Annotated in this window: 104 protein-coding genes, 1 other RNA gene and 2 pseudogenes (1 of these 107 running past the window's edge); 71 read left to right on the forward strand and 36 right to left on the reverse strand. The window is 63.3% G+C overall.

Translation table 11 applies throughout. From position 1 onward, the window contains the following. The 6 genes from CFE42_RS18455 to CFE42_RS18480 all read right to left on the reverse strand — a co-directional run. A protein-coding gene (locus CFE42_RS18455; RefSeq protein ID WP_004633386.1) for an RNA polymerase factor sigma-54 crosses the window boundary here: on the reverse strand, nt 1–346 show its beginning. The gene continues 1,166 nt to the left of window position 1, outside the view; the window shows 346 of its 1,512 coding nt (coding positions 1–346); it begins with the start codon at nt 344–346; its stop codon lies beyond the left edge, outside the window. Nucleotides 347–442: 96 nt separating this feature from the next. Further along, entirely contained in the window at nt 443–1,231 is a 789-nt protein-coding gene (gene lptB, locus CFE42_RS18460) for an LPS export ABC transporter ATP-binding protein (protein ID WP_004633384.1), read from the reverse strand. Between the two features lie 30 nt (nt 1,232–1,261). Beyond that, complete coding sequence (lptA, locus tag CFE42_RS18465) at nt 1,262–1,849, reverse strand: lipopolysaccharide transport periplasmic protein LptA (protein WP_004633383.1); 588 nt, start codon at nt 1,847–1,849, stop codon at nt 1,262–1,264. Nucleotides 1,850–1,908: 59 nt separating this feature from the next. Next, nucleotides 1,909–2,541 (reverse strand): LPS export ABC transporter periplasmic protein LptC, encoded by a 633-nt coding sequence (gene lptC / locus CFE42_RS18470; protein WP_004633381.1) that lies wholly within the window; start codon nt 2,539–2,541, stop codon nt 1,909–1,911. 4 nt (nt 2,542–2,545) lie between these two features. Then, nucleotides 2,546–3,142 carry an HAD family hydrolase gene (locus CFE42_RS18475; RefSeq protein ID WP_004633379.1) on the reverse strand — a complete coding sequence of 199 codons (597 nt, stop codon included), beginning with the start codon at nt 3,140–3,142 and terminating at the stop codon, nt 2,546–2,548. Nucleotides 3,143–3,158: 16 nt separating this feature from the next. Further along, nucleotides 3,159–4,142 (reverse strand): KpsF/GutQ family sugar-phosphate isomerase, encoded by a 984-nt coding sequence (locus tag CFE42_RS18480; protein WP_004633376.1) that lies wholly within the window; start codon nt 4,140–4,142, stop codon nt 3,159–3,161. A gap of 310 nt (nt 4,143–4,452) precedes the next feature. Here CFE42_RS18480 and CFE42_RS18485 point away from each other — a divergent pair, with 310 nt between their 5' ends. Further along, entirely contained in the window at nt 4,453–6,432 is a 1,980-nt protein-coding gene (locus CFE42_RS18485; protein ID WP_004633374.1) for a monovalent cation:proton antiporter family protein, read from the forward strand. A gap of 9 nt (nt 6,433–6,441) precedes the next feature. Here the strand turns inward: CFE42_RS18485 and CFE42_RS18490 are convergent, their stop codons facing one another. Together CFE42_RS18490 and CFE42_RS18495 are read right to left on the reverse strand one after the other, a co-directional pair. Further along, a complete protein-coding gene (locus CFE42_RS18490; protein ID WP_004633372.1) occupies nt 6,442–6,846 on the reverse strand; it encodes a ribbon-helix-helix domain-containing protein in 405 nt (134 codons plus the stop codon). Between the two features lie 40 nt (nt 6,847–6,886). Then, nucleotides 6,887–7,465 carry a DJ-1/PfpI family protein gene (locus CFE42_RS18495; protein WP_004633369.1) on the reverse strand — a complete coding sequence of 193 codons (579 nt, stop codon included), beginning with the start codon at nt 7,463–7,465 and terminating at the stop codon, nt 6,887–6,889. Between the two features lie 108 nt (nt 7,466–7,573). On the opposite strand from CFE42_RS18495, the gene CFE42_RS18500 reads away from it, so the two are divergent. Together CFE42_RS18500 and CFE42_RS18505 are read left to right on the forward strand one after the other, a co-directional pair. Further along, nucleotides 7,574–8,182 carry an adenine phosphoribosyltransferase gene (locus CFE42_RS18500; RefSeq protein WP_004633367.1) on the forward strand — a complete coding sequence of 203 codons (609 nt, stop codon included), beginning with the start codon at nt 7,574–7,576 and terminating at the stop codon, nt 8,180–8,182. Between the two features lie 125 nt (nt 8,183–8,307). Beyond that, nucleotides 8,308–8,925, forward strand: a complete 618-nt coding sequence (locus CFE42_RS18505) for a LysE family translocator (protein WP_004633366.1) — start codon at nt 8,308–8,310, stop codon at nt 8,923–8,925. A 30-nt stretch (nt 8,926–8,955) separates the two neighbouring features. Here the strand turns inward: CFE42_RS18505 and CFE42_RS18510 are convergent, their stop codons facing one another. Further along, a complete protein-coding gene (locus CFE42_RS18510; RefSeq protein WP_004633365.1) occupies nt 8,956–9,441 on the reverse strand; it encodes an adenosine-specific kinase in 486 nt (161 codons plus the stop codon). Nucleotides 9,442–9,524: 83 nt separating this feature from the next. Then, a complete protein-coding gene (gene uvrA, locus CFE42_RS18515) occupies nt 9,525–12,389 on the reverse strand; it encodes an excinuclease ABC subunit UvrA (RefSeq protein ID WP_004633364.1) in 2,865 nt (954 codons plus the stop codon). A 242-nt stretch (nt 12,390–12,631) separates the two neighbouring features. On the opposite strand from uvrA, the gene CFE42_RS18520 reads away from it, so the two are divergent. The 3 genes from CFE42_RS18520 (at nt 12,632) to CFE42_RS18530 (ending at nt 14,963) form a co-directional block, all read left to right on the forward strand. Next, nucleotides 12,632–13,795 (forward strand): MFS transporter, encoded by a 1,164-nt coding sequence (locus CFE42_RS18520; RefSeq protein WP_012434894.1) that lies wholly within the window; start codon nt 12,632–12,634, stop codon nt 13,793–13,795. Between the two features lie 51 nt (nt 13,796–13,846). Further along, nucleotides 13,847–14,404, forward strand: coding sequence for a single-stranded DNA-binding protein (locus CFE42_RS18525; RefSeq protein WP_004633362.1), 558 nt, complete (start codon nt 13,847–13,849; stop codon nt 14,402–14,404). Nucleotides 14,405–14,537: 133 nt separating this feature from the next. Continuing rightward, nucleotides 14,538–14,963 (forward strand): hypothetical protein, encoded by a 426-nt coding sequence (locus CFE42_RS18530; RefSeq protein WP_004633361.1) that lies wholly within the window; start codon nt 14,538–14,540, stop codon nt 14,961–14,963. A gap of 68 nt (nt 14,964–15,031) precedes the next feature. Here CFE42_RS18530 and CFE42_RS18535 read toward each other — a convergent pair whose 3' ends face one another. Then, nucleotides 15,032–16,792: an EAL domain-containing protein gene (locus tag CFE42_RS18535; RefSeq protein WP_004633360.1), complete on the reverse strand. Its 1,761-nt coding sequence runs from the start codon at nt 16,790–16,792 to the stop codon at nt 15,032–15,034. 1,394 nt (nt 16,793–18,186) lie between these two features. Between CFE42_RS18535 and CFE42_RS18540 the strand changes: the two genes are divergently transcribed. Further along, nucleotides 18,187–18,435 carry a DUF3562 domain-containing protein gene (locus tag CFE42_RS18540; RefSeq protein ID WP_037044588.1) on the forward strand — a complete coding sequence of 83 codons (249 nt, stop codon included), beginning with the start codon at nt 18,187–18,189 and terminating at the stop codon, nt 18,433–18,435. Nucleotides 18,436–19,178: 743 nt separating this feature from the next. Continuing rightward, complete coding sequence (locus CFE42_RS18545; RefSeq protein ID WP_238563822.1) at nt 19,179–22,844, forward strand: EAL domain-containing protein; 3,666 nt, start codon at nt 19,179–19,181, stop codon at nt 22,842–22,844. Between the two features lie 579 nt (nt 22,845–23,423). Here the strand turns inward: CFE42_RS18545 and CFE42_RS18550 are convergent. Continuing rightward, a complete protein-coding gene (locus CFE42_RS18550) occupies nt 23,424–25,487 on the reverse strand; it encodes a sigma-54-dependent Fis family transcriptional regulator (RefSeq protein ID WP_251471303.1) in 2,064 nt (687 codons plus the stop codon). Between the two features lie 448 nt (nt 25,488–25,935). Here CFE42_RS18550 and pqqA point away from each other — a divergent pair, with 448 nt between their 5' ends. The 7 genes from pqqA (at nt 25,936) to pqqE (ending at nt 30,939) form a co-directional block, all read left to right on the forward strand. Beyond that, the gene (pqqA, locus tag CFE42_RS18555) at nt 25,936–26,010 is read left to right on the forward strand and encodes a pyrroloquinoline quinone precursor peptide PqqA (RefSeq protein ID WP_009277167.1); all 75 of its coding nucleotides are present in this window, start codon (nt 25,936–25,938) and stop codon (nt 26,008–26,010) included. A 195-nt stretch (nt 26,011–26,205) separates the two neighbouring features. Beyond that, nucleotides 26,206–27,465 (forward strand): PQQ-dependent sugar dehydrogenase, encoded by a 1,260-nt coding sequence (locus CFE42_RS18560; RefSeq protein ID WP_004633354.1) that lies wholly within the window; start codon nt 26,206–26,208, stop codon nt 27,463–27,465. Continuing rightward, nucleotides 27,452–27,775 (forward strand): cytochrome c, encoded by a 324-nt coding sequence (locus CFE42_RS18565; RefSeq protein WP_004633353.1) that lies wholly within the window; start codon nt 27,452–27,454, stop codon nt 27,773–27,775. The genes CFE42_RS18560 and CFE42_RS18565 overlap by 14 nt, the downstream gene beginning before the upstream one ends. A 90-nt stretch (nt 27,776–27,865) precedes the next feature. Then, a complete protein-coding gene (gene pqqB, locus CFE42_RS18570; RefSeq protein ID WP_004633352.1) occupies nt 27,866–28,801 on the forward strand; it encodes a pyrroloquinoline quinone biosynthesis protein PqqB in 936 nt (311 codons plus the stop codon). After that, nucleotides 28,798–29,511, forward strand: a complete 714-nt coding sequence (gene pqqC / locus CFE42_RS18575) for a pyrroloquinoline-quinone synthase PqqC (RefSeq protein ID WP_037044586.1) — start codon at nt 28,798–28,800, stop codon at nt 29,509–29,511. The genes pqqB and pqqC overlap by 4 nt, the downstream gene beginning before the upstream one ends. A gap of 10 nt (nt 29,512–29,521) precedes the next feature. Further along, the gene (gene pqqD, locus CFE42_RS18580) at nt 29,522–29,782 is read left to right on the forward strand and encodes a pyrroloquinoline quinone biosynthesis peptide chaperone PqqD (protein ID WP_004633350.1); all 261 of its coding nucleotides are present in this window, start codon (nt 29,522–29,524) and stop codon (nt 29,780–29,782) included. Beyond that, nucleotides 29,779–30,939, forward strand: coding sequence for a pyrroloquinoline quinone biosynthesis protein PqqE (pqqE, locus tag CFE42_RS18585; RefSeq protein WP_004633348.1), 1,161 nt, complete (start codon nt 29,779–29,781; stop codon nt 30,937–30,939). Before pqqD ends, pqqE begins: the two co-directional genes overlap by 4 nt. Nucleotides 30,940–31,006: 67 nt before the next feature. Here pqqE and CFE42_RS18590 read toward each other — a convergent pair. From CFE42_RS18590 to CFE42_RS18600, 3 genes and pseudogenes are all read right to left on the reverse strand, one after another. Further along, a pseudogene (locus CFE42_RS18590) lies at nt 31,007–31,174 on the reverse strand (IS3 family transposase); the annotation flags it as partial. A gap of 28 nt (nt 31,175–31,202) precedes the next feature. Beyond that, nucleotides 31,203–32,699 (reverse strand): HAMP domain-containing sensor histidine kinase, encoded by a 1,497-nt coding sequence (locus CFE42_RS18595; RefSeq protein ID WP_004633346.1) that lies wholly within the window; start codon nt 32,697–32,699, stop codon nt 31,203–31,205. Continuing rightward, nucleotides 32,696–33,424, reverse strand: a complete 729-nt coding sequence (locus CFE42_RS18600; RefSeq protein WP_004633344.1) for a response regulator transcription factor — start codon at nt 33,422–33,424, stop codon at nt 32,696–32,698. The genes CFE42_RS18595 and CFE42_RS18600 overlap by 4 nt, the downstream gene beginning before the upstream one ends. Nucleotides 33,425–33,556: 132 nt before the next feature. On the opposite strand from CFE42_RS18600, the gene CFE42_RS18605 reads away from it, so the two are divergent. The 4 genes and pseudogenes from CFE42_RS18605 to CFE42_RS18620 all read left to right on the forward strand — a co-directional run bounded on the left by CFE42_RS18605 (nt 33,557) and on the right by CFE42_RS18620 (nt 36,897). After that, a complete protein-coding gene (locus tag CFE42_RS18605; RefSeq protein WP_004633342.1) occupies nt 33,557–34,231 on the forward strand; it encodes a cytochrome b/b6 domain-containing protein in 675 nt (224 codons plus the stop codon). Nucleotides 34,232–34,239: 8 nt separating this feature from the next. Continuing rightward, nucleotides 34,240–35,031, forward strand: a complete 792-nt coding sequence (locus CFE42_RS18610) for a molybdopterin-dependent oxidoreductase (protein WP_004633340.1) — start codon at nt 34,240–34,242, stop codon at nt 35,029–35,031. A gap of 120 nt (nt 35,032–35,151) precedes the next feature. After that, nucleotides 35,152–35,451, forward strand: a pseudogene (locus CFE42_RS18615) (pentapeptide MXKDX repeat protein). Nucleotides 35,452–35,496: 45 nt separating this feature from the next. Then, nucleotides 35,497–36,897, forward strand: a complete 1,401-nt coding sequence (locus CFE42_RS18620; RefSeq protein WP_004633337.1) for a cytochrome c biogenesis protein DipZ — start codon at nt 35,497–35,499, stop codon at nt 36,895–36,897. Between the two features lie 406 nt (nt 36,898–37,303). Here CFE42_RS18620 and CFE42_RS18625 read toward each other — a convergent pair whose 3' ends face one another. The 10 genes from CFE42_RS18625 to CFE42_RS18670 all read right to left on the reverse strand — a co-directional run bounded on the left by CFE42_RS18625 (nt 37,304) and on the right by CFE42_RS18670 (nt 47,383). Further along, entirely contained in the window at nt 37,304–37,564 is a 261-nt protein-coding gene (locus CFE42_RS18625; RefSeq protein WP_004633335.1) for a hypothetical protein, read from the reverse strand. Nucleotides 37,565–37,588: 24 nt separating this feature from the next. Next, complete coding sequence (locus CFE42_RS18630) at nt 37,589–38,050, reverse strand: hotdog family protein (protein ID WP_004633334.1); 462 nt, start codon at nt 38,048–38,050, stop codon at nt 37,589–37,591. Next, nucleotides 38,047–38,850, reverse strand: coding sequence for a beta-ketoacyl synthase chain length factor (locus CFE42_RS18635; RefSeq protein WP_004633333.1), 804 nt, complete (start codon nt 38,848–38,850; stop codon nt 38,047–38,049). Before CFE42_RS18635 ends, CFE42_RS18630 begins: the two co-directional genes overlap by 4 nt. Then, a complete protein-coding gene (locus tag CFE42_RS18640) occupies nt 38,847–40,064 on the reverse strand; it encodes a beta-ketoacyl-[acyl-carrier-protein] synthase family protein (RefSeq protein WP_004633331.1) in 1,218 nt (405 codons plus the stop codon). The genes CFE42_RS18635 and CFE42_RS18640 overlap by 4 nt, the downstream gene beginning before the upstream one ends. A 74-nt stretch (nt 40,065–40,138) precedes the next feature. Continuing rightward, complete coding sequence (locus CFE42_RS18645; RefSeq protein ID WP_004633329.1) at nt 40,139–41,002, reverse strand: polysaccharide deacetylase family protein; 864 nt, start codon at nt 41,000–41,002, stop codon at nt 40,139–40,141. Beyond that, nucleotides 40,999–43,419, reverse strand: coding sequence for an MMPL family transporter (locus CFE42_RS18650; protein ID WP_004633328.1), 2,421 nt, complete (start codon nt 43,417–43,419; stop codon nt 40,999–41,001). The genes CFE42_RS18645 and CFE42_RS18650 overlap by 4 nt, the downstream gene beginning before the upstream one ends. Nucleotides 43,420–43,432: 13 nt before the next feature. Continuing rightward, nucleotides 43,433–44,029 carry an outer membrane lipoprotein carrier protein LolA gene (locus tag CFE42_RS18655; protein ID WP_004633326.1) on the reverse strand — a complete coding sequence of 199 codons (597 nt, stop codon included), beginning with the start codon at nt 44,027–44,029 and terminating at the stop codon, nt 43,433–43,435. Then, nucleotides 44,026–44,988 (reverse strand): acyltransferase, encoded by a 963-nt coding sequence (locus CFE42_RS18660; RefSeq protein ID WP_004633323.1) that lies wholly within the window; start codon nt 44,986–44,988, stop codon nt 44,026–44,028. Before CFE42_RS18660 ends, CFE42_RS18655 begins: the two co-directional genes overlap by 4 nt. Continuing rightward, on the reverse strand, nt 44,985–46,682 hold the full coding sequence (locus tag CFE42_RS18665; protein WP_004633322.1) for an AMP-binding protein: 1,698 nt from the start codon (nt 46,680–46,682) through the stop codon (nt 44,985–44,987). The genes CFE42_RS18660 and CFE42_RS18665 overlap by 4 nt, the downstream gene beginning before the upstream one ends. A 26-nt stretch (nt 46,683–46,708) precedes the next feature. After that, on the reverse strand, nt 46,709–47,383 hold the full coding sequence (locus tag CFE42_RS18670; protein WP_004633320.1) for a hypothetical protein: 675 nt from the start codon (nt 47,381–47,383) through the stop codon (nt 46,709–46,711). A gap of 411 nt (nt 47,384–47,794) precedes the next feature. Here CFE42_RS18670 and CFE42_RS18675 point away from each other — a divergent pair, with 411 nt between their 5' ends. After that, nucleotides 47,795–48,055, forward strand: a complete 261-nt coding sequence (locus CFE42_RS18675; protein WP_004633317.1) for a phosphopantetheine-binding protein — start codon at nt 47,795–47,797, stop codon at nt 48,053–48,055. A 54-nt stretch (nt 48,056–48,109) separates the two neighbouring features. Next, nucleotides 48,110–48,880, forward strand: coding sequence for a glycosyltransferase family 2 protein (locus CFE42_RS18680; RefSeq protein WP_004633314.1), 771 nt, complete (start codon nt 48,110–48,112; stop codon nt 48,878–48,880). A gap of 16 nt (nt 48,881–48,896) precedes the next feature. On the opposite strand, the gene CFE42_RS18685 is transcribed toward CFE42_RS18680, so the two are convergent. From CFE42_RS18685 to CFE42_RS18700, 4 genes are read right to left on the reverse strand one after another with little or no spacing between them, the layout of a single operon-like run. Further along, nucleotides 48,897–49,256: a hypothetical protein gene (locus CFE42_RS18685; RefSeq protein ID WP_235202060.1), complete on the reverse strand. Its 360-nt coding sequence runs from the start codon at nt 49,254–49,256 to the stop codon at nt 48,897–48,899. A 39-nt stretch (nt 49,257–49,295) separates the two neighbouring features. After that, entirely contained in the window at nt 49,296–49,403 is a 108-nt protein-coding gene (locus CFE42_RS18690) for a helix-turn-helix domain-containing protein (RefSeq protein WP_004633310.1), read from the reverse strand. Between the two features lie 50 nt (nt 49,404–49,453). Beyond that, the gene (locus CFE42_RS18695) at nt 49,454–49,867 is read right to left on the reverse strand and encodes a DUF6691 family protein (RefSeq protein WP_004633308.1); all 414 of its coding nucleotides are present in this window, start codon (nt 49,865–49,867) and stop codon (nt 49,454–49,456) included. A 1-nt stretch (nt 49,868) separates the two neighbouring features. Next, the gene (locus tag CFE42_RS18700; RefSeq protein ID WP_004633307.1) at nt 49,869–50,303 is read right to left on the reverse strand and encodes a YeeE/YedE family protein; all 435 of its coding nucleotides are present in this window, start codon (nt 50,301–50,303) and stop codon (nt 49,869–49,871) included. A gap of 332 nt (nt 50,304–50,635) precedes the next feature. On the opposite strand from CFE42_RS18700, the gene CFE42_RS18705 reads away from it, so the two are divergent. Together CFE42_RS18705 and CFE42_RS18710 are read left to right on the forward strand one after the other, a co-directional pair. After that, nucleotides 50,636–51,607: an alpha/beta hydrolase gene (locus tag CFE42_RS18705; protein WP_004633304.1), complete on the forward strand. Its 972-nt coding sequence runs from the start codon at nt 50,636–50,638 to the stop codon at nt 51,605–51,607. Nucleotides 51,608–51,664: 57 nt separating this feature from the next. Beyond that, nucleotides 51,665–52,459: a hypothetical protein gene (locus tag CFE42_RS18710; protein ID WP_004633301.1), complete on the forward strand. Its 795-nt coding sequence runs from the start codon at nt 51,665–51,667 to the stop codon at nt 52,457–52,459. Between the two features lie 19 nt (nt 52,460–52,478). On the opposite strand, the gene CFE42_RS18715 is transcribed toward CFE42_RS18710, so the two are convergent. Beyond that, nucleotides 52,479–52,988, reverse strand: a complete 510-nt coding sequence (locus CFE42_RS18715; RefSeq protein WP_004633299.1) for a gluconokinase — start codon at nt 52,986–52,988, stop codon at nt 52,479–52,481. Nucleotides 52,989–53,220: 232 nt separating this feature from the next. On the opposite strand from CFE42_RS18715, the gene CFE42_RS18720 reads away from it, so the two are divergent. The 5 genes from CFE42_RS18720 to CFE42_RS18740 all read left to right on the forward strand — a co-directional run bounded on the left by CFE42_RS18720 (nt 53,221) and on the right by CFE42_RS18740 (nt 58,754). Continuing rightward, a complete protein-coding gene (locus CFE42_RS18720) occupies nt 53,221–54,936 on the forward strand; it encodes an AMP-binding protein (protein ID WP_004633297.1) in 1,716 nt (571 codons plus the stop codon). Nucleotides 54,937–55,638: 702 nt separating this feature from the next. After that, nucleotides 55,639–56,913 (forward strand): hypothetical protein, encoded by a 1,275-nt coding sequence (locus CFE42_RS18725; RefSeq protein WP_004633295.1) that lies wholly within the window; start codon nt 55,639–55,641, stop codon nt 56,911–56,913. A 124-nt stretch (nt 56,914–57,037) separates the two neighbouring features. Then, entirely contained in the window at nt 57,038–57,472 is a 435-nt protein-coding gene (locus CFE42_RS18730; RefSeq protein WP_004633293.1) for a hypothetical protein, read from the forward strand. 16 nt (nt 57,473–57,488) lie between these two features. Further along, nucleotides 57,489–58,172, forward strand: coding sequence for a C39 family peptidase (locus CFE42_RS18735; protein WP_004633291.1), 684 nt, complete (start codon nt 57,489–57,491; stop codon nt 58,170–58,172). Between the two features lie 45 nt (nt 58,173–58,217). Beyond that, nucleotides 58,218–58,754, forward strand: coding sequence for a hypothetical protein (locus CFE42_RS18740; protein WP_004633289.1), 537 nt, complete (start codon nt 58,218–58,220; stop codon nt 58,752–58,754). Nucleotide 58,755: 1 nt separating this feature from the next. Here the strand turns inward: CFE42_RS18740 and CFE42_RS18745 are convergent, their stop codons facing one another. The 3 genes from CFE42_RS18745 to ilvA form a co-directional block, all read right to left on the reverse strand. Beyond that, nucleotides 58,756–60,066, reverse strand: a complete 1,311-nt coding sequence (locus CFE42_RS18745; protein WP_004633287.1) for a hypothetical protein — start codon at nt 60,064–60,066, stop codon at nt 58,756–58,758. Nucleotides 60,067–60,289: 223 nt separating this feature from the next. Then, entirely contained in the window at nt 60,290–61,126 is an 837-nt protein-coding gene (queF, locus tag CFE42_RS18750; RefSeq protein WP_004633285.1) for an NADPH-dependent 7-cyano-7-deazaguanine reductase QueF, read from the reverse strand. After that, entirely contained in the window at nt 61,126–62,646 is a 1,521-nt protein-coding gene (gene ilvA / locus CFE42_RS18755) for a threonine ammonia-lyase, biosynthetic (protein ID WP_004633283.1), read from the reverse strand. The genes queF and ilvA overlap by 1 nt, the downstream gene beginning before the upstream one ends. A gap of 142 nt (nt 62,647–62,788) precedes the next feature. Here ilvA and CFE42_RS18760 point away from each other — a divergent pair, with 142 nt between their 5' ends. The 27 genes from CFE42_RS18760 to CFE42_RS18890 all read left to right on the forward strand — a co-directional run bounded on the left by CFE42_RS18760 (nt 62,789) and on the right by CFE42_RS18890 (nt 96,584). After that, a complete protein-coding gene (locus CFE42_RS18760; RefSeq protein ID WP_004633281.1) occupies nt 62,789–63,706 on the forward strand; it encodes an ion channel in 918 nt (305 codons plus the stop codon). A gap of 31 nt (nt 63,707–63,737) precedes the next feature. Further along, on the forward strand, nt 63,738–64,985 hold the full coding sequence (locus CFE42_RS18765) for a nucleoside recognition domain-containing protein (protein ID WP_004633278.1): 1,248 nt from the start codon (nt 63,738–63,740) through the stop codon (nt 64,983–64,985). A gap of 57 nt (nt 64,986–65,042) precedes the next feature. Continuing rightward, on the forward strand, nt 65,043–65,624 hold the full coding sequence (locus CFE42_RS18770) for a YqaA family protein (RefSeq protein WP_004633276.1): 582 nt from the start codon (nt 65,043–65,045) through the stop codon (nt 65,622–65,624). Between the two features lie 201 nt (nt 65,625–65,825). After that, entirely contained in the window at nt 65,826–69,863 is a 4,038-nt protein-coding gene (locus CFE42_RS18775; RefSeq protein ID WP_004633273.1) for an FAD/FMN-binding oxidoreductase, read from the forward strand. Nucleotides 69,864–69,865: 2 nt separating this feature from the next. Next, nucleotides 69,866–70,303, forward strand: coding sequence for an HIT family protein (locus tag CFE42_RS18780; protein ID WP_004633271.1), 438 nt, complete (start codon nt 69,866–69,868; stop codon nt 70,301–70,303). A gap of 114 nt (nt 70,304–70,417) precedes the next feature. After that, nucleotides 70,418–72,262, forward strand: coding sequence for an ABC transporter ATP-binding protein/permease (locus tag CFE42_RS18785; RefSeq protein WP_004633269.1), 1,845 nt, complete (start codon nt 70,418–70,420; stop codon nt 72,260–72,262). Between the two features lie 31 nt (nt 72,263–72,293). Beyond that, nucleotides 72,294–72,710 carry a DUF971 domain-containing protein gene (locus CFE42_RS18790; RefSeq protein WP_004633267.1) on the forward strand — a complete coding sequence of 139 codons (417 nt, stop codon included), beginning with the start codon at nt 72,294–72,296 and terminating at the stop codon, nt 72,708–72,710. A gap of 54 nt (nt 72,711–72,764) precedes the next feature. Further along, entirely contained in the window at nt 72,765–73,496 is a 732-nt protein-coding gene (ubiE, locus tag CFE42_RS18795) for a bifunctional demethylmenaquinone methyltransferase/2-methoxy-6-polyprenyl-1,4-benzoquinol methylase UbiE (RefSeq protein WP_004633265.1), read from the forward strand. A 127-nt stretch (nt 73,497–73,623) separates the two neighbouring features. Further along, complete coding sequence (locus tag CFE42_RS18800) at nt 73,624–74,670, forward strand: TIM44-like domain-containing protein (protein WP_238563821.1); 1,047 nt, start codon at nt 73,624–73,626, stop codon at nt 74,668–74,670. Between the two features lie 145 nt (nt 74,671–74,815). Continuing rightward, the gene (locus CFE42_RS18805; RefSeq protein ID WP_004633261.1) at nt 74,816–75,478 is read left to right on the forward strand and encodes an SCP2 sterol-binding domain-containing protein; all 663 of its coding nucleotides are present in this window, start codon (nt 74,816–74,818) and stop codon (nt 75,476–75,478) included. Further along, entirely contained in the window at nt 75,475–77,052 is a 1,578-nt protein-coding gene (gene ubiB / locus CFE42_RS18810) for a ubiquinone biosynthesis regulatory protein kinase UbiB (protein ID WP_004633260.1), read from the forward strand. The genes CFE42_RS18805 and ubiB overlap by 4 nt, the downstream gene beginning before the upstream one ends. A gap of 23 nt (nt 77,053–77,075) precedes the next feature. After that, nucleotides 77,076–77,705 (forward strand): hypothetical protein, encoded by a 630-nt coding sequence (locus tag CFE42_RS18815; protein WP_004633257.1) that lies wholly within the window; start codon nt 77,076–77,078, stop codon nt 77,703–77,705. A gap of 230 nt (nt 77,706–77,935) precedes the next feature. Beyond that, nucleotides 77,936–79,375 (forward strand): sodium:solute symporter family protein, encoded by a 1,440-nt coding sequence (locus CFE42_RS18820; RefSeq protein WP_004633256.1) that lies wholly within the window; start codon nt 77,936–77,938, stop codon nt 79,373–79,375. Nucleotides 79,376–79,620: 245 nt separating this feature from the next. Beyond that, the gene (locus tag CFE42_RS18825; RefSeq protein ID WP_004633254.1) at nt 79,621–79,953 is read left to right on the forward strand and encodes an FmdB family zinc ribbon protein; all 333 of its coding nucleotides are present in this window, start codon (nt 79,621–79,623) and stop codon (nt 79,951–79,953) included. A 30-nt stretch (nt 79,954–79,983) separates the two neighbouring features. Then, nucleotides 79,984–80,721: a DUF502 domain-containing protein gene (locus CFE42_RS18830; RefSeq protein WP_004633251.1), complete on the forward strand. Its 738-nt coding sequence runs from the start codon at nt 79,984–79,986 to the stop codon at nt 80,719–80,721. A 51-nt stretch (nt 80,722–80,772) separates the two neighbouring features. Continuing rightward, nucleotides 80,773–82,644 carry an aspartate--tRNA ligase gene (aspS, locus tag CFE42_RS18835; RefSeq protein WP_004633249.1) on the forward strand — a complete coding sequence of 624 codons (1,872 nt, stop codon included), beginning with the start codon at nt 80,773–80,775 and terminating at the stop codon, nt 82,642–82,644. A gap of 165 nt (nt 82,645–82,809) precedes the next feature. Continuing rightward, on the forward strand, nt 82,810–83,667 hold the full coding sequence (locus CFE42_RS18840) for a hypothetical protein (RefSeq protein WP_004633247.1): 858 nt from the start codon (nt 82,810–82,812) through the stop codon (nt 83,665–83,667). A gap of 116 nt (nt 83,668–83,783) precedes the next feature. Further along, nucleotides 83,784–84,269: a dihydroneopterin triphosphate diphosphatase gene (gene nudB, locus CFE42_RS18845; protein ID WP_004633244.1), complete on the forward strand. Its 486-nt coding sequence runs from the start codon at nt 83,784–83,786 to the stop codon at nt 84,267–84,269. A gap of 1 nt (nt 84,270) precedes the next feature. After that, a complete protein-coding gene (locus CFE42_RS18850) occupies nt 84,271–85,017 on the forward strand; it encodes an endonuclease/exonuclease/phosphatase family protein (protein WP_004633242.1) in 747 nt (248 codons plus the stop codon). Further along, nucleotides 85,014–86,282, forward strand: coding sequence for a cardiolipin synthase ClsB (gene clsB, locus CFE42_RS18855; protein WP_004633241.1), 1,269 nt, complete (start codon nt 85,014–85,016; stop codon nt 86,280–86,282). Before CFE42_RS18850 ends, clsB begins: the two co-directional genes overlap by 4 nt. Before the next feature lie 39 nt (nt 86,283–86,321). Further along, nucleotides 86,322–87,986 (forward strand): acyl CoA:acetate/3-ketoacid CoA transferase, encoded by a 1,665-nt coding sequence (locus tag CFE42_RS18860; protein ID WP_004633238.1) that lies wholly within the window; start codon nt 86,322–86,324, stop codon nt 87,984–87,986. Nucleotides 87,987–88,390: 404 nt separating this feature from the next. Continuing rightward, entirely contained in the window at nt 88,391–88,981 is a 591-nt protein-coding gene (locus CFE42_RS18865) for a TetR/AcrR family transcriptional regulator (protein ID WP_021196492.1), read from the forward strand. Between the two features lie 51 nt (nt 88,982–89,032). After that, a complete protein-coding gene (locus CFE42_RS18870; protein ID WP_004633232.1) occupies nt 89,033–90,820 on the forward strand; it encodes an acyl-CoA dehydrogenase C-terminal domain-containing protein in 1,788 nt (595 codons plus the stop codon). A 75-nt stretch (nt 90,821–90,895) separates the two neighbouring features. Then, complete coding sequence (locus CFE42_RS18875; protein WP_004633230.1) at nt 90,896–93,376, forward strand: 3-hydroxyacyl-CoA dehydrogenase/enoyl-CoA hydratase family protein; 2,481 nt, start codon at nt 90,896–90,898, stop codon at nt 93,374–93,376. Between the two features lie 33 nt (nt 93,377–93,409). Then, a complete protein-coding gene (locus CFE42_RS18880) occupies nt 93,410–94,609 on the forward strand; it encodes an acetyl-CoA C-acyltransferase (RefSeq protein WP_004633227.1) in 1,200 nt (399 codons plus the stop codon). Nucleotides 94,610–94,827: 218 nt separating this feature from the next. Beyond that, nucleotides 94,828–95,793 (forward strand): DegV family protein, encoded by a 966-nt coding sequence (locus tag CFE42_RS18885; protein ID WP_004633224.1) that lies wholly within the window; start codon nt 94,828–94,830, stop codon nt 95,791–95,793. A 26-nt stretch (nt 95,794–95,819) separates the two neighbouring features. Next, nucleotides 95,820–96,584: an enoyl-CoA hydratase gene (locus CFE42_RS18890; RefSeq protein ID WP_004633222.1), complete on the forward strand. Its 765-nt coding sequence runs from the start codon at nt 95,820–95,822 to the stop codon at nt 96,582–96,584. A 65-nt stretch (nt 96,585–96,649) separates the two neighbouring features. Here CFE42_RS18890 and CFE42_RS18895 read toward each other — a convergent pair whose 3' ends face one another. Continuing rightward, nucleotides 96,650–97,087 carry an acyl-CoA thioesterase gene (locus tag CFE42_RS18895; protein WP_004633219.1) on the reverse strand — a complete coding sequence of 146 codons (438 nt, stop codon included), beginning with the start codon at nt 97,085–97,087 and terminating at the stop codon, nt 96,650–96,652. A 91-nt stretch (nt 97,088–97,178) separates the two neighbouring features. Here CFE42_RS18895 and CFE42_RS18900 point away from each other — a divergent pair, with 91 nt between their 5' ends. The 7 genes from CFE42_RS18900 to CFE42_RS18930 all read left to right on the forward strand — a co-directional run bounded on the left by CFE42_RS18900 (nt 97,179) and on the right by CFE42_RS18930 (nt 105,120). Further along, complete coding sequence (locus CFE42_RS18900; RefSeq protein WP_004633216.1) at nt 97,179–99,017, forward strand: ABC transporter ATP-binding protein/permease; 1,839 nt, start codon at nt 97,179–97,181, stop codon at nt 99,015–99,017. A gap of 15 nt (nt 99,018–99,032) precedes the next feature. Then, nucleotides 99,033–99,977 (forward strand): LysR family transcriptional regulator, encoded by a 945-nt coding sequence (locus CFE42_RS18905; protein ID WP_004633215.1) that lies wholly within the window; start codon nt 99,033–99,035, stop codon nt 99,975–99,977. A 151-nt stretch (nt 99,978–100,128) separates the two neighbouring features. After that, nucleotides 100,129–101,430: a Glu/Leu/Phe/Val dehydrogenase gene (locus CFE42_RS18910; RefSeq protein ID WP_004633212.1), complete on the forward strand. Its 1,302-nt coding sequence runs from the start codon at nt 100,129–100,131 to the stop codon at nt 101,428–101,430. Between the two features lie 521 nt (nt 101,431–101,951). After that, the gene (locus CFE42_RS18915; protein WP_004633211.1) at nt 101,952–102,860 is read left to right on the forward strand and encodes a glutamate/aspartate ABC transporter substrate-binding protein; all 909 of its coding nucleotides are present in this window, start codon (nt 101,952–101,954) and stop codon (nt 102,858–102,860) included. 99 nt (nt 102,861–102,959) lie between these two features. Beyond that, complete coding sequence (locus tag CFE42_RS18920; RefSeq protein WP_004633209.1) at nt 102,960–103,688, forward strand: amino acid ABC transporter permease; 729 nt, start codon at nt 102,960–102,962, stop codon at nt 103,686–103,688. Nucleotides 103,689–103,705: 17 nt separating this feature from the next. Beyond that, the gene (gene gltK / locus CFE42_RS18925) at nt 103,706–104,389 is read left to right on the forward strand and encodes a glutamate/aspartate ABC transporter permease GltK (protein ID WP_004633208.1); all 684 of its coding nucleotides are present in this window, start codon (nt 103,706–103,708) and stop codon (nt 104,387–104,389) included. Continuing rightward, nucleotides 104,386–105,120 (forward strand): amino acid ABC transporter ATP-binding protein, encoded by a 735-nt coding sequence (locus CFE42_RS18930; RefSeq protein WP_004633206.1) that lies wholly within the window; start codon nt 104,386–104,388, stop codon nt 105,118–105,120. The genes gltK and CFE42_RS18930 overlap by 4 nt, the downstream gene beginning before the upstream one ends. A gap of 189 nt (nt 105,121–105,309) precedes the next feature. On the opposite strand, the gene CFE42_RS18935 is transcribed toward CFE42_RS18930, so the two are convergent. Continuing rightward, nucleotides 105,310–106,140, reverse strand: coding sequence for a class II glutamine amidotransferase (locus CFE42_RS18935; RefSeq protein WP_004633204.1), 831 nt, complete (start codon nt 106,138–106,140; stop codon nt 105,310–105,312). A 158-nt stretch (nt 106,141–106,298) separates the two neighbouring features. Between CFE42_RS18935 and CFE42_RS18940 the strand changes: the two genes are divergently transcribed. From CFE42_RS18940 to rnpB, 4 genes are all read left to right on the forward strand, one after another. Next, nucleotides 106,299–107,597, forward strand: a complete 1,299-nt coding sequence (locus tag CFE42_RS18940; RefSeq protein ID WP_004633203.1) for a glycerate kinase — start codon at nt 106,299–106,301, stop codon at nt 107,595–107,597. A 33-nt stretch (nt 107,598–107,630) separates the two neighbouring features. Further along, nucleotides 107,631–108,665, forward strand: a complete 1,035-nt coding sequence (gene pyrC / locus CFE42_RS18945) for a dihydroorotase (protein WP_004633200.1) — start codon at nt 107,631–107,633, stop codon at nt 108,663–108,665. A gap of 4 nt (nt 108,666–108,669) precedes the next feature. Next, the gene (locus CFE42_RS18950) at nt 108,670–109,470 is read left to right on the forward strand and encodes a DUF3025 domain-containing protein (RefSeq protein ID WP_004633199.1); all 801 of its coding nucleotides are present in this window, start codon (nt 108,670–108,672) and stop codon (nt 109,468–109,470) included. 13 nt (nt 109,471–109,483) lie between these two features. Next, an RNA gene (gene rnpB / locus CFE42_RS18955) (RNase P RNA component class A) lies at nt 109,484–109,825 on the forward strand. Between the two features lie 5 nt (nt 109,826–109,830). On the opposite strand, the gene CFE42_RS18960 is transcribed toward rnpB, so the two are convergent. Then, nucleotides 109,831–110,277, reverse strand: a complete 447-nt coding sequence (locus tag CFE42_RS18960; RefSeq protein WP_004633197.1) for an OsmC family protein — start codon at nt 110,275–110,277, stop codon at nt 109,831–109,833. 699 nt (nt 110,278–110,976) lie between these two features. Between CFE42_RS18960 and rplM the strand changes: the two genes are divergently transcribed. The 5 genes from rplM (at nt 110,977) to erpA (ending at nt 113,746) form a co-directional block, all read left to right on the forward strand. After that, nucleotides 110,977–111,405 (forward strand): 50S ribosomal protein L13, encoded by a 429-nt coding sequence (gene rplM / locus CFE42_RS18965; RefSeq protein WP_004633193.1) that lies wholly within the window; start codon nt 110,977–110,979, stop codon nt 111,403–111,405. 12 nt (nt 111,406–111,417) lie between these two features. Next, nucleotides 111,418–111,810, forward strand: coding sequence for a 30S ribosomal protein S9 (gene rpsI / locus CFE42_RS18970; RefSeq protein ID WP_004633190.1), 393 nt, complete (start codon nt 111,418–111,420; stop codon nt 111,808–111,810). Nucleotides 111,811–112,041: 231 nt separating this feature from the next. Further along, nucleotides 112,042–112,797: a DUF6776 family protein gene (locus tag CFE42_RS18975; RefSeq protein ID WP_004633188.1), complete on the forward strand. Its 756-nt coding sequence runs from the start codon at nt 112,042–112,044 to the stop codon at nt 112,795–112,797. Between the two features lie 43 nt (nt 112,798–112,840). Next, nucleotides 112,841–113,245 (forward strand): polymer-forming cytoskeletal protein, encoded by a 405-nt coding sequence (locus tag CFE42_RS18980; RefSeq protein WP_004633186.1) that lies wholly within the window; start codon nt 112,841–112,843, stop codon nt 113,243–113,245. Between the two features lie 126 nt (nt 113,246–113,371). Continuing rightward, nucleotides 113,372–113,746: an iron-sulfur cluster insertion protein ErpA gene (erpA, locus tag CFE42_RS18985; RefSeq protein ID WP_004633183.1), complete on the forward strand. Its 375-nt coding sequence runs from the start codon at nt 113,372–113,374 to the stop codon at nt 113,744–113,746. Nucleotides 113,747–113,926 lie beyond the last annotated feature (180 nt).

Below are 113,926 nucleotides of genomic sequence, written 5' to 3' on the forward strand. Positions count from 1 at the left end.
CGGAGCCGTAATCGCTGTCGAAATCGGCACCGTTGTCGTGGCCGTTTTCGTAGCTGCTGTCCGAGCTGTCGCTGCTGTCGCCGCCGTTGGGTGCGGGCGGAGGCGATTCGGTGGGCAGGGGCGTCGCGCTGTTGCTTTGCAGCGCGTTCAAGGAGCCGTCCGCTCCAATGCGGGCGGAGGTGTCGAGCCACTCGTTTTCCCGCTCCAGCAGCGGGTTTTCGGTCAGGGCCTGTTCAACTTCCTGCTGCAGTTCGATGGTCGACAACTGCAGCAGTCGGATCGATTGCTGCAACTGCGGCGTGAGCGCGAGATGCTGAGAGAGACGGAGCTGGAGCGACTGTTTCATGCGGGCTATTCTATGCCCAACACTTCGTCGATGGAACGGATTTTGCTTTAAGGTGCGCCTTTGCCACGTCCTTAAGGCGTAAGCGTGCAGCGCGGCTTACATCCGGAAGTTATCGCCCAGATAGACCTTGCGTACATCCTCGTTTTCGATGATCTGCTCCGGCATGCCTGCAGCCAGCACGGTGCCTTCGCTGATGATGTAGGCGTGATCGCAGATGCCCAGCGTTTCGCGCACGTTGTGATCGGTGATCAGCACGCCGATATTGCGGTCTTTCAGGAAGCTGACGATGCGTTGAATCTCGCCCACCGCGATCGGATCGACGCCGGCAAACGGTTCATCGAGCAGGATGAAGCGCGGCGATGAGGCCAGCGCGCGGGCAATCTCCACGCGGCGGCGTTCACCACCCGATAGGGACAGCGCAGGGTTGTCGCGCAGGTGAGCGATCTGCAAGTCGTCGAGCAGGCCGTCGAGGCGGCGATTGACTTCGTCTTGCGAGAGCTTCTTGCCGTTCTGCTCTTGCAATTCGAGCACCGCGCGGATGTTTTCCTGCACATTGAGCTTGCGGAACACCGAGGCCTCCTGCGGCAAATACGACAGGCCCATGCGCGCACGCTGGTGGATCGGCAGGCGGCTGATGTGCTCGCCGTCGAGCACGATGTCGCCGGCGTCCAGCGCCACCAGGCCGACGATCATGTAGAACGAGGTCGTCTTGCCCGCGCCGTTGGGGCCGAGCAGGCCGACCACCTCGCCGCTTTTCACGTCAAGCGACACGTCCTTGACCACCGTGCGCGTACCGTAGCGCTTCTTCAGATGGCGGACGACCAGCGTGCTGGAAGTCGTGGCCTGCGGCGCTGCAGTCTTGGGGGCGAGGGTGGTGGCGGACATAAGCGAAGCTGAAAAGGCAGGCGGTACGGATCAGGGCTTGGCAGCCGGGGCAGATGCCGGCGCGGCAGGCGCGCTCGTGCGCGGTGCCAGAACGGCGCGCACGCGGCCCGACGGGTTGGCTGCAGTGGCGTTCTCTGCGCCGCCCGAGGCCGTGTAGAACTCTTTCTGGCCGTCGTACGTGATTACTGCGCCGCGGATCTCGTCGAGCTGCGTCGCGCCTTGGAGGCGTTCCATGCGTGCGCGGGTGATCAGCTTGGAAATCTCTTGCTTGCCGTCGTATTCGATGCGCTCGCCCCAACCCTGGATGTATTCGTCGACGTTGTCGCGCTTCTGGCGAATGAAGGCGAGGTTGCCGGGCTTGGACGTGGCGACGGCGTAGTTGTAGCCCTCGGGGTCGGTACGCAGATCGGCCTGGTCGGAGCGCAGCACCATGGTGCCCTTGGTCAGCACCACGTTGCCGGTCAAGTGATAGACCTGCTTCAGATCGTCGTAGCTGGCGTTGTCGGCTTCGAGCACGAGCGGCTTGTCTCGGTCGGCGCGCTCGGCATGCGCGGGCAGGGCCGGGAGCAGCAGCGCAGCGACGATGGCGAGGCCGGCAGCACGGAGGGAAAGAGTCATGGGGATCACGTCGGAGAAGGGCGCGGTCGGTGGGCGTAGTCAGGTGTCGGGGGCAGAGTTTACTGCTTCGGCGCCCCCAGCCCTTCGATTCGGCCCCGCACATTGCCCAGCAATTGTACTTGGCGCGTCACGTTGTTGAAGGTGAGGCCGTTGGCGTTCATGATCGACGGCCCGCGATGCAGCTCGACCGGCTTGTCGGTGCGCACGATGTCGTCGTTGAGCAGCACCTGGAAGTAGGTCGAATCGGCCGTCATCAGCGGGTCCTGACGGGCGTCGGAGCCCTGCGCGCGGATGACCTTGGCGTTGTTGTACAGATCGACGACGGTGCCGTCGCCGTTCATCTTGCCGAGGTCTGCACGGGCGGTGACCTGCGGGCGATCGGGCGCATAAACGCGCAGTGCGGGATACGTGACGTCGTAGGTCAGGTCGTCCTCATAGTGATTCATGTGGACGCCGGTGAAGCGGTATTTGGTCGTGCCGGTCTCGTCCAGTGCGGTGGCCGAGATGCCGTCCATGGTGTAGTCGGCGGTGTGGCGCTTGGGCTGCGTGGCGGCTTCGTCGGTCTGCGGCGTGTTGACCTGCACGAGCAGGAACGTGACGCCGCAGACGATTGCCATCAGCAGGATCGGCAGCCCGCGCAGCATGATCTGCAGCACGGAGGAGACGAGGCGTTGGGAGCGTTCGCTGGCCATGGAGTCAGAAAGGTTGCGGGGCCTGCAGCAGTTGCGCGAGCAGGGCGTCGTAGGCGCCTTGGGCCTTGAGGATCAGGTCGGCCACTTCGCGCACCGCGCCGCGCCCGCCCGTGGCCTGGGCGACGTAGTGGGCACGGCTGCGCAGTTCGGCATGGGCCTGGGCAGGGCAGGCGGTAAAGCCCGCCATCGTCATCACCGGCAGGTCGGGCCAGTCGTCGCCCATGTAGCCGGCGTCGGCGGCTTGCAGTTGCGTTGCCGCCAGCAGGTGGCCAAACGCCTCGCGCTTGTCGGCTACGCCTTGGTACAGATGTTCGATGCCGAGTTCCCCGGCGCGCCAGGCCACGATTTCGGATTGCCGTCCGGTAATGATGGCCGGCGTGACGCCGGCCTGTGCCAGCAGTTTGATACCGTGGCCGTCGAGGGTGTCGAACGCCTTGCTGATCTCACCCTCCGGTCCAACGAGCAAGCGGCCGTCGGTCAGCACGCCATCCACATCGAACACCATCAGGCGCACGCGCGCGGCGCGTTCCATTGCTTGCGGAAAGCGCGCGTCGATGTTGCTGTGGACGCTGTCAGTGGGAAATGGGGCCAGGGTGATCATCAGCGGCGTGAGCTGGTCAGATGACCTTGGCCCGCGTCAGGTCGTGGATGTGCAGCGCGCCCACCAGCAGGCCGGCGGCATCGACCACCAGCAACTGGTTGATGCGGTGCGTTTCCATGACTCCGACGGCTTCAACGGCGAGCTGGTCGGGGCCGATCGAGCGCGGGTTGCGATGCATGACCTCGTTGATTGGCACGGTGCGCCAGTCGCGCGGGGTCTCGAGCAGGCGGCGCAGGTCGCCGTCGGTGAACACGCCCACGGCGCGGCCTTGGGCATCGACCACGGCGGTCATCGCCATGCCCTTGCGGGTGATTTCCATCAGCGCCTGCGACAGCGGCGTGTTTTGGTCCACGCGGGGGATGGCGTCGCCGGCGCGCATGACGTCGCGCACGTGCGTCAGCAGCTTGCGGCCGAGCGATCCGCCCGGATGCGAGCGTGCGAAGTCTTCTGCACCGAAGCCGCGTGCGTCGAGCACGGCCACGGCCAGCGCATCGCCCAGCGCGATCTGCGCGGTAGTGCTGGCGGTGGGGGCAAGGTTCAGCGGACAGGCTTCGACGTCGACGTGCGAGTTGAGCACCACGTCGGCATGCTTGCCGAGCGAGGACCCCGGGTTGCCCGTGACGGCGATCAGCTTGGCGCCCATCCGCTTGACCAGCGGCAGGATGACGTTCAGCTCCGACACTTCGCCGGAATTGGAAAAGCCGATGAAAACGTCGTCGCGGGTGACCATGCCGAGATCGCCATGGCTGGCCTCGGCCGGGTGCACGAAGAAGGCCGGCGTGCCGGTCGAGGCCAGCGTGGCGGCAATCTTGCGCGCCACGTGGCCCGATTTGCCCATGCCGGACACGACGACGCGGCCGGTGCAGCCGAGCACCATTTCGACCGCGCGCGCAAAGTCGGCGGACACCTGGGTCTTGAGACCGAGTACGGCTCGCGCTTCGATGTCGAAGGTTTGCTGCGCCAGCGCAAGCGCTCGGTCCGGATTGAAATTCGCTATCATGGCGGCGAAGTATAACAACGATTGACACAGTCCTCGGCCGCTGGCGGCGCGTTGGGACTTGACTTGCGGGGAGTGGGCGGAGCGTGCGGGCGCTCCGTTTTGCTGCGCCGCGGCATTCGGCTTCCAAATCTCTTTCTTCCCGTCGCCACGCCGTCATTTTTTGCTCTGCGGCGTCTCGCGTATCGCGCTCTTCGTTTATACCTTGGCATCGGTCTTGCAGCGCCTGCGTGCTCGTTTGCGCACGCACCGTCTTGATGCGTAGTTGCCGGCCCTCCTGTCCAACCCCTTTCGATTGGTTTTTTCGCGTCGCATGCATTCGCCGCTGGAACTCACCCTCGTGTTGCTGGCCGCCGCCGTGATCGGCGTGGTGCTGTTCCGCATGCTGCAATTGCCGCCGATGCTGGCCTACCTGGTGGTGGGCGTGCTGATCGGGCCGAAGGCGACGGGGCTGGAGTCCGATTCGGCCCAGACGCGCTATCTGGCCGAGTTCGGGGTGGTGTTCCTGATGTTTTCGATCGGGCTGGAGTTCAACCTCTCCAAGCTGCGTTCGATGCGGCGGCTGGTGCTGGGGCTCGGGGCGTCGCAGGTGGGGCTGACCATTCTGCTCACGATTCCAGTTTCGATGGTGCTGTCCCACTGGTACCCGCTGTCGTGGCAAGCAGGACTGGCGCTGGGTGGCGCGTTGGCCATGTCGTCCACGGCCATCGTCTCAAAAATGCTGGCCGAGCGTCTGCAGCTGGAGACCGAGCACGGCCGCAACATCATCAGCGTGTTGCTGTTCCAGGATCTGGCGGTCGTGCTGCTGCTGATCGTGGTGCCGTCATTGGGCAAGAACCCGACCGACCTCGTGCTCGCGCTGTCCATTGCCGCGCTCAAAATCACCGTTGCGCTGGTGCTGATCCTGTTTCTGGGGCAGAAGCTGCTGTCGCGCTGGTTCCACCTGGTGGCGGCGCGGCGCTCGCAGGAGCTGTTCATGCTGAACCTGCTGCTGGTTACGCTGGGCATGGCGGCGCTGACGGAGCGGCTGGGCTTGTCGATGGCGCTGGGCGCCTTCCTGGCCGGCATGCTGGTGTCGGAAACGCCTTACAAGCTGCAGGTGGAAGAAGACATCAAGCCGTTTCGCGACGTGCTGCTGGGCCTGTTCTTCGTGACGGTCGGCATGCTGCTGGACCCGCGCGTGGTCTTCGAGCACTGGGCGCTCGTGCTGGGGCTGGTGATGGCGCCGGTGCTGTTCAAGTTTGTGCTGATTGCGCTGCTGGCGCGGGTCTTCGGTTCCGGTGGCGGCGCGGCGATCCGTACGGCGCTGGGCCTGGCGCAGGCCGGTGAGTTCGGCTTTGTGCTGCTCAACCAGATTGACGGCATGCGGCTGATCGACCCGCTGCTCGGCCAGGCAATCCTGGCGGCCATGCTGCTGTCGATGCTGCTGGCGCCGTTCCTGATCCAGTACAGCGATGTGATCGCCATGCGCCTGTCGCGCACGGACTGGCTGATGCAATCGCTGGCAATGACCAAGATCGCCGCGCAGAGCATTGCCACCGAGCGCCACGTCATCATCTGCGGCTACGGGCGCAGTGGCCAGAACCTGGCGCACATGGTGGAGCAGGAAGGCATCGGCTATGTCGCGCTGGATCTGGACCCCGACCGCGTGCGCGACGCCGCGGCCGCCGGCGAGCATGTCGTCTATGGCGACGCGGCGCGGCGCGAGTCGCTGGTGGCGGCCGGCATCCATCGCGCAGCGGCGGTCGCCATTACCTATGCCGACACGGCGTCAGCGCTGAAGGTGCTACACCACGTGCAGGCGCTGGAGCCGACCCTGCCCGTGATCGTGCGCACCATCGACGATGCCGACCTCGATCGCCTGCAGCAAGCTGGCGCCACCGAGGTCGTTCCCGAGATCATCGAAGGGAGCCTGATGCTGGCCTCACACGCGCTGGTGCTGCTGGGCGTGCCCTTGCGCCGTGTGGTGCGCCGTGCGCAAGAGATGCGCGACGCACGCTACAGCCTGCTGCGCGGCTACTTCCACGGTCAGGACGACGAGGAAGACATGCTCGAGCGCGACGCCGTGCGCCTGCATTCGGTGCCGCTGGCCAAGGGTTCGCCCGCCATTGGCCGCAAGCTGGGCACGATGGGGCTGGAGACGTTCAAGACGTCGGTCACGGCGATCCGGCGCCAGGGCATTCGCGCGCTCGATCCCGATCCGGACACCGTGCTGGAGCTGGGCGATATCGTTGTGCTGCGCGGCACGCCCGAGGGGCTGCAGATGGCGGAGGAGCGGCTCTCGCCGCGTTGATGCCGCCGCTTACTTCACGAGCGATTCGAGCAGTGGCCCGCGTGAGCGGCGCGGCGGCGGGGCATCCGCCATGTTGGGCGGCAGGCCGTCGAGCACTGCTGCGGCATCGAGCGAGCTGATCGACACTCGCGTATCGGCGGGAATGCGCCCGTCCTGCTTCAACATGAGATAGCGCAGACAGCAGACGCGCAGGAACGATGCAAAGTTCGCCACCTCGCCGCGACGCTCAAACAACTCGTCATAGAGCTTGCTGATGAGCTGGTTGACCGTCAGGCCGTCGCGCTGGCCGATCTCCTCGAGCACCTCCCAGAACAGGCACTCCAGCCGCACGCTGGTCGCTACGCCGTGCAGGCGTAGCGAGCGCGCGAGGCTGTCATACGAATGGGGATTGGCGCGGATGAAGATTTCGCACATGGCCGGGGCTCCTGGAGTGCCCGGCGTGCGGGCAGCCGGATCAGTGTAGAACCCGCGTGCCCAGGACTTCAAGAAACTGCGCCAACCAGGCCGGATGTGCCGGCCAGGCGGGTGCCGTGACGAGCTTGCCGTCGGTGTGCGCCTGGTCAACGGGGATGTCCTTGAACGTGCCGCCCGCTGCCGTGACTTCCGGGCCACATGCCGGATAGGCCGAACACGCCTTGCCCTCCAGCACACCTGCGGCCGACAGCAACTGGGCACCGTGGCAAATCGCTGCGACGGGTTTGTCCGCCTGGAAGAAGTGACGTACGACCTCAAGCACGCGGGCGTTCAGGCGCAGGTATTCGGGCGCACGGCCGCCGGGCACGACCAGCGCGTCGTACGCTGCCGGGTCAACATCTGCAAAGGTGGCGTTGACGGTGAAGCGATGACCGGGTTTTTCGGAATACGTCTGTGCGCCTTCGAAATCGTGGACGGCGGTCGCCACGGAATCGCCAGCGCGCTTGTCCGGACAGACGGCGTGCACGGTGTGACCGACCATCTGCAGCGCCTGGAAGGGAACCATGACCTCGTAGTCCTCTACGTAGTCGCCGACCAGCATCAGAATTTTCTTTGCCATCGCCGTGTCTCCTGTATGGTTGCGGTTTGCCCATTGTGGTTCGGCGCCATTCGGCCCGGGTGGTAGCCCATTACCGCAGACCACGTTTCCTGCTTTCCTGTTTTTGCCATGAGCCAAGTCCCTCATCACCAGGCGGCGCTGCTGACGCCGTCGTCCGTTCCCGCGTCCACCGAACTGGGCGATGTGTCGCGCTACCTGCGTGACCGTATCCGCACGGTGCCGGACTGGCCGCAGGCCGGGGTGATGTTTCGCGATATCACGCCGCTGCTGCAGGACCCGAAGAGCCTGCGCGTGCTGGTGGACGTGTTCGTCCATCGCTACATGGGGCAGGGGCTGAACCTGGTGGCGGGCATCGACGCGCGCGGATTCATCCTGGGCTCGATCGTGGCGTATGAGTTGAACCTGGGCTTCGTGCCGATCCGCAAGAAAGGCAAGCTGCCGTTCAACACGGTGGCCGAGGAGTACATGCTCGAATACGGCAGCGCGACAGTGGAAATCCATGCCGATGCCTGCAAGCCCGGCGACCGCGTCCTGTTGATCGACGACCTGATCGCCACTGGCGGCACCATGCTGGCCGGCAAGCGTCTGCTCGAACGGCTGGGGGCGACGGTGGTGGAGGGCGCGGCGATTGTCGACCTGCCCGAACTGGGCGGCTCGCAACTGCTGATCGAGGGCGGCCTGCCGCTCTTCACGGTCTGCCGCTTTGACGGACACTGAGCAGCTGTCTGCTGCTTTCGCGTGATGCGCTAGCCGCATACGCTCATGTGACGAAAATATGACGACTTGCTGCTGCGCGCAGTAGCATGACCCCTTCCATTTCCGCTGCACCCTGGGAGACGTCGATGCCTCACGTATGGCTGTTCCTGCTGACCTCGATTGCGATCACAGTGATGCCCGGGCCGGACAATTTGCAGGTGATTGCACGCGGCGCGAGCCAAGGCCGCAAGGCTGGGCTGACGGCGGCGGCGGGATTTGCGTCGGGCTGCCTGTTTCATACGACGCTGGCCGCACTCGGGCTGGCTGCGGTGCTGCAATCGTCGCCCGTGGCGTTCCAGGCGATCCGGTGGCTGGGCGCGGCGTATCTCATCTGGCTGGGCATCCAGGCGCTGCGCAGCAAGGGCGGCGGCCTGGGTCATGCTGGACCGCAGGCGGCCCCGGGCCTCTGGCAGGTGTATCGCCAGAGTGTCTTTGCGAATCTGCTCAATCCGAAGGTGACGCTGTTCTTCGTGGTGTTCCTGCCGCAGTTCGTCGATGCGCAGGCCGGCCATGCGGCGCTGCAAATGCTGCTGCTGGGCGGCGTGTTCATGGCGCAGACCATCGTGGTGTTCAGCGCGTACGGCTGGTGCGCGGCGGCGCTGGGCGGCTGGATGCGCCGTACGCCGCGCGCATCGCTGTGGCTCGATCGCTTGAGCGGTTGCATCTTCATCGGGTTGGGCTTGCGCGTGGCCCTGACCAAATAAGCAAACGCCCGGATCCCCCGGGCGTTTGACTTAGAGCTTGTAGCCGATCTGCCGCAGCAGGTCCTTGCGCCAAGCGATGTCGGCATCGGTTTCGACACCCAGCGGCGAGGCGCCGTCCACCACGCCGAGCACGCCGCGCCCCAGCTCCGTCTGCGCGACGATCACCTGCGTCGGATTGGCTGTGGCGCAGTAGATGCGGCACACCTCCGGTACCGCGCGCACGGCAGCCAGCACATTGACGGGAAAGAACCCGTCACCCAGGAAGATCAAAAAGGTATGGCCCGCGCCAATGGCGAGCGCGTTGTCACGCGCGAGCTGAAGAGCGGTTTCGTCATTGCCTGACCAGCGCACGAGCCGCTTGCCCGATGCCTCGCAGAACGCAATGCCGAAGCGGATACCCGGCACCGCGCCCACGAGCGCCTCGTGGAGGTCTTCCACGGTCTTGATGAAATGCGACTGGCCGAAGATGAAGTTGGTCGCCTCCGGCTTGACGATGGGCACCACGGTGAGGTCCATGGCGACGCTCCTGTGCGACGATGGGAACGCTCTTCATCGTAGGGCGCAGCGGCTTGATTGCAAGCGGCTGCGCCGGTGCCGCCTTATTTGCGCTTGAGCAGCGGCGCCAGGTACTTGCCGGTAAAGCTCGCCTTGCTCTTGGCCACATCCTCGGGCGTGCCTTTGGCGATGATCTGCCCACCGCCCGCACCGCCCTCCGGGCCCAGATCCAGCAGCCAGTCGGCCGTTTTGATCACGTCGAGGTTGTGCTCGATGATCACGATCGTATTGCCGTGATCGCGCAGCTTGTAGATGACCTTCAGCAGCAGTTCGATATCGTGGAAGTGCAGGCCGGTGGTCGGCTCGTCCAGGATGTACAGCGTGCGGCCCGTGTCGCGCTTCGATAGCTCGAGCGACAGCTTCACGCGCTGCGCTTCGCCACCGGATAGCGTGGTCGCCGATTGCCCCAGGCGGATGTAGCCCAGGCCCACATCCAGCAGCGTCTGCAGCTTGCGGCGCACCACCGGCACCGGCGCGAAGAACTCGTGCGCCTGCTCCACCGTCATCTCCAGCACTTCGGTGATGTTCTTGCCCTTGTAGAGCACTTCGAGCGTTTCGCGGTTGTAGCGCTTGCCGTGGCACACGTCGCACGGCACGTACACGTCAGGCAGGAAGTGCATCTCGACCTTCAGCACACCGTCGCCCTGGCAGGCCTCGCAGCGGCCGCCCTTGACGTTGAACGAGAAGCGGCCGGGGTCGTACCCGCGCTCCTTGGCGGACGGCACGCCGGCAAACAGCTCGCGGATCGGCGTGAACAGGCCCGTGTAGGTGGCCGGGTTCGAACGCGGCGTGCGGCCAATCGGCGATTGGTCGACGTTGATGACCTTGTCGAAATGCTCCAGGCCGTCGATGCGATCGTGCGCTGCGGGCTCCGGCGTCGAGCCATATAGATGGCGCGCCACCGCGTGGTACAGCGTGTCGTTGATCAGCGTCGACTTGCCCGAACCCGACACGCCCGTGATGCACGTCAGCAACCCGATCGGAATATCTGCCGACACGTTCTTCAGGTTGTTGCCGCTGGCGTTGATGATGCGCAGCCAGCGCTCTTCATCGGGGGCCGAGCGCTGCTTGGGCACTTCGATGCGGCGCTTGCCCGACAGATAATCGCCCGTCAGCGACGCCGGCGATTGCTCGACCTGCTGGGGCGTGCCCTCAGCGATGATCTGGCCGCCATGCACGCCGGCACCGGGGCCGATGTCGACCACGTAGTCCGACGCGCGGATCATGTCTTCGTCGTGCTCCACCACCAGCACCGAATTGCCGAGATCGCGCAGGTGCTTGAGCGTACCGATCAGCCGATCGTTGTCGCGCTGGTGCAGGCCGATGGACGGCTCGTCCAGCACATACATCACGCCGGTCAGCCCCGAGCCGATCTGCGACGCCAGCCGGATGCGCTGCGCCTCGCCGCCCGACAGCGTATCGGCGCTGCGCTCCAGCGACAGGTAATCGAGCCCGACGTTGTTCAGGAAGTTCAGCCGCGCGCTGATCTCCTTGACGATCTTGTCGGCGATCTCGCGCTTGGCGCCGTGCATGTTCAGCGTCAGGAAATACGTGAGCGCATCGCGCAGCGGCCAGCCGTTGATCTCGTAGATGCCGCGTGCCTGGTCGGCTTCGCCGATCTTGACGAACCGGGCCTCGCGGCGCAGGCGGGTGCCGTGGCACTCGGGGCACGGCTGGTTGTTCTGGTACTTGGCCAGCTCCTCGCGCACGGCGATGGAGTCGGTCTCTTTGTAGCGCCGCTCCAGGTTGGGGATGATCCCCTCGAACGCGTGCTCGCGCACGGTGGTCTTGCCGCGCTCGTTGATGTACGTAAACGGTATCTGCTGCTTGCCCGAGCCGTGCAGCACGATCTCTTGGATTTCAGCCGGCAGGTCTTCAAACGCGACATCGATGTCGACGTCGTAGAACGCCGCCAGGCTTTGCAGCATCTGGAAATAGAACTGGTTGCGGCGGTCCCAGCCCTTGATCGCGCCAGACGCCAGCGACAGATTCGGAAAGGCCACCACGCGCTTCGGATCGAAGAACGTGATCTGGCCCAGGCCGTCGCAGTGCGGGCAGGCGCCCATCGGGTTGTTGAACGAGAACAGCCGCGGCTCCAGCTCCTGCAGTGAATACGAGCAGATCGGACAGGCAAACTTGGAGCTGAAGCCGTGTTCCTTGCCGGTGTCCATTTCCAGCGCGATCGCGCGGCCGTCTGCCAGGCGCAGCGCGGTTTCGAACGACTCGGCCAGACGCTGCTTGAGTTCCGGGTTCACCTTCACGCGGTCGACCACGACCTCGATCGAATGTTTGTCGTTCTTCTTGAGCTTGGGCAGGTTGTCGACTTCGTAGACCTTGGCCTCGGCCTCGTGCGCCGTGCCGCCGCCCGAGCGGATGCGAAAGCGCACAAAACCCTGAGCCTGCATCGCTTCGAACAGGTCGACGTGCTCGCCCTTGCGGTTGGCCACCACGGGTGCCAGGATCATCAGCTTGGTGTCGGCCGGCAGCGCCAGCACGGCATCCACCATTTGCGACACGCTTTGCGCTTCCAGCGGCTGGCCGTGATCGGGGCAGTAAGGCGTACCGGCGCGCGCATACAGCAGACGCAGGTAGTCGTGGATCTCGGTAACGGTGCCGACCGTCGAGCGTGGGTTGTGGCTCGTGGCCTTTTGCTCGATGGAAATGGCCGGGGACAGACCTTCGATCAGGTCCACGTCAGGCTTTTCCATCAGTTGCAGAAATTGCCGGGCATATGCCGACAGCGATTCCACATAGCGCCGCTGCCCCTCCGCATACAGCGTGTCGAACGCGAGCGACGACTTGCCCGACCCCGAAAGCCCGGTGATCACGATCAGCTGGTTGCGCGGCAGATCGAGGTTGATGTTCTTCAGGTTGTGGGTACGGGCCCCACGAATCTTGATTTCGTCCATGTGCGGCTGAGTGCAGCTGAATGCGGCGTCGGAGGGCGGACCGCCTGCGGCAATCGGCGGGAGGGTGGAAAAGGGTAAGCCTGCTAATATACCGAACTTCGGTTTTGCCGGTATCTGCTCCCAGATGGGGCAATCCGTAAAACCGTCCAAGTGTCTTTGTCGCCGCTTTTCTTCGGTTGTTTTGCGGCGGTTTCCGCACCATGTCCTCCGCTTCCGCATCCATGACTTCCGCTTCCGGCCGCATGAACGGCCTTGAGCTGCGCGCGGCCGCCTCGCTGGCCGGCATCTTCGCGCTGCGCATGTTGGGTTTGTTCATGATCATGCCGGTCTTCGCGGTGTTCGCGAAAACGCTGCCCGACGGCAACAACACCCAACTCGTCGCCTTTGCCATCGGCGTGTATGGCCTCACGCAGGCGGTGCTCTATATCCCGTACGGCTGGCTGTCGGATCGCTTCGGACGCAAGCCGGTCATCGTGACGGGGCTGGTGATCTTTGCGGTGGGCAGCCTGGTGGCGGCGTTTTCGCACAGCGTTGCGGGAATCGCCGTGGGGCGGGCCATCCAGGGCGCGGGGGCGATCTCGTCGGCGGTGATCGCCTTCGTGGCCGACCTCACGCGCGAGGAGCATCGCACCAAGGCCATGGCCATGATCGGGGGCAGCATCGGCCTGTCGTTTGCCGTGGCCATCGTGAGTGCGCCGGTCATCTTCCGCTGGGTCGGCATGCCCGGCATGTTCACGGCGATTGGCGTGCTTGCCATTGTCGCCATCGGCGTGGTGCTGTGGGTCGTCCCCAACCCGCCGCGTCCGCCCGAACACGTGAAAGCACCGTTCCGCGAAGTTCTGCGCCATCCCGAGCTGCTGCGACTGAACTTTGGCGTGTTCGCCCTGCACGCCACGCAGACGGCGTTGTTCGTCGTGCTGCCGCACATGCTGGAAGCCGCCGGCCTGCCCGTCGATTCGCACTGGAAGATCTACCTGCCGGTGATGGGCGTGTCGTTTGTGCTGATGGTGCCTGCCATCATTGCGGCAGAAAAACGCGGCAAGATGAAAGCGGTGCTGCTGTCTGCCGTGGCGCTGGTGATGGTGGCGCAGCTGGCACTCGGCGAAGTGAATCCGACACTTGCCGCGCTGGCGATTGCGCTACTGGTCTACTTCCTCGGTTTCAACGTGCTGGAGGCGTCGCAGCCGTCGCTGGTGTCGAAGTACGCGCCGGGCGTGCGCAAGGGCGCGGCCATGGGCGTGTACAACACGACGCAGGCGCTGGGCCTGTTTGCGGGCGGCGCGGGCGGCGGCTGGATTCTGCTGCACGCAGGGCAGCACGCGGTATTCCTAACCTGCGCCGCGCTGGCTTTTGCCTGGCTTATAATTGCGAGCCCCATGCAGATGCCGGCGCTGCGCCGACACTGAAAACCCCGGGCCCAACGGCGGCATCACTTCAATTACCTTCGGAAACTCATCATGGCGTCCGTCAACAAAGTCATCATCGTCGGCAATCTCGGCGCCGATCCTGAAACGCGTTACATGCCCAGTGGCGATGCTGTCACCAACATTCGCGTGGCAACCACCGACCGCTACAAAGACAAGGCCAGCGGCGAAATGAAGGAAGCCACCGAGTGGCACCGCATCGCCTTCTTCGGCCGCCTGGCTGAAATTGCCGGTGAATACCTGAAGAAGGGTTCGTCGGTCTACATCGAAGGCCGGCTCAAGACCCGTCAATGGGAAAAGGACGGCCAGAAGCAATACAGCACGGAAATCGTCGCAGACCAAATGCAGATGCTCGGCGGCCGTGGTGGTGAGGGCGGTGGCAGCAGCGGTGGCGGTGGTGGTGGCTACTCGCGTGGCGGTGAAGGCGGCGGCGGTGGTTACGGCGGTGGCCGTAGCCAAGGTCAAAGCCAAAGCCAAGGCGGCGGCTACACGCGCGGCGGCGAAGGTGGCGGTGGCCAAGGCGGTGGCGCGCGTCGCCAGCCTGCAACGTCGAACGGTTTTGAGGATATGGACGACGATATTCCGTTCTAGAACCTACCTCGTGTAGTTTTTGTTGATTGAAGCCCGTGAGCCTTGTAGCCACGGGCTTTTTCTTTATCCACACTTTATTTTTGTTGTTTGGGGTCGTTATGCATAACTACTACTTGGCAGAAACCGTTGATACATGACGAAGTTCGTAGCAAAGCGGGTTAGGTTCCAGAACGGAGAGCGCCACTCTGTTTTGAGCAGGCGTGGAGCCTTACCGGTCCACGAAGCGACCCTGTACTTGGCGAAGTGCCGCAAGCGTGGTCTGGCCGCCAACACAATTCACAGCGTTTGCATGGCGTTGGCGTTGCTACATAGGGAGCTGGCGAAGGCGAACATTGATTTGCTCGAGCGGATCCGTCCGGGGCAGTTTTTAACGGCACCCGAACTCAACCGGTTGGCCGAGGCCGCTCAGTACGGAGTCGATGATTCGGAGCATGCGGAAAAAGAGGGGCAACGTAGCCGAAAAGTCATCGACATCAAACGGATTCGCATGCGCCGCGGGCCGGCAGCCGTTGACGTGAAAGCAGTGAGTGAGGCCCGTCGCAGCGCTACCGACCTCTGAGGGAAATGCCACAGCTTGGTTGCTTCCCGCCAAGCGAGCGCATCATTCGACCCAAACCTCCGATTGCCTCAACAGCAAGCAACAACGGCAAAGGGCTCGCGGCACACGAAGAATTTTTCTCCCGCACGTTTTGCCTGCCTCTTGGCAGCTGCCGCCTGAGTTGCAATGACACTCGTGTCTATGGCGGCGCCCGCCTGAACCGGTACAACGCCTGCCGCGATGGTCACAAAGTTGTAGAAGCGAAGATTGCCGTGACGGTCCTCACTCTGAATGCCGCCGGCTTTGATGTCAGCCGGTGTGTAGAGCCCTACTGCTGATGCATCAAACTGTGCCATCGCCGTGCGAATGCGCGCTTCCCAGTCGGGGCTCTGGAAGAGGATAAAGAAGTCATCCCCACCTATGTGGCCCAGAAAATCACTTTGTCGGTCGCAGGCTTCGGCGAGGGTTTCGGCGGCGAGCTTTATCATCTTGTCACCTTGCCAATAGCCATACACATCGTTGAATGGCTTGAAGCTGTTAAGGTCACAGTAGCAGGCATGGAATGGCACGTCGCTTTCCAGGAGCCGATTCATGTGGATGTCGATTGGAATATTGCCTGGCAAGAAGGTCAGTGGATTTGCGTATCTCGCCGCTTCGATGCGTGCTTCAGTCACTGCGCGAACCAGGTCCTCTCCGGTTGCCAATCCGACGTACTGGCCTTGGTTGACGATGACCAGCCCTTCGGACAGATATCGCTGGTCGCCCAACTTCAACAGGCTCATCAACTGCTCCATCGTCGCTCCTTGCTCGACGACGACCGGCGTCTGATTCGCAAATTCCATACAGGTCTTTCTGCCGTGCAGTTCCCGGCGATATGGGAAGGCATAGGCGTCGACAAATGCGTGCCGGCTAATCAGACCGACGGGGCGTCCATTCTCCACAACGGCAAGCGCATGCAAGTTTGGATGCCGTGCAAAGAGACTCAGAACGTCATCATTTCGGGTGTTCGGTGAAACGCTGGGCGCGTTCAATAGCAGGCGGCTTGCTGAAAACGCACGTGGCGCATCTTGATTGGCATCCGGGGCAGGGGGCACGAAGTTGGTACGGAATGCATCCTGAACCGGCCAAGTCAACTCCGGCATCTCGCTCGGCTTTCCTAGAAGGAAGCCTTGTACATGGTTGATGCCCAGATTGCGGCAAACCGCCAGGTCTTCGCGATTTTCAAGCCCCTCCGCAATCAACTGCGCGTGCCCGGCCTTGGCAATGCTGTGCAGACTGCGCAGCACCTCTTGGCGGAAGGGCGACTTGGAAACGCAATCGGCGATCGAGCGGTCAACTTTGACATAGTCAGGCCGCAAGCCAATCCACAGGCTCAGATTTGCGTTGCCTGTGCCGTAATCGTCCAACGCCAACTGGGCACCTGCCTGACGTATCAAGCGTAGCGCATCTTGCAGGGACGACAGCGGATTCGGGCACGCCTGCTCCGTCAGCTCAATGACGATTCGCTCATGGGGGAACTGCATCGCTCCCAAGAAAGCCCAGACGTTATCTTTGTCGCAAGCAATTTCTCGGATGGCAGCAGCGCTCAAATTCAGGAAGAGCTTTCCTGGTAGCTGCGCCTTGGTGAAAGTACTGACGCTCAGCCTGGCCATGAAACGCTCCAGAGCAACCATACAGTGCTCGCGTTGGGCCTGCTCGAAGAGCGCTTGGGGTGATTCCAGACGCGAGCCTGCCGGGCCACGGGTGAGCGCCTCGTAGCCCAAGACCTCGCCGGACGATAGCGTTCCGATGGGCTGAAAGACCACGCGCAGGAGTTGCTTTTCCATGCACTCGGCAACAGACACGGTCATTTGGTAGCTCGACAAAGACATAGATGACGACAGGCAACCGCTGGCCGCCTCTGTACGACGTCGATGCGACCATCGACAACCAGGCGCCAGAAAGGCGCTGCACGCCTACTGAGCAGAGGGGAGAGACAATGGGTGGGCCGGGATGGGCAATGCGCCTGCCCCCTCCGCATCGCAACGCTGCTACCGGCACTTGGCTTGATTGCGGCACCACGACGGGATGCCCGACGCTTCACCTCGTTGTCGCCGCCAACATCCATCCTCTCCCGAAAAAAAAGGGAGACGCGGCGATGTCGCTGCGCCCGAAGGACGGGTGGCGGGAGAGAGGTGCGTCGCCGTCCGGTCGAGAATGTATGTGGGTGCGGAGGTGCGTGTCGAGAGTGTTTTTAAGTTTTTTTAGTTCAGTTGTTAAACGTACTAAATTCTAGAGCTGACATCAAACCGTCATATGCACGCATCCGCCCCGGACACGTGCCAAGAACCGGAACGGGTAGGCTGGGCCCTAAAATCAGGTTCAAGGTCCCTTCTGCGACCTATGAAACGTCAAGGCACGCATTCAAAGTGCTCGCTCCGGACTCCTTGGTCTGTGTAACCGACGCACATCGCATCCACACATTTTCCCGTGGTTGCGTGACCTCTCTATAGCGCTCGACCTCGAAGCCTCCATGGACTGGGGGAGCACCACTTTTGACGTGGGTAGGCAGGGCCGTGAGAGGCGCGTCCTCAATAGAGGGGTTTGCAGGAGAGTCTTGGGCGGGCACGGCCGACTTCGTGTTGGCGCTCGTCGGCGCAACCACCTGCGCCGATGCGCTGCCGCCTAATAATGCTAGCCCCATCAATAAAACCGTGAATGGGCGCACGTGCAAACGCTTTGGCATACCGGCCTCCCATCAATAACTGCCCGAGCATAAAACATGCTGCGAGAGCACAAAACATAATCATTCTCTCTCGCCTTGCGCACTATATTTAACAATTCTTATATATGCGATTTAATTTATGCGGGAAATAATCTGATTCATTTGTGAAGCAATATAGTTAACTTCCATGAATCAATATTTTGCTTCGGCAAATAGCGTGGCTAGCTAGTGAGGCCTTCAGCTATCTCCGCCAAGCGCGCGGCCTGCGCGGAGGCGCGCCGGTAAGATAAAACGTTTGGCCTCCCAGCCTTGCTCTTTGAGTCACGCCGTAAGTCCAAGGACTTAAGGGGGTAGCTGAGTGGCAGGTTGTCCCTGAGGAACTGATGAGAGGGGTGCGCGGCAAGGGGTCGAAAGAATGTCGCTGTAGGTGAGTCAGGTAGCGGTTGTCCGCTCTTCCGGTCAGGAGCAGCCAGTCCGCACAACTCGATGAGCCCATCGGCATGGCCAAGGAAATCGTTCACAATCAGGAACATCTGAACCTTGGCTGACGCCACTGCACAAGTGACCGACTCAGAGCTTCGAGAGGAGCACTACGCTTACGTACTCGACATCTCCGACAGACTTGGATTGCCGCCCGATGTCGTGGCTCCGGTTTTTCGTGAGACGCTGCGAACATTGTCGGCTGGAGCAACTGTGGAAACCTACGTAGTCCTTCTTGCCGCCAAAAAGACGCTCTCAAAACTCAGGTCTACGGCTGGTGCCAACGGCACCTTCCACGACGAATTCTGATTGCGGCGGGTAGAGCTCAAAGAGATACCAGACCAGCGCTAGGCCCGCGCCGACGTCGCCTTTTCGTCGGTGACGATGAACTCGCCAACTGCCACGGTCCCGCGTCTAGGGCAACATTGAAGAAACCCCATACACGCCAGCAAGCTATGCCGGAAATATCGTCTTACGACCAGCGAGAGATTCAGGAATTCATGGGGTTAATCGCGCCGTGGGGCGCGGCATACAGGGATGCTACGTTTAGCTTCTTAGGCGTGAAGAATGGTGACCATGTCTGCCTTGCCCAAGGACATGTAATTCTTCCAACTGGCAAGCAATTGCCACCCTTGCTCGAAGTCGTACGCCGTCCATCTGGGCTGGCAGTATTCGCTTATCTACGCTCGGCCTTGATTGCAGCGGCCTTATTGATGCACTCGTTGGAGATGGGGTACAAACTGTGTTCGGGGTTCGATCGGGCCAACCGGAGTCGGTGACGCTCCAGTAGCGACGTTGCTTGAGTGAATGACAAGTATGCTTACTCGCTAGGCAAATCGCTGCGGATTGCCGTGATGGTGAGGGGGCGGGTGAAGCATAGGATGTCCCTCGACATCCTGATGAAGTTAGATGAATATACGCGAATGCGGTTGCAACTTGGCGGGTTCGGTCGCTGATGATATGGCGTATGAAAAAATATTGATCGTCCTGAATGAATCATTAAAAATAGTTTTTGCAAATAAAGCTATTATTGACGGTGGGCGAGGATAAGTGTGGTCAAATACGCAAGATTACAAAGTCTTCATGCGCGGATATTCCTCGTCATATGCGCGGCGGCGTTCCCGCTGCTGATAGGTTCTGGGTACTATTTATATAAGCAATCTGAGCTGGTTCGCGTTGCTGCGCAGGTAGAGGCCAATCAATATCTCACGCTCGCTGCAGAGTACGCGCAGGCGGAAATTCTCGGCGCGGGAGAGGCTCTTGACGCAATTTCGGCAACGCCATCCATACAGAGCAGAAACTGGGCGCTTTGCAACGAGTATCTTCATAGGCTTGTCACCCAGCGTGCAGACCGCTATTCCAATATCGGCGTAGTCGATTTGAACGGAAATCTGCTTTGTAGCGGGGTCCCTGTATCGGCGAGGACGTTATTCAATTTTGCCGATCGAACCTATTTTCGGCTTGCTTTGAAGCGACCTGGTTTAGCTGTTGGTGATTATCAGACGGGGCGGCTCACTGGCCTACCTGCCATCTCTGTCGCCACGGCAATGCGCGATGGGGGCGGCAAACCTTTCGCCGTCGTGTTCGCCTCATTAAGGCTGACATCCCTTGAGCGTGAGAGCCCGAACTCGGTCGATAGCGAGGCCCGCATTACGATCCTCGATCGAAACGGAGTGGTTCTGCTGGCCTCAGACCCCCTGATCGGGCGGGTTGGACAGTCTCTCCAGCGCTCCGGGTTGCGCGAAGCGTTCATGGCACGGGCCCGCGATGTTCGCATCTCAACAGACGCGACAGAGCCGTTTCGGCTGATTGGGTCCATGTCAGCCGGACCCCGCGACGATCCATCGGCAATCACGGTGCTCTACACGTCGCGTGGGTCGGCTGTGTTCTCCGGCTTATATCGCGATCTAAGGTTGAGGGCGCTTGCCGCGCTCGCCTTGATAGCGATAGCCGTCAGTGCCGGGTGGACAGGCACAAATGCGCTGATCGGCAAGAACATTCGCCGTATCGCCAACGCCGCAGCGCGCATGCGAGGGCGCGATTTTCACACGCGAGTCGCCCATGAGGTTTCGGGTAGCGAGTTCCAGCTGATAGCCGTGCAACTCGATGAGATGGCGAAGGAGTTGGAGCAGCGGGAGCGCGAGTGGATGTCCTCGATCCAGAGGCAGACTCATCAAGTGGATCTCTTGCGGCGGATCGCGCAAACCGAACCGCTTGAAGGCATTCTGCGCTCCATATGCGAATTCGCCGAAGAGCAGGTGCCCGGCGCGCAGGCATCGCTGCTGCTCGTCGACGAAGATCGTTGCGTCACAAGCTGCATCGCCCCCAAGCTTCCCAAGTCCTATTGCGACAGCCTCATTGGTATTCGGGCAGTCAGCGGCGCGGGCTCTTGCGGCACGGCCATTGCGGAGCGCAGAGTCATTGTTTCGGAGGACATCGAAAGCGACCCTCTGTGGGTGGATTTTCGGACGCTTGCAACGTCACATGGCCTGCGCGCGTGTTGGTCGTATCCGGTCATTTCTACCGGAGATCGAGTCTTTGGTTCGTTTGCGCTCTATTTCAATGAGCAAAGAGCGCCACGGCCGGACGAACTTCCTGTCAGTCGAATGGCGGCGGAAGTCGCTGCAGTCGCGATCGACCGATACCAGACTGGTGAGGCGCTTGCCCAGTCCGAGGCTGAATACCGCTCACTTTTCGAGACGAATCCGTATCCGATGTGGGTGTCGGAAAGCGCGAGCGGAAAGTTTTTGGCAGTCAACGATAGTGCGATCAAACACTACGGATTCTCCCGTGAGACTTTCCTGGCGATGCGGGTGAACGATCTGGACGCACCGGAGCAGCACTCCCAGAAGAGCGAACCATCGACGGAAAGCGGCGGTGAGCGGCCGACCGTGACGAGCGGCGTCAAGCTGCATCGTGATGCTCGCGGGGATACACTTGAAGTGGAACTTGCATACTTTCCGCTTCGCTTTCAGGGACGGAACGCGACACTTGCGCTCATTTCCGATGTCACCTACCGGAGCGCGCTGACGCACACCATTCGTGAGCAGAAGGAGTTCTTTTCACTGCTCATGGGTTCGACTGTGGAAGCGATCTGCGGATTGGACCAGAACGGGTGTTGTACCTTCGCGAATGCTGCCTGCGAACGGCTGCTTGGCTACTCCGCTCAGGAGCTCGCGGGTAAGCCAATGCACGCGCTGATACACCACACGCACGAAGACGGCTCCCCGTATGAACTGGCCGCATGCCAGATTCAGAACAGCATTGCGTCAGGGGCGCACGTTCATGTGGACAATGAGGTGTTCTGGAGAAGCGACGGCACGTCACTGCCGGTCGAGTATTGGGCCTATCCCATTGTGCGGGACGGTCAGGTGGCCGGCTCGATCGTTACCTTCATCGAGACGAGCGAGCGCCGCAGGCAGCAGGACGAGTTGCGCCGCCGCGCGACGTTCGATGACTTGACCGGGCTTCTGAATCGCCCAAGTTTCGTCACGGCTCTCGAAACCCGACTGCAGCAGGCAGACGCCAGCGAGCGCCATCCCGTCGTCGCCATCCTGGATCTTGATGGATTCAAGGAGATCAACGACTCACTCGGGCATGCCACGGGCGATCAACTTCTTCGGGGCGTGGCTGAACGGCTTACTGATCAGTTGGGTCCCCACGCTGACGTTGGCCGTCTGGGTGGAGACGAGTTCGCTTTCGTCGTGGACGAGAGCTATGGTCCGCCAATCGCTACGCGCATCGAGGCGGTGATGGAGTCGATTCGTCGACCGTTCAGCATCGCTGGGCTCGACCTCGCAATCAACGGAAGCGTAGGGGCCGCGCGATATCCGGGAGCGGGTCTTGACGTGGATACCCTCCTTCGCAGTGCTGATGCCGCAATGTATGTAGCAAAGAGGGAGGGACACGGGTTCACCTTCACCGATAGGGTCGATGCCGGAACTCCACGCCCCTTCCTGCTGAGTGAATTGCGCAGGGCGCTGCAGGAGGACGAGTTCATCTTGCATTTCCAACCCACAATTCCCCTCCAGGGGCTACCTCACTTCGGTTTCGAGGCGCTCATTCGGTGGAACCATCCACGGCTCGGGATCGTGGGTCCGGGCGAGTTCATGCCGATGGTTGAAGTCAGCGATCTGATTCACCCGCTCACAGAGTGGGTCATCGCCTCTGCCGTATCGCGTTTCAAAACCATCATCGAATCATGGCCCAACGCGTTCGTTGCAGTGAACGTCTCGATGCGCAATTTGATCAACCAGAAATTCACTTCGAGCGTTCAGTATCTGGTCGAGCAGAATCGATTTCCGGTGAACTGTCTCAAGATCGAAGTCACGGAAAGTGCAGTCATGGCAGACCCCGACCGTACGCTGAGAGCCCTGAATGAACTTCATGGCCTTGGTGTTCGGATCGCGGTCGACGATTTTGGTACGGGGTATTCCTCTCTCGCCTACCTGCAGAAGCTGCCGGTGGATGACCTGAAGATTGATCGCTCCTTCGTGAGTGGTCTCTCTGGGAGCCAGCCATCAAAGGCGATCGTGCACTCGATCATTTCGCTGGCGCACAGTCTGGGCCTGTCGGTGACGGCGGAAGGTATTGAGTCGGAAGCAGACATGCGGATTCTTCGCGCCGCCGGCTGCGATTTTGGGCAGGGATACTACATCGGCCATCCGATGCCATTCGATGCAGTGCATGACTGGTTGAAGTCGCGCAGCTTTGTATAGCAGTAGCCAGGCAATCACTGGAGCAGGACCATCTCAGTTGCTGGTCGCCCGGCAGCACTGCTCACGCTCACGAAAGATATTTGGCCCACATACGCGCATGACGGTTATCGTCGGGTGGGTAGATCTTGCTGAGGAATGGCTGTAAATGCATTGGCAAACCCATTTGCTGTTGCTGGTGTCGGAGGAATCGGGTTGCCGACGCTGCCGCGCCGCATTGGGCTCGAGCGGCAGATCAGCCCGGTCCTACGCTCGCGCGAACCGAGCGTGCGGCAGTCGCTCATTCTGAAGACCCTGCCAGCAATGACAACGCGCAGGTCTTTGCCGCGCGTCGCGAATCGAAAAACAACTTTCAATGATCACGCGCTGTGTCGGTCGGCCTCGGAGCGCGTGACTAAAATATGGCGTTAGACGGTTTGATTGACAGCGGCAGGCGCGCGCTGAGCGTGGCGCATCGGGTCGTTACGCCTCTTAGGGTTCTGCCCGCGCCCTTGAGCAGGCGGTTCTGTGGCGATATGACGGTGTCGGGTAACGCGTTCAGCAGTCCGTCTGCGCTGACCGCAAGAGCGGAGCATCTCGTCGCTATAGGGGACGCGAGTCACGTTGCGGCGACTGCAGATCGCTTGTCGCTGCGGCGCCAAGCGACTGAAGCTTTCGGTAGATGCGATTGCGCGAAACACCCAGTGCGCGTGCGGCGGCTGACACGTTGCCGCCGTTCGATTTGAGCACCTGCCGGATGAGCGAGGACTCCAGTAGATCCAACGTCGCCTGGTCTGCCGATACCGGCAGCATGTCGTGTGCCGGTGGCTCCTGTGCCGGTTGCTCCCGATGACGTACATCTTCCAGGAAATCGTCTGGCAGATCATCCAACTGGATCTCATCGCCCTCGGCCATGACCATTGCCGAACGCACGAGATTGACCAGTTGGCGTATGTTCCCCGGCCAGTCGTATGTCTTCAACAGGCGCAGGACTTCGGGGGCAACCCGGAAGCGCTGACCACCGTGCTCACCAACCAGGAGGCGATTGAGCACCGCCTCGAAGTCACGCCGCTGGCGCAAGGGCGGGAGCTTGACCAATAGTCCGTTCAATCGGTAGTACAGATCGTCGCGGAACGTACCCCGGGCGATCATGTCACGCAGATTGCGATGGGTTGCGCAAACCAATGCGACATTGACTGGAATCGCCTTGGCGCTGCCCAGGGGGGTGACGATGCGCTCTTGCAGCACACGCAGCAATCGCGCCTGCAGCGTCAGCGGCATATCGCCGATCTCGTCGAGGAACAGCGTTCCGCCATTTGCCTGCAGGATCTTGCCAAGGCTGCCGCGCCGGCGGGCTCCGGTGAACGCGCCCTCCTCGTACCCGAAGAGCTCTGATTCGATCAAGGTCTCCGGAATCGACGCACAGTTGACGGCAACAAACGGGCCTGCGCAGCGGGGTGAATCCTCGTGGATAGCCTGGGCCAGGAGCTCTTTGCCGGTGCCGGTCTCGCCGATGATGAGGGTCGGGATATCGCGGCCGTTGAATTTTTTGAGCTTGCTGATCACTCTTGCGATTTCCGGGTCTCCGGTGTCCAACTGGCCCAGACCTGAGGTGGCCCGAGCCCGGACCGGGCTCGCAGTGCCGGCACGCGACTCGGCCTCCTGTCCCACCTTGTCTGCAGACAGCGGTCGTAGCAGCGATCCGCAATCGGTGCGTTGACGGATCGAGACCTTGGCATACAGGCTGACACCATTGGCAGCATGCACTCGCAGCGGATCTGGCGTTGCCGAACGATAGTGATCAAACAGCGCGGGCACGCTGAGCCCAAGGAGCGATTCCAGCGTGTGCCCGGCCAACGCCGACGGGGTCAGCCCGAGTTGGAACAGGGCGCTTCGATTGACCGCGCGATATCGCCCATCCAGCCCAAAAGACAGCATCCCCTCCATGAGCGTGCCGATCAATTCGGGTCGGCTGTGCAAGTGCAGCGTGATGCAGTCGGGATTGGCCGCAGCGAACAGCTGATTTTCAATCTGTAGCGCTGACATCCGGACCAGCGCCATGGTGTGTGCCGGAAAATTTCCCGGATCTCCGCTGACGTTGAGCACACCCGTGACCTTTCCGGATGCGTCAAAAAGAGGGACCGCAGAGCAGTTGAGGACATGGTTGACGCCAAGATAATGCTCATTGGCGCTGACCTGGACGGGCGCCCCTTCTACAAGTGCCGTACCGATGCCATTGGTACCGCGCAGGCGCTCGGACCACGTCACCCCCAGCGACAAGGCCACGCGGTCGGCCTTCTCCAGGAAGTCCTTGTCGCCCTGCGCGTGGAGGATCACGCCTTGGGCATCAGTGAGCAGCACGATGTTGTGGTGATGACTGATCTGCTCGTAAAGGGTTTCCATGACGGGCAAAGCGTACGCATACAGCGTACGGTTCTGCTCGATTGCGAGCGACAGCGCCGCCTTGCTCAGCGCGCTGAAGTCGGGGTTGTCCGTGACTTGAAGGCCGTAGGTGGTGGAGCGTCGATGAGACTGTTCGATGACGGCGGCATGCTGCCGTTGCCACGATGTACCGCTAAGGGGGGTATCGAGCAGGTTCCAGGCGCTTGAGACCTGGCTCACGCGCGCATCATTGGTCGGAGCAGGGTCGCTGGGGGCGCCAGGCATCTATGTCTCCTATTGTGCGTCTGATCGCGCGCACTGATGATCGGGTTGCTCCCGCTTGGATGGGCGGGTCGCACCCTTCTTGTAGGGCGTTTGCTTCGTATATTACAGGGCGGCAAACGGGCGTGCCAAACCCTGCGCACGAAATCTCGCACCCGTATATCGCTGTTTCGTTGCAGAACAACTGGATCGAAACGAATCAGCCTGTTCCGTTACGGATCAGCGCTGAACATCCCATTGCAGTGGCGCTGCTACGCAGTACGAGATGTCGTTGCTCGCGGCCAACAGGCATCAGCACAGGCGCTGCGGGACGTGAGCGTTCGCGCCATGGACGGTGATGCGGTCGGATCTAGGTGATGGCATGGTGTTTGCGATTAGTGGCGCGGCTGTCGTGAGGCATCACAAAAGCCGCATGAACGTCACAATTCAAAAATCGAAATAGGAGACAACCATGGCATGGCAAAAACCCGAAGCGACCGATCTGCGTTTTGGCTTTGAAATCACGATGTACATCGCCAACCGCTGATTGCGGGTCGACTACACGAGCGTTGGGCGTCATGTTCGCAACTGCGCGATACGACCTTTGTGTCAGATCGGACGCAGGCTGCGAACGGGCGCCGCTTTTCTTCTAGACCTTCCCAATTACCGCTGAAGTACAAGCGCAGCCGCTCGGCGGACTGTGTGGGGATGTCTTTTTCCAAAAATCCATGAGGAGACAAACATGACAAGCAAGCTTGCAGCCAGACTCGCGTTGCTTTGCGCGGCAGTATCCTGCAGCGTTGCCGCACAGGCCCAGGACAACATGCAGAAACTGGAGGGGTTCAAGAGCACAGGGGCATCGTTGAACATCGAGACGGTGCCGCAGGGCGGGGCACGCGCAGCGGCGCTCAAGGCCAATCTCAAGCAGGTCAAGCTGCCGCCTGGCTTCAAGATCGATCTGTATGCGATCGTGCCGGACGCGCGTCACATGGCAGTTGGCCCCAATACGGGCGTGGTTTTCGTCGGTACGCGCAAGACTCGCGTGTGGGCCGTCTCCGACCGCACCAAGAGCCGTGTCGCCGATGAGGTGAAGGTGTTCGCACCGTCTGTCAGTTTCAAGATTCCGAATGGCTTGTGCTTTTCGCCGGACGGTGTGCTTTATGTCGCCGAACAGAATCGCGTACTGGCATTCCCGGCAGCCGATTTTTTCTATGAGAGTCCTGATGTTGCCACGGCACCTGTCGTGCCCCAGGGGGAGCTGATCCCGGTTGAAGAAGAGAGCTTCAACCACACCGCCCGGACCTGTCGGATCGGCCCGGACGACAAGCTCTACATCACACTGGGTAACCCGTTCAATGTGCCCCCCAAGGAAAAGGTTGCCCTGTATGACAAGGTCGGGATGATGGGCATTATCCGGATGGACCGCGACGGCAAGCACCGCGAGGTATTCGCCCGTGGCGTGCGCAATTCGGTGGGGATGGACTTCAACCCCAAGGACAAGACCTTGTGGTTCACCGACAACCAGGTCGACGGAATGGGTGACGATATTCCGCCGGGCGAGCTCAACCGCGCCACGAAGGCTGGTGAGAACTTCGGTTTCCCCTGGTACGGCGGTGGGCATATCCGCACCGTCGAATACAAGAGCGAAACGCCGCCGTCCGGTGTGGTTTTCCCGCAGGTTGAAATGGCGGCACACGCTGCGGACCTGGGCATGACGTTCTATAAGGGCAAGATGTTCCCGGCCAAGTATCAAGGCGGCGTGTTCAGCGCTCAACACGGCTCGTGGAACCGCACAACGCCGGTCGGCGCGCGCATCATGTACACGCCGGTCAAGGCCGACGGAACCGCTGGCAAGACCGAAGTCTTCGCTGAAGGGTGGTTGACGTCGAATAACGAGTACCTTGGGCGACCGGTAGACGTGGCGACGCTGCCCGACGGCTCACTGCTGATCTCCGACGACTACGCCGGTGCAATCTACAGGGTGTCGTATGCGGCGGAGTAAGGGGCTGCTCGGTCTTTGCGCAGCGCTGATGCTGGCAGCAGCCCCGGCGATTGCGGCGGGCAGCGGTGCGCCTGCCAAGGCCACACAATGCTTCGCCTGTCACGGCGCGGATGGTTTGTCGAAGGCACCCGACGCACCTAATCTCGCTGGCCAGAACGAGCAGTATCTTGTCAAAGCACTGCAGGACTTTCGCTCCGGCGCGCGGGCGCACGAAGTGATGTCAATGATGGCCAAGGGATTGTCCGACCAGGACATTCAGGCGGTCTCTGCATACTTCAGTGCAATCGCGATCAGCGTGAAAGCACCGTAGTCTTGCCGGCGGGCGCCAAGCTTCGGCGCGGCGTCCGCTGGCCAGGTTTCTCAATCGGGCATTGCGCGCGGCGCTTTGCCCGGTTTCGTCATGACGCTCATGAGAATCATCGTGCTTGGCGCCTCGGCCGGAGGCGGTTTCCCGCAGTGGAATTGCAACTGCCGCAATTGCGCGGGTTATCGCGCGGGTACGGTCCGTGCGCTGGCGCGCACGCAATCGTCCATTGCCATCTCGACCAACGGTTTGGACTGGCTTCTGATCAATGCGTCGCCTGACATTCTGACCCAGATTCGTGCCACGCCAGCGCTGCAGCCCGGGCGGGCGACGCGCGACACAGGCATCGCCGCAGTGCTGCTCATGGATGCGCAGGTCGACCATGTCACCGGCCTGATGATGCTGCGAGAAGGCGGGCGGCTGCGTGTGCATTGCACAGCTTCGGTCTGGGAGGACCTGACCGAACGTTTGCCCCTGACGCGGGTGCTGGCGCACTATTGCGGTACGGATTGGCAGCCGATCACGCTCGACACCGAGGCAGGACTGCAACGACCTTTTGAGGTGGCGGGTATCCATCATCTGCGCATCACGCCGTTTCCACTCAGCAGTAAGGCGCCCCCTTACTCGCCGCGCCGGCTCGAGCCCGATCCGGGCGACAACATCGGCATTTTGCTGGAGGACACGCATACCGGGCGCAAGACTTTCTACGCTCCTGGCCTTGGTGTCATCGAGCCGCACATTGCAACTGCCATGGCTGGTGCGGACTGCGTGCTGGTGGACGGAACCTTCTGGACCGAGGATGAAATGGTGCGCTCGGGCTTGTCGAGCAAGCTGGCCCACGAAATGGGCCACCTGCCGCTCTCCGGCGACGCCGGCATGCTTGCATTTCTGAACACGCTGGATGCGCGCCGCAAGATCGTCATCCACATCAATAACAGCAACCCGATTCTCGACGATGATTCCGCCGAACGCGCAGAGCTGACTCGATACGGCGTCGAGGTCGCATACGACGGGATGGAGATCGAACTTTGAGCCGAACCAACGCAAGCCCCGACGCTGCATGGCCGCCTGAGGAGTTCGAGGTGCAGTTGCGCGCAAAGGGCGCTGGCTACCACATCCATCATCCGTTCAACGTGCGCATGAACAATGGTGAACTGACGCCCGACCAGGTTCGGGGCTGGATCGCCAACCGTTTTTATTACCAGGTCAACATCCCTCGCAAGGATGGCGCCATCATCGCCAATTGCCCGGATCGCGAAACCCGCCGGCTTTGGGTGCAGAGAATTCTCGATCATGATGGGAATGCTGATAGCCCTGGCGGTATCGAGGCCTGGGTGCGGCTGGGTGAGGCTGCAGGCATACCTGAGCAAGACCTCTGGTCGCTCAAGCGTGTAGTGCCGGGTGTACGCTTTGCCGTCGACGCTTACGTGAATTTTGCACGGAGCGTGCCGTGGCAAGAGGCGGTGTGCTCATCGCTGACCGAAATGTTTGCGCCAAAGATTCACCGCGACCGGCTAGCCAACTGGCCGCAACATTATCCGTGGATCGAAGCCGGTGGTCTGCACTACTTCCGCAGCCGGATCACGCTCGCACAGCGCGATGTCGAACATGGCCTGAAGGTGACACTGGCACACTTCACGACACGTGCGCAGCAAGAGCGCGCCCTCGACATCCTGCAATTCAAACTTGATGTCCTCTGGTCGATGCTTGACGCGATTGAGCGCGCGTATCCCACTCGCTGAGCACGCCACAATGACGATCCCCAAGAAACCCCGCGTTGCCAAAATGTTTCGCCTGCAATGGGAGCCAGCCCAGCAAGCCCACGTACTGCTTTATCCGGAAGGCATGGTCAAGCTCAACCAGAGCGCAGCGGAAATCCTCAAACGCTGTGATGGCTCGCGCGACCTGTCCACGCTCGTGAATGAGCTCGAGCAGGCGTTCGGCTCGACGGGACTCCAGCAGGACGTGGAAGATTTCCTGCAAGCAGCCGCAGACCAAGGGTGGATCCAATGACCGACGTGCAAACCTTGCCTGTTGACGGCGCGGCTGTGTCGCCCCCGCTTTGGCTGCTTGCGGAGTTGACGCATCGTTGCCCGCTTCACTGCGTGTTTTGCTACAACCCGGTTGACTTCGCACGCCGGCGCGACGAGCTCAGCACCGCACAATGGATCGACGTACTGCGCCAGGCGCGCCAGTTGGGCGCGGCTCAGTTGGGCTTTTCGGGGGGGGAGCCACTGCTGCGTGACGACCTTGAGGAACTCGTCGCCGAAGGGCGGCAACTGGGCTTCTACACCAACCTGATCACCTCGGGTATCGGATTGACCGAGGCCCGGCTGGCCCGTCTCAAGGCAGCTGGACTCGACCACATTCAGCTTTCTTTCCAGGACTCCACGCGCGAGATGAACGACTTTCTGTCGAACACGCGCACGTTCGATCTGAAATCACGCATTGCTTTGTTGATCAAGCAATACGACTATCCGATGGTGCTGAACGTAGTACTGCACCGCCATAACCTCGATCATGTCGAGCGCATCATCGAGATGGCGGTAGCAATGGGCGTCGAGTATCTCGAACTTGCCAATACTCAGTACTACGGGTGGGGGCTGATCAACCGGGCGCAGCTGATGCCCACGCGGGAGCAATTGCAGCGTGCCGAGGCGGTGGTGAATGCATACCGTGGGAAGCTCGGCAACCGGCTGCGCATCCTGTTCGTGGTGCCGGACTACTTCGAGTCCCGCCCCAAGGCTTGCATGAGCGGCTGGGGAGCGGTGTTCCTGGCTGTTACGCCAGATGGTACCGCCTTGCCATGCCATGCGGCGCAGACCATTCCTGGCTTGCGCTTTCCTAATGTCGCAGATATGCCGCTTGCTGAAATCTGGAATCAAAGCGAGGCGTTCAACCACTTCCGTGGTGATGCCTGGATGCAGGAGCCCTGTCGCTCCTGCCCGGAAAAGCATAAGGATTTCGGTGGCTGTCGCTGCCAGGCACTTGCGCTCACAGGCGATGCGGCACAGGCTGATCCTGTGTGCGATAAGTCGCCCCATCACAGCCGGGTGCAAGAGATCGTGCTGCATGCCCGGCACACGCAGCAAAGCGCCGTGACGGGCGAGCACCCCTTGATATTTCGCAGCGATGCCAACTCGCTGCGCCTGTCGAGTGCTCCCAAGTGATCACCCGGGACCGGGCACATTTAGGCGTTTTTCATCGAGCGCGCTCAACCCCATAGGACGAAGCGGAGTTGTCTTTCCAGCCTTCCCGCTGCAGCATCACGTGCACACGGCGATAGCCGTAATGGACGCGCGTTCCCGCAATCTCTTTGATGCACGCAAGCAGTGCCGACGAGTCGCGAGCAACCGACCGATACGCGTATAGCGAGCATGACATGTGGAACAACGCGCAAGCCTTGGTCAGGCTCACGCAATAGCGGTCAACATCACCCACTTGCGGCACCCGCCAACTGGAAGCGAAACACCGCACCCTTTCCGGGCTGCGGCACCAGCCGGATTTCGCTGCCATGCAGCTGCAGGATTCGCTGCACGATCATCAGCCCGAGCCCACCGCTGCGTGAGCCATCGCTGCGGGCACCGCTCATGAACACTGGACGCACGAAGAGTCCCTTCTGAAGTTCACCTGGGATACCCGGCCCGGTGTCGCTAACCTGGACCGCGACCCCAGTATTCGTTGGACGCAACTGCACCTCGATCGCGCCGCCTACTGGCGTATGGTGGATGGCGTTGTCGAGCAGGTTTGTTAGCACGCGCTCGATCATGCCCAAGTCGGCTGACACGATGGGCAGACCGGGCGCAATGTCTGGCTTGAGTTGTTGCTGACGCGCCCCTGCTGCCAACTCGAACTTCTGAAACACGTCTTGTACCAGGTCGGCCAACGCGAAATTTTCCTTTTCTGGCTTAACCACGCCGTACTCAAGCCGTGCTAGCTCAAATAGCTCCTGTGCGAGCCGGCCAACCTTGCGGCTCTGACCGAGCGCAATGTCGAGGTAGCGGCGGCGCTCTTCGTCGTCGAGGATACCGGCCTTCAGTCGGAGCGTTTCCAGGTAGCCGTGTAGTGAAGTCAGGGGCGTGCGCAGGTCATGCGAGATATTGGCGACGAGTTCGCGGCGCTGCTGGTCCTGCAGCGTCAGCTCTCGCCACTGCTCAGCAATGCGCCGCGTCATCTGCACGAAGGCCTGGCTCAGTGTCGCTATTTCTCCGCCACCGCGCGCAATGCGCTCCAGCGCCGCCGTTTGGCTTTCGAGCGATCCGATTCCTTCGGATTCGAAGCGTCGGACTACAGCCGTCAGCTCGCGCAGAGGCCGCGTGATGAGCCAGAACGCCACCGTGCCCGCTACAAGCCCGAGAAGAGCCACCAGCCCCATGGACCACAGCGTTGTCCGCAAAACGTTGTCAGCCGCCACGTGCGCGGCAACGGCGTCGTGGTCCTCGCCCTGCAGCACCACGTAGACGTAACCTGCGTCTCGGCCATCAACGCGCATCGGCGCGGCGCTAAAAACTTTGGGCGTTTGCAAGTTGCGTGGATCGTCACCGAGGACCGGCATCGTCGCACCAGCGAGCAGTCTGCGCACCGGCGCGAGGTCGACGCGGTCGCGCTTGAGGTGGCCGGGGGGCGCCGCTTGCGCCGCAATGTGGCCGTCAGGCGAGAGCAGGTAGACCTCTACGCTAGGATTCACCGCCATCAGTTTGTCGAACAGATCCTTCACCGCGACAGGGTTTAGTCCTTCCGGTCGCATCAGTTCGGCATTCTCCGCGATGTGTGCGGCCAACCCGCTCGACAAGCGTTGGATCACCTCCTGCTCGTGACGTCCGTTCGAGCGCAATTGCAGCCAAGCCGAAGTGCCGCAGCACACCAGCAACAGCACAGCGAATACCAGCGAGAGCCGTCGAGATAGCACTGCCTCCCCTCGTCCACTCATGCTGCGTCCTCCTTGCCGTCTGCCCCGATAGAGAGCTTGTAGCCGCGCCCCCAGACGGTGAGTATGCGCCGCGGCTGCGCCGGGTCGACCTCGACCTTGGCTCGCAGCCGGTTGATGTGAGTGTTAACCGTATGCTCGTAGCCGTCGTGCTGGTAGCCCCAGACTTGATTGAGCAGGTCGAGCCTCGAAAACACTTTGCCCGGATGACGTGCGAAGAAATGAAGTAGGTCGAACTCGCGCGGCGTGAGTTCGATCGGTTTGCCGTCGACGCGCACCTCGCGCGCTAGTGGTTCGATCTCAAGATTGCCTAGTGTGAGGCTACCCGACTCCATGCGCGCGTTACGCGCCAGCGCGTCGGTACGTCGAATCAGTGCCTTCACGCGCGCCACCAGCTCCAACACCGAGAAGGGCTTGGCAAGGTAGTCGTCTGCGCCGAGCTCCAGCCCCAAGATGCGGTGCACCTCGGTCGACCGGGCACTGATGATGATGATTGGCGTGTAGCGGGCCTGGACCCGCGCGCGGCGGCAAATCTCCAGGCCGTCGATGCCAGGCAGCATCAGGTCGAGCACCAGCGCATCCCAGTTGCCCCGTTCCATTTCCCGCTGGCCCGCATGGCCGTCAGCCGCGTGCACCACCGCATAACCCTCGTCCCGGAGGTGCATGCGCAGCAATTCCGCGATGTGTGCGTCATCTTCAACGAGCAGGACGCGTTTGGCAGAGTCCATGGGGCGTGGGGAAAGGGATGTCTAAAGCGTTCTTTAGGACTGATTGTCCCGCGATCTGACCGGCGCAGTTATCACAATTAATTGAACTTTGCGTGATGAATCGGTCAGGGGAAGCGCCCAAGAATACGTTCCATGAAACGCGACGCCCACCTCTCTATGCCCACCAGCATCGACACCAGTCCGGTGCATCCGTTGTGGATGCGCTGTACGCACTGGTTCAATGCCTTGGCAGTGATGGTGTTGGTGCTGAGTGGTTGGCGCATCTACAACGCTGCACCGTTCTTTCCATTCACTATCCCAGCCTCCGCTACTTTGGGCGGATGGCTGGGAGGCGCGCTTCAGTGGCACTTCGCAGCGATGTGGTTGCTGGTGGTCAACGGCTTGGTCTACCTAGTCATGAATGTCGCCAGCGGCCGACTGGCCCGCAAATTTTTCCCAGTCACGCCGGCGGGTGTGCGGTGTGACATGGTCGCAGCGCTCAAGGGAAGGCTCTCGCATGCCGACCCGCGCCACTACAACAACGTGCAGCGGCTCGCCTATCTGTTGGTGATATTGGACATCGTGCTGTTGGTGCTTTCGGGCTTGGTACTGTGGAAGTCGGTGCAGTTCGCGACCCTGCGAGAGCTACTTGGTGGCTACGAGGTAGCTCGCCGCATCCACTTCTGCGCGATGGCCGGCGCTGTGGCGTTCGTGGTGGTGCACCTTGTGATGGTAGCTCTGGTGCCACGCACCCTGCTGACGATGTTAGGCGGCCGCGCGGCTGGCACCCCCTCCCCGATCCAGGACCGGTCGTCGCACGACGCCTGATTCCTCCCATGAAGATATTCAAAGCTCCCAGATTCGACGGCATTGATGGTGACGCTGTGCTCATCGAGGCACGCCGGCAGATTGCCCGTCACGTCAACCTGCCCGCGCGTCGTGCTTTCCTGCAGCGCTCGCTCACGCTGGGCGGCCTGTCGCTGCTGACCGGCTGCAGCATCTCTGACAACGAGCAGGTCGAGGCGGCTCTCTCGCGTATCTCACGCTTCAACGACAAGGTTCAGGGCCTGATCTTTGACCCGAACCAACTGGCCCCCACGTACCCTGACTCGATGATCACGCGCCCCTTTCCGTTCAATGCCTACTACGGCGAGGATGAGGTGCGCCAGGTTGATGAGCAGGCATGGCGGCTTGAGGTTACCGGTCTTGTCTCCGACCGACGTCAATGGAATCTAGCCGACCTGCGTGCGATGCAACAGTACGACCAAGTGACACGCCATATCTGCGTGGAGGGCTGGAGTGCGATCGGTAAGTGGGGAGGCGTGCGCTTTGGTGACTTTCTACGCCGAGTTGGCGCCGACTTGAGCGCCAAATACGTCGGTTTCAAGTGCGCTGACGACTACCACACCAGCATCGACATGGCGACCGCGCTACATCCTCAGACACTCATGGCCATAACCTATGACGGCGCGCCGTTACCTCCGAAGTATGGCTTCCCGATGAAGCTGCGAATGCCCACCAAGCTGGGCTACAAGAATCCGAAGCATATTCAGGCCATTTTTGTGACCAATACCTATCCCGGTGGCTACTGGGAAGACCAGGGCTACAACTGGTTCGGCGGGAGTTGAGCCCCACGTCCGCTCCCCGGACTGTGGCTTGGCTGCCAATGAAAGCGAGAGGCCGTGTTCACAAGGACCGCGCCATATCTATAGGCAACGCAAGCATCATCACTTACTTAGGAGAATCACATGAACAAGTTCGCTACCACTTTGCTCGCTGTCAGCCTGACCTTCGGCGGTGCCTCGGCCGTTTTCGCTGCGGACGCCATGGGCAAGGATGCGATGTCGAAGGACGCGATGTCGAAGGACGCGATGTAGAAGGACGCGATGTCGAAAGATGCGATGTCGAAGGATGCGATGTCGAAAGATGCGATGTCGAAAGATGCGATGTCGAAGGATGCGATGTCGAAAGATGCGATGAAGAAAGACTCGATGAAGAAGGACGCGATGAAGAAGGACGCGATGAAGAAGGACGCGATGTCGCAGTAAGACTCCTTTGACGCCCCTCCAATTCGAGATAAGGAAAGTCGCACCATGACTCTCTTCATCATTTCGTTCCTTGGAGGGGCGCTGACCGTGCTTGCTCCATGCATCCTGCCGGTCATCCCCTTTGTGTTCGCAAGGGTCGACCAGCCATTCGTCAAAAGTGGGCTTCCTATGCTGGTGGGGATGGCCTCCACTTTTGCAGCGGTCGGAACACTTGGCGCTGCGGCAGGCAGTTGGGCAGTAGAAGCCAACGAGTACGGCCGAATCGCTGCAACCGCGTTGCTAGGGCTCATGGGAGCTGCGATGGTCTTTCCTCGCCTAGCTGAACGTCTCACACGCCCCCTGGTCTCTGTTGGCTTGGATCTGTCCAATGCCGGCAATGCACATACTGCAATGGCCGGGAACTGTGTGTTCCCCTCCTTTATTCGGGGGGTCGCGACGGGGCTTCTATGGGCGCCATGTGCCGGTCCGATACTTGGATTAATTCTTACTGGCGCTGTTCTTCAAGGGCCAAACGTCAAAACCTCTCTGTTGCTGTTAGCGTACGGCGCTGGCGCCGTGAGTTCTCTTGCACTGGTTCTCCTGACCGGCCACAGGATTTTTGCCGCCATGAAACGCTCCCTCGGCATTGGCGAGTGGTTTCGAAAAGGTCTAGGGATAACAGTGCTTTCTGGCGCGGTCGTAGTCATGACCGGCGTAGACACAGGGTGGCTTGCTCAAGTTTCATCGGGCAGCGTCGAAGCGTCGGTTGAAAAAATGCTGCTCCAACATTTCGCTCCAAGGCAGACCGGGAAAATGCCTATCGCTGACGGGCAACAGCAGGCAAAAAGGAATGCACCCGGAGGTCGTCTCATCCTTGTACAGGCGCAGCAGAATCGACAACCCCTGAATTTGCCAGTTGAGGGGCTTTTTCCACCGTTGACTGGCGCCGTTGACTGGTTGAACTCACCTCCGCTCACGGTTGAGGCGTTGCGCGGCAAGGTGGTGCTGGTGAATTTCTGGACCTTCGGTTGTATCAATTGCCGCAACGTCCTGCCCTATGTGCGCGAATGGGACCGGAAATACAAGGACCAGGGACTTGTTGTCGTGAGTGTTCATGCCCCCGAGTTTGCGTACGAGAAGAACATCGAGAACGTGAAGCGTGCCGCAAGCGAACTTGGCGCGACCTTCCCCATAGCGATCGATAACCGATTTGAGATATGGAAAGCCTTCAACAATAACTACTGGCCGGCCAATTATTTTATTGATTCCCAGGGGCGCATTCGCTTCCATCATTTCGGTGAAGGCGAGTACGAAAAGTCAGAGCGTGTGATTCAGCAACTCCTCAAGGAGGCGCGAGTCGGAAATCGGCCGGTACCCATGACCGAGACCACGCTTGAAACGCTGAACGCTGCTTTGGCCCTCCAACGCGCGGGAGATTTCGTTGCGGCTGGGGTTGGCGCTGGATGACGAGCAGTAGTGGTCAGTCCGGCTCGGTTTAGCAACATGCCTGTATGTACCTGTGGATACCTTTTGCACGAAGGAGCTACTTCGCCCGCTCTTCTGCCCCCCCACCGCAAAGGCTGAAAAGATGCAACTAACCCCAACATCAAAAGTGACGGACGAAGGCGCCAGTTCACCGCTGCGCGAGTGGACGTGGACTGGTGCGTACAGACAACGAGATTTGATCACCTTGTGTTTGGCAGAGTCTGCGGAGTTGTTCGTAGTTTGTTATTAAATCAATGGGTTATTGGAGATTCCACAGTGGGTGGTTCCGCTAACCTTTTTGAATCCGTCTCGCCATATAACAAAAACCCGGCAGTCCGCCAAGGACGCCGGGTTTTTGTTGCCTGCAGCGCGCAGACCTGCTGCCGCTCTAGTCACTCTCGCAAGGTTTCTTGAAGACATGCTTCACCCCGCATTTGGTCGCATGCGCCGCGTTTTTCACGCCATGCCCGACTGCTCGTGCGGCGTTGGCTGTGGCGTGCCCGGCTTCCTTTGCCGCATGGCCGGTCTTACGGGCGGCTTCCTTCGTGTCCTGCTTGATGTTCTCCTTGGTCTCGGACAAGTCGGCATGGGCCAGGGGGCTGAGCAGCGCCACCAGCAACGCGGGGATCAACAGCAGACGACCATTCACGGCGGGAATCCTCACAAAACAGGTTCATGCAACGGACGCGTCGAGCACCACGGCGGCGCGACCGGTCAACAGGATGCGTGCGCCACTGCGCACGGTAAAGCGGTACAGCACGTTGATGCCATCGCCGCCGATGCGTTCGGCTTCGACGTCGAGCGGCGTCTCGATTGTGTCGAGGCGCGGTACGTGGGCCTCAATGCTGCGCACACTGGCGAGAAAGCCGGCGCGCGGGCGTGCTTGCGCAGCATCGCACAGAGCGCCGTGCACGGCCATCGCCTGAGCGGCGTATTCGATGCCGCAGACAGCCGCCAATTGACCGTGGGAGCGCAACGGGTTGGCAGTGTCACGATGACTCGTGGCGTTGCAACGGATGTGCGCGTCGTCCCAGGCGACGACGGTGTCGAGCAGGCACATCGTGCCGCTGTGTGGGATACGCGCTGCGATCCAGTTGCGGTCGAGCGGCGGGGTTGGCTGCGCGTTTGACGTCATGGCGTGCCGAAGGTGATGTCGACCTGTACGCGGGTCTCGTGCAGGTACTCGAGCACCACGCGGCCTGCGCGCCGTGCGGCCAACGCTTCCAGCAGCGGCAGCGCGCGGGCTGCGGCGTTGCCGTGCCACAGCGTTTCGAGCCCGGGTTGTGCCAACGCCGTGAGCGGCGCGTCGGTCAGCGCAACGTCAATGCGCGCGAGCGTGCGCGGGCCGGCTTCGGGCGCGAGCACCAGCGCCACTGCAAACGGATCGGGCACGGGGCGCACCGCGTTCAGCGGTTCCGGGTAGTCGCCGTCATACGCGATCACCAGCGCGGGCGAGGCGTCAATCGCGACCTGGCAGAGGCCGTCCAGCAGGCCGGCGGCAAAGCTGCCGTCGTACGCGCACAGCACGTTGGACGGTGCCATCGCGTGCGTGGCGATGCTCCAGTAGCCGGCTGGCGCGTTGTGCACGGAGTTGTGAAAACGCGTAGGTGAGAGCTTGCGGTCGTCCCCCGCCAGGGTTTCACAGATGGCGTTGCAGTTATGGCCGTCGCCGCCGGACGAACTGAAGACCGTGGCCAGCGTAGCGGCATCGCGTCCGCTGGCTGCGACAGCCTCGTGGCCGACTGCCAGGGCGAGCTTGACCACCGGCCCCGTGCGGCGGCGTTCGACCGACGGCAGGCCGGCTGGCGGCGGCAACTCTGTCGGTGCGTGTGCGTAGCGCGCACGGCCGGCAAGCACGTCGGCCGTATGCGGCCAATCCGGCAGACCGGGCCCGAGGATGCCGGCGCTCTCGATGAAGGCGCTGAGTCGGGTCATGACGACAGGCCCAGGTGATCTGCGCGGCCGAAGACCAGGCTGCAATTCGTGCCGCCAAATCCGAAGGCGTTGCTGAGTGCCGTGCGAACGCGGGCGTGGCCGCTCTCCGTCAGATAGTTGGCGATGAGCGCCGGGTCCGGCTGCGTGGTGTTGATGCCGGCAGGCAGAAATTGATGGCGCAGCGCCAGTGCTGTGATCACGGCTTCCAAAGCTCCGGCCGCGCCCAGCGTGTGGCCGGTCGCGCCCTTGGTCGAACTGCACGCCGTGCCGTGGAACAGCGCCTGGATGGCGCGGGACTCCGCTGCGTCATTGCTGGGTGTGCCGGTGCCGTGCAGGTTGATGTAGTCGATGTCCGCCGTGCTCAGGCCGCTGGTAGCGAGCGCTTGCGCCATGGCAGCGCGTGCCCCCAGCCCTTCGGGGTGCGGCGACGACATGTGATGCGCATCGCTCGATTCGCCAATGCCGAGCAGCAGGATGGCATCGTCGTCCAGCGCGTCGTTTGCCTCGGGGGCACGCTCCAGCAGCGCAAAGCCGGCGGCCTCGCCGATGGAGATGCCGTCACGCGCCACGTCGTACGGCCGGCACGGTTGCCGCGACAGCAGCTCCAGCGAGTTGAACCCGTACAGCGCCGTCAGGCACAGCGAATCGACACCACCAACCACCGCCGCATCGATCAGGCCCGCAGCCAGCATGCGCCGCGCCGAGGCAAACACCTTGGCCCCCGACGAGCACGCCGACGAGATCGCCATGGCCGGCCCGCTCAACCCGAAGTACGCGCGCACAAATGCGGCTGGAGAATAGATATTGTGCGTCTGCGCGTAGTGAAAGCTGGCCGGCAGCGCGCCCGTTTGCGGATCGCGCTGCTGGTAGGCGCGTTCGGTTTCGAGAATGCCCGACGTGCTGGTGCCGATGAATACGCCGACGCGTCCGGCGCCGTGGCGTGCCTTGGCGGCTTCAACGCTTTCGGCAAAACCGTCCTGTGTGAGGCCGATCTGGGCGAGCCTGTTGTTGCGGCAATCGAAATCGGCCAGGTCTGCGCGCACGGGCGCGGCATCGGCGCCAGGCACTTCGCCGATCCACGTGTCGAGATCGGCGCGCGGGAAGGTGCACGGCGCGAGGCCGCCCCGTTGCCCGCGCAACGCGTCGAGCGTGGCGTCAAGGCCACGTCCGAGGCAGCTCGTGGCGGTGAAATGCGTGAGCAGGACGGGCTTCACTGGGGGCGATGTCGCGGCAATTGTGGGGTGGGGTGGATTCGGCAGGCTGCTGCGCCGATCGTCAACAAATTTTATCAAATGGTCATTTGCGAGCGCGTGGCCTGCGCGGGCTCCGGCGCGAGGGCAGCGCGCAACGTCGTGCACTGCAATTGCGCGCGCGCGGCGGTTTCGAGCACCTTCGGCAATACGGTCAGCAGGACGGGGTCGCCGTGTGCATCGCGCGCCGCATGGCCGTCGTGGAGCAGCAGGATGTCTTGCGGCGCCAGACCGTGCAGCAGGCGTTGGGTGACGGCTTCGGGATTGCGCGAACGGGTATCGAAGCCGCGGCGCGTCCAGCTCGCCAGTTGCAGGCCAAGCTGGCACAGCACGGGCTCCAGAAACGGGTTGCGCAGTCCGGCCGGCGCGCGGAAGAACAGCGGGCGCGTGCCGGTGATTTGCGTGAGCGTGTCCTGTGCGGCAGCAATCTCGCGCCGCAACGCGCCTGGCCCCTTCAGCGAGAACGTATGCCGGTGGCGCTGACTGTGGTTTTCCACCGCGTGCCCGCGCGCGACGATGGCCTCGACGCAGCGCGGGTGCCGCTGCGCCAATTCGCCGATGCAGAAGAAGGTGGCTTTGGCACCGTACTGGTCCAGTATGTCCAGCACGCGCGGCGTGACATCGGGGTCAGGGCCGTCGTCGATGGTCAACGCGATGTGCCGCTCCGCCGTGACGGGCAGACGTGTCCAGTTCGGGCCGAGCCAGCTGCTGCGCGGCCACAGACCGCCGGCCATCAGCACGAGATGCGAAGCGATGACGCTGCCGCCCGCCCACGGCCACGTCGACGGATCGGCCGCAACGGCAACCGCCGCGCCGGCGTGCAGCGCCAATGCGCCGTTGATGAGCGGAGTCGGCTTCCAGCGGCGGGCCCTGCCAAGCGGTGAGGTCGTCAGTGAGTTCATGCGGCGGCGTGCTGATCGTGATGGGCGCGTGGCGCCAGGATGGCGGAAAACACGAGCGCAAGCATGGCGCCCGGGCCGACGGTCAATCCGAACGTCTCAAGCATCGGCACGCGGGAGAAGGCCAGCAGCCCGAAGCCGGCCACCGTTGCCAGGTTGGCCACCAGCAGTGACACCAGCGTCTGTGGCGCAATGGCCTGGGTGCGCTGATTGAAGAACAGCGCGTAGTTTGATCCCACCGCCACGATCAGCAGCATGCCGACCAGATGCAGGATGGTCAGCGGCACGCGCGCCAGTGCAAAGCCGGCCGTCACCACCAGCACCGCCGCCACCAGGGGCGCCAACGCCCGCAAGGTCCGCTGCGGCGAGCGCAGCGCCACGATCAGCAGCAACGCGATCGCCGCAAAACCGGCAAGCGAGAGGCGAAGGTCTTCGCGCACGTAGTTCACGTACATCCGATCGGCTTCGACCTTCATGTCGACGAAGAGCGCGCCGGGCACGTCCGCTTGTTCGACGGCGGAGCGAATTGGGGTGGCGTCCAGGCTGGGACGACTTATGGCGTCATTTGCGGCACCCGGCGCGGCCGCTGGTGCACGCAATGGCAGCATGGCGCTCCATTGTCCTGCGCGCTTGGTCAGCAGCGCGTCCACCGCCAATGCCATCGACGTGCCCTTCAGGTCTTCGCGCCGCAAAAGGGGCTGCCCGCGTGCCGCATCGACATCGGCGACAAACGGGGCGAGGAGATCGGGTTTTACGCGGATCGGCTGGTCTTCCACCGCGCTGCGCATGCGTGTGGCCAGTGCATCGGCCGCCGGCAAGCTCGCGAGGCGCGCGCGCTGTGTGGCATCGCTCGGCAGGTAGCGCGCGGGATTCTCGAAGCCGGCGAGCACGCCGTTGTCCACGAGCGGTTGCAGTTGCGTGGCGATCTTCTCGGCGCCTTCGAGCGCGGCCTGTTCCGTTGCTGCCGGGATCACCACCAGATAGCGCACGTCGGGCGCGCCCACATCTGCGCGCAGGCTGGCGTCGAGCGCCTGGCTCTTCGCGGGGACGGGGCTCAACGCGGCGAGTTCGCGGCTCCACAAGCCATCGCGATGCAGCGCAAGCGCCGCACATGCGCCGATGAGCACGGCGGCCAACAGCCAGCGCAGGCGCGGTGCGGCAGACGTCGCCCGCGTCAGCCACGCTCCCACGCGCGAGAGATCACGCGTCGCCACTTCTGCACCACGCAGATGCGGTAGCACGTAGCGCGTGACGAGCGCGGCCGTTACCAACCCCACAATCGAATACAGCCCCAGTTGCACCAGGCCGGGAAAGCCCGAGAACAGCATCGACGCAAAGCCGCACACCGAGGTCAGCACACCCAGGCGGATAGTCGGCCAGTACGTGGCAATCCATGCGCGCAGGCTGTCGTTGGGAGTGGCGCCGTGCAGGCGGGCGGATTGCACGAACAGGTAGATCGAATAGTCGACCGCCTCGCCGATGAGCGTGGTGCCGAACCCGAGTGTGAGCCCGTGCACCGCGCCAAACGTGAGGCTGACCGCCGCCACGCCTGCCGCCACGCCGGACAGCACCGGCAGCAACCCCAGCACCACCGTGCGCGGCGAGCGGTATACCGCCAACAGCAGTGCCACAACGAGTACGAGGCTGACGGCGGAAAGCCGTTCGACGTCGTGCTTGATGGTGTCGCGCGATTCGACGGAGAACACGCCCGGGCCGGTCATCAGGATGCGCGTTGACGCTGCGTTTGGCACTGCGCGCGCAACCGCATCGAACGCGCGGCGCACGGCATCAATGGCATGCGCCTGTGCGCCAGTGTCGGAGCCGGCGGCCGTTGTCTGCACGACCAGCACGGCACGCTGGCCATCGCGTGACGCCCACACGCCGTGCTTCGACGACGGCAGCGCGGTGTTGTCGAGCTGGCTGACGAGTGCCGCCACCTCGCCGGTCGGGTCACGCGGCAGCATGTTCTTGGCGACGAGCCCTGCCGATGAACTCAACAGATCGAGGCTTTCGCCCAGCGCCGCATGCAGCCCTTCGGCGGAAAAGCGCTGCGGCGTGACTGCGGGGCTCAGCACGTAGCGGTGGTCGAAGATGAACTGCCGGTCGCGCGCTTCGCTCACGGGCTCACCGTTGTTGACGGCGCTGAATTGCGCGTCGGCACGCAGCCTCGCAGCGAGCTGCTTTGACAGCGTTGCACGGGTGGCCGCGTCACCACCCTCGATGCCGACGAGGATGAGGCGCGACACGAGCCCCTCGCGCAACTGGTCGACCAGCACGCGTTGCTCGGCACTCGGCGAGCGCGGCAGAAACGCCGACAAGTCCGCCGTAAAGCTGGTACGCCCGATCACGACCGCGCACAGCAGCAGGCCGGTCAACCAGACCAGCACCGCAGGCCGACGCAGGGCGTGCAAGCGTTTCATGTGCGCGCCATCCTTAGTTGCCGGGCACGCGTTGCAGGCGCATCAGCGAATGATCGCCGTCGGCCTGGCGGATGGCGACGCTGCGCAGCACATCGCGCGTGCCCTCCAGCGTGATGGTGCGCACCACTTGCTGCATGCGCGTGTCGATGGGCGAAAGGGTGAGCGTCCAGTCATCGCCGTGGCCGGCGATGGCGACCTTGTAGATCGCTTCGAGCGCGTAGCGGTTGCCGGCCAGTGTGGCGCGGATGCTTTCAATGAACGCGCCCAGCTCCGGGTATTGCGACAGCGGCATCGTGAACTTGCGCTGGTTACGCTCCACGGTCAGCTTGTCGCCGTCAATGACGAGGAGTTCGGGCTTCGGGGCGAGCGTGTGCTTTTCCAGATGATCGGGCGCGACGAACACCAGCTCGCCGGATGATTCGATGGGCTGTGCTGCAATCGACAGCGTCTTCGTTTCCGTGAACGTGGCGCGCCCCGATTTGTTGCGTGCGAGCGTGGACATCAGGCGGTCGAGCGTCCAGGCGGTATCCGCAGCGTGGGCGGTCGCGGCCAACATGCTGGCCGCGAGCAAGGCCAGGAAGGCGCGGAAGAATGGGCGCGTTGCAGTCATGGCGTTTGCGTGGTCTGGTGGTCGGCGGGGGCGTGATCCGGCGCTCCGGCCGCGTCGGCATCCTGCCAGAAGTCGAAGTAATTGAACCAGTTGTACGGTGCGGTGCGGCAGTAATGTTCAACGCGTTCCACATAGCGGCCGAGCGCGGCTTGCACGGCGGCGGTGCGATCTTCGCGGCGCACATCGGCGAAATCCGCCAACAGATCGAAATGCACGGCGTAGCGGTTGCCGCCCAGATGCAGCCCCGTCATGAACAGTACGGGGCGTTTGAGCATGGCCGCCATGTGCAGCGGCCCCAACGGAAACGCCGCCGGGCTGCCGAGAAAATCCATGTGCCGGACTGACGGCCCCGCATCGCGCAACAGCGTGCGATCGGCCAGCATGCCGACGAGCCGGTTGTCATCCAGCGCTTCGCGCACTTGCAGCATGGCGTCCACGCGCCCGAGCGGAATGACCTCCGGCGCCGCCGCCGGGTTGATGGCGGCCATCGCGGCGTTGATGTTGCGTGCATTCTCTTCGTACATGGCGACAGCCACGCGTAGATCCGGCACCGTCCGGCCGAGCGCGCGTACCACCTCGAAACTGCCCAGGTGCGCGCCCAGCAGGAACGCGCCGCGCCCCTGCGCCAGCACGTTGTGCACATGCTGTTGGCCCTGCAACTGGATGTCGAACAGACTGAAGCGCCCGCTGATCAGGTAGATGCGGTCATGAATGGTCGTGGCGAACGTGAGCATGTGGCGGAACACGTCGCACAGCGTTGCAGGGCGGCCGAGCGCGCGGCGCAGATAGTCACGTGAAGCGCCCCGCGCAGCCGGCGAGGCCGCCACGAAATACAACGCAATCAGCCGCAGCAGGACCCGGCCGAACGGCCGCCCGAGCCGCAGCGACAGCCACGTCATCAGGCGCAGCAGCGCGAGGTTGCTGCGCTCCGGACGCTCGGCCCAGTCGGAGCGCTTCATGCGGCAACGCCCTCCGGTGCCGGGGCAGACAGGACGCCGCTGGCCACTTCACGTTCGCCCGCGCGGATTGTGAAGCGCACGGCGTTGCTTGCCGTCGTCTCGAACGCGAGATCGAGCACTTCCCCGGGTGCCGCAGGACTGAGAAACTTGGCCGCGCTGATCTTGCAGGCATCAAGCGAGCGGCCCAGCGCCGCACCGATCGTGTGAAGCGCATGGTCGAGCAGCACCACGCCCGGCACGATCGGATGGCCAGGAAAGTGCCCCGGCAGCGCGGGGTGATCAGCGGGAATGGTGAAGCGCATGCCGTGCTTGTGTGCGTTGCGGTGCGAATGCTGCGCGATCAGCGCGGCCAGCACATCGCGCGCCAGTTTGCCGGTTTCGTTGCGCGGCAGCGCGTCCACCAGCAGCAGTGGACGCGGCATAAATGCTGCGTCGATGCGGTCGTGCAGGGCACGCAGCACATCCGCCGCGCTGAGGCCCGGCGCCACAACCAGCGCCACTAGGCGCGTGACCGCCGCGCTGCCGTGCTTGTGCGGGGCGGCGGGCGCATCGTCCGGCATGTAGAACACGCCGTCCACCACACCGGCAATCGCGTTGAGTTCATGGTTCAGATACGCCAGCGACGACCGCTTGCCTGCAATGTTGATCAGATCGGCCTTGCGCCCGTGCAGGAGAAAGTGCGTGTCGTCGATCAGTTCGATCGCGTCACCCATCGGTACCGGGGTTTCGACGTGTCCGCCATAGACCCACACCGTCGGGCCTTCGTCTTCCGGCGTGCCGGAGCGCGATTCCATGCGAACGCCGGGGTACAGGTGCCACGCGGTTTCTTGCGCGGTACGGCGCGTCGCGACCTGGCCGGTTTCGGTGCTGCCGTAGATTTCCAGGAGCGGCGCGGATAGGCGAGTCTCGGTCTTCCGCGCCAGCGCCTCCGACAGCGGCGCTGTGGCCGACAGGACGAGCGATGCACTCGGCAACGCGGGCTCCGATGCGAGGAGCGCCCGCAGATGCACCGGCGAGGTCACCAGCACGCGCGGCTGCGGTACTGCGTCCAACGCCTCGCGAATGTCCGCCGGATAGAACGGCTGCCGGTTGCTGAACGCCAGACCGCCCTGCAGCGCCAACAGCACCGTCACCTCAAGGCCGTACATGTGCTGTGCCGGCACCGTGCCGACCAGCGTGAAGGCGCGCCCATCGGCCAGGCCAAGGTGCGCGACGGCCGTGCGCATGCAGCGCGCCAGTGCGCCCCACGTCTTGCGATGCGGCACCGGCGTACCGGTCGAGCCGGACGTGAACAACACCGCCATGACTTGCGACGTGTCGATCTGCGGCACGTCGATGGGCGCTGCGCCGGGCGTCAACGCATCGGGATAACGGAAGGCAGGCAGGTCGACCGGGCAGGCGGTCGCATCGTGCAGGCAGAACACATCGGGCGCGAACGCCGAAAGCTGACGCACCATCTGCGCCGTCTGCATGGGCGGCAGCAGGCTGACCTTGCCGGCCACCAGCGCTGCGCCCAGCCCGACGGCAAAGCGGTAACGGTCTGCGCAGGCGTTGAACACGTGGCCGCCCGGCGGCAGCATCGGGGCCAGCGCCATCACATCGGCCAGGAACGTGCGCGCTGAGACGGGCGTGCCATCACGCCAGGCAAGCGTGTTGTCCAGCGTTGGATGGGAGACCAGCGGGTAAGTCGGCATGAAGCAAATCTTGCAGGCGGGTAGGTTCAGCGGGACCGTTTTGTGGCAGCGGGCGTGACGTGCCCGGATTGTTCCGATTGTCGATACGCGCGCACCGCGTCGAACAGGCTGGAGTGTGGCTCACCGCGCAGCACGATGCGGCGGCATAGATATTCCGCCACGAACACTACGCCCACCAGCGGCAGCGACAGGTAGTTCGCAAACGTCGACCACGTGACGGTGGATGCCGTGGCAAACAGTAGCGTGGACACGGCAGCGGTTGCCAGGAAGAACAGCGTCCATACCAGCGTGACTTGCCGCGAATAACGCGCAATGCGCGGTGTGAGCGTGCCGTGCACCATGTGGGCAAAGCGCGTGCACAGCGGCTCGCGCCCCGCCACCAGCGTGCGGCCGAACACGTAGGCCATCATCAGGTTGAAGCTTGCATGCTCGAGGTACAGGCCCCAGTCAAAATGCGCGGCCAGCGGCGCGCGCGCCATCCACAGCACTGAGCAGACGAGCAACCACAGCGGCAACAGCCATGCACGATGCGTGGTACGTATGGCCGCCACCAGCGCGATTGCCAACGGCGGTAACAGCGCCATTGCCAGGCCCACGCCATGCGCGCCCGGCGTGGCCGCTGCGTAATGCGCACCGACCTGATACGCCACGATCGCACCCACGCCCGCTGCGCCTCGCGCAAAGCTGGTCAGTCGGTGCATGGCAGGGCAAGGTGGGGGGAGCGGCGCTGCATGGTTGTCGTAGGGGCGTGCACGGCAGTTTCATCATAGGGCGGGGCACATTCTAGGGCCCCGAGCCTGTCTCGCCCGATCCGGCGGCGGCGTGTTTGTAACCGGATGTACGCGCTCGGCCGGCCGTGCGACGGCGCCCCTTGCCGCTTTGTGGCGCCACACAAGCCGTTGAATCGTTTGCGTCACTTCGTGGAAGCGCCGCGATATGCGGTGTTTGTCACGGTTTCGCGCTATACGGGGTGTACCCCTTCGTCTAGAATCCGCCTAGCTTAAACGACCCCCTTCACAGGCTGGGCTGGACAAGGCAGGGGCTTCGGGCAAGAAGATCGTCGGCGGCTCTGGCCGCAGTCCCCGCAGCGCGCCGCCTGTGGTGCAAGACCGATGAACGACCTGGAAAAAGAGCTCGCCGCACTCATGATCGGCGAACTGAATCTCGAAGACATTCAACTCGATGCCCTGACCGCCGACACACCGCTGTATGGCGAAGGATTCGGGCTCGATTCCATCGATATCCTCGAAGTTGCGTTGCTGATCTCCAAGAAATACGGCTTCGAGCTGCGCTCGGGCGATCCCGATAACCAGAAGATCTTCGCCTCGCTGGGCTCGCTCGCGGCCTACGTGGCAGAGCACCGCACGCGATAGGCTCGCGCCAGCGCCCGACGCATTCCGCTTTCAACGTTTGGCCGGACCGACGCCATGCCGATGACCGGCGCTTCCACTTCGCACCTCGTTCTGATTCCAAGCTACAACCCTGGCCACAAGGTTGAAGACACCGTGCGCAGTGCGCGCGCACAGTGGAACCCGGTCTGGGTGGTGGTGGACGGCAGTACCGACGGCAGCACCGAACGCCTGCAGGCCATGGCCGCGCAAGACCCGGGGCTGCGGGTGATCGTGCTGCCGCGCAATCGCGGCAAGGGCGTGGCTGTACTGGCTGGTCTGGAGGCCGCTGCGGCAGCAGGCTTTACCTACGTGCTGACCATGGACGCCGATGGGCAGCATCCCGCCAACCTGATCCCCGAATTCATGGCTGCCTCGCAGGCGGCGCCCGACGCGATGATCCTCGGCCAGCCGGTGTTCGACGCAACGGCGCCGCAGATGCGTGTGCAGGGCCGGCGCCTGTCCAATGGCTGCGCGGACATCGAGACCCTGTGGGCTGGAATTGGCGATACGCTGTTCGGCTTTCGCGTTTATCCAATTGCACCGCTGGCCGAGATCATGCGCCAGCAGAGCTGGATGCGCGGTTTCGATTTCGACCCGGAAGCGGCAGTGCGCCTGTGCTGGGCCGGCGTGCGTCCGATCCGGCTGGCGGCGCCGGTGCGCTACTTCCGCCCGAACGAGGGCGGCGTGTCGCATTTCCGGTATCTGCGTGACAACATCCTGCTGATCGCAATGCATCTGCGCCTGGCGGCTGAGGGCTTGCTGCGCTTGCCCTCGATGATCGCGCGGCGCCTGCAGCGCGGTTGGTAGTCCGCGGCAGGCGGGTTCAGACCGCTTCCGTGGCGGCCCTGGCCTGGTGCAGCAGGGTTTCTGCGGCGTGCCAGGCCTGTGACGCGGCAGACGGATCGCCAATCGCGCGGGCGTCGGCCGTGACGCCCGCGAGCCGCATTACGTATACCCCGGCAAGCCGGCGCGCCGTGTTGGCGGGCACCACATCCTTGAGCAGCGTTTCCATCATTGCGAGCAGATCGTCGCGGTAGCGCACCGCCACGTCGGTCACCTCGGGGCAGGTGTTGCCAAACTCCGCCAGCGCGTGCTCGAACAGGCAGCCCGCGAACTCTGGCGTGCGGAACCACGTGCCGTACCGGTCGAAGATGCCCTTGAGGCGGGTGGTGGCGTCAGGCATGGGGCCGAGCTTCTCGGCAATGCTGCCCACGACGAAGCTCTAGCGTTGCTCCAGCACTTCCTTGATCAGATCTTCCTTGCCGGCAAAGTGCCGGTACAACGTCATAGGCGCGACGCCGGACTCGTCGATGAGCTTGCGCAGCGTCATGTTGTCCTCTGTAGGTGGGTTATCGGTTTGTTTGCGGCACTGCCGCCCGCCTAGCGCTTGCGTTGCAGCCAACTGAAGACAGCCATGCCCGCCAGCATGGCGGCGACAAAACCGACAGCCTTTGGCACGCCCGCGCCCAGCGCCACCAATGCCGGCCCCGGGCAGAAACCTGCCAGCCCCCAACCGATGCCGAACACGGCGCTGCCGAGCACGAGCCGCGCGGTCACGCCTGTTGCCGACGGCAATTGGATCGGCGTGCCAAGCCACGAGCGGCCGCGCCGACGCGCCACAAAGAAGGCGATCACGCCAACGGCAATCGCTCCGGCCATCACGAACGCCAATGAAGGGTCCCATTGGCCGAACAGATCGAGAAAGCCGAGCACCTTGGCCGGATTGGCCATGCCCGACACGATGAGCCCCGCGCCAAACAGCAAGCCCGCTACGAGTGCGATCACGATGGCCATGTCAGCCTCCAAACACGTGCCGTACCACGAACACGGTGACGATGCCGGCAGTCACGAAGGAGAGTGTGGCCACCAGCGAGCGCACCGAGCCGCGCGACAACCCGCACACGCCGTGGCCGCTTGTACAGCCGCCTGCGTAGCGTGTTCCGATGCCGACCAGGAACCCAGCCGCCAGCACCTCACCCCAACCCGCGGCGATCTCCGGAACCACGGGGTGGCCAAGCAGGGCGGCAACCACTGGCGCCCCCATCAGGCCGATCAGGAACGCGATGCGCCAGTCCATATCGCCGCGCGGGCGCAGCAGCAGCCCGCCGACGATGCCGCTGATGCCGGCAATGCGGCCGGTGCCCAGCACCAGCACGGCCGCCGCCAGCCCGATGATCAGGCCGCCGACGAGCGCCGCGCCTGGAGTGAAATGTGTGAAGTCGATCGACATGGGAAGCAGGGGGAGCAATCTAGGTTCGAATAATATATAAATTTATAGATTGTTTGTCATGTGCCGAGGCAAGGAAGCGCCAGGCGCGGTGCCGGGCGCGATAGAGGCGAGGCCTCAAAACCGGACGACATAGCACGTGCTCAGCGCGTGGAGAGGCAAGACAATGCGGCAGTGCCCGGCACCCTGGCTGCGATGCCTTGAGTAGGCTTGATGCTGCGGTTTCGCAGACGGCGTTGCCCGATGGGGACACTCGCCGTTCAAACAGGGTGCGAACCGATTGTCTGGGTAGCGCTTCCTCGCTAGGCTGAGACTTTGCAGCGGAGGGTTGCGCGATGAGCTGGCAGAACTGGGTCGTCTCTAGGATGGTGCGCAACCAGATCAAGAAGCCGACCGAGCGGGAGCCCTTCGACCCGATCGCCACACGCCTGCATGCCGAGAAGCGCAAGATGCCTTCGCCGGTGGAGCTGCCGCCGGATTGGCGTATCGTCCCGGCCGATGGTGTCAACGGCGATGGCCTCACCGGCGAATGGATTGAACCCGCCGATCCGGACCTGCATGACGACGCGCCGGTCGTGCTTTATCTGCATGGCGGCGGCTATTTCTTCTGCAGCCCGCGCACACATCGCCCGATCACCATTGGCCTCGCCACGCATGCCCGGGCGCGGGTGTGCGTGCCGGACTACCGGTTGGCACCCGAGCATCCGTTTCCTGCGCCGGTGGAAGATGCGCTCTTCACGTATCGCACGCTGGTGACGCAGGGCGTGTCGCCCTCGCGCATTGTGGTGGCCGGCGATTCCGCGGGCGGCGGGCTGGCGTTGGCGCTGCTGGTGGCCTTGCGTGATGCGTCAGACCCGCTGCCGGCGGGCGCGGTGCTGTATTCGCCGTGGACGGATCTTGCCGCCACCGGCCAGAGCCTGATCGACAACGATGAATCCGACGTGATGTTTCGCGGCGCGTGGATGGCGCATGGTGCGGCGTTGTACCTGGGCGATTCGGGCGCACCGGCCGACCATCCGCTCGCCTCGCCGCTGTATGCCGATTTCACGGGCCTGCCCACACTGCACTGCTATGTCAGCACCAGCGAAGTGCTGCGCGACGATACCCTCCGAATGGCCGAGCGGGCGCGGGCGGCCGGGGTATCCGTATCGGTAGAAATGGGGCGGCGGCTTCCTCACGTGTGGCCGATCTTCTATCCTTTCCTTCCAGAGGCGCGCGTAGCGCTCAAACGATCGGGCGAGCAGATCAGGCGACTGGTTGCCGCCCAGCACAAGAACCGAGAACCGGTGGAACTGACACCGGCCTGACCCAGCCGGCGGCGCCCCTGCGTAGCCCGGTCGGGATGCGCAAACGGGGAGCCCAGCATGCGTCGGGTGGTGGTATTGGGTGTGGTGCTGGCCATGGCGGCCGGTGCCTGGCAGTGGAGTCGGCTGCATCGGCTGAGGCTGGCCGATGTGCGCTTTGCGCCAATCGAGAACGTTGCTGCTGCAACGGGCGGAGCGGGCGCTCCTGTGCTCAATGCCAACAAATCGCACTGGCTCAAGGCGTGCGACCAAGCGCTGGGCCCGATGCGCGTGGAGGTGCGCGCCACCGAAACGCCGCTGTCCTTTTCCAACGACCGCTCGGTCGAGCAGCTCACCGCCGAGGCGCCGCCCTACGATCGCTCTGCGCGCGTGCTGGGCAAGACGTATGCGACGCTGGTGGCGCGCTTCGACGTGAACAGCCGCTACATGGCCATCGCCACGCAGCCGGCCACCACCTGCCTGCGGCCGTCCATTTCGGTGGAGCTGGTGCTGAATAATTTTCGGGTGACGGTGGCGCGCGAATTTGCGCCGGGCACGTGCGCGTACACCGCCATTCGCGAGCACGAGTTGCGGCATGTGGCCGTCAACCGAGCGGTGCTGCCGCACGCCGCCGAGGTGATCCGCAAGGAGATCGAGAGCGAATACGGCGGCCGGCTCTATTTTGGAGATCCGGACCGCATTGCGGCTGATTTGCAAGCAGCGCTCACGCGCCATTGGCTGCCGCGTGCGCAATCGCTGATCGAACTTGGCTTGCAGGCGCACGAGCAGATCGATACGCCGCGTGAGCGGGAGCGTATGAGCCGCGTGTGCAACGGCGAGGTGCAGGCCGTGTTGCAGCAACTCACGCGCAGCTAGCGCGTGGACGCGTGCGAGTTCAGGCGGCCGGACGGTGCGCGGCGCGTGCCTGCAGTTGGGCGACAGCCTCGTCGACGATAGCTTCGGGCGGCAGCGCGATGTCGACGATGACGGCGTCGGTCGGCTCTTCCAGCGCGTCGAACTGGCTGCGCAGGAGGCTCGGATTGAAGAAGTGGTCTTTCCGGGCGGCCAGTCGGCCTTGCAGCAGATCGAAGTCGCCCTTCAGGTAGACGAATTCGGCGTTGCCGGCGGCGCCGCGCAGCACGTCGCGGTAGCGCTGCTTGAGAGCGGAGCAGGCAACCACCAGCGACTGCCCACTGCTCGTCTTCTCGTCCATGTAGGCGCGGATGGATTCGAGCCAGGGTTTGCGGTCATCGTCGTTCAGGGGGATGCCTGCGTGCATCTTGGCGCGGTTGGCCTCGGAGTGAAACTCGTCGCCATCACGGAAAGCGCAGCCCAGCCGCTCGGCAATCTTCTGGCCCACCGTGGATTTGCCGCAACCCGAAACACCCATTACCACTACGATCATCGTCATTCCCTACGTGCAAGAAAGCGCAAAACATTAGGCCGGCATGTTAGCGCGTTGATGAGGATGCCCGCCGATTTTTGCTGCTGCAGTGCAGCAATTGTTCCGCGTCATTGTTCGTCGGGGAATGGATTGCCAAATGCGTCAAGCTGCGTCAAATTGCGATCAATGCAGTGGCTACAAATCATTCAGAACAAGGCCCCAAAAAGGCCAACGTTGATTGGAGGAGACATCCATGGCTGGTGAGGTTTTCGACGCGCGACCGCGCAACGGTGCGTCGTATGTGGTGGGCGACACGTCGGTGCCGCTGGCACATGTCACGGTCTCGGCGTTGCTGGCGGATACCGTGCGCCGCTGCCCCGACGACGAGGCGGTCGTGTTCCGCGAGCAGAACGTGCGCTGGACGTGGCGCGCCTTTGCCGAACAGGTCGATGCGCTGGCCGCCGGCCTGCACGCACTGGGGTTCGAACGCGGCGACCGCATCGGCATCTGGTCGCCCAACCGCGTCGAATGGGTGCTCACGCAGTTCGCAACAGCGCGCCTGGGGCTCATCCTCGTCAACATCAACCCGGCATATCGGCTGTCGGAACTGGAATACGCGCTCAACAAGGTCGGCTGCAAGGCCATCGTGGCCGCCGAGGCCTTCAAGACATCGCGCTATCTGGAGATGCTGCAGACTCTCGCGCCCGAACTGGCGACCGCGCAGCCGGGCGCGCTGAACGCGGCCAAGCTGCCGGCCCTGCGCTGGGTCATCCGGATGGGCGAGGCCGGCACGCCTGGCATGCTCAACTTTGCCGACGTTGTTGCGCGTGGAAAAAGCGTACCCGTTGATGCGCTGGATGCCATCACGGCCACGCTGTCGCCCGACGACGCCATCAACATCCAGTTCACCAGCGGCACGACCGGCGCGCCCAAGGGCGCCACGCTGACGCATGTGAACGTCGTCAACAACGCGCGCTTCGTTGCCATGGCGATGAACCTGCAAGAGGGTGATCGACTGTGCATTCCCGTGCCGCTGTATCACTGCTTCGGCATGGTCATGTCGGTGCTGACCTGTACGGCCACGGGCGCGTGCATGGTGTTTCCGGGCGAGGCATTCGATCCGCTGGCCACGCTACGCACGGTGGCGGAAGAACGCTGCACGCAACTGCACGGCGTGCCGACGATGTTCATCGCGCAGCTCGATCATCCGGACTTCAAGAGCTTTGACGTATCGACGCTGCGCGGCGGCATCATGGCCGGCTCGCCGTGTCCCATCGAGGTGATGAAGCGCGTCGTGTCGGAATTGAATCTGCGCGAAGTCACCATCGCGTACGGCATGACAGAGACGAGCCCCGTGTCTTTCCAAAGCGCGGTGACGGACCCGCTCGACAAGCGCGTTACCACCGTCGGCCGCATCCAGCCGCATCTGCAGGTCAAGCTGGTGGATGGCGCGGGAGAGGTGGTGCCCGTGGGTGAGAAGGGCGAGCTGTGCACCAAGGGCTATTCAGTCATGCTCGGCTACTGGGACGACGAAGCCAAGACCGCCGAGTCCATCCACGACGGCTGGATGCGCACGGGCGATCTGGCAACGTTCGATGCCGAGGGCTACTGCAACATCGTCGGCCGCGTGAAGGACATGCTCATCCGCGGTGGCGAGAACGTCTACCCGCGCGAGATCGAAGAGTTCCTCTTCCGGCATCCGAAGGTGCAGGCCGTCAACGTGTTTGGCGTGCCCGACCCAAAGTATGGCGAAGAGGTTTGCGCGTGGATCGTGCTCAAGCCCGGCCAGCAGGCCACGGAAGAGGAGATCCGCACGTTCTGCCAGGGCCAGATCGCGCACTACAAGATTCCGCGCTACATCCGCTTCGTCACCGAGATGCCGATGACGGTGACGGGAAAGGTGCAGAAGTTCGTCATGCGCGACCGCATGATCGAAGAACTCAAGCTGACGGTGGCCGCCACGGCCTGAACTGAGCTTGCGGTATCGCGGTTGAAATGCGAACGGGTTGCGCGCGGTTTGTTGTTGCCATGACGATGCTTGCCGCGCGCGGTTTTGTTCGCCTGCCTGGGCAACGCCCGAGGTGGAAACCGAGACGCGTCTCCCGCGTGCGTCTTGCTGATAGGAGGCACTCGCAGCCAACCGTCCACATAGGATCGCGCGCTTGCGGTGCGCACATCAATGGGACGCGCCACCTGACCCGACGTGCGCCACGGGATGCTCTCCTGCCGGTGACCCACCGCTCACGCAATGTGAGCGCCGATGCGCCGATGTTTCGCGCCTGAAACACCCGGCCAATCGTTCGTCTTAAACACCCTGGCCGTGCGCATGCGCGTGTGCCGACAGCGTCTTCGCGCGAAGGCCATGGCAGGCCGTGGCCGTCATGCGCGACATGGCGGTGTATCAGCGCTGCAACCGAAAGGGCGGAAACGGGCCTCCACAAATTCACGTCCCGACACGATTGCGCGGCAGTGCGTGCACCTCTGCACGTGGGTGTCGGTGAATCTTTTGCGTTTTCAATCACTTAGAACAGCCGTGTAAAGCGTGCCCGGAAGTTGGCACCGATTATGCAAACGAGCCGCCCCGGGGTGGGTCATGTTTTTCCCACAGGCAGAGCGCACCAGCCCTACTGGCTGCGTTTCAGCCGTCCCTCTCACCTTTATGGAGTGCGTTATGAAGAAGACCTTACTGGCCACCGCGATCGCCATGGGATTGGGGGTCTCTGGCGTTGCATTGGCTGATATCGGCAATACGGCGTCCGGCGCGGGTGACAAGACCCAAACCACCACATCAACCATCAACAGAACCAGTACTGACACAGACACCACGACAACGACCACAGCAACGGACAATTCGAACCAACACAACAACTCAAGCCAAGGCAGCAACCGCGACAACAGCGGTACAGCCAGCGCCACAGGCTACGGCACTGCAGCCAGCAATAACGGCGGTGTGTCGACTGCGACCTTCACCAACTCCTTCAACACGAGCAAGGCGATTGCCATCTCCAAACTGGAGGGCACGGTCACCAACCTCAGCATTTCGGGGATCGGGAACGTCGCCACCAATAACGGAGGCTCGGCCAACGGCGGCGCCGGCGGGCGTGGCGGTTACGGCTATGGCGGCGCAGGTGCGGGCGGCAACGGTGGCGCTGGCGGCGCAGGCGGCGGCGGCGGCGCGGGTGGCAGCTCGGGCAGCGTGACGCACGGCAGTGCAACCAACGGTGGCGCGACGGCCGGCAATGGCGGTAATGGCGGTGGCGCTGCAGGCAACGCAGGCAGTGGCGGTAGCGGCGGCAGTTCCGGCACGCTGTCGGCGAGCCTGGGCGCGGGCCTGGGTGGCTTGGCAGGCAGCGCCAGTGCGGCGGGCGGCGGCGCTGGAGGCAGCGGCGGCGGTGCCGGTGGCTCCAATGGCGGTGACGCCAATCACCATCATGGCTCAGGCTCAGCAACGGGTGGCGCAGCAGCCGCGGCCGGCGGAAACGGCGCGGCCGGCGGCACCGGCACCAGTGGCAGCTCTACCGCGTCTGGTGGCGCAGGCACTGGAACGAGCACGGCCACCGGCACCAGCACAGGTGGTGCAGGCGCGGCAGGTGGGGCCGCTACCAACGTGGCCGGTACTGGCGGTGCAGGCGGTACTTCCACGAACGGCAGCGCGACCAACGGCGCAGCATCGTCCACGGCAGGCAATGGTGCCGTTGGCGCCGTGGGTGCGGCTGGTGGTGCAGGCGGTGTCGGCAATGGTGGCGTCGGCAATGGTGCGGTGGGTGGCACCGGCGGTGCAGGCGGCACGGTCATGGTGGACGCAGGCACGTTCAACATGTCCAACGCCATGACCAGCGTCGGTCAATCCGCAGCTGGTGTGATGGTGGCGAGCCAGAACAGCGGCTTCGCTTCCCTCATCCAGCAAAGCATCAACGTGCAGGCCAACCTGAACGTGGGCAAGTAGCCCGGTATCGGGCATGAGCGGGGAAGTGCCGCTGCGCGAGCGATGATGCTCAGCGCATGACGGCGGATGGGGCCGGACTGCATCCGTGGTCCGGCCCGCAGTTGGAGCGTATAGGAGACGTTTGATGCGATCCGACAGAAGAACCACAGCAGGGTGGGCAGCATGGTGGTTGGCGTGCGGCCTGGTGGCGTGGCCGGCGGCAGCAGCAATGGCAGCGAACGATGCGCCAATTGCAGACGGTGCGCAGGTAGCCAGCACGGAAGCGGTGCGTCCCCCGGCCGCCGCGGCCATGTCGGTGCCTGGGCTCGGTCATGCGGTGGGCGCAGATCGGCTCGACAGCTATCGCGGCGGCACGCAGGATCTCTACCAGACCGTCAATGAAGCGCGCCTGTCGGGCACGGTGAGCGACAACGCCGCCATTAACGTGGCGACGGGGTCGAACATCGTGCGCGACGGCTCGTTTGCCAATGCCAGCGGGATCCCCACGGTCATCCAGAACAGCGGAGCGAACGTGCTGATCCAGAACGCCACCATTGTCAACGTGCAGTTCCGGCCTTGAGCTTGAGAAGGGCGGAATGATGCGCAAGACGTTCGGAGCAGTGCTGGTGGCACTGATTTGCGGGCCCGCGTTGGCGGGCACGATCGACATGCTCGGCACGGGCGGCGGCACGTATGCCATGCCGGTGACGAGCATGAAGGCCGCGCGCTATCTGCGTACCGTGCATCAGCGTTTCGACTTCAGTTGTGGGTCCGCTGCGGTGGCGACACTGCTCACGTATCAGTACGGCTATCCGGTGAGCGAGCAGACCGTGTTCCAGGCCATGTACGAGCATGGCAACCAGGAGAAGATCCGGCGAGAAGGCTTTTCGCTGCTCGACATCAAACGCTATCTGGCATCTCTGGGCTTTGAGGCCGATGGTTTCGAGCAGCCGCTGGATGCATTGAAGGGCGCCCACCTGCCGGCCATCGTGTTGTTGACCGAGAACGGCTATCACCACTTTGTGGTGGTCAAGGGCGTACAGGAAGGGCGTGTGCTGGTGGGCGATCCGGCCATGGGCACGCGTGCGATTCCGCGTGCGAGTTTCGAGAGCATGTGGGACAACCATTTGCTGTTCGTTGTCCATAACCGCGAGGCGGGGGCGACGTTCAACGCCTCATCGGATTGGCGCGTGGCACCGCGTGCACCGCTGGAGGAAGGCATGGACCGCAGCGGCCTGGGAAACATCGTCGTTCCCAAGCATGGTCCGTCCGACTTCTGAGCATCGTTGGCGCGTGACATTCCGGTAGTCGGGCAGGAGGGCATCATGAAGCGGTTTGGCAAGGTGGCGTGGGCCGCTGGATGGTTCGCGCTGGCTGCGGCCGGGCATGCGTGTGCGGCCGGCATGGGCGGCATGGACAACAATCCGGTCCATGCCTGGCAGGCCGTGTCCGAAGACAAGCTCGACGACATGCGCGGCGGGTTTGATGTGCCCTCGCTCGCGGGGTTGCGCATTTCGTTCGGCATCGACCGTGCGGTCTTCATCAACGGCGACCTGGTGGCGAGTGCATCGGTCAATATTCCCGATGTGGCACGCATGACGACCACGCAGGCGCAGCAACTGGCCTCGGTGGTCAATACGGTCAACATCGTGCAGAACGGTCCAAACAATGTCGCTCCGCCCGATGTGGCGACGGGGGGGGCAGCGGCAGCCACGGTCATCCAGAACAGCCTGAACAACCAGACGCTGCAGGCGGTGACGACCATCAATGCGGCGGTCAACAGCTTGCCGCAGTTCCGTCAGATGAATCTCTCCAACGTGCTGCAAGGCGCGTTGGCCAACGTCGTCACCATGCTGCACTGAGCTAGAACTGGATCGGCAGGCGCAGCGTGACGGTCAGGTCCGGCGTGTCACGCGTCAGGCCCGCACCCACCGACAGGTTCAGCGCCATCTTGGGTGAGAGCCGGTACGAATAGCCGACCAGCAAGGTGCCGAGAATCGTGCGCACAGAACCCGGCACGCGCTGGCCGTTTTGCGTGGTCGGCCCGATGATGCTCTGGTCGTAGCCGATAGAGAACGACGCCTTCTCGTTCAGCGCCAGCCCCATGCCGAAGTTCAGGCCGATGATGTCGCCGGCCTTCACGTTGCCCAGGAACTGCTTCGAGCCGTCCACCAGGTTCAGACTGACGTCCTTGCGCTCGAAGTTGTGCAGGTAGCTGATGCTGCCGAAGAAAACCGCCGGGTCCGTCGGGAACAGCCACGTCAGCCCTGGCTGTACGGCGAAGAAGCCCGAGCCCGTCGGCTGTTGCAGAGGCAGGCCGGTGCCCGTGGTATTGCTCACACAGCGTGTCACGCAATCGGTGGTGACTTCAAACGGATCCTTGCCGGTGCGCGTCTTGAAGCGCAGCCAGCCGATGTAGAACGGCTTGTCGACCCCGCCTGCATTGATCTGGTAGCGCGCAGTCAGCTCCACGTCGCCGATGCCGTGTCCGTGCGAGCTGAAGGCGTTGTCCGTCGCCGTGCCGGTGAACAGCTCGCGGCTGACGGTGTCGCTCTTGCTGTAGACATAGGGCACCCGCGCCTCCAGCTCCCAGCGCCGCGCGAGGCCGTAGCGCATCGCCACCGTGCCGGTCAGCGTGGTGGTCTTCACCTGCCGTACGTCGATCAGCCCGATCAGCAGCGCGGGGATGATGGTGTAGCCCACCAGCGCCACGCGGTCCGACGACGAATACGCCATCTGAAATGACGGCTCGACAACAACCTTGCCCGGCGGTGTGAGTGCGCTGGGCTCGTCGAAAATCTGCGCGATGCGTGGCGGCCGGTCAGGAGGCTCCGGCGGTTTGCCGACAGGCGTGGTTCCGGGCTGGTCGTTCTGCGCGAGTTCCACGGCGTCGCCTGCCGCGCCGGGAGCACCGGCACCGCGCACGGTGTCGAGTCGGCCCTCACTCATGCCGAGCGCGCGCCGCATGTGCCGCAGATGGGTTTCCTGTTGCTGGATCGAGCGCTTGAGTTCCTGCAGGCGCGCTTGCGTATCGGCAAGCTCGCGCTGCAGCGCTTCCAGGCTGGGTGGCTTGTCGTCCACCGGCTCGTTGGTCTGTGCAAGTGCCGACCTGCCACATAGCAGCAGGCATGCGCACGCAACCGCGCGAAGCGGCCCCCATGGTGCGTTCTTCATGGCAATGTCCCCGTCGAGAGCGCCCTGTCCACGAAAGGGGATGGGCCCTTCACGATTTCCCCCGGGCGGCGTACTGCGGATACCACTATAGGCGAGCGGGCGGGAAACGATAGGGCGCTGGCGTCCACAAAACGGACGAGGCCGAAATGCCCGTTTGGTGGATCGCTCAGGCAAGAAAAAAGGCGCCCAAAGGCGCCTTGCGTGTTTTGCTCGACGTCAGCGCTTACTGACGTGCATTACGCAAGTTGTCCGGCCACGGTGTGTTGTAGTTTGTGCGGAACGGATTGATGTCCAGCCCGCCGCGACGTGTGTAGCGCGCATACACGGCCAGCTTGACCGGGCGGCACTGGCGCAGGATGTCGGTAAAGATCCGCTCCACACACTGCTCGTGAAATTCATTGTGTTCGCGGAACGAGATCAGATACTTCAGCAGTGCTTCCTGGTTGATCGGCGCGCCCACGTAGCGGATCTGCACGCTGCCCCAGTCCGGCTGGCCCGTCACCAGGCAGTTGGACTTCAGCAGGTGCGACACCAGCGTTTCTTCCACCGGGCTTTCTTCCTCATCGGCATGTAGCAGCTCGGGCGTGGGCTGGTAGACATCTGTTTCGATGTCCAGGCGGTCGAGCAGCAGGCCATCGAGTTCGCCCATCTTCTGCCGCGCGAACTCTTCCTGCGTGACGATGCGCACCTGCACCGGCGCGCCGCATGCTTCCGACAGATCGTGGTGGATCAACTGCTGCAGCGCCTCGTGCGACGCCACCTTCGTCTGGTTGAACGAATTCAGATACAGCTTGAACGACTTCGATTCAACGATGTTGGGCGAATCCGCCGGCACGATCACGGTGCCCAGCGCCACCTGCGGCTTGCCGCGCAGGTTCAGCCACGACAGCTCGTACAGGTTCCAGAGGTCCACGCCGAAGAAGGGCAGCGGCGTGCCGGCGGCGAGGCCGATCTCGTCGCGCTTGCCCTGGCGCGGAATCGGAAACAGCAGGTGCGGGTCGTACTCCGTCTTGTAGGCGGACGTCTTGCCCAGCGGCGAATGTTCGGGTTGGTTGCTCATCACAAAAACAGGCTGTAGACGGGGTTCTCGCTTTCGTCCCAATAGGTATAGCCCAGCGTGGCGAGGAACGCCTTGAACTCGCGCTTCTCGTTCTTCGGTACCTGGATGCCGACGAGGATGTTGCTCGAATCCGCGCCTTGGTTACGGTAGTGGAACAGGCTGATGTTCCAGTTCGGGCTCATGCTCGAGAGGAACTTCATCAGCGCGCCCGGCCGCTCGGGAAACTCGAAGCGGTAGAGATGCTCGTTTTCCGCCAGCGGCGAACGCCCACCCACCATGTAGCGGATGTGCTGCTTGGCCAGTTCGTCGTTCGACAGGTCCAGTGTCGGGAAGCCGTGCTTGCGGAAGTTCTCGGCAATCTTGTCGCCTTCTGCGCGCGATGCAATCTGCACGCCCACAAAGATGTGCGCGGCGTCCTTGCTGGCAATGCGGTAGTTGAACTCCGTCACGTTGCGCGACCAGCCGACCAGTTCGCAGAAGCGCTTGAAGCTGCCGCGCTCTTCCGGAATCGTCACGGCAAACACGGCTTCACGCGCCTCGCCCACTTCGGCGCGCTCGGCCACGAAGCGCAGGCGGTCGAAGTTCATGTTCGCGCCGCTGGCCACGGCCACGAGCGATTCGTTTTTCAGCTGATGCGTCTCGGCATACTGCTTGAGGCCGGCCAGCGCCAGCGCGCCCGACGGCTCCAGCAGGCTGCGCGTGTCCTGGAACACGTCCTTGAGCGCCGCGCAGATGGCATCCGTATCCACGGTGATGATCTCGTCGACGAGTTCGCGCGTGAGGCGGAACGTTTCCTTGCCGACGAGCTTCACTGCCGTGCCGTCAGCAAACAGGCCCACCTCCTTCAGTTCGACGCGCTTGCCGGCGGCCACCGAGCGCGCCATCGCGTCGGAATCCACGCTTTGCACGCCGATCACCTTGACGTCCGGCCGCACGGCCTTCACGTACGCCGCAATGCCCGAGATCAGCCCACCGCCGCCGATCGAGCAAAAGATCGCATGGATCGGCTGCGGATGCTGGCGCAGGATTTCCATGGCGATCGTGCCCTGGCCGGCAATCACTTCCGGATCGTCGAACGGGTGAACGAAGGTGTAGCCATGTTTTTCCTGCAGCTTGGCGGCGTGGTTGTAGGCGTCGGAATAGCTTTCACCGTGCAGCACAACGTCGACCCAATCGCCGCCGCGCGAGCGCACGCCGTCAATCTTCAACTGCGGCGTCGTCACTGGCATGCAGATCACCGCCTTGCATTCCATGCGCGCCGCGCTGAACGCCACGCCCTGCGCGTGGTTGCCCGCCGATGCCGTAATTACCCCGCGCTTGCGCTCGGCCGGCGTGAGCGAGGCCATCTTGTTGTAGGCGCCGCGCAGCTTGAACGAGAACACCGGCTGGTCATCCTCGCGCTTGAGGTAGACGCGGTTGCCGGTGCGCACTGACAGGTTGGGCGCGAACTTCAGCTCGGTTTCCACCGCGACGTCATAGACCTTCGCAGTCAGGATTTTCTTGAGGTAATCGATGGCCATGGTGCGGACCGGGTTGGACGTGAACAGAGCCCGTAAGCCTATCACGCGGCGCCTGGCCCGCCTTGCCGGACTGGCGTGCCGGTCGGTACACTGCCCCGGCCGTACCCGGGCGGGCACGGCGCATCATCGGCGAGAGGCCTCCATGAACACCCCGTCGTCTTCCTCCGGGCGTGCCGGGCGCGCGCGCCGGGGCCGCAAAGTCTGGTCCGGCACGCAGCACGTCATCGCCTACGGCATGCCGCCGCTGGGCTGGCGCGACCTCTATCACCACGCGCTGGAGGTCAACTGGCCGACCTTCTTTGCGCTGCTGGCCACGTTGTTCCTGGCGCTCAATGCCGTATTCGCGGGGCTGTATTCGCTCGGCGACGGCGCGATCGCGAACCAGTCGCCGCCGGGTTTCGTGGGGGCGTTCTTCTTCAGCGTCGAGACCCTGGCCACCGTCGGCTACGGCGACATGCACCCGCAAACGCTCTACGCCCACGTCATCGCCACGCTGGAGATCTTCATCGGCATGTCGGGCATTGCCATGGCGACGGGCCTGGTGTTTGCCCGCTTCTCTCGCCCGCGCGCCAAGATCATGTTTGCGCGCAACGTTGTTGTGCGGCCGCTCAACGGCAAATCCACGCTGATGCTGCGCGCCGCCAATGCGCGCCAGAACGTCATCGCCGAGGCCACCGCCCGGCTGCGCCTGATGCAGGACGAGGTCTCGCCCGAGGGCTACTCGATCTACAAGATCCACGACCTGAAACTTGAGCGCAGCGAGCACCCGATCTTCCTGCTGGGCTGGGTGATGATGCATGTCATCGATGAAGCCAGCCCGCTGCACGGCGCCACCGCGGAATCGCTTGCTGCGGGTGATGCCTTGCTGCTGCTCACCATCGAGGGCGCCGACGAGACCGCTGCGCAGACCGTGCAGGCACGCTATTCCTGGCGGCACGACGAGATCCGCTGGAACCATCGCTATGCCGACCTCATCCGCGACGAGGGCGGCGTCACATCGGTCGACTACGACAACTTTCACCTGATCCACCCGATCGAGACGCCCCCGCAGGCACAATGACCGGCTTGTCCGATCCCAACGCGCAACCCCCGTGGCCCTGAATCTCGTCTGGCTCGCCTTCTTTCTTGTCGCCTTCGTTACCGCATGCGTGCAGGTGGTGCAGGGCGACATGGAAGTCTTCTCCCGCATGCTGACCGGCATGTTCGATGCCGCGCGCACCGGCTTCGAAATCGCGATCGGCCTGACCGGCATGATGGCGCTGTGGCTGGGCATCATGCGCGTGGGCGAGCGCGCCGGCGTGGTCGATCTGTTCGCGCGCCTCGTGAACCCGCTGATGCGGCACCTGTTTCCTTCCGTGCCCGCCGGCCACCCCGCCAACGGCGCGATGATGATGAACGTGTCGGCCAACGTGCTCGGGCTGGATAACGCCGCCACGCCGCTCGGCCTGCAGGCCATGCGCGAGCTGCAGCAGATCAATCCGCAGCCGCAACGCGCCAGCGATGCGCAGTTGATGTTCGTGGTGCTCAACACAGCGGGGGTGACGCTGGTGCCCACCTCCGTCATCGCCATCCGCCAGGCCATGGCCGTCAAGCAGGGCCTGGTCGGTTTCAATGCGGCTGACATCTTCCTGCCGACCTTGCTGTCCACGTTCATCGGCTTCTGCGCGGGCATCGCGGCGGTGGCGTGGTATCAGCGGATCAACCTGTTCAAGCCTGCCCTGCTGGCGTATTTCGGGGGCTTTGTCGCGACGATGGGGTTGCTGTTTGCGTGGCTGCGCCAGTTTCCGCCGCAGCAGATGGCGGCGTGGATCGGCCTGATCGGCGCGGGTGCCATCCTGACCATTGTCGTGGCGTTCCTGGTCTGCGGGGCCATTCGCCGCATCAACGTTTACGAAACCTTTGTCGATGGCGCCAAGGACGGCTTCCAGGTGGCGATCGGCATCGTGCCGTATCTGGTGGCGGTGCTCGTGGGCATCGCCGTGTTTCGCGCGGCGGGGTGCATGGATTTCCTGATGCAGGGGCTTTCCGTGCTGTTCGCGCACCTCGGCATCGACACGCGCTTTGTGCCGGCGCTGCCCGTAGGGCTAATGAAGACGTTGTCGGGCGCCGGCGCGCGCGGCCTGATGGTCGACGTGATGACCACCTACGGCGTCGATTCCTTCCAGGGCAAGCTGGCCGCCATCATCCAGGGCTCGACCGAGACCACGTTCTACGTGCTGGCCGTGTATTTCGGCAGCGTCGGCATCAAGGACACGCGTTACGCGCTGGCCTGCGGGCTGTGGGCCGACCTGGTCGGGCTGATCGGCGCCGTGCTTGTTGCCTATCTGTTCTTCGCCTGACCGGCTAGGGCGGCCCCCAAGCGACGCCGCGGCCGCTCGCACTCTACAATCGATCGCATGGAACAGTGGATCGACACGCTTTTTGCCACGCTCGCCCTGCCAAAGGTCGGGCTGCCCGCCATCTTCGTCGTCAGTTTCATTTCGGCGACGCTCTTGCCGCTGGGCTCAGAGCCCGCCGTGTTTGCTTACATCAAGCTCAATCCGGAGATGTTCTGGCCGGCCATCATTGTCGCCACGCTCGGCAACACGCTGGGCGGCGTGGTCGACTGGTGGATGGGCTACGCGGCCAAGCTGGCGCTGGTGCGCTACCACCTGGGGCGCCGCCGCCGGCAGCACAACGTCGAGCACGCCCATCACGTGCCGCACCCCAAGCGCCACCGTGAACCTCCGCTCGACAAGAAGTACTTCCGCTGGATGCGCCGCATCGGGCCGGTGTCGCTGCTGGTGTCGTGGCTGCCGGGCATCGGCGATCCGCTGTGCACGCTGGCCGGCTGGCTGCGCCTGAAGTTCTGGCCGAGCGTCATGTACATGGCGATCGGCAAATTCCTGCGCTATCTGGCGATGACAGCAGCGCTCATGACCTTGCCCGACGGCTTCTGGCACGGCATCCTGGGCTGGATCAAGAGCGTGATGATGTGACGTTTGCGTGGCGTTCGGCGCACTCGATCAGGCCTGCGCTTTTCGCAAGCCATTGAAAACGCGATGGTTTTGCCGCCCATATCACCGGCAGGGATACCGTTGCTGCGACGCATCAACGGCGCGCGTTGCAGTACAATCGCCCTTTAAAGACCGCGCGGCTTGAGCCCTCTTTGCCGCGCCCTCCCTCCCGAGCGGCACGCCATGAATGCCCCACTTCTGATCGACGCCAAACTCACGGCGCAGGACGCTGCGCCCCGGCTGCGCGAGATTCCCTACAACTACACCTCGTTCTCGGATCGGGAAATCGTCATCCGTCTGCTGGGCGAGTCTGCGTGGCAGATTCTGGACGAACTGCGGGCCGAGCGTCGCACCGGCCGGTCGGCACGCATGCTGTACGAAGTGCTGGGCGATGTGTGGGTAGTTCGCCGCAACCCATATCTGCAGGACGACCTGCTCGACAACCCGAAGCGCCGGCAGATGCTGATCGACGCACTCAATCACCGCCTGGCGGAGATCGAGAAGCGCCGCGTGGCCGACCACGATTCGCACCACGACCCCGTGGGTGACGAGCGCGCCAGCAAGGTCGAGCAACTGGTCGTGCATGCCCGCCGCGCCGTCAAGGCATTCCAGGAAGAATTCGCCCAGGTGTACGACCTGCGCCGCCGCGCCCAGAAAGTGCTCGGCCGCGTCACCGCGAAGGACAACATCAAGTTCGACGGCCTGTCGCGCGTGTCGCACGTGACAGACGCCACCGACTGGCGGGTCGAGTATCCGTTCGTCGTGCTCACGCCTGATACGGAAGAAGAGATCGCCGGCATCGTCAAGGGCTGCTTCGAACTGGGTCTGACCATCATCCCGCGCGGAGGCGGTACCGGCTATACCGGCGGCGCCGTGCCGCTCACGCCGTTCTCGGCCGTCATCAATACGGAAAAGCTCGAGCGCCTGGATGCGGTTGAGATGACCGACCTGCCGGGCGTTGACCATCCCGTGGCGACCATCTATTCGGGCGCCGGCGTGGTCACGCGCCGCGTGGCCGATGCGGCGGAAAAGGCCGGCCTCGTCTTCGCCGTGGACCCGACCTCGATCGACGCGTCGTGCATCGGCGGCAACGTCGCCATGAACGCGGGCGGCAAGAAGGCGGTGCTGTGGGGCACCGCGCTGGATAACCTCGCCTGGTGGCGCATGGTTGACCCGGACGGCAACTGGCTCGAAGTCACGCGCCTCAATCACAACCTGGGCAAGATCCACGATGCGCCGGTCGTCACCTTCGAGCTGAAGTGGTTCGACGGCAACGCGCCGGTCGGCGCCAAGCTGCTGCGCACCGAGACGCTGACCATCGAAGGCCGCAAGTTCCGCAAGGAAGGCCTCGGCAAGGACGTCACCGACAAGTTCCTGGCGGGCCTGCCCGGCGTGCAGAAGGAAGGCTGCGACGGCATCATCACCAGCGCGCGCTGGATTCTGCACCGCATGCCCAAGTCGATCCGCACCGTGTGCCTGGAGTTCTTCGGCCAGGCACGCGACGCGATCCCCAGCATCGTCGAGATCAAGGATTACCTCGACGCCGAGACCAAGAAACCCGGCGGCGCGATCCTCGCGGGCCTGGAACACCTGGACGAGCGCTACCTGCGCGCGGTCGGCTACGCCACCAAGAGCAAGCGCAACGCGTTCCCGAAGATGGTGCTGATCGGCGACATCGTCGGGGATGACGATGACGCCGTGGCGCGCGCCACGTCGGAGGTGATTCGCCTGGCCAACGGCAAGAGCGGCGAAGGTTTCGTGGCCGTAAGCCCCGAGGCACGCAAGAAGTTCTGGCTCGACCGCTCGCGCACGGCAGCGATTGCCAAGCACACCAACGCCTTCAAGATCAATGAAGACGTGGTGATTCCGCTCAATCGCATGGGCGAGTACACCGACGGCATCGAGCGCATCAACATCGAGCTCTCGATCAAGAGCAAGCTCAAGCTGACCGACGCGCTGCTCGATTTCTTTGCCGGCAGCAACCTGCCGCTGGGCCGCACCGACGATGCCAACGAGATCCCCAGCGCCGAACTGCTGGAAGACCGCGTGCAACAGGCGCAGCAACTGCTGCGTGCCACGCGTGCACGTTGGCAATACCTGCTGGATCATCTGGACACGCCCGTTACCACGGCGCGCGCGAGCCTCATCGGCGTTGGCCTGGGCTACCTCGCGCAGACCATCGATGACCGTCTGGTGAATCAGCCTGACGCCAACCTGTTCCACCTGCTGCAGGATCGGACGATCCGCGTGTCGTGGAAGGCGGAGATCCGTGCCGAGCTGCGCAAAATCTTCAACGGCGGCGAGTTCAAGCCGATCCTCGACGAGGCGCAGGCGATCCACAAGAAAGTGCTGCGCGGCCGCGTGTTCGTCGCGCTGCACATGCACGCCGGCGACGGCAACGTGCACACCAACATCCCCGTCAACTCGGATGACTACGACATGCTGCAGGACGCCCATAAGGCGGTGGCCCGCATCATGACGCTGGCGCGTTCACTGGACGGCGTGATTTCAGGCGAGCACGGCATCGGCATCACCAAGCTGGAATTCCTCACCGACGAAGAGATCGCCGACTTTGCTGCCTACAAGCGCCGCGTCGATCCGAACGGCCGCTTCAACAAGGGCAAGCTGCTGCGCGACATCAATGATCCGCAAGGGCTGGCCGCCGACCTGCGCAACGCCTATACGCCGTCGTTCGGCCTGATGGGGCACGAGTCGATCATCATGCAGCAGAGCGACATCGGCGCCATCTCGGAGTCGATCAAGGACTGCCTGCGTTGCGGCAAGTGCAAGCCGGTGTGCGCCACGCACGTGCCGCGCGCCAACCTGCTGTACAGCCCGCGCAACAAGATTCTTGCGACCTCGCTGCTCATTGAGGCCTTCCTGTACGAAGAACAGACGCGCCGCGGCGTGTCGGTCAAACACTGGGAAGAGTTTGCCGACGTGGGCGACCACTGCACGGTCTGCCACAAGTGCGTGACGCCGTGCCCGGTCAAGATCGACTTCGGCGATGTATCGATGAACATGCGCAACCTGCTGCGCAAGATGGGGCAGAAGAAGTTCAACCCCGGCACCGCAGCGGCGATGTTCTACCTGAACGCGACTAACCCGGAGACCATCAACTTCACGCGCAAGGTGATGTTTGACTGGGGCTACAAGGCGCAGCGTCTGGGCAACGACATCCTGAAGAAATTCGCCAAGAAGCAGACCGCACGTCCGCCCGCCACGGTGGGCAAGCCGCCGGTGCGCGAGCAGGTGATCCACTTCATCAACAAGAAGATGCCGGGCAACCTGCCCAAGAAGACCGCGCGTGCGTTGCTGGACATCGAAGACAACGAGATCGTCCCGATCATCCGCAACCCGAAGGCGACCACGCCCGACAGCGAAGCGGTGTTCTACTTCCCGGGCTGCGGCTCGGAGCGGCTGTTCTCGCAGGTGGGCCTGGCCACGCAGGCAATGCTGTGGCACGCCGGCGTGCAAACGGTGCTGCCGCCGGGCTACCTGTGCTGCGGTTATCCGCAGCGCGGCACCGGCCAGTTCGACAAGGCCGAGAAGATCGTCACTGACAACCGCGTGCTGTTCCACCGCGTGGCCAACACGCTCAACTACCTCGACATCAAGACGGTGGTGGTGAGCTGCGGCACTTGCTACGACCAGCTGGCCGGGTATGAATTCGACAAGATCTTCCCGGGTTGCCGGATCATCGACATTCACGAATACCTGCTGGAGAAGGGCGTGAAGATCGACGGTGTGCAAGGCACGCGGTACATGTACCACGACCCTTGCCACACCCCGATCAAGACCATGGACCCCACCAAGCTGGTCAACCAGCTGATGGGCGGCAACATCGGCGCGGATGGCCAGACCCACGCGATCGAGAAGAACGATCGCTGCTGCGGCGAGTCGGGCACGCTGGCGATTTCGCGCCCCGACATTTCCACGCAGGTCCGCTTCCGCAAGGAAGAGGAGATGCAGAAGGGGGCCGACAAGCTGCGTAGCCTTGGCCAGACCAGCGGCCAGGGCGGCGAGGCATTCAACGGCGACGTGAAGATCCTCACGAGCTGCCCGGCGTGTCTGCAGGGCCTGTCGCGCTACACCGAAGATGTTTCGGTGCAGGCTGACTACATCGTGGTCGAGATGGCGCGTCACGTGCTCGGCGAGACCTGGCTGCAGGACTACGTTGCACAGGCCAATGCCGGCGGCATCGAGCGGGTTCTGGTGTGACGATGACCGAACGGGCGCCCGGCTGCGCGCTATGCGAGGCGGACGGCGGCGAGCCCGTCTGGCGTAACGCCAAAGCGCGCGTGGTGCTGGTCGAGCACGCGCGCTTTCCGGGTTTCTGCCGTGTCATCTGGAACGACCACGTGGCCGAACAGACCGATTTGTCCGATAACGATCGCCATTGGCTGATGGAACTCGTCGCCCGCGTTGAGCGTGTGCTGCGCGCCGAACTGGCCCCGGACAAGGTCAACCTCGCCAGCTTCGGCAATTTCGTGCCGCATCTGCACTGGCACGTCATCCCGCGCTATCGGTGGGACACGCATTTTCCAGAAGCCGTGTGGGGGCCCGAGCAGCGCGCGCCCGATAACGAGCGCATGGCCGAGATCACGGCCAAGCTGCCGGCGCTGTCGTACGCACTCCAAGCGGCGCTAGCCGACGCGTGAGCCCGGTCGGCGGTAGCGCCGGGGAACCCTGATAATGCATCGCCGCGTCCTGTGCGGAACCCCTGTGGCGCGCACGACGTCTGATTCCTTTTCTGTTGCGCCAACGCCCTCGCCATGACGACACCGCGCACCGCCGCTACGCCGGATTCCCACAAGGATTCCATCTCCGAACTGACCGTTCACCATGGACGGCTGAATCTCTCGGAGACCTGGCAGCTGATCCGCCCGTACTGGTTTTCGGAAGACCGCCACAAGGCCTGGGGGCTGCTTGCACTGGTGGTCGCCCTGAACCTGTTTCTGGTCTACATGAACGTGCTGTTCACGGACTGGAATCGGCTTTTCTACAATGCGCTCGAGCAGAAGAACTACGGCGAATTCTGGACGCAACTGGGCCGCTTTTCATGGATTGCCGCGTTGCTGATCTTTGGCTCCATCATGCGGTTGTACTACTCGATGATGCTGCAGATGCGGTGGCGGACGTGGATCACCGGTAGCTTCCTCGACGACTGGCTCAGCAAGCAGGCGTTCTACCGCCTGGAACAAACGCACAGCGCTGACAACCCCGACCAACGGATCGCCGACGACCTGCGCAACTTCACCGATGCGACGCTCACCTTGGCGCTGGGTTTCCTGAATTCAGCTGTGACGCTGGTGTCGTTCTTCGGCATCCTCTGGGCGGTGTCGGGGCCGCTGGCGTTCAGCCTGGGCGGACACGACTTCGTGATTCCCGGCTACATGGTGTGGTTTGCGCTGCTGTACTCGATCGTGGGCTCAGTTCTCATCCACTTCGTGGGGCGGCCGCTGATCGGGCTGTCGTTCCAGCAGGAACGTTACGAGGCGTACTTCCGTTTCCTGCTCGTGCGCGTGCGCGAGAACAGCGAAAGCATCGCCCTGTACCGCGGCGAGCCGACCGAAAAAGCCATCCTGCGCGGCCGTTTCGAACGCATCCGCACCAACTGGAACCAGTTGATGGACTACACGCGGCGCCTGACTTTCGCCAGCTCCGGCTATGCGCAGTTCGCCATCATCTTTCCCTTTCTGGTATCGGCGCCGCGCTACTTTGGCGGCACGCTCACGCTGGGCGGAATGATGCAGGTCGCCACGGCGTTCGGCCAGGTACAGGATGCGATGTCGTGGTTTGTCACGAACTACCGCACGCTCGTCACCTGGAAAGCCTCCACCAACCGTCTGATCGAATTCCAGCGCGCCATCCGCGCCGCCGAGCGAGAAGAGGAGCACCGCGCCGGCGTGCGCGATGTCGAGGTCGAAACGGCCGCCGTACCCGCCATCGAAGCCCGCGGCCTCGCGCTGAACCTGCCGAACCGCAAGCCCGAAGACTTGCTGGTCGAACCCTTCGACATGACGCTCGCACGCGGTGAGCGCGTACTCGTCAGCGGCCCGTCGGGCTGCGGCAAAAGCACGCTGGTGCGCGCCGTGGCCGGCATCTGGCCGTATGGCAGTGGCCGCATCGAGGTGCCGGACGGTGCCCGCGTACTGTTCCTGCCGCAGCGCAGCTACCTGCCGTCGGGCACGCTGGCCGATGCGCTGTCGTATCCGGATTTGGCCACCCAGTACACCGCTGAGCGTCTGACCCAGGTGCTGAACGCATGCCGATTGCCGGCACTGGTTGATCTGCTGGACGAGGTCAGCAACTGGAGCCTGCGCCTGTCCCCGGGCGAGCAGCAGCGCCTCGCTTTTGCACGTGCGTTGCTGCAGCGCCCGGATTACCTCTTCCTCGACGAGGCCACCAGCGCGCTCGACGAAGACACCGAGGCCTTCATGTACAGCCTGATGCTCGAATCGATGCCTGATGTGACCATCGTCAGCGTGGCGCACCGCAGCACCGTGGCACGATTCCACCATCGCCGCCTGCGCTACATCCCCGAGGGCGATCCGTTGACTGCGGTAAGCTATCGGGTGGTGGAAGAGCCTGCGCACATGGCGCTGGCGGCTTCCTGAAACACCGTTTTTGACTCGACGAGACGTTTTCATGGCTGGACTTTCCGCCGACACCCCGCACCCCACCGGCATCACCGTGCACACGCAATCGCGTGTGCTACAGATCGCCTTTGCTGATGGCAAGCAGTTCAGCCTGCCGTTCGAATACCTGCGCGTGCTGTCGCCGTCGGCCGAAGTGCAGGGGCATGGGCCCGGCCAGGAAGTGCTGCAGACCGGCAAGCGCGAGGTGGGCATCGTCGGCGTCGAGCCGGTGGGCAATTACGCGATCCGGCCGCTGTTCTCCGACGGCCACGATTCCGGCATCTTCGATTGGGCCTACCTGTACCGCCTCGGCATTGAGCACGGCGCGCTGTGGCAGGCCTATCTCGATCGCCTGGCTGCTGCCGGCGTCGACCGCGACGCTCCGATGGCAGAGAACGCCGGCCACGCCTGCGGCCACAGTCACTGATTCCCGATTCATTTCGCGGCGCCCCTGTGCGCTGCATCCGCATCCCTTTCTGTCATGAGCCAAACCCACTTCGGATTCCAGCAGGTCGATGAGCAGGAAAAGGCCGGCAAGGTTGCCGGCGTGTTTCATTCCGTCGCGAGCAAGTACGACGTGATGAACGACCTGATGTCCGGCGGCCTGCACCGCGTGTGGAAAATGTTCACCATTGCCCAGGCAGCAGTGCGGCCGGGCTACAAGGTGCTCGATATCGCTGGCGGCACGGGTGATCTGGCGAAGGCCTTCGCGCGCCAGGCAGGTCCGACCGGCGAGGTCTGGCTGACCGACATCAACGAGTCGATGCTGCGCGTCGGCCGTGACCGGCTGCTCGATGCTGGCGTGCTCACCCCCACCGCCCTGTGCGACGCCGAGCACATTCCCTTTCCGAATGCTTACTTCGATGTGGTGACAGTGGCATTCGGCTTGCGCAACATGACGCACAAGGATCGCGCGCTCGCGGAAATGCGTCGTGTGGTGAAGCCAGGGGGCAAGGTCATGGTGCTGGAGTTCTCCAAGGTGTGGCAGCCACTGGAGAAGGCCTACGACGTGTACTCGTTCAAGGTGCTACCTTGGTTGGGCAGCAAAGTGGCGGGCGACCCCGAGAGCTATCGTTACCTGGCCGAGTCCATCCGCATGCACCCGGATCAGGAAACGCTCAAGCAGATGATGGAACAGGCCGGATTGGACTCGGTCGAATACTTCAATCTGACAGCAGGTGTCGTGGCTCTGCACGTCGGCCGTCGCCTCTAGGTGTTTTCGTGGTTCCACCAGATGGGCGATGCAGCGCGCTGCGGCGATATGCCACGATCCTTCACATTGAATTTCGGCGTTGACGTCTTCATCTAATGGCGTCACTGCGACTGGAGAGAAGACAGCGATGAGTTTGCACTGGGGTGGAAAATTGATGGCGGGCGCGCTGGTCGCGACGCTCGCACTGGGCACGGCAATCGATGCCAACGCCAAGCGTATGGGTGGCAGCCGCAGCATCGGCAAGCAGTCGTCCACCGTGACGCAACGCCAACAGACGCCGCCGGCCACAACGCCGTCGCCGACACAGCAGGCCGCACCGGCCGCGCAACCTTCACCGGCCGCACCGGCTCCGGGCGCACCGGCCGCAAAGCCCGGACGTAACTGGGGCGGCATGCTGGGCGGCCTGGCTGCCGGTCTGGGTATCGGTTATCTGCTGTCGAAGTTCGGTCTGGGCGCGGGCCTCGCCTCGTTGCTGTCGAACCTAATCCTGATCGCACTCGTCGCCTTTGTGGTGATGTGGATCATCCGCAAGGTCCGCGGCAGCCGTCCGCAAGGCCCTGCCTATGCCACGGGTGGCCCGTCGCTGGGCGGCGACCGTGAACCGTACGTGCCGCAACCTGCCGCACCGGCCCCGCAGGCTTCTGCTCCGGCGGCCGCATCGCTCAACACCGGCAACACGTCGGGCCTCGGCGCCGGCGCGGCAACCGCCGCACAGTCGTGGAACCTGGGTGGTTCGGCTGCGAGCGCGCAGGCCGTCAACGCTCAGCCTGCTGCAGCCGCACCGCAGCAGCCGTGGGGCGTGCCGGCAGATTTCGACACGCAAGCCTTCCTGCGCAACGCCAAGGTGTACTTCATCCGCCTCCAGGCCGCTTGGGACGCGGGCAATCTCAACGACATCCGGGAGTTCACCACGCCCGAGATGTTTGCCGAGATCAAGATGGACCTGGCCGACCGCGGCACTTCGCCCAACAAGACCGACGTGGTCTCGGTCGAAGCCGAAATGCTGGGCATCGAAACGCAGGCCGCCGAGTACCTCGCGAGCGTGCGCTTCTCCGGCATGATTCGCGAAGAAGCCAACGCCCCTGCACAGCCGTTTGCCGAGGTCTGGAACCTGACCAAGCCGACGCGGGGCGCAGGCGGCTGGGTGTTGGCGGGTATTCAGCAGTTGCAGTGATGCCGTAACAACTTGAAGCGGCGCAAACGGCCGTTTCAACATTCCCCGTAAAATAGGGCCCGACCGTCTGGTTCGGGCCCTTTTTGTTGCCCGCCGCTAGCCCGCTTTTTGCTGCTTTCTTGCTGTTTTTGCGCACCGTCACCGCATGTCCTCGACAGCCACTTCGTCTCCGTCTTCGTTTCCGCTCGTGCTGATGCAGCCGCTGCTGCTCGCGCTCAACCATCTGCTGCGCCAGGAGCCCTGGGCGCAGGAGACGTTGCGGCCCTTCGCGGGCCGCGTGGCGCGCTTTGACCTGGCGCCCATGTCGATGACGTTGCAGGTGGACGCCGCCGGCCTGGTGACCGCTCCCGCGCCTGATGTTGAACCGGCTGTGACCGTTGTCGTGCCGCTCGCGGCCGCTGCCGGCGATTACGCCACGGGCGGGCAGGCCGCCGTGCTCAAGCACGTGCGCATCGAGGGCGAGGCCGAATTTGCCAACGTACTGTCGACACTGCTGCGCAACCTGCGCTGGGATGCGGCCGAAGACCTCTCGCGTGTGTTTGGCGACGTGATCGCGCAGCGCATGGTGAGCGGCGCCCAGGCCGCCCGCACCGAAGCCACGCGCGTCAGCCGTTCGCTGGCGGAATCGGTGGCGTCGTACCTGACCGATGAGCAACCGACGCTGGTGCGCCATGCGCGCCTTGCGCAGTTCGCCGCCGATGTGGCCGCACTGCGTGACGCCGAAGCGCGTCTGGTCAAACGGCTGGAGCGGCTCGAAAAGCTCCCGCGACCGGCCACCCGGACCGCACGTCAGGGTGAATCGGCATGACGCGCTTCTTCCGGCTGGGCAAGATCGTTTTCGTCATCCTCTATTACGGGCTGGATCAGCTCGCGTTGTCGGGCTTCAAGAGCCGCCGCATTCGCGCGCTGGTCTGGCTGCTCACGCTGGGCCGCAAGCCGAAACTCCCGCGTGGCGAGCGCCTGCGCCTGGCGTTGGAGCAGCTTGGGCCCATCTTCGTGAAGTTCGGGCAGGTGCTGTCGACGCGGCGCGATCTGCTGCCGCCAGATGTGGCCGACGAACTGGCCAAGCTGCAGGATCGTGTGCCGCCGTTCGACCCGAAGGTGGCCGCCGCCATCGTGGAGAAATCGCTCGGCAAGCCGCTCTCGGCGCTGTTCCATCGTTTCGATCATCACCCCGTGGCGAGCGCGTCGATTGCACAGGTGCATTTCGCCACGTTGCGCGGCGGCCCCTATGATGGTCGCGAGGTGGCGGTCAAGGTCTTGCGCCCGGGCATGCTGCCTGTGATCGACAGCGACCTCGCGCTCATGCGGGATCTCGCTACCTGGATCGAAAAGCTGTGGGCCGACGCCAAGCGCCTGAAGCCGCGCGAGGTGGTCGCCGAGTTCGACAAGTACCTGCACGACGAGCTGGACCTGATGCGCGAGGCGGCCAACGCCAGCCAGCTGCGCCGCAATTTTGCCAAGTCCGATCTGTTGCTGGTGCCCGAGGTGTTCTGGGATTGGTGCACGTCTGAAGTGTTCGTGATGGAGCGCATGCACGGCATGCGGATCTCGCATACCGAAGAGCTGCGTGCCGCCGGTGTCGACATGCACAAGCTCGCCCGCGACGGCGTGGAGATCTTCTTCACGCAGGTCTTTCGCGACGGCTTTTTCCATGCCGACATGCACCCGGGCAACATCCTCGTGAGCGTGGCACCCGAGACGCTGGGCCGCTATATCGCGCTGGATTTCGGCATCGTCGGGGCGCTGTCGGAGTTCGACAAAAACTACCTCGCGCAGAACTTCCTGGCGTTTTTCCAGCGCGACTACCACCGCGTGGCGGTGCTGCATATCGAGTCCGGCTGGGCGCCGGAAGAGACGCGCGTGGAAGAGCTGGAAGGCGCCATCCGCGCATGCTGCGAACCGTATTTCGATCGGCCGCTGGGCGAGATCTCGCTTGGCCTGGTGCTGATGCGGCTGTTCCAGACCTCGCGCCGCTTCAACGTGGAAGTGCAGCCGCAGCTCGTGCTGCTGCAGAAGACGCTGCTCAACGTGGAAGGCCTTGGGCGCCAGCTCGATCCCGATCTGGACCTGTGGAAGACGGCCAAGCCCTTCCTCGAGCGCTGGATGCACGAGCAGATCGGCTGGCGCGGTTTTGTCGAGCGACTGAAGGTCGAGGCGCCGCAATGGGCCAACAAGCTGCCGGACTTCCCGCGTCTGGTGCACCAGATTCTGGATCGCCACTCCCGCGAGGACGGCAATGCGCAAACTGCGGCGCTCACCGCGCTGCTTGCCGAGCAAAAGCGCACGAACCGGCTGTTGTCCGCCGCGCTGCTGTTCATCGGTGGCTTCGCGGTCGGCATTGTCGCGACGCATGTGCTGGCCTGGATGGCCCGTTACTGATCCGCCTTCACTTTCCCAGCGCCATGGCCCAACCGCCCGTCTTCCAATCCCGTGACGCCGCCGATCCCGCCTTCTGGGACGAGCGGTTCAGCCGCGAGCACACCCCATGGGATGCCGCCGGCGTGCCTGCCGCATTCCAGCAATTCTGTGAAGCGCAGCCTGCGCCGCTTTCTACGCTGATCCCGGGTTGCGGTAACGCCTACGAGGCCGGCTGGCTTGCCGAGCGCGGCTGGCCGGTCACGGCGATCGACTTTGCACCGAGCGCCGTGGCATCGGCCAGGGCCGTGCTGGGCCCGCACGCCGACGCGGTGCAATTGGCCGATTTCTTCCGCTTTTCGCCGCCTCGCCCGGTGCACTGGATCTACGAACGCGCATTTCTGTGTGCGATGCCGCGTCGGCTGTGGCCCGACTACGCCGCGCAGGTGGCGAAATTGCTACCGCCGCGCGGGTTGCTTGCGGGCTTCTTTGCCGTGGTGGAAGGCCGTGAGGCGATGCCCAAGGGGCCGCCGTTCGAGACCACGCAGCCTGAGCTGGATGCGCTGCTGTCGCCTGCGTTCGAACGCATCAGCGATATGCCGATCGCCGAAACCGACTCGATTCCGGTGTTTGCCGGGCGCGAGCGTTGGCAAGTCTGGCGGCGCCGCGCTGATTGATCTGTCTACCCGGTCAGTGTTGGTGCGAAGCAACATGAGCCGTGGTCAACAAAAAGCCTACTGGCGCCCGTTGCGGGCCGTCGCCCAAGAATCTGGCAAACCGGGCGGCATTCGTGGTCGCACCGATGCCCCGGCGCGCAGTCCCATCGCTATAATCCGGCCACTTTGCCCGGCACCCCTGGGCCCAAAACCGGGCCACCATGGGTTTTCCTGCTTCTTTCCGCGCTGCCATGCTGATCTGGTTTGTCATTGTTTACTGGGTGATTTCGGTCGGGATCGGCCTGTGGGCTGCACTGCGCGTGCGCAGTACCGCCGACTTCGCCGTGGCTGGCCGCAGTCTGCCGTTCTACGTCGTGACCGCCACGGTGTTCGCCACCTGGTTCGGCTCCGAGGCGGTGCTCGGGATTCCCGCGGAATTTCTCAAGGATGGCCTGCACGGTGTGGTGGCCGATCCGTTCGGTTCGTCGCTGTGCCTGGTGTTGGTGGGTCTGTTCTTTGCCAAGCCGCTGTACCGGATGAACCTGCTCACCATTGGTGACTTCTATCGCAACCGCTTTGGCCGCGTGGCCGAAACGCTGACCACCCTGTGCATCGTCGTGTCGTACCTGGGCTGGGTGGCAGCGCAGATCAAGGCGCTGGGGCTGGTGTTCTACACCGTGTCTGACGGCGCGGTTTCGCAAGACCTCGGGATGATGATCGGCGCGGGCAGCGTGCTGGTCTACACGCTGTTTGGCGGCATGTGGTCGGTGGCGGTGACGGATTTCATCCAGATGATCATCATCGTGATCGGCATGCTGTACATCGGCTGGGAAGTGTCGGGCCAGGCCGGTGGTGTGGGCGCGGTGGTGGCGCACGCCGCGGCTTCGGGCAAGTTCTCGTTCTGGCCGGCGTTCAACCCGATCGAGGTCATCGGCTTTGTGACGGCGTGGATCACCATGATGCTCGGCTCGATCCCGCAGCAGGACGTATTCCAGCGGGTGACGTCATCGCGCACGGAGCGCATCGCCGGCACGGCTTCGGTGCTGGGCGGCGTGCTGTACTTCATGTTCGCGTTCGTACCGATGTTCCTGGCGTATTCGGCCACGCTCATCGACCCGGAGATGGTCGCGAAATACATCGATACCGATTCGCAGATGATCTTGCCGAACCTGGTGCTGCAGCATGCGCCGATCTTCGCGCAGGTGATGTTCTTCGGTGCGCTGCTCTCAGCCATCAAGAGCTGCGCGAGCGCGACGCTGCTGGCGCCCTCCGTGACGTTCGCCGAAAATGTGCTGCGTCCGCTGCTGCCCAACATGGACGACAAGCGTTTCCTGCGCGTGATGCAGGCAGTGGTGCTGACGTTCACGGTCTTGGTGACGCTCTTTGCGCTGAACTCGCATCTGTCGATCTTCCACATGGTCGAAAGCGCCTACAAGGTGACGCTGGTGGCCGCGTTCGTGCCCTTGGCCTTCGGCCTGTTCTGGAGGCGCGCGACCAAGCAGGGCGGTCTGTTGGCCATCATCCTGGGCCTCGCGGCGTGGATCTGGTGCGAAGCGTTCCAGCCGAATGCGATGCTCCCGCCACAATTGGTTGGCCTCCTTGCCAGCTTTGGCGCGATGGTCCTGGGCTCTCTCGGACCACAGTGGATCGCGAACCGCGCGCCGACCACCAAGGCGGTCACGCAAGCCTGAGCGTCTCGTTGCGGGCGTGCGCGGTGTGCCACTTTGTCGCATACCGCCATCGCCTGCTCCCAATCTGCGGTCGGGGATTCTCCTAAAAGGGTTTATAATTCAAGGCTTTGCGCGCCCGCACTTGTGTGGCACGCGGTTGCCCCAATCTTGCGAGAGCCCGTGCGCATTTCCCGCAACACGTTCGCGGGATGAGCGGGCAATCCAATCGCTTTCTTGTCATTTGTTTGTTCCAGGGTGAGGACACCATGCCGATTTATGCTTATCGATGCGACGCCTGCGGCCACGCCAAAGATGTGCTGCAGAAGATGAGCGACGCGCCGCTGACGGATTGCCCCGCATGCGGCGCGCCGGCGTTCAAGAAGCAGCTCACCGCTGCCGGCTTCCAGCTCAAGGGTTCGGGCTGGTACGTGACGGACTTCCGTGGCGGCTCGGGCGGTGCATCGGCTGCGGCGGCGGGTACCGGTACGGCAGCCAAGACGGATGCCGCTGCGCCGGCCGCGTCGTCGGACAGCGTGTCGTCCAGTGCCAGCGCGCCGGCTGCGTCCGGTGGCTGCGGCACGTCCTGCGCTTGCCACTGATTGCATCGCTTACCTTTTGGTCCATCGCCCATGAAACAGAAAACCAGCGCACTCAAGACATGGTTCCTGACCGGTCTTCTGGTGCTTGTCCCGCTCGCGATCACGCTGTGGGTGCTGTCGCTCATCATCGGTACGATGGACCAGAGCCTGGCGCTGCTGCCGTCGGCATGGCAGCCGGATCAGCTGTTCGGGCGGCGCATTCCCGGCGTGGGGGCCATTCTCACGCTGGCGTTCATCCTGATCGTGGGCGTGCTCGCGCACAACTTCATCGGCCAGAAACTGGTGCTGTGGTGGGAAGCGCTCGTGGGCCGCATTCCCGTGGTCGGCCCCATCTATTCGAGCGTGAAGCAGGTGTCGGACACGCTGCTGTCGTCCAACGGCAATGCGTTCCGCAAGGCGCTGCTGGTGCAGTACCCGCGCGAGGGCTCGTGGACGATTGCCTTCCTGACCGGCCGCCCGGGCGGTGATGTTGAAAACCACCTGCAAGGCGAGTACGTCAGCGTGTATGTGCCGACCACGCCCAACCCGACGTCGGGTTTCTTCCTGATGATGCCCAAGGCCGACACCATCGAGCTGGACATGACGGTGGATGCGGCGCTCAAGTACATCGTGTCGATGGGGGTGGTGGCGCCCGAAGCGCTGCCGCGCCGCATGGACCCGCCCGATGCCTCGCCACAGACGGAGGACCGGTCGCCGGCTCAAGTGCCGCGCGACCCTTCGAATCCGACCGCGCTGCCTGCAGAGGGCGGCGCCATCGCGGCACCCTGAGCCGGCGACACGAACGAAGTCGAATCGACGCCGGCCTCCCGATCAACTTTCATGCGCGACGCTTCATTGGCGGCGCGCTTCGCGGAAAACCACAACATGCAAATGCGTACTCAATACTGCGGTCAGGTCACCGAACAACTGCTCGGCCAGAGCGTCACGCTGTCGGGCTGGGCCCATCGTCGTCGCGACCACGGTGGCGTGATCTTCATCGACCTGCGCGACCGTGAAGGCTTGGTGCAGGTCGTCTGCGACCCGGACCGCCCGGAGATGTTCAAGGTGGCCGAAGGTGTGCGCAACGAGTTCTGCCTGCAGGTGAAGGGCGTCGTGCGCGCCCGCCCGGAAGGCACCACCAACGCCAACCTGACCAGCGGCAAAGTTGAAGTGCTGTGCCACGAGTTGACGGTGCTCAACGCCTCCGTCACGCCGCCGTTCCAGCTGGACGACGACAACCTGTCGGAGACCACGCGCCTGACGCACCGCGTGCTGGACCTGCGCCGTCCGCAGATGCAATACAACCTGCGCCTGCGCTACAAGGTCGCGATGGAAGTGCGCAAGTACCTCGACGACAAGGGCTTCATCGACATCGAAACGCCGATGCTGACCAAGAGCACGCCGGAAGGTGCGCGCGACTATCTGGTGCCGTCGCGCGTGAACGCCGGCCAGTTCTTCGCGCTGCCGCAATCGCCGCAGCTCTTCAAGCAGATGCTGATGGTGTCGGGCTTTGATCGCTACTACCAGATCACCAAGTGCTTCCGCGATGAAGACCTGCGCGCCGACCGTCAGCCCGAGTTCACCCAGATCGACTGCGAAACGTCGTTCCTGAACGAGCAGGAGATTCGCGACCTGTTTGAAGAGATGATCCGCACGGTGTTCAAGAACACCATGTCGGTGGACCTGGATGCCAAGTTCCCGGTGATGGAGTTCCGCGAGGCGATGGCCCGCTTCGGTTCGGACAAGCCGGACCTGCGCGTCAAGCTCGAATTCACCGAACTGACCGACGCCATGAAGGACGTCGACTTCAAGGTGTTCTCCGGCCCGGCCAACGCAGAAGGCGGCCGCGTCGTGGCACTGCGTGTGCCGGGCGGTGCTTCCCTGTCGCGTGGCGATATCGACGCGTACACCAAGTTCGTCGAAATCTACGGCGCCAAGGGCCTGGCCTGGATCAAGGTCAACGAAGTGGCCAAGGGCCGCGACGGCCTGCAATCGCCGATCGTGAAGAACCTGCACGATGCGGCCATCGCCGAGATCCTCAAGCGCAGCGGCGCACAGGATGGCGACATCCTGTTCTTCGGCGCCGACCGCGCCAAGGTGGTCAACGACGCGATGGGTGCGCTGCGCCTGAAGGTCGGCCATTCGGACTTCGCCAAGAGCACCGGCCTGTTCGAAGACGCCTGGAAGCCGCTGTGGGTGATCGACTTCCCGATGTTCGAGTACGACGAGGAAGACGCGCGCTGGGTGGCCATGCACCACCCGTTCACGAGCCCGAAGGACGAGCATCTGGAATACCTGGAAACCGATCCGGGCAAGTGCATCGCCAAGGCTTACGACATGGTGCTGAACGGCTGGGAAATCGGCGGCGGCTCGGTGCGGATCTACCGCGAAGAAGTGCAGAGCAAGGTGTTCCGCGCGCTGAAGATCAACGACGAGGAAGCGCGTGCCAAGTTCGGCTTCCTGCTGGACGCGCTACAGTACGGCGCGCCCCCGCACGGCGGTATCGCGTTCGGTCTGGATCGCGTCGTCACGATGATGGCCGGTGCCGATTCGATCCGTGACGTGATCGCCTTCCCGAAGACGCAGCGTGCGCAGGATCTGCTGACGCAGGCACCGAGCCCGGTCGACGAAAAGCAATTGCGCGAGCTGCATATTCGCCTGCGCGCCGCCGAGGCCAAGGTGGTTGCCCCGACGGCTGCAACGACCGCCTAAGCACCCGCGCCAACGCTCCACAACAAACCGCGCCGCCTGACAAGGGCGGCGCGGTTTGTTTTTGGGCGCCTGCGGGGCAACTTGCAGCGCTCGGGAACATTGCGTGCTAAACCGAATCTTTCGTGTTTCTGTCACGTTGGGTGACAATGAAGGAGGGTTGTTCAGATGGATTACATCGACTTTGCGCGCACATGGGTCGTCACCCACGCTGAGTTCCTGCTGACTTGGCTGATCACTGCGCTGCTGGTGATGACGCTGGCCTGGATCGAAATACGCCGCGCCACCCGGCGTGCCGCCATGGCGATGACCGAGGCTGTGGCCACCACGGTTGCGGCGTGCGTGCCCGAAATTGCGGCGGCGCAGAGCGCACATCCGGGCGTATCCGCATCGGCATCCTCTCCGGGTTTGGTCGAGGCGATGCGCGCACTCGGTCACCTCTCGGCGGACCGGATGCATTGGCTGCACGCCGTCGCGAACCTGCGTTTGCCTGAGACGGCGTTGCCGCCGGCGGCACCAGGCATGCCCGTGCATCCGCTCGTATACGACACGCCGCGCCCGCTGGCCGAAGTTCACTTGGCGGCAGAACGCCGCTTTGCCGATCACGCGCGTGTTTTGCAGGCCGAACGCCGCGCCCTGCAAGCGCTGGAGACCGCCGAGCGCGAGGGCTCCAGCGAACTGCATCGCATCGAGCGAGAGACCTCGGCCATCGTTGAACGCTTCGACCAGGCCAACGCGCAATCGGAGCAGACCGATGTGCAGCGCTTTCTCATCCAGAAATTCAACACGCTTGGCAATCGCGAACGCGAGTTGACCGCACAGCTCGCGGCGCTTCGCCAACAACTCGGGGAGCGTACGGAGGTGTTGTGGGCGCAATCGCAGCGTGCAGCCGATGACTATGCTGCGATGCTTGATCCGCTGGTGGCCGTAGCCCGTCGCGAGCTTGGTCACGAAACGGCGACGGATGAGACGGCACTGTGGCTTGCCCGCACGCGCACGGGTCAAGGGCCGCTGCGCGCTGCCTGATCGCTGCCACGGCATGGCAGCACGCTGAACGTCACGGTGGCACGCTTCTGGCTGCGGTAAGCTATGGACTTGCAGCGCGATCGCGCCGTCATCGAAGCACGCAGCAACCCACGCCCATGCCGCACAAGATTCCCGTCTCCGTTCTCGTCGTCATCCACACGCCCGATTTGCATGTGTTGGTGATGGAGCGGGCAGATCATCCGGGCTTCTGGCAATCCGTGACGGGTAGTTGCGACGCGCTCGACGAACCTCTGGCCGACACGGCCCGCCGGGAGGTGCTGGAAGAAACCGGCATCGACGCAGCCCAGCATCATCTGATCGACTGGGGCCACCATATCGAATACGAAATCTACCCGCGCTGGCGGCATCGCTACGCGCCGGGCATCACGCGCAACACCGAGCATTGGTTCGGCCTGCTGGTGAGCGGCAAGATGCCGGTGCGGATGTCTCCGCGCGAGCATGTGCAAGCCGAATGGTTGCCCTACCAAGATGCCGCCGCGCGCTGCTTCTCGCGCAGCAACGCCGAGGCCATCCTGCAGTTGCCCGAGCGCCTCGCTGCCTATCATGCCCGTCAGGCGGCTCTGACAAAGGACCAGGCCTGACATGCTGCGTTTGCGCGTTGCCACCTACAACATCCACAAGGGCGTGACGGGCATTGCGCGGCGCGTGCGCGTGCATGATGTGCGGCAGGGTCTGCACACCATGGACGCCGACATCGTCTTCCTGCAGGAGGTGCAGGACCGCAACGACCGCCTGGTCGCCGCAGAACTGTTCGACCCGAATTACACGCAGCTGCGCTACCTTGCGACGGACGTCTATCCGCACACCGTCTATGGCCGCAATGCCGTCTACGAGCACGGGCATCACGGCAACGCCATTCTGTCGCGGTTTCCGATCCTGCTGTCGGAAAACTTGGATATCTCCGACCACCGTTTCGAGCAGCGCGGACTGCTGCACGCCGTGACCGATCTCGGCTTCGGCGAAGTGCACCTGCTGTGTGCACACTTCGGCCTGTTCGCCCGCAGCCGGCAGCGGCAGGCGGAGGCGCTCGTCGATCGCGTGCGTTCGGTCGTGCCACCCGATGCGCCGCTCGTGGTGGCGGGCGATTTCAACGATTGGAACAACCGGCTCGATCGCACGATTTGCCAAGCGCTGGGGGCGACCGAAGTGGCCGACAAGGCCGCCAACGCGCGCCCGGTGCGCACCTTCCCGAGCCACATGCCGTGGTTGCGTCTAGACCGCATCTACGTACGCGGTTTCGATATTGAACGTGCGCATGCGCTGACCGGCCGCGAATGGGCGCAGCGCTCCGATCACGTTCCCCTGCTAGCTGAACTGGCGCATCCATGAGGGTCGTGCGCGATGCGGGTCCGCTGCGCTCGGAGTGGCGGCGGGGTAAGCCCCTGCCGGGCAACGACGTCGACCTGCTGTGCGGTGGCGCCGAGTTCTTCCCCGCACTGATCGAAGCCATCGATGCCGCTCAACGCCGCGTCGCGCTCGAAACCTACATCTACACCGACGACGCCACCGCCCACAGCGTGACCGAAGCGCTCGCCCGCGCGGCGCGCCGCGGCGTGGATGTCCACCTGACCATCGACGGCTTCGGCACCGGCCTGCTGCCCCCGAGCATTGCGGCGATGCTCGAAACGGCGGGTGTGAACTTGCGCATCTATCGTCCGGTGCGCGGTTTCCGCCTGCAGCGCCGCTACTTGCGACGGCTGCATCGCAAGATCGCCGTCATCGATGACGACGAGGCATTCGTGGGTGGCATCAACATCATCGACGACCTGAATCACGCGCCGTTTAACGACACCGCGCTGGGGCCGCGTTACGACTTTGCCGTGCGGGTGCGCGGCCCGCTGGTCTCGCAGATTGCGCTGACCGTCGACCGGCTCTGGTGGCAAATGGGCGTGCGCGTTGGCATGCGGGAGGTGGGCGTCACGGGCGTCGCCGCCGAGTTTCCGGTGATGACGGATACGCCGCGGCCACGACATCGCGGAGCATCCGGGCGAGAAAGTGAGCGCGCACCGGGCACCGTGCTGGCTTCGCTGGTGCTGCGTGACAATGTCCGTAACCGACGCGCGATCGAACGCGAATATCTGCGCGCGCTGGGTGCGGCGCGGCACGAGGTAATCATCGCCAACGCGTACTTTTTGCCGGGTGTGCGTTTCATGCGTGCGCTGGCTGCATGTCGACGGCGCGGTGTGCGCGTGCGCCTGTTGCTGCAGGGGCAGGTCGAATACCGGCTGCAGCACTACGCGACGCGGTCGCTGTATCACATGCTGCTGCGCGACAACGTCGAGATCCACGAATACACCGCCAGCTTCCTGCACGCCAAGGTGGCCGTGGTGGATGATCGCTGGGCAACGGTCGGCTCGAGCAACATCGACCCATTCAGCCTGCTACTTGCTCGCGAAGCGAACGTAGTGGTGTGGGATTCGACCGTGGCCAACGAACTGCGCGGCGCGCTGGAATGCGCCATGGCCCATCACGCACGCCGCGTCCTGGCCGATGCACACGCCGCGCGCCGCTGGTGGTGGCGCCTGGCAGATTGGTGCGCCTACCGGCTCGTGCGCCTTGGCGTCGTCATCAGCGGGCGCGCAGCACAGTATTAGTGGTACGGACATCTACAAAACAAACAAGACGGAGGAGACATGCAAGTCATCACAGCGGATGAGGCCGCGCGATTGGTGCAGCCCGGGTGGACGGTGGCATGCGCGGGGTTTGTCGGCGCGGGCCATGCAGAGGCCGTCACGCACGCGCTGGAACGCCGCTTTCTGACCACAGGCGAACCGCGCGATCTCACACTGGTCTACTCCGCCGGACAGGGGGATCGCGCTACGCGCGGCGTCAACCATTTCGGCAATCCAGGGATGACGCGCTGTGTGGTGGGCGGGCATTGGCGCTCGGCCACGCGGCTCGCAGACATGGCGCTTGCCGAGCAATGCGATGCGTTCAACCTGCCGCAGGGCGTGCTCACGCATCTGTACCGCGCCATCGCGGGCGGCAAGCCCGGCGTGCTGACCAAGATGGGCCTGCATACCTTCGTCGACCCACGCACGGAGCTTGACCCGCGCTACCACGGTGGGGCGATCAATCGCCGCGCCAAGGCGGCGCGAGCGGCAGGTAAGGCGTCCTGGGTCGAATACGAGCGCTTTCGGGGCGATGACTATCTCTTCTACCCCAGCTTCCCGCTGCACTGCGTCTTTCTGCGCGGCACTGCCGCCGACCCGCGCGGCAACATCAGCACGCACGAAGAAGCCTTTCACCACGAGTTGCTGGCCATGGCGCAGGCCGCGCGCAACTCGGGCGGCATCGTCATCGCGCAGGTGCGTCGGCTCGTCGATCGGCATGACAACCTGCAGGCGATCCACGTGCCGGGCATCCTTGTCGATTACGTGGTCGTTGCCGAGGATGAAGCCGAACACCAGATGACCTTCGGCGAGGCGTTCAACCCAACCTATATCCGCCCCTGGCAAGGCGAGGCGATCCAGCTCAAGGAAGACGCCATCGAAGCGAGCGACGCGCTGGAGGCGAGCCAGCACGGCGCGCTCGACGCCCGCACGCTGGTGCAACGCCGCGCCGTGCTGGAACTGATGGCGCAGCAACCGCGCGTCGTGAACCTCGGCGTGGGCATGCCGGCAGCGGTCGGCGCCCTGGCTGAACAGGAGGGGGCGCGCGGTTTCACGCTCACCGTGGAGGCCGGCCCCATCGGCGGCACGCCGGCGGATGGTCTCAGCTTTGGTGCCTCGGCTTACCCTGAGGCCGTGGTGGACCAGCCCGCGCAGTTCGACTTCTACGAGGGCGGTGGCATTGATCTCGCCATCCTCGGTCTGGCAGAACTGGACGGCGCCGGCAACGTCAACGTCAGCCTGTTCGGCGAGGGCGGCGACACCATTGTCGCCGGCGTTGGCGGCTTCATCAACATCACGCAGAGCGCTCGTTCAATCGTGTTCATGGGCACGCTCACCGCCGGCGGCCTGCAGGTCGAAGCCGAAGGCGGCAAGCTGCGCATCGTGCGCGAAGGACGGCTCAAGAAGATCGTGCCCGCCGTGTCGCACCTGACCTTCAACGGTGAATATGCGGCGCGATCGGGCATTCCCGTGCGCTATGTGACCGAGCGCGCCGTCTTCGAGATGCGCGCCGATGGCAACGGCGGTCGGCGCCTCACCCTCACAGAAATCGCCCCCGGCATCGATCTGCAGCGTGATGTACTGGACCAGTGTGTCGCGGAGGTTGCCGTGGCAGCCGACCTACGCGAAATGGACGCTCGCATCTTCCGCCGTGGCGCGATGTGTGCGGGCATCACGCCGGTCTGATTTTGAGGCTGTCTATTTACTGATGGGTAGCACTAGAAAACCCATCCACTGTGCCACGCCGCACGCGTTTCTTGGGTGCGGCGCACACCCCGCAAAGCCTTTCATTTAAAGGGCTTGCTGGATTCGCGCTGCACCGCGAAAGGTGGCGATTCGGTGTCGCCATTTAGATGCCCCTTTCTAATAAAACACTTGCCGCTCAAAGGCCCCCTGTAAATAATTGAACGACCGTTCGATTTTGGGCTAGAGTGTTTGCGCAGGCTGGTTTACAGTCCTGCCCGGCACGCGAAAGGCGCCCTGCAAGAAGCCAATTTTCTCGCGTGTCACGCCCCAGAAAAGAACGGAGAGAAATCATCATGCGTCACCCGACCGCTCGTCTCGAATCGAATCACGCAGCAGCCACGCCGATGCGAAAGGGCGAGTTGACGCGTGCAGCGATTCTCGATGCCGCGCTGGAACTGGCCTCGCGCGACGGACTGGAAGGATTGACGATCGGTGTGCTCGCGGAGCGCATGCAGATGAGCAAGAGCGGGGTGTTCGCGCACTTCGGCTCGCGTGAGGATCTGCAGGTGGAAGTGGTTCGCGAGTATCACAAACGGTTCGAGCAGGAAGTCTTCTACCCGAGCTTGACGGAACCGCGCGGTCTGCCGCGCCTGTGGAGCATGGTGCGACGCTGGATGGAGCGCCGCATTCAGGAGGTGACCACGGGCTGCATCTATATCAGCGGCGCGGTGGAGTACGACGATCGTGCCGAAAGCCCGGTGCGCGACGAACTCGTCAAGAGCGTGACGATCTGGCGTGCAGCTTTGGCCCGCGCGATTGCACAGGCGAAGGAAGAAGGCCATCTGCGTGCAGAAGCGGACCCGCAATTGATGCTCTTCGAGATGTACAGCCTCGAGCTGGGTCTGCATCACGATGCGCGTTTCCTGCGGTTGCCGAACAGTGCCGAACTGGCCATGGTGGCGCTCAACAAACTCATTCAGTCTTACCGAACCTGACGCGGCATCGCACACCTAGCGGTCGCGCAGTACACACCAAGGAGTTGCAAGATGGGTCAATACACCGCACCGCTGCGTGACATGCAGTTTGTTCTCCACGAGCTTCTCGGCGTGGAGAACCACCTGAAGGAGATGCCGCAGCACGCGGAGATCGATGCCGACACCATCAACCAGGTGATCGAGGAAGCGGGCAAGTTCTGCTCCGAAGTCATCTTCCCGCTCAATCAGTCCGGCGATCGCGAGGGCTGCACGTACCACGGCGACGGCGTGGTGACCGCTCCGAAGGGCTTCAAGGAGGCGTATCAACAGTACGTCGAGGCCGGCTGGCCCTCGCTGGGCTGCGATCCGGAATACGGCGGCCAAGGTCTGCCCATCCTGATCAACAACGCGCTGTACGAGATGCTGAATTCGGCCAACCAGGCCTGGACGATGTATCCGGGCCTGTCGCATGGCGCGTACGAAGCCCTGCACGCACACGGCACCGACGAGCTCAAGCAGCGTTACCTGCCGAAACTGGTGTCGGGCGTGTGGACCGGCACGATGTGTCTGACCGAGCCGCATTGCGGCACCGACCTGGGCATTCTGCGCACCAAGGCTGAACCGCTGGCCGATGGCTCGTATGCCATCACCGGCACGAAGATCTTCATCTCGGCGGGCGAGCACGACCTGGCCGAGAACATCATTCACCTGGTGCTGGCACGTCTGCCGGACGCGCCGGGCGGCACGAAGGGCATCTCGCTGTTCGTGGTGCCCAAGTTCATCCCCGATGCCAACGGCAACCCGGGCGAGCGCAACACCGTGAAGTGCGGCTCCATCGAACACAAGATGGGCATTCACGGCAACGCTACCTGCGTGATCAATCTGGACGGTGCGCGCGGTTGGATGGTCGGCGAGCCGAACAAGGGCCTGAACGCCATGTTCGTGATGATGAACGCCGCCCGTCTCGGCGTCGGCATGCAGAGCCTGGGCCTGACCGAAGTCGCGTACCAAAACTCCGCTGCCTACGCCAAGGAACGTCTGCAGATGCGCAGCCTGTCGGGCCCGAAGGCTCCGGACAAGCCGGCCGACCCGATCATCGTGCACCCGGACGTGCGCCGCATGCTGCTGACGCAACGCGCCTTTGCCGAAGGCGGCCGTGCATTTAGCTACTGGATCGCCCTTCAGATCGACCGAGAGCTGTCGCACTCCGATGAGTCGGCGCGCAAGGACGCCGCCGACCTCGTCGCGCTGCTGACGCCGATCGCCAAGGCTTTCCTGAGCGACAACGCATTCATCTCCACCAACGAAGGCATGCAGGTATTCGGCGGCCACGGCTACATCGCCGAGTGGGGCATGGAGCAGTACGTGCGCGACGCCCGCATCAACATGATCTACGAAGGCACGAATACCGTGCAGTCGCTGGACCTGCTGGGCCGCAAGATCCTCGGCGACATGGGCGCCAAGATGAAGAAATTCGGCAAGCTGGTCCAGGACTTTGTGGAAGCCGAAGGCACCAACGAAGCCATGCAGGAATTCATCAACCCGCTGGCCGACATCGGTGACAAGGTCCAGAAGCTGACCATGGAAATCGGCATGAAGGCAATGGCCAACCCGGACGAAGTCGGCGCCGCCGCTGTGCCGTACCTGCGTGTGGTCGGCCATCTGGTGTTCTCGTACTTCTGGGCCCGCATGGCCAAGATCGCTCTGGAAAAGCAAGACAGTGGCGACTCGTTCTACAAGGTCAAGCTGGCGACGGCGCGCTTCTACTTTGCCAAGCTGCTGCCTGAGACCGCTTCGCAGATCCGCATGGCACGTGCCGGCGGCGCGACGCTGATGGCACTCGAAGCCGACCTGTTCTAACAGGCGCACTTACCCGGGGCGACGCGCAAAGACCGTCGCCCCGCTTGTCTCTTCCTCACCTCCCGCGAGGACACCATGACCCGCACTGAACTCCCCACCAGCGCGCAGCCGCAGGCCGGCCAGCGTTCCAATTTCCTCGTCCGGCGCGTTGCTGTGCTGGGCGCCGGCGTGATGGGCGCGCAGATTGCCGCGCACCTGGTCAACGCCAAGGTTCCCGTGACGCTGTTCGACCTGCCGGCCAAGGAAGGCCCCAAGAGCGGCATCGCGCTCAAAGCCATTGAAAACCTGAAGAAGCTGTCGCCGGCACCGCTCGGCATCAAGGATGACGCGAACCTCATCCAGGCTGCGAACTACGAAGACGACATCGAGAAGCTGCGCGACTGCGACCTCGTCATCGAAGCGATTGCCGAGCGCATGGACTGGAAGCACGACCTGTACAAGAAGGTCGCGCCGCACATCGCCTCGCATGCGATCTTTGCCTCCAACACGTCGGGTCTGTCGATCACCGAACTATCCGATGGCTTTGATGCCGAGCTGAAGTCGCGCTTCTGCGGCGTGCACTTCTTCAATCCGCCGCGCTACATGCACCTGGTCGAGCTGATCCCGACTGCCCACACGCGCGGCGACATTCTCGACCAGCTGGAAACGTTCCTGACCTCCGCGCTCGGCAAGGGCGTGGTGCGCGCGAAGGACACGCCCAACTTCATCGCCAACCGCGTCGGCATCTTCTCGATCCTGGCCGTATTTGCGGAGTCGGCCAAGTACGGCATTCCGTTCGACGTGGTCGATGACCTGACGGGCTCGAAGCTGGGCCGTGCCAAGTCAGCGACGTTCCGCACGGCGGACGTGGTGGGCCTGGACACGATGGCGCACGTCATCAAGACGATGCAGGACAACCTGAAGGAGGATCCGTTCGCTCCGGTCTACGCTACGCCGCCCGTGCTGGCCAAGCTGGTGGAGGCGGGCGCCCTGGGCCAGAAGGCCGGCGCCGGTTTCTACAAAAAGGAAGGCAAAGAAATCAAGGTGCTGGATCCGCAAAGCGGCCAGTACGGCCCAAGTGGCAAGAAGGCGGATGACATCGTTGTGCGCATCCTGAAGAAGGAGCCGGCCGAGCGTCTGAAGCTGCTGCGCGAATCGACCAACCCGCAGGCGCAGTTCCTGTGGGCTGTGTTCCGTGACGTGTTCCACTACATCGCCGTGTACCTGGAGCAAATTGCCGACTCCGCCGCGGAAGTGGATCTGGCGATCCGCTGGGGCTTCGGCTGGAACAGCGGCCCGTTCGAAGACTGGCAAGAGGCGGGCTGGAAGCAGGTGGCCGAGTGGGTGAAGGAAGACATCGAAGCCGGCAAGGCGCTGTCGAACGCAGCGCTGCCGCAGTGGGTGTTTTCCGGCCCAGTGGCGGACAACGGCGGTGTGCATTCGGCACAGGGTTCGTGGTCGGCCAAACAGGGCACGTTCCTGCAACGCAGCACGCTGCCGGTGTACGGCCGCCAGGTGTTCCGCGCACCCATCAAGGGTGCGACCACGGTCAATCCGCTCACGTATGGCAAGACCATCGAAGAGACCGACGCCGTGCGCATCTGGGTGGACGATGCGGCAGGGCAGGACGACGTGCTGGTCGTCTCGTTCAAGAGCAAGATGAATACGATCGGACCGAGCGTCATCGACGGTCTGACGCGTGCCGTTGATCTGGCCGAAGCCGGCTATAAGGGTCTGGTGGTGTGGCAGCCGACGTCTCTCAAGCTGGGCGCGCCGGGCGGCCCGTTCTCCGCCGGTGCAAACCTCGAAGAAGCCATGCCCGCCTTTATGATGGGCGGCGCCAAGGGCATCGAGCCGTTCGTCAAGAAGTTTCAGGACGGCATGATGCGTGTGAAGTACGCCGGCGTGCCGGTCGTGTCGGCCGCATCGGGCATCGCACTGGGCGGCGGCTGCGAACTGCTGCTGCACTCGGCCAAGCGTGTGGCTGCGCTGGAGACGTACATCGGTCTCGTGGAAGTGGGCGTGGGCCTGGTGCCGGCAGGTGGCGGCCTGAAGGAAGCGGCCTTGGCCGCTGCCAAGGCTGCGCAGGCAGCGGGCAGCACGAACATCCTGCAGTTCCTGACCAACCGCTTCCAGGCTGCGGCTATGGCCAAGGTGTCGTCTTCCGCGCTGGACGCGCAGAAGATCGGCTACCTGCAACCGACCGACACGATTGTGTTCAACGTGCACGAATTGCTGCACGTTGCGCGCAATGAAGTGCGCGCGCTGTCCGACTCGGGCTACCGCGCGCCGCTGCGTCCGGTGGGCATTCCGGTGGCAGGTCGTTCGGGTATCGCGACGATCAAGGCGTCGCTGGTGAACATGCGTGACGGCGGCTTCATCTCGCAGCACGACTTCACGATTGCCTCGCGCATCGCTGAAGCCGTGTGCGGCGGTGACGTCGAAGCCGGCGCGCTGGTGGATGAAGAATGGCTGCTGGCGCTGGAGCGCAAGGCCTTCGTGGACCTGCTCGGCAGCTCCAAGACCCAGGAACGCATCATGGGCATGCTGCAGACCGGCAAGCCGGTGCGTAACTAATCGCCGCGACGACAGAGAAACAGGAGTTTCATCATGACCAAGCAATTGCAAGACGCCTATATCGTCGCAGCGACGCGTTCCCCGATCGGCAAGGCGCCCAAGGGCACGCTCAAGAACCTGCGCCCGGATGACCTGCTGGCGACCATCCTCAAGAGTGCTGTCGCCCAGGTGCCGAACCTGGACCCGGCGTTGATCGAAGACGCCATCGTCGGCTGTGCGATTCCGGAAGCGCAGCAGGGCCTGAACGTGGCGCGTATCGGCGCGCTGCTGGCCGGCCTGCCCAACTCTGTGGGCGGTGTAACCGTCAACCGCTTCTGCGCCTCTGGCCTGACCGCCGTGGCCATGGCGGCTGACCGCATCCGGGTGGGCGAATCCGACGTGATGATCGCCGCCGGTGTCGAATCGATGAGCATGGTGCCGATGATGGGCAACTCGCCGTCGATGTCGCCGGAGATTTTCACGCGCGACGAGAACGTCGGCATCGCCTACGGCATGGGCCTGACGGCGGAGAAGGTCGCCCAGCAATGGAAGATCTCGCGCGAGGCGCAGGACGCCTTCTCGCTGGCTTCGCACCAGAAGGCGCTGGCCGCGCAGCAAGCCGGCGAGTTCAAGGACGAGATCACCCCGATCGAGATCATCGAGAAGTTCCCGAACCTGGGTACGGGCGCAATCGACATCAAGACGCGCACGATGTCGCTGGATGAAGGCCCGCGTTCCGATACGTCGGTCGAAGGCCTGGGCAAGCTGCGCGCCGTGTTCGCGAATAAGGGCAGCGTGACGGCCGGCAACAGCTCGCAGACGTCGGACGGCTCGGGCGCGCTGATCCTGGTGTCGGAGAAGATCCTCAAGCAGTTCAACCTGGTGCCGCTGGCGCGCTTTGTGTCGTTTGCGGTGCGCGGTGTGCCGCCGGAGATCATGGGGATTGGTCCGAAGGAAGCGATTCCTGCCGCGCTGAAGGCGGGCGGCCTGACGCAGGACCAGATCGACTGGATCGAGCTGAACGAAGCGTTCGCCGCGCAGTCGCTGGCCGTGATCCAGGACCTGGGCCTGGACACCAGCAAGATCAACCCGCTGGGTGGCGCGATCGCGCTGGGCCACCCGCTGGGCGCCACCGGTGCCATTCGTGCGGCCACGGTGGTGCACGGCCTGCGCCGTCGCAACCAGAAGTACGGCATGGTGACGATGTGCGTCGGCACCGGCATGGGCGCTGCGGGCATTTTCGAACGCATGTGACCCCACGTCAGGGGGAAGGATTAAGTTCTTCCCCCTGCTTGTAAATCGCCCGTCTCAACACGCATGATTGCGCAGGCGCGCGCAGTACTACATCAACAAGCGCGCCGAAGAACGCGGCCGGCACCTAGCCGGCATCGCGACAGAAGCGGAACCATGATTCCGCAACAGAGGAGACACACCACCGGGCCACCGGCGGTGCACCAAGAGGAGGGCGTGCGATGGGCAACACTATCGGCGACACAATCGTATTGACCGACGCGGCATGCGACATGCCACGCTCGATGATCGATCAACTGGGGTTGGGCGTAGTGCCGTTCCGCATTCGTGCGGGCGAATTGTTTGTGGAAGACCGCCGCGACGAGGTGGCGCTGCCGCAGCTTTATCGCAAATACCTCGTCGACAAGCAGGATCACTATGCCGAATCGATTCCGCTGCTCGAACGCGAGATTGAAGACTTCCTGCTCAAGCACGTGGTCACGCAGCACGACCGTGCCTTGCTGCTGACGATTGCCAGCTCGCGCAGTCATTTCTACAGCCACGCAACCGGCGCGGTGGTGGGCACCACGGCCAAGAGCTTCAAGCCACGCAAGGATGCGGGCCGCTCAGGGCTGTTCGAGTTGACGGTGGTCGATACCGGCGCCATTGGCCCGGGCCAAGCGCTGATGGTGCATGAAGCAGCACGCATGTTGCGGGAAGGCGCAGAGGTGCGTGACGTGGTGCACGTGATCGAGAATCGCCTGCGCGATGCCTCACACGTCTATCTCGTGCCCGATGAGTTGCTGTACATGTACACGCGCGCCAAGCAGAAGGGCGAGAAGAGCATCACCTGGGGGCGCTACATGATGGGCACGGCCTTCAACGTGCGGCCGCTCATTCATATGCACCGCGGCGACACCGAAGCCATCGCCAAGGTGCGCGGCTCTGACGAGGGAATTCGCCGCCTGCTCGCGCACACCGAAACCATGATTACCGAGGAGCGTCTGGCCACGCCGGTGGTGGCGATCACGTATTCCGGTTCGCTCGATACCGTGCGCCGCATGGAGCCGGTGCAAGCGTTGATGCGAACCGCACAGGAGCACGGCGTGGAAGTGCTGCTCGCGCCGATGAGCCTGACCGTGGCGTTGAACGTGGGGGCCAACGCGTTCTCCGTCGGTTATCTATCTGACTCGCCTGTGCCGATTTAGCCGCGCAGGCTTCACCTGGAGTTTTCATGTCGATTCGTACCGAGACCGCAGACGGCGTCCTGACGCTGACCTTTGATCGTCTGGACCGCAAGAACGCCATCACGGCCGCGATGTATCAAACGTTGGCCGATGCCCTGGTGGCTGCCGAAACCGATCCCGCCATCCGCGTGATTGTGCTGGCCGGCCACGAGAGCGTGTTCACGGCGGGCAACGATCTCGAAGACTTCATGAAGAATCCGCCCAAGGACGAGAGTGCTCCCGTGCACCAGTTCCTGAAGGCAATCAGCACGGCGAGCAAGCCGCTGATCGCCTCGGTGAGCGGCGCGGCTGTCGGCGTGGGCACGACGATGCTGCTGCATTGCGATCTCGTCTACGCATCCGAGACGGCCAAGCTGTCGATGCCGTTCGCGCAGTTGGGGCTCTGTCCGGAGGCCGCGTCGAGCTTGCTGCTGCCGCAGTTGGCCGGCTATCACCGCGCGGCGGACAAGCTGCTCTTCGGCGAGCCGTTCGACGCGAACGAAGCGCGCGAGCTGGGGCTGGTCAATCGCGTGCTGCCGGCTGGCGAGCTGGATGCCTTCGTGCGTACGCAGGCGCGCAAGCTGACGCTGCTGCCGCCCGCATCGCTGCGCGCCACCAAGCGCCTGATGAAGGAGGGCGCCACGCCGCAGATCGCCGAGCGCATGTCGGTGGAAGGCAAGCAATTTGGGGAAATGCTGCGTGCCCCCGAGGCGCGCGAGGCGTTCACGGCGTTCTTCGAAAAGCGCCGCCCGGATTTCTCCAAGTTCAACTGAGCGAATCGTTCACCTGCAAAAGAAAACCCGGCGCGAAGCCGGGTTTTTTCTTGGCCGTTGCCCCTTCAGAGCGGCGGCAGCACGCGCGGCTTGCGAGTCTCGTCGGTCGCCACGTAGGTGAGGGTGGCTTCCGTCACCTTGACGGTGGCGTGGCGACCGCTGGCGTGCATGCGTTGCGCATAGACCTCCACATCCACGGTGATCGACGTGCGCCCCGTCTTGACCACGTTAGCGTAGAAGCTCACCAGATCGCCCACGTACACAGGTTGCTTGAAGACAAACGAGTTGACCGCGATCGTGGCGACACGGCCGTTGGCGCGTACCACGGCTGGGATCGACCCGGCAATGTCCACCTGCGACATGATCCAGCCGCCAAACACATCACCGTGGACGTTGGCGTCGGACGGCATGGGCATCACGCGCACGGCGGGCTGCTTGTCGGCGGGCAGCGTGACGGTTTCAGTGGCGGCATGGGTATCGGACATGATGATGCAGGGCAGCATTGAGGCGGGAGGGAGGGCCCACCAGCGCGCCTGGGGCGCGCGCAGGTGATCGGTGGGAGAATACACAATCCGCCATTTTATTGCACCGCACATGCGCCGCTTTCCCGCCTCTTCCGAACCGCCTCCGCCGGGGGCTGCCCGCGGCGACTGGCGCACCATCAAGAGCCTGCTGCCGTATCTACTGGCCTACAAGTGGCGGGTGGCGCTGGCGCTGTCGTTTCTGATCGCGGCCAAGGTGGCAAACCTCGGTGTGCCGATGGTCATGAAGCGGCTGATCGATGCCATGAACGTGTCGCCGTCCGACCCGCGCGCGCTGCTGGTTGTGCCGGTGGGCATCATCATTGGTTACGGGCTGCTGCGGCTGTCGACGTCGCTGTTCTCGGAGCTGCGCGAAATCCTGTTCGCGAAGGTCACGGAGAGTTCGGTGCGCACGCTCGCACTGCAGGTGTTCCGCCATCTGCACGCGCTGTCGCTGCGCTTTCATCTGGAGCGCCAGACCGGCGGCATGAGCCGCGATATCGAGCGCGGCACACGCGGCATCCAGTCGCTCATCTCGTATTCGCTGTACAGCATCCTGCCGACGCTGGTGGAAGTCGGCCTCGTCATCACGTATTTCTTCGTGAAGTACGACGTGTGGTTCGCGCTCATCACGTTTTGCGCGCTGGTCAGCTACATCGTGTTTACGGTGACGGTGACGAACTGGCGCACGCACTTCCGCCGCAAGATGAACGAGCTAGATTCGCGCGCCAACCAGAAGGCGATCGATTCGCTGCTGAACTTTGAAACGGTCAAGTACTTCGGCAACGAAGACTACGAAGCACGTCGCTACGACGAGAACCTGAAGCACTACCGCGCCGCAGCCATCCGCTCGCAGAATTCTTTGTCGGTGCTGAACTTCGGCCAGCAGCTCATTGTGGCCACGGCGCTCATCCTGATCCTGTATCGCGCCACGCAAGGTGTGGCGGCGGGGCACATGACGCTGGGCGACCTCGTGCTGGTCAACACGCTGATGCTGCAGATCTACATTCCGCTCAACTTCCTGGGCGTGATCTACCGCGAGCTGAAGCAGGCCGTGACCGACATGGACCGCATGTTCAACCTGCTGCAGACCAACCGCGAAGTCGCCGACAAGCCCGACGCTCCGCCGCTGACGGTGCATGCGGGCGAAGTGCGCTTCGCGCATGTCGACTTCAGCTACGAAGCCAATCGCCAGATCCTGTTCGACGTGGATTTCACGATTCCGGCCGGCACGACCACCGCCGTCGTTGGGCAGAGCGGCTCGGGCAAGTCGACCCTGGCGCGCCTGCTGTTCCGCTTCTATGACGTGAAGTCGGGCGCTATCCAGATCGACGGTCAGGACCTGCGCGATGTCACGCAATCGAGCGTGCGCGCTGCCATCGGCATCGTTCCGCAAGACACGGTGCTCTTCAACGACAGCATCTACTACAACATTGCTTACGGCCGCCCGGATGCGAGCCGCGAAGAGGTGATTGAAGCCGCCCGCGCGGCGCAGATTCACCACTTTGTCGAATCGCTGCCCGACGGCTACGAGACGCAAGTCGGCGAGCGCGGCCTGAAGCTCTCCGGCGGCGAGAAGCAGCGTGTGGCGATTGCACGCACCTTGCTCAAGCGCCCGCCGATTCTCGTGTTTGACGAAGCGACGTCTGCGCTCGACTCGCGCACCGAGCACGCCATCCAGGAAGAGCTGATGCGCCTGGCGCAGAACCACACCACGCTGGTCGTTGCGCACCGGTTGTCGACCATCGTCCGTGCGCACCAGATTCTGGTGATGGAGCACGGTCGCATCATCGAGCGAGGCACGCATGAATCGTTGTTGCGTGCGGAAGGCCGTTACGCGCAGATGTGGCGCATGCAGGCACGCGAGCCAGAGCGCGTTGCCGAAGAAGCAGAAGACGCCCGAGCAGGTTGAGGGAGAGGCAATCCGATGGAACTCAAATGGCTGGAAGACTTCATCAGCCTGGCCGAGACGCGCAGCTTTTCGCGCTCGGCCGAGCTGCGGCATGTGACGCAGCCGGCGTTTTCGCGGCGCATTCAATCCCTCGAAGCCTGGCTCGGCAATGAGCTGATCGACCGATCAAGCTACCCAACTCGCCTGACGCCCGCCGGAGAGGTCTTCTACGAACAGGCTTTGGCGATGCTCGCCCAGGTGAGCGAGACGCGCGCACTGATGCGCGGCCAGCGTCCGGCCAGTGCGTCGACGATCGACTTTGCCGTGCCGCATACGCTATCGCTGACGTTCTTCCCCGGCTGGCTCGCGCAGGTGGAAGAGAAGATCGGCAAGCTGCAATGCAGGCTGCGCGCGCTTAATGTGCACGATGCGGTGATGACGCTGGTGGAGGGCGGCTGCGATCTCGTGATGGTCTATCACCACGCGCGGCAGATGATCCAGCTCGACCCCACGCGCTACGACATGCTGGTGCTGGGCACCGAGCGGCTTTCGCCGTTCTCCAAGCCCGATGCCAGCGGGCGGCCGATCTATCGACTCGTTCCCACCGCACGCAAACCCATCGCCTACCTGAGCTATACGCCCAATGCCTTTCTCGGGCGCATGGTGGATGTGCTGCTGGAAAACTCGCCGGTGGCGCCGCTGCTCGACAAGTGCTACGAAACCGACATGGCCGAGGCGCTCAAGGTGATGGCGCTGGCGGGCCATGGCGTGGCCTTCCTGCCCGAGAGTGCGGTGCGCGAGGATGTGGCAGCGGGTCGCCTCGTGCGCGCGGAAGGCAAGGGCGGCGGTACGTTGTCGATCGAGATGGAAATCCGGCTTTACCGTGAGCACCCCCAGAGCGGCGCACATGACCGTCGGCACCCCCAGTCCAAGCGCAAACGCGAGCTGATCGACACGCTGTGGAGCGCGCTGGCGGGCTGAACGGGCCATCGAATTCGACCCCGGGGTTATGCGTTCAATGCATAACCCGATGTAAAAATGGCATTGGATTTCGTTCCGGGCGGTCCCTAAGCTGGCGGGCATTTTGTGGGACTTGAAGGGCCTTACCGAGGCCCAAAAAAGGAAGACAGCCATGTCCAATGTCGCATCTCCGTCGACACTCCAGCACGCCATCCCGTCCTATCTGCCGGCCGACAATCTCGGCCCGTGGGGCATCTATCTGCAGCAGGTCGATCGGGTCACCCCCTATCTCGGCTCGCTTGCACGTTGGGTTGAAACGCTCAAGCGCCCCAAGCGCGCGCTGATCGTCGACGTGCCGATCCAGATGGACGACGGCCGCATCGCCCACTTCGAGGGCTACCGCGTGCAGCACAACACGTCGCGCGGCCCGGGCAAGGGCGGCGTGCGTTTCCACCAGGACGTGACGCTGTCGGAAGTGATGGCGCTGTCGGCATGGATGTCGGTGAAGAACGCCGCCGTGAACGTGCCGTACGGCGGTGCCAAGGGCGGTATCCGCGTCGACCCGCGCAAGCTGTCTTCCGGTGAACTTGAACGCCTGACACGCCGCTACACGAGCGAGATCGGCATCATCATCGGCCCGAACAAGGACATTCCGGCCCCGGACGTGAACACCAACGCGCAGATCATGGCGTGGATGATGGACACGTACTCCATGAACGAAGGCTCCACCGCCACTGGCGTGGTGACCGGCAAGCCGATCGCACTGGGCGGCAGCCTGGGCCGTCGCGAAGCCACTGGCCGCGGCGTGTTCGTGGTCGGCAGCGAAGCCGCACGCAACCTCGGGATCGACGTCAAGGGCGCGCGCGTGGTGGTGCAGGGTTTCGGCAACGTGGGCAGCGTGGCAGCCAAGCTGTTCCACGACGCTGGTGCCAAGGTCATTGCCGTGCAAGACCACAAGGGCATTGTGTTCAACGGCAACGGCCTGGATGTCGACGCGCTCATCAAGCACGTTGACCACAATGGCAGCGTGGCCGGCTTTGCTGCAGAGGCCGTCTCGCAAGACGACTTCTGGGCGCTGGACTGCGAATTCCTGATCCCGGCCGCGCTGGAAGGCCAGATCACTGCCAAGAACGCGCCTCATATCAAGGCAAAGATTGTCGTGGAAGGTGCAAACGGCCCGACGACGCCCGAGGCGGACGACATCCTGCGCGACCGGGGCATCCTGGTCTGCCCGGACGTGATCGCCAACGCTGGCGGCGTAACGGTCAGCTATTTCGAATGGGTGCAGGATTTCTCGAGCTTCTTCTGGACCGAAGACGAGATCAACCAGCGTCTGGTACGGATCATGCAAGACGCCTTCCGTGGCGTCTGGCAAGTGGCGCAGGACAACAAGGTTACTCTGCGTACGGCGGCGTTCATCATCGCCTGTACGCGGATTCTGCAGGCCCGCCAAGAGCGCGGTCTGTACCCCTGATCGGCAACGCGCTGGTCAATACCGGCGCGGTGCTCCAACAGGGTGCTGCACCGGTCTATCGCGTTGCTGCCGATCAGGCGGCCATGCGCGACGGTTGAAGAAAGCCGGTGCTCATGGGGCGAACCATAACGTTCCGGAGCACCGCACCATGAGAAGGGCGATGGCATCAACGTCGTCCTTCCCATCTCAAGTCGGGTTCGTTAAGCGACAGAGAGCGCACATCGGGCGGGCTTTATTTCCCCTTGTTTTTCCTTAGCAACTGGCGGCCATCCGCTCAAGCAACCGGGCCTGCGTGCCGATGTTGCAGAGCGTTGCCGTGCATGGCGCTGCGCGTCTTGTCCGGTTTTTCGGAAAAGCACAACGTAAGGTATCCGGTTGCTCGGAAAACGTGGTTGCGGCAGGGTCCGCGCCGGAGGAAAAACTCCGTTGGATTCAACGATTTAGTGGCAACACCAATACTGTCGCCAAACGTTTTTTGGTACAGTCCCGTCTTTCTCTTTCATGGTCAAAAGGAGACTTTCATGAACCTCGCCAAGCTGGCAACCGTGGTTGCTGCCGTTGGTGTCGCCGTTGGTGCGTTCGGCAGCGCTGCCCACGCAGAAGAGCTGACTGGTACGCTCAAGAAGATCAAAGACACCGGCACCATCACGCTGGGCGTGCGCGATTCGTCGATTCCGTTCAGCTACAACGTCGGCGGTGTCCGCACGATCGGCTATTCGTACGACGTCGCCACCAAGATTGCCGAGGACGTGAAGAAGCAGCTCGGCCTGAAGGACCTGAAGGTCAACGAGATCCCGGTCACTTCGCAGAACCGCATCACGCTGCTGCAGAACGGCACCATCGATCTGGAGTGCGGTTCGACCACGAACAACCTCGAGCGTCAGAAGCAGGCATCGTTCACGAACACCATCTTCATCATCGGCACGCGCATCATGGTGAAGAAGGATTCGGGCGTCAAAGATTGGGCAGACCTGAAGGGCAAGAACGTCGTGACCACCGCCGGTACGACTTCGGAACGCCTGCTGCGCAAGATGAACGATGAGAAGCAGATGGGCATGAACATCATCAGCACGAAGGACCACGGCCAGTCGTTCCTGACGCTGGAATCGGGCCGCGCTGTTGCGTTCATGATGGACGACGCCCTGCTGTACGGCGAGCGCGCCAAGGCCAAGAACCCGGCTGAGTGGGTGGTCGTGGCCAAGCCGCAATCGCGCGAAGCCTACGGCTGTATGGTTCGCAAGGACGACAAGCCGTTCAAGGCCCTGGCCGACAAGACGATCGCCGGCATGATGAAGGACGGCACGATCAACGCCGAATACAAGAAGTGGTTCGAGCAGCCGGTTCCGCCCAAGGGCGTGAATATGGAGTTCCCGCTGTCGGACGACATGAAGGCGCTGATCAAGAACCCGAACGACAAGGCTCTTGACTGATCGGCTCCCTCAACGGGCCTGATACAAGCGTCACCGAAACGGAAGGCAAAGGCCGGATAACAGGTCTTCTCCCTTCCGTTTCTTTTTGAGGGAACCATCATGAATTACCACTGGAACTGGGGCGTCTTCTTTACGGAAGCCGCCCAGAATCAGACCTATCTGGACTGGCTGCTGGCGGGGTTGAAGACCACCGTCGTGCTCGGCCTGTCTTCCTGGATCATCGCGCTCGTCATCGGCTCCGTGCTGGGCGTGCTGCGTACGGTGCCGAACAAGTGGCTGTCGGGCCTTGCCGCAGCGTACGTGGAAGTGTTCCGCAACATTCCGCTGATCGTGCAGCTCTTCATCTGGTACTTCGTCATGCCAGAACTCGTGCCGGGCGGCGACTACATTAAACAGATGAACCCCGCCACGGCGATGTTCCTGTCCGCGATGCTGTGCCTCGGTACCTTTACCGCGGCGCGTGTGTGCGAACAGGTGCGCTCGGGAATCAATTCGCTGCCGCGCGGCCAGCGCAACGCAGGCTTGGCGATGGGCTTCACGCTTGCACAGACGTATCGCTACGTGATGTTGCCGATGTCGTTCCGCATCATCGTGCCGCCGCTTACGTCGGAGTTTCTGAATATCTTCAAGAACTCTGCCGTGGCCTCGACGATCGGCTTGCTTGAGCTTGCCGCACAAGGCCGCCAGTTGGTCGACTACACCGCACAGCCGTACGAATCGTTCATCGCCGTGACGCTGATGTACATGCTGATCAACCTGACCGTTATGGGCCTCATGCGCTGGGTGGAAGCACGTTCCCGGCTGCCTGGCTTTATCGGTGGCAAGTAATCGGGCGAGGACTCTTCATGGCTTATCAATTCGATTTCTCGTCCATCAACGTCGACAACATGCGCGTGCTCGGCGAGGGCATGCTCCTTTCGCTCGAGATCACAGGTACGGCCATCCTGGTCGGCATCGTGTGGGGCACGCTGCTGGCGATGATGCGCCTGTCGGGCATCAAGCCGCTGCAGGTGTTCGGGCAGGCGTACGTGAACCTCTTCCGGTCCATCCCGCTGGTGATGGTGCTGCTGTGGTTCTTCCTGATCGTGCCGCAGGTACTGCAGAAAATCTTCAACCTGTCGCCGGCCACCGACATGCGCATGACGTCCGCGCTGGTCGCCTTCGCGCTGTTTGAAGCGGCGTATTACTCGGAGATCATCCGCGCCGGTATCCAGAGCGTCTCGCGCGGGCAGATGTTCGCCGCCTACGCGATGGGTATGACGTACGGCCAGGCCATGCGCCTGGTGATCCTGCCGCAGGCATTCCGCAACATGATTCCGTTGCTGCTCACCCAGGCCATCGTCCTGTTCCAGGATACGTCGCTGGTGTATGTGAGCGCGCTGTCGGACTTCTTTACGCAGGCATACAACATCGGTGAGCGCGACGGCCGTATCGTCGAGCTGCTGCTGTTTGCCGGCTTGTGCTATTTCGTGATCTGCTTCGGCGCCTCCGTGCTGGTGAAGCGACTTCAGAAGAAGGTGACCCAATGATCGAGATCAAGAACGTTTCCAAGTGGTACGGCAGCTTCCAGGTGCTGACCGACTGCACCACCAGCGTGAAGAAGAGCGAGGTGGTGGTGGTGTGCGGCCCGTCGGGTTCGGGCAAGTCCACGCTCATCAAGACCGTCAACGCGCTGGAGCCGTTCCAGAAGGGCGAAATCTTCGTCGACGGCACTTCGGTCGGCGCCAAGGGCACCAACCTGCCGAAGCTGCGTTCGCGCGTGGGCATGGTGTTCCAGAACTTCGAGCTGTTTCCGCACCTCTCGATTACCGAGAACCTGACGATTGCACAGCAGAAGGTGCTGGGCCGCTCGAAAGAAGAAGCCATGGCCAAGGGCCTGAAGTATCTGGATCGCGTGGGTCTGAAGGCGCACGCTGCCAAGTACCCGGGCCAGCTGTCGGGCGGTCAGCAGCAGCGGGTGGCAATCGCCCGTGCGCTGTCGATGGACCCGATCTGCATGCTGTTCGACGAGCCGACCTCCGCGCTGGACCCGGAAATGGTCAATGAAGTGCTCGACGTGATGGTGGAGCTGGCCAAGGAAGGCATGACCATGATGTGCGTGACCCACGAAATGGGCTTCGCTCGCAAGGTCGCCAATCGCGTGATCTTCATGGACCAGGGCCGCATCGTTGAAGACTGCGAGAAGGAAGAGTTCTTCGGCAACATCGACGCGCGTTCCGATCGCGCCAAGCAATTCCTGTCGAAGATCCTGTCGCACTGAAAATCGCTTCACGATCCTACTGCGCGACCCGATCTTGCCCCTGCGATGCTCGCCGTACCCATGTACGGCTGGGCTTCTCGGACCAACCTCAGGCCGCTCGCTACGGATTGTGAACCGATTTAAGCGCCGGGTTGGAGGCAACAAAAAGCCGCTCTATCAGGAGCGGCTTTTTGTTGGGCGATGATCATGTCAGGTGCAAGCCGTATTGGCCGCGTTGGCGATCTGCACGGCTTCCGGAATGGGCACCTTGGTCGCCATCGTCGCCTGGCCCGATTCAAACATCAGCAGCTCGCCCGGCGCGAATTGCGTCCAGACTTCGTTGTCGGTGAGCGGTGCGGTAGCGATGACAGCCACGCGATCGGCGGGCGTGGTGTATTTGGCGAAGTCGATCGTCATGTCGGCGTCGATCAAATGCGCCGTCGAGAACGGCCACTGCCGCACGATGTAATACAGCCGCGTTGAGCAATGCGCGAACTGCGCCTGCCCGTTGCAGAGCAAGAAATTGAACACACCGTAGCGGGTGATTTCCTTGGTGATGTCGGACAGCGCGTAGAACAGCTCGTTAAGCGGTGGCTGCGACCCCGGAAAGCGCTTGCGCAGCGCCTGCATGATGAAACAGAAGGCGAGTTCGCTGTCGGTATCGCCCACGGGCTGGTAGACGCCCGAGAGAAACGGCGAGAAGTTCTTCAGGTCGCCGTTGTGCGCAAAGATCCAATGCCGGCCCCACAGCTCCCGCATGAACGGATGGCAGTTTTCCAGCCGCACCGTGCCCTGCGTCGCCTTGCGGATGTGCGAGATGACGTTCTTGGACTTGATCGGGTAGCGCTTGACCAGTTCCGCCACCGGCGAGGTGCCGGCCGACTGATTGTCGATGAACAGGCGGCAGGCCTTGTCTTCGAAGAAGGCGACGCCAAAGCCGTCGGCATGGTGGTCGGTGACGCCACCGCGCGCGGCGAACCCGGTGAACGAGAACGTCACATCGGTCGGTTCGGCGCAGTTCATGCCCAGCAGCTGGCACATGGTAGGGGAAAAGTCGGATGCAATAAAATAACCATTATCCTGCCGGCTGCCGGGGGTGCCAAGCGCCTTCGTCTTCACGGCGCCGCGCCCCGCTGCCGGGCGTTGCGCACATGCCGCACGCCATCGCCCCCAGATTGCCCACACCGGACGTCATTCCCATGAAGCTCGATCGCACCGCCGCCCGTGCCCTCCTGCTGGAGAGCTACGCCGCCGCCGTGGGCGCGGCGGACCCACTGAAGATCGTCGCTGACTTCCTCCCCCCGCCGCATGCCGTGGGCAAGACGCTCGTGGTCGGCGCCGGCAAGGCGGCTGCGTCGATGGCGCTGGCGGTCGAACAGGCCTATGCCGGCCGCGCACAGATCGAAGGCCTGGTCGTCACGCGCTATGCGCATGGCCTGCCGACCGAGCACATCCGCGTTATCGAAGCCGGACATCCGGTGCCGGACGAGGCGGGCGAACAGGCGGCGCAGGAAATCCTGGATCGGGTTTGCGCGCTCACCGAGCGCGACCGCCTGATCGTGCTGGTTTCGGGTGGCGGCTCCAGCCTGCTGTCCCTGCCTGCCGAAGGCATCCCGATGGCCGATCTGAAGGCCGTGACGCGGGAGTTGCTGCGCTGCGGCGCGCCGATCACCGACATGAACATCGTCCGCAAGCACCTGTCGCGCATCCAAGGCGGGCGGCTTGCGGCCGCATCCCGCGCGCCGGTCACGACACTGATCGTCTCGGACGTGGCAGGCGATGACCCGAGCGCCATTGCCAGCGGCCCGACCGTGCCGGATGCGAGCACCTACGCCGATGCGCTGGCCATCATCAAGCGTTGGGGCGCGCATATACCCGATACCGTGCGCGCGCACCTCGAACGTGGCGCACGCGGCGAGATTGCCGAAACGCCCAAACCCGGCGACGCCTGTTTTGCACGCGTGACCAACCACGTCATCGCCACTGCGCAACAAAGCCTCCAGGCCGGTGCCCAGGTATTTGCGACGCGCGGCATCCACACCGCCATCCTCGGCGACACGGTGACCGGCGAGGCGCGTGAGGTCGCCCAGGTGTACAGCGCGCTGGCGAGGCAGGTGCGCCAGCACTGCACGCCGTTTGTGGCGCCGGTGGCACTCATCTCCGGTGGCGAATGCACGGTGACGATTCCGCCGGGCCTGACCGGCGGCCGCGGCGGGCGCTGCGCGGAGTTCCTGCTCTCGCTCGGTGTCACGCTCGAAGACATCGGTGATATCTACGCACTGGCCGCCGATACAGACGGCATCGATGGATCGGAGGACAATGCGGGTGCGCTGCTTGATCCCGGCTCCATCGCGCGCGCCGCCGCCAAGGGCGTTGCCGCCCGCGCCGCGCTCGATGCACACGACGCCTACGGTTTCTTTGCTGCCGCCGATGACTTGATCGTCACCGGCCCGACGCGCACCAACGTCAACGATTACCGCGTCATCCTCATTCTCTGATTCACGTTTTTGCTGACCGCTTCCGCACGCACCATGACCGACACTCTTACGATCGTCCGCCCCGATGACTGGCACCTGCACCTGCGCGACGGCGATGCGCTCGCCGATGTGGTGGGCGACACCGCGCGCCAGTTCGGCCGGGCGATCATCATGCCTAACCTCAAGCCGCCGGTGACCACCACCGCCCAGGCACGCGCCTACCGCGAGCGCATCCTCGCCGCGTTGCCCGCAGGCACGCAGTTCGAGCCGCTGATGACGCTGTACCTGACCGACAACACTTCGCCTGAGGTCATCCGGGAGGCCCGCGCCAGCGGTTTCATCCATGGCGTGAAGCTGTATCCGGCCGGCGCCACCACCAACAGCGATGCCGGCGTGACCGACCTGCGCCGCTGCGCCAAGACGCTCGAAGCGATGCAGGAAGTCGGCATGCCGCTGCTCGTGCACGGCGAGGTGACGGACCCGACCGTCGACATCTTCGATCGCGAGGCGGTCTTCATCGACACCGTGATGCTGCCGCTGCGCCGCGATTTCCCCGCGCTCAAGGTCGTGTTCGAGCACATCACCACCAAGCATGCCGCCGAATACGTGCGTGATGCGGAAGGCCCGGTTGGCGCAACCATCACCGCGCATCATCTGCTGTACAACCGCAATGCGCTGTTCGTCGGCGGCATCCGCCCGCATTACTACTGCCTGCCGGTGCTCAAGCGTGAAACGCACCGCCTGGCGCTGGTGGCAGCGGCCACCTCGGGCCACCCGCGCTTCTTCCTTGGCACCGACAGCGCACCGCACGCCAAGGGTGTGAAGGAACACGCTTGCGGCTGCGCCGGCTGCTACACCGCGCTGCACGCGATGGAGCTGTACGCCGAGGCCTTTGAAGACGCCAACGCGCTCGACAAGCTCGAAGGTTTCGCGAGCCTCCACGGGCCGGACTTCTACGGCCTGCCGCGCAACGCCGGCACGCTCACGCTCACGCGCTCGCAATGGCAGCTTCCCGCCGAAGTCCCGTTTGGCGAGCAGACGCTGGTGCCGTTGCGTGGCGGCGAGATGCTGCGCTGGAAGTCTGTCTGAGTTGGTGGCCGCTGATCTCGGTGCGATCGACTGGGGCCATCCGGCGTTCGCACCGCTCGCTGCAGTCGGCGCGCCGCTCGCAGACGCTATCGCGCGCGGCGCCGATCTTCGAGACGCACTGAATGCACAGCCGGCTGCGCAGGCGATCCGCACGTGCAGCGGCCAAGCCGTGCGCTTCATCCCGCAAGATGCGCTGCCGGCCGGCGCCGCCTACGAAGCACACATCGCCGCAACCGGCCAGGTGCCGACGCGGGACAATCTCCACGACTTTTTCAACGCCCTGATCTGGCTGCATTGGCCGCGTGCCAAAGCGGCGCTCAACGCGCGTCAGGCGCGGGCGATTGCGCAGGACGGGATTGGCACGGCACGCGGCACCGTCCGCGATGCCGCCACGTTGTTCGACGAAAACGCACTGATCTTCCTGCACACCCAAGACGCGCCGGAGCGCTATCTGACCGGGTTCGACTGGCGCGGCTTGTTCGTCGAGGGCAGGGCAACGTGGGGCGCCACGTGCGCGGTTCTGCCGTTCGGCCATGCGGTATTGGAAAAGCTGGTCGCGCCTTACAAGTCGATCACGGCCCATGCGTGGCCGGTGCGCGTGGCTGCGTTGCCGGCGGAGCGCCCCTCGCTCGACGCTGCACTGGCCGAGACGCTGCTGCACGCCGATCTCGCGCCCCGCCATTTCCGCCCGTTGCCCGTCATGGGGATACCCGGTTGGTGCAATGCCAATGAAGACGCCGGCTTCTATCTGGATGCGACGGTCTTTCGGCTCGGCCGGCGGCGCTTCGTACCTGAACAGTGCTAGACTCGCGCCTCGCGAAGCGGACCAGACAACCGCTGCTTTCGCCGCCTCGTGCGAGCGGAAGGGGAGGAAAGTCCGGACTCCATAGAGCAGGGTGATGGCTAACGACCATCCACGGTGACGTGCGGAATAGGGCCACAGAGACGAGTCTTCGCCCCGGCTTCGGTCAGGGCGAAGGGTGAAACGCGGTAACCTCCACCCGGAGCAATCCCAAGTAAGCAGGCGATGAAGCGGCTCGCTGAGTCTGCGGGTAGGGAGCTTGAGCCGGCTGGCAACAGCCGGTCTAGAGGAATGGTTGTCACGCCGCTGGTTTCGGCCACGCGGCGCACAGAATCCGGCTTATCGGTCCGCTTCGCTTCTTATTTATTCCGATGCCGTCGGCTGGGTGGCCAGGTCCACCAGTTCCAACGAGTGCGTGATCTCGGCCGTCTTGGCCAGCATGATCGATGCCGAGCAGTATTTCTCGTGCGACAGCTGCACGGCACGCTCTACCGTTTCCCGCTTCAGGTTGCGTCCCGTCACCGTGAAGGTGAAGTGGATGCGCGTGAAGACCTTCGGATCGGTCTCGGCGCGGTCGGCGTGCAGCTTGACGCTGCAGCCTTGCACGTCCTGGCGACCCCGCTTCAGGATCAGCACCACGTCATAGGCGGTGCAGCCACCGGTGCCCAGTAAGACCATTTCCATCGGGCGCGGTGCGAGGTTGCGGCCACCGCCGTCCGGGGCCCCATCCATCGTGACGAGGTGGCCGCTGCCGGTTTCCGCCAAAAAGGCCATGCCATCCGGGCCGGTCCAGCTCACAGTGCAATCCATGTCCAATCCTTGTGCAGAGGGTCGGCCAGCGCCGACGAAAAGCCACATTGTAGCCATCGGCCCTCGCCTGCGTTGGCCCCCTAGGGTGAACGCGGCTTGACAGTGATGCCCGTGCGAAAAGGTGCAACCCGCGACTTCTGCACCGAAATCGCGCCGAAATTGGAGGAATATCTCTAGTGAACAGCAATCCGCTTCGCAGGAAATGAACGCAAGGTATTGATGCATATAGGAATTTACCTGTTTTCCCTGATCTCGTTTGCTTTTCACATTACGAAATTAGATTTCGTAGTGCAAATTGCCTTGCGCATGCCCCAGAAATGGGTATAATTCGCACCATTGGATCGGCTGATGCGGTGCAACCCACCAAGTCAACGATCAGCAGGTGTCTCCTCCACCCTCCTCCTTTGGTGGATTCAAACCCAAGCTTGATGGCTTGGGTTTTTTTTCGTCCACTCGACTCGAGCGCCCCTTTTTCTTGTGTCAAGAGGTCTGCGCGGGGTACAATCGAAATCTTTTCCGGATTGCCCGCGGAAAAGAAATCCAGAGAGCCCGCACCAACAAGCGGGAAGGCGGGCCGGCGATGACCTCGCATGGGGTTGCGCAGGCGTCCGCAAGACGATCCGTTCGTGAGCAGTCTGAACGCAAGTTCTCAGCGCGATACGGGTCCACTCGGGCACTGACTCAATATTTGGAAAAATCATGAAGACCTTTTCCGCAAAGCCCCATGAGGTGAAGCGCGATTGGTACGTGATTGACGCGACGGACAAGGTCCTCGGGCGTGTCGCCAGCGAAGTGGCACACCGACTGCGCGGCAAGCACAAGCCCGAATTCACTCCGCACGTCGATACCGGCGATTTCATCATCGTCATCAACGCAGCCAAGCTGCGTGTGACGGGCGCCAAGACGACCGACAAGAAGTACTATCGCCACTCGGGTTACCCGGGCGGTATCTATGAAACGACGTTTGGCAAGATGCAGCAGCGTTTCCCGGGCCGCGCCCTGGAGAAGGCTGTGAAGGGCATGCTGCCGAAGGGTCCGCTGGGCTACGGGATGATCAAGAAGCTGAAGGTTTACGCCGAAGGCTCGCATCCGCACGAAGCTCAGCAGCCGAAAGCGCTGGAAATCTAAAGGGCCTAATCCATGATCGGAAACTGGAACTATGGCACCGGCCGCCGCAAGAGCGCTGTGGCACGTGTCTTCATCAAGTCCGGCAAGGGCGACATCATCGTCAACGGCAAGGCCATCAACGAGTACTTCGCTCGTGAAACCTCGCTGATGATCGTGCGTCAGCCGCTGGAACTGACCAACCACGCAGCTACGTTCGACATCAAGGTGAACGTGGTCGGCGGCGGTGAAACCGGCCAAGCCGGTGCTGTGCGTCACGGCATCACTCGCGCCCTGATCGATTACGATGCAACGCTCAAGCCCGCCCTGTCGAAGGCCGGTCTGGTGACGCGCGATGCACGTGAAGTCGAACGTAAGAAGGTTGGTCTGCGCAAGGCCCGCCGCGCCAAGCAGTTCTCGAAGCGTTAATCCGCTTCCTGCTGCTTCAGCAAAAAACCACACCCTCGGGTGTGGTTTTTTGTTTTGGAGCGTTCGAACCAAACAGTGTGATGTTTTCGGCGCCTTGCTTACCCTTTGCAACAGCTCCGACATGTCCGCAGGACTACAATTCACATCTCGTTAGCGTTCGCCCCGTATGATGCAATCCGCTATTTCTCCTAATCCGATTCTGATTCGTAACGCGGGTCGGGAGGCGGGCGCATGAAGGCGCGTCGCTTGTTGCGCCGCGCTTCCGTGCTCGCTCCGAACGTCACAGTACGTTCGCGTCTGCCTTGGCCGGTGACGGTGTTGCTGGTTGCAGTGGTACTTGGGCTTGCGGCCGCAGCGGCGCTGTGGGCCTTCGAGGAAGGGCGCCGTCTGACCGGTCCGCACGACGCCGATTTGCGTGCAATGAACCGCGAGCTGACCGCCAGGCTGGCCGCCGTGCAGGCCGAACGCGATAAGCTTTCTGCATCCGCCGGCACCGTGGATGCCCGTCTGGGTATCGCTGAAGGCGCTCAGGCGCAAATGGCCGAGCAACTCAAGGCGCTGGAAACCGAAAACGCGCAGTTGAAGGAAGATCTGGCTTTCTTTGACAGCCTGTTGCCCGCGCCCACCAATTCCGCGGGCATTTACGTGCGCAGCTTCCGCATCGCGCCGGACGAGGCGCAACCGACGCGCATGCGGTTCCGCGTTCTGTTGATGCAGGGCGGGGGCAAGGCGTTCGCACCCGTCTCCGAATTCGAGGGGCAATTGGCGCTCACGCTCAACGTGGTGCAGGCTGGCAAACCTGCTACGATCGATTTCCCGGGCGCTGCGGCCAGCGGATCACCCGCCACCAGCGCCCGCGTCAAGCTCACGCACTACCAGCGCCTCGAGGGCTGGGTGGACGTGCCCCCTGGCACCACGGTGCAGTCGGTGATGGTGAAAGTGCTGCAGAACGGCAAGATCAAAGCGAGCCAGAGTTTTTCCATCTGACGGGCATTGTCCTGTCGAGGATCTGTACACAGAGGAGTCGACGATGCTGTTTGGCAAAAAGAAAGGGCTGGCGATTGAAACGCTACTGGGGGCCCGTACCAAGCTGGAGGGGGATCTGCGCTTTTCGGGCGGTCTGCGGATCGACGGCGAGATCAAGGGCAACATTTACGGCGATCCGGACAAGCCAAGCATGCTGGTGATTACCGACAGCGCACGCGTTGAGGGCGAAGTGCATGTTGGGCACCTGATCCTGAACGGCACGGTCGTTGGCCCCGTGCACGTGGCAGAACTGTTGGAGTTGCAGCCGAAGGCGCGCATCGAAGGCAACGTCCAATATGCAGCGCTGGAAATGCACCAAGGTGCCGTTGTTATGGGCACGTTGACGCACGCGACGCCTGGCGATGTGAAGTTGCTGCCCAATCTCAAGCTGGCGTCCAACCAGGATTGATCACATCCCGCGCCGGCCGTTGCTGGCGCACCGCACAATGCCCACTTGAAACGCGGGGCTTCGGCACGATTTGCAGCTTGCGCTTAAAATACAGGCAAGTTTCAGACGTTCCCACAGGAGATTTTCATGAACGCAGTCGCGCAGGCAGCCACGCCCGATGTGAACGAGGTTCCGGCTCCGCTGGTCTTTACCGACAGCGCTGCGGACAAGGTCAAGCAACTGATTGAAGAGGAAGGCAACCCGGAGTTGAAGCTGCGCGTGTTCGTGCAAGGCGGCGGGTGCTCGGGCTTCCAGTACGGCTTCACCTTTGACGAAGAGACCAACGAAGACGATACGACCATGACCAAGAATGGCGTGTCACTCTTGATCGACTCGATGAGCTACCAGTACCTGGTGGGCGCCGAGATCGACTACAAGGAAGACATCAACGGCGCGCAATTCGTCATCAAGAACCCGAATGCTTCGACCACGTGTGGTTGCGGCTCGTCGTTCTCGGTCTGACGCCTCCCTCGCTTAAAAGAAAAAGCGCACTTCGGTGCGCTTTTTTGTTGCCCGTGACCCGTCCTGAATAAGGTTGACACTTTTTCCCCGCCAGGGAGTGAGGGTCAAGATGGAAGGGCAGAAGAAGCGAACGCAGAGGGACTACACGCTGGCTTTTAAGTTGGCAGTGGTTGAGCAGGT

Source organism: Ralstonia sp. PBBBR1 (assembly GCF_002256165.1).
GTDB classification, from domain to species: domain Bacteria; phylum Pseudomonadota; class Gammaproteobacteria; order Burkholderiales; family Burkholderiaceae; genus Ralstonia; species Ralstonia thomasii.

Bases quoted from the DNA above. Each gene is read 5' to 3' on its own strand.
- pqqD (WP_004633350.1), top strand. From the start codon at position 29,522: ATGACGATCCCCAAGAAACCCCGCGTTGCCAAAATGTTTCGCCTGCAA.
- CFE42_RS18830 (WP_004633251.1), top strand. From the start codon at position 79,984: ATGAAACAGAAAACCAGCGCACTCAAGACATGGTTCCTGACCGGTCTT.
- CFE42_RS18645 (WP_004633329.1), bottom strand. From the start codon at position 41,002: ATGAACTCACTGACGACCTCACCGCTTGGCAGGGCCCGCCGCTGGAAG.
- uvrA (WP_004633364.1), bottom strand. From the start codon at position 12,389: ATGGACGAAATCAAGATTCGTGGGGCCCGTACCCACAACCTGAAGAAC.
- CFE42_RS18725 (WP_004633295.1), top strand. From the start codon at position 55,639: ATGAAGAAGACCTTACTGGCCACCGCGATCGCCATGGGATTGGGGGTC.
- CFE42_RS18535 (WP_004633360.1), bottom strand. From the start codon at position 16,792: ATGACCGTGTCTGTTGCCGAGTGCATGGAAAAGCAACTCCTGCGCGTG.
- CFE42_RS18780 (WP_004633271.1), top strand. From the start codon at position 69,866: ATGACCGAACGGGCGCCCGGCTGCGCGCTATGCGAGGCGGACGGCGGC.
- queF (WP_004633285.1), bottom strand. From the start codon at position 61,126: ATGAGCAACCAACCCGAACATTCGCCGCTGGGCAAGACGTCCGCCTAC.
- CFE42_RS18685 (WP_235202060.1), bottom strand. From the start codon at position 49,256: ATGCCTGACGCCACCACCCGCCTCAAGGGCATCTTCGACCGGTACGGC.
- CFE42_RS18740 (WP_004633289.1), top strand. From the start codon at position 58,218: ATGAAGCGGTTTGGCAAGGTGGCGTGGGCCGCTGGATGGTTCGCGCTG.
- CFE42_RS18500 (WP_004633367.1), top strand. From the start codon at position 7,574: ATGAGCCAAGTCCCTCATCACCAGGCGGCGCTGCTGACGCCGTCGTCC.
- ilvA (WP_004633283.1), bottom strand. From the start codon at position 62,646: ATGGCCATCGATTACCTCAAGAAAATCCTGACTGCGAAGGTCTATGAC.
- CFE42_RS18620 (WP_004633337.1), top strand. From the start codon at position 35,497: ATGACTCTCTTCATCATTTCGTTCCTTGGAGGGGCGCTGACCGTGCTT.
- CFE42_RS18870 (WP_004633232.1), top strand. From the start codon at position 89,033: ATGGGTCAATACACCGCACCGCTGCGTGACATGCAGTTTGTTCTCCAC.
- CFE42_RS18605 (WP_004633342.1), top strand. From the start codon at position 33,557: ATGAAACGCGACGCCCACCTCTCTATGCCCACCAGCATCGACACCAGT.
- CFE42_RS18635 (WP_004633333.1), bottom strand. From the start codon at position 38,850: ATGACCCGACTCAGCGCCTTCATCGAGAGCGCCGGCATCCTCGGGCCC.
- lptA (WP_004633383.1), bottom strand. From the start codon at position 1,849: ATGACTCTTTCCCTCCGTGCTGCCGGCCTCGCCATCGTCGCTGCGCTG.
- CFE42_RS18975 (WP_004633188.1), top strand. From the start codon at position 112,042: ATGAAGGCGCGTCGCTTGTTGCGCCGCGCTTCCGTGCTCGCTCCGAAC.
- CFE42_RS18720 (WP_004633297.1), top strand. From the start codon at position 53,221: ATGGCTGGTGAGGTTTTCGACGCGCGACCGCGCAACGGTGCGTCGTAT.
- CFE42_RS18475 (WP_004633379.1), bottom strand. From the start codon at position 3,142: ATGATCACCCTGGCCCCATTTCCCACTGACAGCGTCCACAGCAACATC.
- CFE42_RS18920 (WP_004633209.1), top strand. From the start codon at position 102,960: ATGAATTACCACTGGAACTGGGGCGTCTTCTTTACGGAAGCCGCCCAG.
- CFE42_RS18695 (WP_004633308.1), bottom strand. From the start codon at position 49,867: ATGGCCATCGTGATCGCACTCGTAGCGGGCTTGCTGTTTGGCGCGGGG.
- CFE42_RS18905 (WP_004633215.1), top strand. From the start codon at position 99,033: ATGGAACTCAAATGGCTGGAAGACTTCATCAGCCTGGCCGAGACGCGC.
- CFE42_RS18860 (WP_004633238.1), top strand. From the start codon at position 86,322: ATGCAAGTCATCACAGCGGATGAGGCCGCGCGATTGGTGCAGCCCGGG.
- CFE42_RS18520 (WP_012434894.1), top strand. From the start codon at position 12,632: ATGAACGGCCTTGAGCTGCGCGCGGCCGCCTCGCTGGCCGGCATCTTC.
- CFE42_RS18715 (WP_004633299.1), bottom strand. From the start codon at position 52,988: ATGATCGTAGTGGTAATGGGTGTTTCGGGTTGCGGCAAATCCACGGTG.
- CFE42_RS18890 (WP_004633222.1), top strand. From the start codon at position 95,820: ATGTCGATTCGTACCGAGACCGCAGACGGCGTCCTGACGCTGACCTTT.
- CFE42_RS18885 (WP_004633224.1), top strand. From the start codon at position 94,828: ATGGGCAACACTATCGGCGACACAATCGTATTGACCGACGCGGCATGC.
- pqqB (WP_004633352.1), top strand. From the start codon at position 27,866: ATGACGCTCATGAGAATCATCGTGCTTGGCGCCTCGGCCGGAGGCGGT.
- CFE42_RS18895 (WP_004633219.1), bottom strand. From the start codon at position 97,087: ATGCTGCCCTGCATCATCATGTCCGATACCCATGCCGCCACTGAAACC.
- CFE42_RS18525 (WP_004633362.1), top strand. From the start codon at position 13,847: ATGGCGTCCGTCAACAAAGTCATCATCGTCGGCAATCTCGGCGCCGAT.
- CFE42_RS18930 (WP_004633206.1), top strand. From the start codon at position 104,386: ATGATCGAGATCAAGAACGTTTCCAAGTGGTACGGCAGCTTCCAGGTG.
- CFE42_RS18785 (WP_004633269.1), top strand. From the start codon at position 70,418: ATGACGACACCGCGCACCGCCGCTACGCCGGATTCCCACAAGGATTCC.
- CFE42_RS18650 (WP_004633328.1), bottom strand. From the start codon at position 43,419: ATGAAACGCTTGCACGCCCTGCGTCGGCCTGCGGTGCTGGTCTGGTTG.
- CFE42_RS18800 (WP_238563821.1), top strand. From the start codon at position 73,624: ATGAGTTTGCACTGGGGTGGAAAATTGATGGCGGGCGCGCTGGTCGCG.
- CFE42_RS18820 (WP_004633256.1), top strand. From the start codon at position 77,936: ATGCTGATCTGGTTTGTCATTGTTTACTGGGTGATTTCGGTCGGGATC.
- CFE42_RS18565 (WP_004633353.1), top strand. From the start codon at position 27,452: ATGCGGCGGAGTAAGGGGCTGCTCGGTCTTTGCGCAGCGCTGATGCTG.
- CFE42_RS18675 (WP_004633317.1), top strand. From the start codon at position 47,795: ATGAACGACCTGGAAAAAGAGCTCGCCGCACTCATGATCGGCGAACTG.
- CFE42_RS18910 (WP_004633212.1), top strand. From the start codon at position 100,129: ATGTCCAATGTCGCATCTCCGTCGACACTCCAGCACGCCATCCCGTCC.
- CFE42_RS18505 (WP_004633366.1), top strand. From the start codon at position 8,308: ATGCCTCACGTATGGCTGTTCCTGCTGACCTCGATTGCGATCACAGTG.
- CFE42_RS18760 (WP_004633281.1), top strand. From the start codon at position 62,789: ATGAACACCCCGTCGTCTTCCTCCGGGCGTGCCGGGCGCGCGCGCCGG.
- CFE42_RS18865 (WP_021196492.1), top strand. From the start codon at position 88,391: ATGCGAAAGGGCGAGTTGACGCGTGCAGCGATTCTCGATGCCGCGCTG.
- CFE42_RS18600 (WP_004633344.1), bottom strand. From the start codon at position 33,424: ATGGACTCTGCCAAACGCGTCCTGCTCGTTGAAGATGACGCACACATC.
- CFE42_RS18700 (WP_004633307.1), bottom strand. From the start codon at position 50,303: ATGTCGATCGACTTCACACATTTCACTCCAGGCGCGGCGCTCGTCGGC.
- nudB (WP_004633244.1), top strand. From the start codon at position 83,784: ATGCCGCACAAGATTCCCGTCTCCGTTCTCGTCGTCATCCACACGCCC.
- erpA (WP_004633183.1), top strand. From the start codon at position 113,372: ATGAACGCAGTCGCGCAGGCAGCCACGCCCGATGTGAACGAGGTTCCG.
- clsB (WP_004633241.1), top strand. From the start codon at position 85,014: ATGAGGGTCGTGCGCGATGCGGGTCCGCTGCGCTCGGAGTGGCGGCGG.
- CFE42_RS18665 (WP_004633322.1), bottom strand. From the start codon at position 46,682: ATGCCGACTTACCCGCTGGTCTCCCATCCAACGCTGGACAACACGCTT.
- CFE42_RS18875 (WP_004633230.1), top strand. From the start codon at position 90,896: ATGACCCGCACTGAACTCCCCACCAGCGCGCAGCCGCAGGCCGGCCAG.
- CFE42_RS18630 (WP_004633334.1), bottom strand. From the start codon at position 38,050: ATGACGTCAAACGCGCAGCCAACCCCGCCGCTCGACCGCAACTGGATC.
- pqqE (WP_004633348.1), top strand. From the start codon at position 29,779: ATGACCGACGTGCAAACCTTGCCTGTTGACGGCGCGGCTGTGTCGCCC.
- CFE42_RS18655 (WP_004633326.1), bottom strand. From the start codon at position 44,029: ATGACTGCAACGCGCCCATTCTTCCGCGCCTTCCTGGCCTTGCTCGCG.
- lptC (WP_004633381.1), bottom strand. From the start codon at position 2,541: ATGGCCAGCGAACGCTCCCAACGCCTCGTCTCCTCCGTGCTGCAGATC.
- CFE42_RS18705 (WP_004633304.1), top strand. From the start codon at position 50,636: ATGAGCTGGCAGAACTGGGTCGTCTCTAGGATGGTGCGCAACCAGATC.
- CFE42_RS18880 (WP_004633227.1), top strand. From the start codon at position 93,410: ATGACCAAGCAATTGCAAGACGCCTATATCGTCGCAGCGACGCGTTCC.
- CFE42_RS18680 (WP_004633314.1), top strand. From the start codon at position 48,110: ATGCCGATGACCGGCGCTTCCACTTCGCACCTCGTTCTGATTCCAAGC.
- CFE42_RS18710 (WP_004633301.1), top strand. From the start codon at position 51,665: ATGCGTCGGGTGGTGGTATTGGGTGTGGTGCTGGCCATGGCGGCCGGT.
- CFE42_RS18550 (WP_251471303.1), bottom strand. From the start codon at position 25,487: ATGCCTGGCGCCCCCAGCGACCCTGCTCCGACCAATGATGCGCGCGTG.
- CFE42_RS18790 (WP_004633267.1), top strand. From the start codon at position 72,294: ATGGCTGGACTTTCCGCCGACACCCCGCACCCCACCGGCATCACCGTG.
- CFE42_RS18775 (WP_004633273.1), top strand. From the start codon at position 65,826: ATGAATGCCCCACTTCTGATCGACGCCAAACTCACGGCGCAGGACGCT.
- CFE42_RS18770 (WP_004633276.1), top strand. From the start codon at position 65,043: ATGGAACAGTGGATCGACACGCTTTTTGCCACGCTCGCCCTGCCAAAG.
- lptB (WP_004633384.1), bottom strand. From the start codon at position 1,231: ATGTCCGCCACCACCCTCGCCCCCAAGACTGCAGCGCCGCAGGCCACG.
- ubiB (WP_004633260.1), top strand. From the start codon at position 75,475: ATGACGCGCTTCTTCCGGCTGGGCAAGATCGTTTTCGTCATCCTCTAT.
- CFE42_RS18510 (WP_004633365.1), bottom strand. From the start codon at position 9,441: ATGGACCTCACCGTGGTGCCCATCGTCAAGCCGGAGGCGACCAACTTC.
- CFE42_RS18840 (WP_004633247.1), top strand. From the start codon at position 82,810: ATGGATTACATCGACTTTGCGCGCACATGGGTCGTCACCCACGCTGAG.
- CFE42_RS18495 (WP_004633369.1), bottom strand. From the start codon at position 7,465: ATGGCAAAGAAAATTCTGATGCTGGTCGGCGACTACGTAGAGGACTAC.
- CFE42_RS18690 (WP_004633310.1), bottom strand. From the start codon at position 49,403: ATGACGCTGCGCAAGCTCATCGACGAGTCCGGCGTCGCGCCTATGACG.
- CFE42_RS18935 (WP_004633204.1), bottom strand. From the start codon at position 106,140: ATGTGCCAGCTGCTGGGCATGAACTGCGCCGAACCGACCGATGTGACG.
- CFE42_RS18560 (WP_004633354.1), top strand. From the start codon at position 26,206: ATGACAAGCAAGCTTGCAGCCAGACTCGCGTTGCTTTGCGCGGCAGTA.
- aspS (WP_004633249.1), top strand. From the start codon at position 80,773: ATGCGCGACGCTTCATTGGCGGCGCGCTTCGCGGAAAACCACAACATG.
- CFE42_RS18670 (WP_004633320.1), bottom strand. From the start codon at position 47,383: ATGCACCGACTGACCAGCTTTGCGCGAGGCGCAGCGGGCGTGGGTGCG.
- CFE42_RS18480 (WP_004633376.1), bottom strand. From the start codon at position 4,142: ATGATAGCGAATTTCAATCCGGACCGAGCGCTTGCGCTGGCGCAGCAA.
- CFE42_RS18530 (WP_004633361.1), top strand. From the start codon at position 14,538: ATGACGAAGTTCGTAGCAAAGCGGGTTAGGTTCCAGAACGGAGAGCGC.
- rplM (WP_004633193.1), top strand. From the start codon at position 110,977: ATGAAGACCTTTTCCGCAAAGCCCCATGAGGTGAAGCGCGATTGGTAC.
- CFE42_RS18850 (WP_004633242.1), top strand. From the start codon at position 84,271: ATGCTGCGTTTGCGCGTTGCCACCTACAACATCCACAAGGGCGTGACG.
- CFE42_RS18745 (WP_004633287.1), bottom strand. From the start codon at position 60,066: ATGAAGAACGCACCATGGGGGCCGCTTCGCGCGGTTGCGTGCGCATGC.
- CFE42_RS18980 (WP_004633186.1), top strand. From the start codon at position 112,841: ATGCTGTTTGGCAAAAAGAAAGGGCTGGCGATTGAAACGCTACTGGGG.
- CFE42_RS18915 (WP_004633211.1), top strand. From the start codon at position 101,952: ATGAACCTCGCCAAGCTGGCAACCGTGGTTGCTGCCGTTGGTGTCGCC.
- CFE42_RS18900 (WP_004633216.1), top strand. From the start codon at position 97,179: ATGCGCCGCTTTCCCGCCTCTTCCGAACCGCCTCCGCCGGGGGCTGCC.
- CFE42_RS18960 (WP_004633197.1), bottom strand. From the start codon at position 110,277: ATGGATTGCACTGTGAGCTGGACCGGCCCGGATGGCATGGCCTTTTTG.
- CFE42_RS18805 (WP_004633261.1), top strand. From the start codon at position 74,816: ATGTCCTCGACAGCCACTTCGTCTCCGTCTTCGTTTCCGCTCGTGCTG.
- pyrC (WP_004633200.1), top strand. From the start codon at position 107,631: ATGACCGACACTCTTACGATCGTCCGCCCCGATGACTGGCACCTGCAC.
- CFE42_RS18660 (WP_004633323.1), bottom strand. From the start codon at position 44,988: ATGAAGCGCTCCGACTGGGCCGAGCGTCCGGAGCGCAGCAACCTCGCG.
- CFE42_RS18610 (WP_004633340.1), top strand. From the start codon at position 34,240: ATGAAGATATTCAAAGCTCCCAGATTCGACGGCATTGATGGTGACGCT.
- CFE42_RS18815 (WP_004633257.1), top strand. From the start codon at position 77,076: ATGGCCCAACCGCCCGTCTTCCAATCCCGTGACGCCGCCGATCCCGCC.
- CFE42_RS18485 (WP_004633374.1), top strand. From the start codon at position 4,453: ATGCATTCGCCGCTGGAACTCACCCTCGTGTTGCTGGCCGCCGCCGTG.
- CFE42_RS18490 (WP_004633372.1), bottom strand. From the start codon at position 6,846: ATGTGCGAAATCTTCATCCGCGCCAATCCCCATTCGTATGACAGCCTC.
- CFE42_RS18940 (WP_004633203.1), top strand. From the start codon at position 106,299: ATGAAGCTCGATCGCACCGCCGCCCGTGCCCTCCTGCTGGAGAGCTAC.
- CFE42_RS18595 (WP_004633346.1), bottom strand. From the start codon at position 32,699: ATGAGTGGACGAGGGGAGGCAGTGCTATCTCGACGGCTCTCGCTGGTA.
- gltK (WP_004633208.1), top strand. From the start codon at position 103,706: ATGGCTTATCAATTCGATTTCTCGTCCATCAACGTCGACAACATGCGC.
- CFE42_RS18730 (WP_004633293.1), top strand. From the start codon at position 57,038: ATGCGATCCGACAGAAGAACCACAGCAGGGTGGGCAGCATGGTGGTTG.
- rpsI (WP_004633190.1), top strand. From the start codon at position 111,418: ATGATCGGAAACTGGAACTATGGCACCGGCCGCCGCAAGAGCGCTGTG.
- ubiE (WP_004633265.1), top strand. From the start codon at position 72,765: ATGAGCCAAACCCACTTCGGATTCCAGCAGGTCGATGAGCAGGAAAAG.
- CFE42_RS18735 (WP_004633291.1), top strand. From the start codon at position 57,489: ATGATGCGCAAGACGTTCGGAGCAGTGCTGGTGGCACTGATTTGCGGG.
- CFE42_RS18825 (WP_004633254.1), top strand. From the start codon at position 79,621: ATGCCGATTTATGCTTATCGATGCGACGCCTGCGGCCACGCCAAAGAT.